We start from the raw sequence: 111,212 nt of genomic DNA on the forward strand, positions 1-111,212 counted from the left end.
AAGGCGAGCAACTGTTCACCTGCTGGTGCACCGTCGACCAGGCCCCCGAAGTCAAGGACGCCTTCCGCCGCGCCTACAACAAAATCTCCCCGCCCTGCCGCGTCGTCGTCGAACGAGGCGAGGAGAAGCTCATCGCGTAACCCCGCGGCTCCTTACTCCGACCGTCGCCAGAACGTCCAGCTGCGGGACTGTGTCGGCCCTGTGTCCGCGGTTCCGCCCGTCTCCCCGTCCCGGCGCTCGGTGTGGAGATGGGCCGCCGCGGTGACCGCGAGCGTTCCGGCGAAGAGTCCGCCGTAAACGAGCGCCGGCAGCGACGCGAGCGGCGGGACACCGAGCCAGCCCAGAGCGACGACGGCGGCGAACGACGCGGCGAGTGCGAGGTAGCGCTTGCTCCAGGCGGCACCGGGTACGGCCGTCTCGACCAGTTGCTCGGTCAGGTACGGTGCGAACGCCGCGGTCATGTCGGTCCGGGCGACGGTGCCACGGGACTTGTCGTAGGCCACGACGCCGTTCTTCGCCAGTGCCGGCAGGTGCGTCTGGACGAGCGAGGTGTAGACGCGTTTCCGCTGCTTGTACTCGAGGTCGGACACGGGCACCCCACACTCTCGCGCGGCGACGTGGACCGTCAGCTCGCGAACGGTCAGTTGCTCGGACGTCAGCAGTGCCCGCAGCACCGACCGTCGGCGCTGGTTGCTCAGCGTCTGGTACACCACGTCGGTACTTGGTTCCTGTCTACTCGTCGACGTTCCTGGCGATTCGAGCGTGCCGCTGCTCCCCCCATCGCCTTCGGCTACAGTATTCATCATTCCCCCAATATTACAGTGCTCTTATGTGTCTTAACCGTGCCGGTGGTCCAGACCACCGTAATCACGGGGCGAGAATCGACCGACGAAAGCGAGAGGTCGTCGCAATCTGGGGGCGTAAACGGCGTACTTTTCGGCAATCCGGTCGGCTGGTGGTACCGCCGGTACTGCTGTCATACCTATTACGTTCAGAGGTGTAATAGTGCCGAGGGGTCGGCGCGTGGTGCGACCGATTCAGGAGACTTTACGATGGAAGGTACGACAGCAAGGAGGGGGAGAGAATCGTTCGTCGACCAGCTACGCCACCCGGAGTACACCGGCGAAAACCGGTGCATACCGTGTACCGTGACGAACCTCGGCATCGCAGGCGTGCTCTCTGCGGGAGCGTTCCTGCTCTCGCCGTGGCTCGCCGTCGGGGTCGCCCTGACCTCGGTAACGGCCATCTATCTGCGGGGCTACCTCGTGCCGGGCACGCCGGAACTGACGAAGCGGTACTTCCCGGACTGGTTGCTGGGGCTGTTCGACAGGCGACCGGCCGGGTTCGACGCCGACTCGTTCGGAGTCGAGTCGGCATTGTTGCGGGCCGGGGCGGTGGAGCCGGCCGGTGACGACCTGGACCTCGACTCGGCGTTCGCCGCGGCGTGGCACGCGGAGATGGTGCCGCTGACCGACCAGCCGAGCCAGCGTGCGGCGCTGGCTGCACTGACCGACCTCGACGCCGATGCGATCCGGCTCGACACGCGACCCGGCCGGTTCGTGGCCTGGTACGACGGTGAGTGGCTCGGCCAGTGGGAGTCCCGGGCCGCGTTCGTCGCGGACGTGGCGGCAGCGCCCGTGGTCGCCGCACGGCTCGACGACTGGGAGGCGATGCCGGTCGCGTACCGGAGCGAACTGCTGGCCGGACTCCGGCTGTTTCTCGACCGGTGTCCGACCTGCGACGGCGATGTCGCATTCGGCACCGACGTGGTCGAGTCCTGCTGCCGCTCGTACGACGTGGTCGCCGCCAACTGTGTGGACTGTGACGCGCGTCTGTTCGAGGTGCCACTCGACGAGTCGATGGCCGCGGCGGACTGACTGGCGGAGGGTACTTTTCGAGTTCGAAACTCACAGTAGCGGTTTCGCTCACGGGTTCGACCGGCCAGCTGGTTCGATAGAGACGGGACGGCCGTCTCACACTGCCCCACAATCGTTATGCTGTGGAGCGAGTGAAGTTCGATTACGTACAGTGTCCCCGATCCGCTATCGACGGAGACGTACTCAGCTGGATATCACGGAGGTACTTCGTCAGTGGATACTTCGGGAAGCACAGAAAGAGGCGTATCCCGCCGCAGATCCATCGGGCTGGGATAGAGAGCGACTCGTCTCCGAACTCAGAACGACCTACGACGAGCCAGTGCAGTATGCGACGTTCGGAGCGCCTGATTGGACGACACTCGTGGTCAGGGGCTCCGAACTCGGAAAGTTCGACCCGTACCCGAGCATCGGCTGTAACTGGCTAACCGGTGGCAAAACGCTCGCCGGTGCCATCGATAGACTGCAAGCTGGAGAACTCGACGACGAGGCCTCGGACTTCGTCGCGAAGGTTTCGACGTTACGTCGACAGTTCCCCGACCATGGGTTCGGTGCGGTCATCGTTCGGCAGTACGAGGAGTTCTGGCCACCGGTGACACTCGACGGGAACCATCGGGCCTGGGCGGCGATTCTGGCGGCAAGAGACGGGCTGGACGTTGCACTCGAGGTTCACGTCGGTCACGAGTCGTCACTGGACTGTCTCCCGGTCGAGAAGGACAACACGGGATAGCCAAGAGGAAATCTTCCCACCAGTCGTAGTAGCTTCTGTAGTGCGTTCGCCCCTCTACCTGTTAGCCAGGTTACCGCAAGAACTGGGTTTCGACGAACAGACTCAGAACAGCGTACGCAGCAGGCCACCACGCTGGCCCCAGAGCTGGTAGGCCGAGGAGATGGCGAAGGTCGCGAGGAACGTGGAGGCCCAGGCCAGCGGCGGAATCGCGGCGATGACCGGGAGGTTCGCGAGGGCGGCGACCACGAGAAATAGCCCGACGACGCCGAGGGCACGGTAGTACTCGGCCCAGCTCACGCCGAAGGCGGTCGTCATGGTCATGTACCGCTCCACGTCGCGTGCGGAGTCGAGGAGCGAGACGAGCTTCCGGTCGGCGTCGTACGCCAGGACGCCCGCTTCGTCGAGCATGGGCAGGTGGGTCTGATGGAGCGACACGTACACCGTGTGGCGGACACCGCGTGGTGCCGGATTCTCCCCCGATTCGACCGTCGCGATAGCCTCGGCGAGGTCGCGGAGCGCGACGCGCTCGTCGTGGCGTCGTAGATACTCCAGCGTGTGGCGGCGGCGTGGACTGCTGAGAATGGTGAAAACGTCCGAATCAGGTACTTCGCGTGTCTTGTTGAGTAACATTGTCCCCCCATGACGCGCCGATACACGTCGTCAAGAGTACAGTACATGCGCTGGGGGAATAGGTATGGAGAGCGGACACCGGTGCGTCAGCACGAGCAGGGGGGGCCTTCGAACATACCTTTTCTGGTACTTTGGTTCGTAGAAACCGGCAGGAAGCCCAATCCAGTACCGACCCTGCCAGTACGGTGACCGTGTCGTTCTGTGACCAGTTTCTCGGTGAAACCGACAGAGTACAGTCTCCTAACGCGTCCAACGACCGCCATCAGGCCACCCTACCAGTTCCGGCAAGTTCGGTGGTAGCAGGACCGGACTGGAAGGTAACGAACCACTGAGAGGACGAAAGGAGCGCATAAGTAATACCGTCGGTGGCGGAGGTGGAGGTAGCCCGTCGAAGGGGGATCATCACATCGCAGGGAATCGGGGTGCGGCGGGACCGTCGCTCATCCGGTCCTCGCGTGATGGCATACACAGGCGGGCTGCACTGACCTGAAATGGGACGCAGACGGTTCGACTCCGCCACCAGGTCTTCCCCAGGGGGGAAACATCAATGACAAACGACAGACAACACATCTCTCGGCGTACCGTCCTCACAGGTCTCGGAACCGTCGGCGTCGCCGCCGCGGGCGCAGGTCTCGGCACGACTGCACTGTTCAACGACCGTGAGGGCTTCATCGGCAACAGTCTCGCCGCGGGTTCGCTCGACCTCCTGCTCGACTACAAGGCCACCTACGACGGCCCGAACGGTGTCGAGGTTCTCGGACAGGTCCCGACCCCGGAAGAGGAGCAGGCGTGGGAGGACCAGTTCGGCGGCGAGATCGACTACTGTTCCGAGGACGGCCAGGCGCTTCTCATCAACGGGACCGAGATGCCCGTCTTCGAGCTCGACGACGTCAAGCCCGGTGACTCCGGCGAGGTCACCGTCAGCCTCCACATCTGTGACAACCCCGCGTGGGTTACGATGTCCGGCTCCATCACCGAGAACCTCGAGAACGGCCAGACCGAGCCCGAGCTCGCAGACGAGGGCGAGGACACAGATGGTGTCGGCGAACTCGCCGACAGCATCGAGGTCACCATGTGGTACGACCCGAACTGCAACAACGTCCTCGACGAGGACGAGGTCGTCCTCTTCGAGGGGAGCATGACCGACGCGTTCGCCGCACTCGAGGCCGGCATCGGCCTCGACGGCGACGCAAGCACCCCCGAGTTCGACCCAGTCCCCGGCGCGAGCACGTACTGTATCGGTTTCTACTGGGAACTGCCCGTCGACGTGGGCAACGAGGTCCAGACCGACGCCGTCGGCTTCGACCTGGTCTTCGACGCCGAACAGTCGCGGCACAACCCCGCCGTGACCACCAGCCAAGGCAGCGGCTTCGTGCCTTTCAGCCCGACCGCGATTTCGTTCGCACGGGCCCGCTACGGCGGCACGAACACCTGGGAGCTCGCAGTCGGCCCCGACGTGGGCAGCGCGACCAACGGCGAGTACAGCTGGGCCTCCGGCTCGACGGTCCCGTTCAGCTACGACTACGACGGCGCCGGCAGCGCCTCGTTCACGCTCGACGGCGTGACCATCTCGGACAGTATCCCGGCCCCGACCGGCCGCTTCGCGGTCCAGGGGAAGGCCGACGAGGCCACCGTCGCGGTCGACAACCTCGCACTCAGCGTCGGCGGCGACGCCATCAGCCTGGTCGGCCCCGGCACCGTCACGGCGGCAAACGACGACGACGGCCCGGATCGCGACATCCAGCACCTCGTCGTGAACACCAGCGCGGCACAGGTCTCCGGCCCGTTCAGCGTGAGCGGCGACGTGACCGTGACGCTGCAGGGCGACTACGACACCACGGCGGAGGAGGGCGTCGCGCTCGACCTGATCTTCGAGTAGCCGCGTTGCTCGGACACCACTGACCCGGAGCGGTCTCTGTGCGACGGTTCGACTCCGTCGCCGGGTCGTCCCCTAAGGGGGGGAGTACAAACCAATGACGACCGACAAGCAACACAACATCTCCCGACGGACAGTCCTCGCCGGACTGGGCACCGTCGGCGTCGCCGCTGCGGGCGCGGGTCTCGGCACGACTGCACTGTTCAACGACCGTGAGGGCTTCATCGGCAACAGTCTCGCCGCGGGTTCGCTCGACCTGAAGCTCGACTACAAGGCGACCTACCTCGGCGGCGCCGGCCGCCTCGACGACATCGTCGGCATGGGCTACCCGAACGCCGAGGACCTCGGCGACGGCCGCTACCTGCTCGACCAGGCTCCCAGCCCCGCCAGCATGCAGGCGTGGGAGGACCTCGTCACGGGTGAGCAGTTCGACTTCTGTTCCGACGAGACAGACGAGTTCCTCGTCAACGGAGACGACATCCCCGTCTTCACGCTCTCGGACATCAAGCCCGGTGACTGCGGCGAGGTCACCATCAGCTTCCACATCTGTGACAACCCCGCGTGGCTCGACCTCTCGGGGTCGATCCTGGAGAACCAGGAGAACGGTCAGACCGAGCCCGAACTCGCAGACGAGGGGGAGGACGGCGACGGCGTGGGCGAGCTCGCGGACCTCATCGAGGTCTGCGTCTGGTACGACGAGGACTGCGACAACGTCTACGAGCCCGGCGGCGAGGGCGAGGGACAGGAGCTCGAGGTCGCACTCGTCAGCGATACCTCCGGCTCGATGAGCGGCTCGAAGATCGTCGCGCTGCGCAACGCCGCGAAGGACTTCGTCGACAACCTCGCCGGGACGGACGAGGCGGCAGCGATCTCCTTCTCCGGGGGGGCCAACCTCGACCAGGAGCTGACGACGAACTACCAGGCGGTCAAGGACGCCATCGACCTGTACAGTGATGGCGGCAGCACGAACATGACCGCCGGTATCACGACTGGCGACGACGAACTGATGGGCGGGACGAACGCCACCGCTGGCGCGTCGAAGGTCATGATCGTCCTGACCGACGGTGTCGTCGACAGCCCGTCGGGTGCGGCCCAGGCCGCGACCGACGCGAAGAACAACGGCATCCGTATCTTCACCATCGCACTCGGGTCCGGTGCCGACCAGACGTTCCTCGCGAACAACATCGCAAGCAACCCCGGGGACGCGTTCGTCGCCCCCGACGCGGACGACCTCGACACCATCTACGCCGAGATCGCCCAGATCGTCCTCGAAGGCGAGCAGAAGATCCTCGAGGGCACGCTGGCCGAAGTGTTCGCGGAGCTCGCAGAGGGCGTGCCGCTCGACGGCGACCGTACCTCCGAGGAGCGCGACCCGTACGCGGCCGTGACCACGCAGTGCATCGGCTTCGAATGGTGCCTGCCCGTGGACGTCGGCAACGAGGTCCAGACCGACGCCGTCAGCTTCGACATCGTCGTCGACGCCGAACAGTCGCGCCACAACGACAACCCCGGTAGTGAGGACAACAGCACGGACGGCACCAGCACGCCGCCCACGACCACCCCCGGCGGGAACTGAGCTGGCCGAAGACTGACTGCCTCGACCGTCGTGCCTTGGGGGGCGCGACGGTGGCCCACCGGTCACAGGGACCGACGGCGACGGTTCGACTCCGTCGGTGGGCCGTTCCCCGAAAGGGGGGAGTACACAGACAAATGACCGAAAAGAAGACATACGACCTCACCCGGCGGACGGTCCTCGCGGGCCTGGGCACCGCCGGTATCGCCGCCGCTGGCGCGGGCCTCGGCACCACCGCACTGTTCAACGACCGCGAGGGCTTCGTCGGTAACAGCCTCGCTGCGGGTCGCCTGGACCTCCAGCTCGACTACAAGGCCACCTACGACGGCCCGAACGGTGTCGAACTCATCGGCCAGGCACCGACCGAGCAGCAGCTCATCGACCAGGGGCTCGTCGACATGGCCGAGGGACCGATGACCTGGGAGGAGCGCGCGGACCTCGGGTTCGCCTGTGACACCGAGGGGTTCATCGACGGCGAGGAGATCCCGATCTTCGAGCTCGACGACGTCAAGCCCGGCGACTGCGGTGAGGTCACCGTCAGTCTCCACATCTGTGACAACCCCGCCTACCTCTGGATGCAGGGGACCGTCTACGACGACCTGGAGAACGGCCTGACCGAGCCCGAGGGAGAGGTCGACGACACGCCCGACGTGGGCGAGCTCGCAGAGAGCATCGACGTGACCCTCTGGTACGACGAGGACTGTTCGAACACCATCACCGAGGGTGCCGGCAAGAGCGACATCCTGGTCGTGCAGGACATCTCCGGTTCGATGGAGTACGACCAGTACGGCGGCGAGATCTCCGACGGTCAGGGTGGCACGACCACCAAGCTCGCCGTCGCCAAGGACGCCGCGGGCGACTTCACCACCATCGTCTTCGACGAGACCGCCGACACCGAGATCGGCGTGTTCACCTTCGGCAACGAGAGCTACATCGGCGACGCACAGGGACCCGGCATCGCGTTCGGACCGTCCGGCGTCGAGGCCGACGTCCAGAACGCCATCTCCAGCGTGGGGGCGGTCCCGAACGGCGTGACCGGCACGGCTCTCGGGCGCGCGGTGCAAGAAGGTGACAGCTACCTCAGCGCCAACGCTCGCTCGGGCGCACAGAAGATCATGATCCTGCTGACCGACGGGCAGCAGTTCGAGAGCAACGTCGACGAGCTGCAGGCCGCCAACGACGCGAAGGCCGGCGGCACCCGAATCATCGTCATCGACATCAACGAATCCGGCGATGGCGAACCGCAGTTGCTCAAGGATATGGCCGGCACGACGGTCAACAACTCCGGCGACGGCGACGGCACTGACTACTACAACTCGTCGGCAGACGACCTCGCCATCGTCCTCCCGAACATCTACCAGTCCATCATCGAGTCCGTCGTGGTGGGTGAGGTCGTGTTCTTCGAGGGCACCCTGGCGGAGCTGAACGACGCGGCGTCGAGCGGCTTCAAGCTGGAGGCGCTGCCGCTGCTCGGCGCGGCCAACGAAGACGACGAGTACTGCTTCCTGCCGGGCACCCACTGCGTCGCGATGGAGTGGTGCATCCCGCGCGAGGTCGGCAACGAGATCCAGACGGACTCCGTGAAGTTCGACCTGGACTTCGCCGCCGTCCAGTGTCGCCACAACGGCGAGAACTCGAACCCGTTCGACAACGGCTCGAACGGCTCTCCCGCGTGAACTAAGACCGACTGGCGCTCCGAAGCCGGTCACACACAATCCGTAACACCGACCCGATAGTCAGGACGGCCGGCCCCGCTGCCGCCGTCGACGCTGACCCGGACGGGGACACGACGGTTCGACTCCGTCGCCGGGTCCTCCCCACGGACGGGGATTCCACTCGATGCGCCGACAGACGATGCCGCCAACCAGGTGTCGCCGACGTCGCTTCGGGCGAACGGTTCCAGGGTCGCCGTACCGAACGGCAGGGTCAGCCGACCGCGCTCCGAGCGGCCGGTAGTGGCCCATGTCCGGCCGGCGGGCGACCCATACCTAAGCCCGTTGCTGTCCTTTCGACAGGCGAGAAACGACGACGGGGGCGGCCGACCGGGGGTCGGCCGAACAGACGCCGTCGTCGAGTCCGACACGCCGCCTGGGGGCGGCAGGGGGGGAAATGGTGACATCTACACAGAAACAACTGAATCGACGCGACCTTCTCGCTGGCATCGGCGTTGGCGCGGTCGGGCTCGCCACACTCTCGGGAGTGACTGGTAGGTTCGGCTCCAGCCCTGCGTACACGCACTACACGTACGCAGCACCGAAATCGCTGGTCAGAGTCGCATGGTTCGAGACGTACAACGGTGACGTCCTCGAGGTACAGAACGGGTCGACGGTGACCAACGGGACCATCGTCCTCGACCCGGACGAATCGCCGGCGTACGTCGACGACGTTCCGGGACCAGTCGTGACGCTCGACAACCTGCTCCCGGGCGACGAGGGGACCCTCATCGTCGGGTTCGAGGCAGTGGACACGTCGGCAGAGGTCCGTCTGCGTCCGCGGCTCACTGCGACGGACGAGAACGGCATCGTCGAGCCGGAGGCCGCCGCGGGTGACACGACGGCGACCGACGGCGAGTTACAGGACGCGCTGCTGGTCGAGTGCTGGCGCGACTCCAGCCTGCTCGGCGGCTGTGACGGCCGCCGTGGGCTCGGTGACACCACCATCACCACGGGGACGCTCCGGAGCGTGAGCGACGAGTACGGCGCAGACGGTATCGCCACCGGCTGTCTCGACGGCGGCGAGAACCGCTGTCTGGGACTTTCGTGGCGGTTCGACCCGACCAGCGCCGACACCCAGACCGACAGCGTCACGTTCGACCTCGTCTGCGAGGCGACCAGCTGTGGAGGGACACAATGAGTGGCCTCACGCGGCGTGAGATACTCGTGGGTGCCTCCGCCATCGGCGGTGCCGGTGCGCTCTCGACGGCGAGCACGTACGGCGCGCTGGCCGACCTGGAACGGTTCACCGGAAACTCGGTGCGAGCCGGCCTGCTCGACCTGCTCGTCGAGTGGGAACACGACGGCGAGACCGGAGCCAGCGACGGACAGGTGTCCGTCGACCTCGGGACCCTCTCGCCCGGCGAACAGGGGTCCGTCCGGTTCACCGTCGACCTCCCCGAGTCGGGGGAGGGGATCAACAACCCCGCCTACACATGGCTGCGCACGTTCTGTCCGTCCACGACCGGCCGGCTCGCGGGCGCGCTCGGTATCAGCCTCCGGTACGTCGACGAGACTGGCGCGTACGCGAGTGAAACGCTCTTCGAGGGCACGCTCTGCGATGTCGCCCGGAGGTACCAGACCGGAGTCCCGCTGGACCCGGCGCAGGACCCGGACGCGAGCGTCCCCGGCTGCCTGAACGCCGCCGAGGATGGACCGCTCCACCTGCGGCTCGACTACGAACTCGCCGACGACTACGTCGGCGAGGAGACGGTCGGCCTCGGCTTCGAGTTCGCGGCGGTCGCCTGCCGGCACGCGGACCCGACCGAGGCGGGCCCGTTCTCGGGCGTCGCCCGCGTCGACTGCTACTGCGGCCCCGACAGATACGGCGTCAGCTACGTCGAGGTGTACGTCTGCGAGGACGGCGCACCCGGCTGCCACTGCGTCCCGCTCGGGAAGCTCGCGCTCGACGACAAGCTCCCAGGGGACTGCGGCATCGGCACGCCCGCGACGCTCGGGAACAGCTACGTCGGGCCCGGTCGCTACACCCTCCCGGTCGACGACTGCGAGGACACCGGCTACGACATCGTCGTCACCGAGACGGCCACCAAGCCCGCCGAAGACGGCAGTCGCGACGAAGTCGTCGCGCTCGCCTTCCACGTCGAGCGCGACGGCGACACGCCGGACCCGACGCTCTGTCAGGTCGCCATCAAGGGCAGCTCGGAGGTCGCCTACTACGGCCCCGGGGACCTCGACGGGAACAGTACCCGTGGCGTGCTCGGTGCACCCGAGAAGACCACCGATAACGGGGATAGTCCGGGCGAGGGCAACGGTCACGGAGGTGGTCGCCGATGACCCCCGAACTGACTCGTGGAACCGCACTCCGGGCGGTCGGTGTCCTGCTCGTGCTGGCGCTGGTCGTCCCGTTCGTCGTCTTCGCCGTCCCGCAGGTCGTGGGCGCCGACGCGAGCTTCGTCGTGGTCTCTGGTAGCATGGAGCCCGCTATCGCCGTCGGTGACGCAGTCGTCGTCGCGGAGGTCGACGGCGGCGACGTGCGTGTCGGCGACGTCATCACCTTCGTGACGGCCGACCGCTCGCCCCCGACGACCCATCGAGTCGTCGAGATACAGCAGACCGCCGCCGGGCCCGAGTTCGTCACACAGGGCGACAACAACGAGGACCCCGACGCGAGCACCGTCACGTCCGACCGGCTGGTCGGCCGGGTGCTGCTCACCATCCCGTTCATCGGGTACGTGGTCGAGTTCGTCGGGACGACGGCCGGCTTCGCGCTGCTCGTCGCGATGCCCATCGCACTGCTCGTCGTCACCGAGCTGTGGTCGCTGTACAGGCGCCGCGCCGGAGACGAGGAGTCCGCAAGTAGCGACGGCGAGTCCGTGAGCGACGGCACTGCGAGCGCGGCAGCCGCCACCACGGACGACGAGCCCGCCGGCTGGAGCATCGGCTACGACGACCTGACGGTCACGATGGCGGTCGTCGGCGTCGCTGCCGTCTACTCCGGCGTGGTGGCCTACCTCGTCTACGACGGTTCGGTCACCTACCTGCGGCTGCTCCAGCTGAGCGTCGCGGCGTTCGCGGCGTTCGCCGTCGGGTTTCTGGTGCTGCTCGGGATGCGGGTGTTCGTCAACCCGACGAGCGACGGTCCGGCCGCCGCTGATGGCGGCGTGCTCCGGGGCTCGTTCGACGAGATGACCCACTCGCTTCCCACCGTCACTGTGGCCAGCGTGGCCGAACTTCGGGACATGGCCGCCGCGGCCGGGCGCTGGATCGTCCACGACGAGGAGCACGACCGGCTCAGCTATTCGGACGGTACCATGCTGTACGTCTGCGACGTACCCGACAGCGACGACCAGGCTATCGCGACCGGCGACGAGCCCGTCTCCGAGGAGGCCACCGTCACCGACGACCCGGTGCTCGGTGAGCCCGACGACTCGGCGCTCGACGACGGTGCCACCAGCGACCGACCGGTCGTCGACGACGACGGTACCGAGGATGACGCCTGGGCGGCCCTGTTCGGTGATGCGTTCGAGCCCGAGAACGGGGAGTTCGCCTTCCCGACTCACGACGCGCGACCCGACGGAGGTGAGGACGGTGAGCAGTAGACTCAGTCCGTCACTCGTCGTGTTCGCGGCGATACTCGTCGTCCTCGCCGCGGTGGCTGGCGGCAGCGTCACGGTGGGGCTGTTCGCCGACCGCGAGAACCTCGATGTCGCGGTCGGTGGCTCCGGGGCAGCACCCCCCGAAACCGGCGCTGTCGAAGTCACCGGCTCGACCAACCCCGCCTGGCAGGATGCCATCCGGGTGGTCCACGAGGGCGACGACGTTGCCGTCGTCTCCATCGTGACGGACACCGGCGGCGTGGTCGAGTTCACCGTCTCACGTGTCGTAGACTCGCCCGCCACCGTGATGGTACGCCTCGACACGCTCGCGGCCGTCGGGATGGACATCTCGGCGTTCCAGCTGCTCATCGACGGACAGGAATCTCCGTACCTGCCGGTCGATTCGGACGGCTACACGTGGGTGTCGTTCCACATGGCCTCGTTCTCGACCCACGCGGTTGGGTTCACCACGGCCGTCCCCGCCGCCGACAACGAGACGGTCGACGGTTCGGGCGATAGTAACGTCAGCGTCGACGATTCGAGTGACGGCAACGTCAGCGTCGACGACGGCAACAGCACCATCGGGGATTCGGACGACAGCAACGTCAGCGTCGATGATTCGAGTGACGGCAACGTCAGCGTCGAGGACGGCAACAGCACCATTGGGGATTCGGACGACAGTAACGTCAGCGCCGACGACGGCAACAGCACTATCGGCGATTCGACCGATGACAACGTCAGCGTCGATGATTCGAGCGACGGCAACGTCAGCGTTGATGATAGCAACAGCACCATTGGAGATTCGGACGACAGCAACGTCACCGTCGACGCCGACAACAGCACCGTCAACAATCCAGGCGACAGCAACGGCACTGTCGACGACGCCAACAGCACTGTCGACGGTTCGGGCGACAGCAACGTCACCGTCGATGACAGCAACAGCACCGTGGTCGATTCAGGCGGCAGCAACGTCACCGTCGACGACGACAGCAGCCCCGCCGATGACGGCAACAGCACTGTCGACGACGGCAGCGCCGACGGCGTACCCGCCGGCGACGCTGGTGACAACAGTTCCGACGACGGCGGTGACACGTCGGCCGATGATTCCGGCGACGACGGCACCGGCAATGATGGCACCGACGACAGTACTAATCACAGTCCCGCCGACGGCACTGACACCAGCGCTGACGACTCGGAGCAGCCGTCGGCCTGACGCCACCCGGCCGCGTCACCGTTCTTCGACGACGAAATCGAACCGAGCGCCGCCGCCGTCCTCCTCTGCGAGTTCGACCGTCCAGCCGTGGGCCTTCGCGATGTCGGCGACGATAGCCAGGCCGAGGCCCGTGCCGCCGTCCCGCGAGGTGACGCCGGGTTCGAACACGCTATCTCTGAGCTCGGGTGGGAGCCCGGGACCGTCGTCGGCGACGTAGAACCCCTCCGCGTCCGTGAGCATCCCGACAGTCACGGTGACGTGATTCCCGTCTGCACCGCCGCCACCGGTCCCGCCCCCGTGCTCGATGGCGTTCCGGAAGAGGTTCTCGAGGAGTCGAGCGAACTGATCGCGGTCGGCGTCGATGGGCGTCGAGTCGCCGATGTCGAGGCTCGCATCGTCGGTGTCAACGCTCGACCAGGCGACACGCGCGACGGATTCGAGTTCGACCGGTACCGTCTCGGATAGCTCGCCACCCTCCCGTGCGAGTGCGAGCACGTCGTCGACGATGCGGCCGATTCGGTCGTGACTCGCCCGCACCTCCGTCAGATAGCCACGACACTGCTCGTCCTCGATGTCGTCCTCGAGGAGTTCGACGTAGCCCTCGGCCACGTTCAGGGGGTTGCGGAGGTCGTGGCTGACCACGCTGGCGAAGCGGTCGAGACGCTCGTTGGTTTCCGCGAGTTCGCGCTCGCGTTCGATGCGTTCGGTCACGTCGCGGGTGTTGATGACGATTCCCTCGACGGACGGGTCGTCGAGGAGGTTCCGGGCGACCGACTCGTGGACCCGCCAGGAACCGTCTGCGTGGTGGATGCGGTACTCGACCCGCTTGATCGTGTGGTCGTCCTGAACGCCCTGCGCGAACCTCGTGGCGAGGTCCGCCTGGTCGTCGGGATGGACGTAGTCGAAGGCGTTCCCGCCGACCATCTCCTCGGGGTCGTAGCCGAGCACCTGCTTCGTCGACGGGCTCTGGTACTGGATGGTCCCGTCGGCGTCGAGGACGGCGACGATGTCGGAGGAGTTCTCGATGAGTGTCTGGAACCGCTGTTCGGTCTCACGGGTATCGGTCACGTCCCGTAGCACGAGCAGCCGGCTCGCGTCGCCTCGCCCGACCGAAGAGACGGAGGCGTCGACGAACCGGCGGCCGGGGCCCTCGCCGACGACGAACTCGGTGCGCTCGTCCCCGTCCTCGCCGAGCACGTCGGCGTCGGTGGGCAGCACGTTGGCAACGGGCTGGCCGACCGATAGCGACGTCGAGAGGAGGCGTTCGGCGGCGGGGTTCGCGTCGACGAGCCGGTTCGACTCGTCGAGGACGATGTAGCCGTCGCGCATCTCTTCGATGACCGACTCGCGGGCGACCGGCACCACGTCGAGCAGGTGGTAGCGAGAGATTGCCAGCCAGAACGCGACGCCAGAGACGGTGAACGCCGACCCGGTGAGGTTCAGGTTGGGGCCGACGCCGGAGAAGTATGCGAGGTTCGTGAGCAGGGGGACGAGCGCACCGAATATCAGGAGGGCGGCCTGCCCGCGGAACGTGGTGTCCTGCGTGCGCCCCCGGAACAGGAGGATGTAGGCGCCGAAGAGCACGAGTGCGTACGAGTAGAGGGCGTGAACGATGTACACCGGGCCCGGCTCGCGGTCGAGTATGGGGATGGCTCCGGTCGCCGTTCTCGTCACTTCACCCCCCGCCCAGAGCAGGTCGTGCGACCCAGTCGTCAGCGCCATCAGGAGGAGCACGATGGGTTCCACGGCCAGCACGGCGTAGGTCCGGCGGTTCAGCCACCGGTCGCGGCCGGCGTAGTTGAGCGCGAACAGCACCCACGCAAGCGGCGGGACGACGGTGACGATGCTCAGCGCGCCCTTCAGCGCGGCCTTGCTCCGCTCGTCGACGATGAGGAGCAGGACGCCGTCGCCAGCCGACCAGATGGCTGCGCCGAACATGAGCAGGGCGAACAGCGAGATCAGTCGCCGGTCGCCTGACTGTCCCCGCGCCACGTACAGTGCGTAGAGCGCGAGGCAACCGGAGAGCAGCGCTGAACCCACGAGGAGAACGACGAACGCTGCGTGTACCGACGTGATGCTCTCGACGGCGACGAAGATCGACACTAGTACGCTCGGCAGATTCGTGTGAGTAAACTTATTTTCCATGGCTAGCAGTAGCAGGGCGCAGGCTCCCGCCGGCAGACCGAATGACTATGCCGGGGACGGCCGAATTCGAGCCATGGAACGGTGCTCAGTCGACGGTAGTCCCGCGACCGAGACGGAAGGCGGTGCGCTCCGACGCTCACTCTCCGATGCACTCGACACCGAGAACGTCTCGCTGAACCGGTACCGCGTCCCCACCGGCGAGCGCCTGAGCCGCTCGCGCCACGCCCACACCGACCAGGAGGAGGTGTTCCTCGTTCTCTCGGGCGAGGCGACGTTCGAGACGCGCGACGGCGAGGTGACCGTCGAAGAGCACGAGGCGGTACGGTTCGGTCCGGGCGAGTTCCAGTGCGGCCGGAACGACGCCGACGGCGACCTCGTTGTCCTCGCGGTCGGCGCGCCCAGAGAGGCGGGCGAGACGCGTATCTCGTGGACGCCCGACCTCGGTGACGTGTCGTGTCCGGGCTGCGGACGGGACGCGATGCGGGTCGAAGCCGCCGACGACGGTGCGGTGCTCGTCTGTCCCGACTGCGACACGGAGTGGAAACCGGAGTGACTCTGCCGAACCGACGAGCATGCCGCAAGCGACCGACGGTTTCGATACTACTAACTCCGGGTCGGCGAAACATCCGTTCGAGCTAACAATGAAACTGCACGAGTACCAGGCGAAGCAGGTCTTCGCCGATGCCGGTATCCCGACGCCGCCGTCGACACTCGCGGACAACGTCGACGACGCCGTTGCGGCGGCCGAGGAGATCGGCTACCCGGTCGCGATCAAGGCGCAGGTACAGGTGGGTGGACGTGGGAAGGCGGGCGGCATCAAGCTCGTCGACGACGCCGACGAGGCCCGCGAGGCCGCCGACGCCATCCTCGGGATGGACCTCAAGGGCATCCACGTCGACCGCGTCCTCGTCGAGGGGGCCGTCGACTTCGTGAACGAACTGTACGTCGGGGTCACGATGGACCGCGGCGAGGGCAAGCCCGTCGCGATGGTCTCGACCCGCGGTGGCGTCAACATCGAGGAGGTCGCCGAGGAGGACCCGGACGCCATCGTGCGCGAGCACGTCGACCCCTCGTTCGGGATGCATCCCTATCAGGCGCGCCGAGCCGTCTACGAGGCAGGCGTCGAGCGTGACGTCGCCAACGACGTCGCCAGCGTCCTCCAGACGCTCTACACGCTCTGGGACGACAGGGACGGTGCCGACGCCGAGATCAACCCGCTGATGGTCACGAGCGACCGCGAGGTCATCGCGGCCGACGCCGTCATGAACATCGACGAGGACGCGCTGTTCCGCCAGCCCGAGCTCGCCGAGATGGAGGAGGACGCCGCGGGCGGCGACGACCTCGAAGCCAAGGCCGACGAGTACGGCTTCGACTACGTCCGTCTCGACGGCAACGTCGGCATCATCGGCAACGGTGCCGGCCTCGTCATGACGACGCTGGACCTCGTCGACCACTACGGCGGCAAGCCCGCTAACTTCCTCGACATCGGCGGCGGTGCGAAGGCCGAGCGCGTGACGAACGCGCTGGACATGGTGTTCTCCGACGAGAACGTCGACTCGGTCGTCTTCAACATCTTCGGCGGCATCACCCGCGGCGACGAGGTCGCCCGCGGCATCAACGAGGCCCTCGAGGGCTTCGACGAGATTCCCAAGCCGGTCGTCGTCCGCCTCGCGGGCACGAACTGGGAGGAGGGAATGGAGATTCTGAACGAGGACCTCGTCACGGTCGAGAAGACCCTCGAGGACGCGGTCCAGCGTGCAGTCGCCAACGCGGACGAGGTGGACCAATGAGCGTACTAGTCGACGACGACACCAGAGTGGTTGTACAGGGCATCACCGGCGGCGAGGGCAAGTTCCACGCCGGCCAGATGATCGAGTACGGGACCAACGTGGTCGCGGGTGCGGTGCCGGGCAAGGGTGGACAGGAGGTCCACGGCGTCCCGGTCTACGACACCGTCGACCAGGCTGCGCGCGAGGAGGACGCCGACGCCTCCGTCGTGTTCGTCCCGCCGGCGTTCGCGGCCGACGCCATCTTCGAGGCGCTCGACTCGCCGGTCGACCTCGCCGTGGCCATCACGGAGGGCATCCCGACGCAGGACATGGCCCGCGTGAACAAGCGGCTCTCCGAGGTCGACACGCGACTCATCGGCCCGAACTGTCCGGGTATCATCACGCCGGGCGAGGCCAAGCTGGGCATCCTGCCCGGTAACATCTTCGAGTCCGGCAACGTCGGGCTCGTCTCCCGCTCCGGCACGCTCACGTACCAGGTCGTCTCGAACCTGACCGAGCGCGGCATCGGCCAGACGACGGCCATCGGCATCGGCGGTGACCCCATCATCGGCACCGACTTCGTCGACGCGCTGCGCCTCTTCGAGGACGACTCAGACACCGACGCCATCGTCATGTGCGGTGAGATCGGTGGCGAGGACGAGGAGGAGGCCGCCGCGTTCATCGACGACTACGTCGACACGCCCGTCGCCGGGTTCATCGCGGGTCGCACCGCCCCGCCGGGCAAGCGGATGGGCCACGCTGGCGCCATCGTCTCCGGCTCCGGCACCGGCACCGCCCAGTCGAAGATCGACGCGCTGAACGACGCGGGCGTCCCCGTCGGCGATACCCCCGAGGAGGTCGCCGACCACATCGAGAGCTTCCTGTAGGCTCTCGCCCGATTCCGCTTCTCAGAACAGGTTCCGCAGCCACGCCGCCAGCCTGCCGAGCGGCCCACGCGACGACCCGTCGTCGTCCTCCAGCCGCCCGACGACGACGTCGTCATACTCGTCGTCGTGCTCGACGTCCGCGAGCGCGCTCTCGTCGGGGTCGGCGAGCAGGTCCGCGCCGACGGGGTCGTCGGGTGAGATGTCGGGCTGTTCGGCGGTGTCTCCGACCGGCCCGGTGGGGTCCGGCTCGTCCCCGTCGTCGGACGACGGCGTCGACGATGGCGGACCGACACCGCCGGCCAGCGGGCCAGCAGTGCTCGTCTCCTCGTCGACGTCTACGTCCGGAATATCGCTCTTGTCGACGTCGAGGTCGACCTCGTCGATGCTCGGTGACGCCTCCGGCTCGCCGTCGTCGATGGAGTCGTCCATCTCGCCCGGACCTTCGGTGGTGGGCGTCGTGGGTTCTTCGGTGGGTGACGGCTCGGTCGTCCCTCCTGACGCGAGGTCCGCCAGCGCGTCGGCGTTCGCGTCGGTGTCGTCGTCCGGGATGCTCGCCGGCTCGTCGGCAGTCGGTACGTCGATGTCGTCGTCGGCAGTCGAGTCTACCGTGTCGGGGTCGGCGGCCGGCGCGGTCGGCTCGTCGGGAACGGGTTCGAGGCCATCGTCGTCGCCGACCGACGGCTCGGCTAGGGTGGCTGACTCGTCCTCGACGACGGTCGTCTCCGGTGCGCCTGCCGCGGTGCCGACATCGTCGTCAGCCACCGGCTCCTCGCTCCCGACCTCGGTCGCACCGGGTGCCGCCACCGCATCCCCCGTGTCCTGTTCGGGCGTGGTCAGCTCGTCGGGGTCGAGAACCGGCGTCGAGCTGTCCTCGGTCTCGACTGGGGGGCCGGGCGCCTCCTCGGAGGCGGCGTCCCCGGCAGCGTAAGCACCGTCCGGTTCGGTTGGTCCCTCCTCGGCGGATTCCGGTGCCGCGTCGCCCGGTTCCGTCTCCACGGCGTCGAGCACGTCGTCGGTCGCCATGCGATCGGGTGCCGTCTCCCGGACCGGAGGGTTGGCCTCCTCGAGTCCGGCGAACACGTCGTCCAGCCCGTCCTCGACCACGGTCGTCCTCGGGCTGCCGCCGACCAGTCCAGCGGAGCCGTCCGCCCCCGGTTGCCGGTCGTCTTCGGCCCCTTCGGCCTCGCTCCGGGAGACAGGTTGCTTGTCAACGCTCTCGTCGGGCGAGTGCGTCGGTTCGTCGAGGTCCGACAGCAGCGTCTCGACGTCGTCGTCGACACTCTCGTTCGCCGACGCCGCATCGCTCTGGTCGGCCTCCACATCGGCATCGATAGCCTCGAACACCTCGTCGATGCCCTCTCCGACGGTGGTCTCCGGCCCGGCGTCCACGTCCATCTCGGTGTCCAGGGACCGCGAGGAGCGATGCACCCGCGGGCCGGTGCCCATGGACTCCGCGAAGGCGTCCCCGGCGACGCCTGCCAGCTCGGAGCCGCGGTCGTGCTCATTGTGGTCGGCGGCGGCCGCGGCGAAATCGGCGGGCTGTTCGGCCCGGAGGAGTGGGCGACGGAACACCCTGACGCGCTCGCCGTACCGCTCGCGGAGGGTCGCCAGGCGGTCCGTCTCGACGCAGACGAACCGCCAGCGTCCGTCGCGGTCGGTCAGCAGTGCGAACGTCAGCCCGTCGAGCAGCTCGGCGACAGCGGCGGCGAGCGCCGGGTAGTTGTGCTGCCCGAGGTCGGACGTTGGATAGGTGAACCTGGACTCGTGGGTGTCACCGTCCGGTGCCTCCACGGTGACGGTGAACGGGTCCTCGCCCGAGAGGTCGACGCGCCAGCCGTGGATGCGGCACGCCTCGTCGAGCTGGCGGGCCGGAGCCCGCGCACAGTACTCGCGCTCGGCGTCGATGCCGGCGGGACCGGTCGCGAGCGCGTCGTGCAGTCGCTCGTAGAGCGTCGACTCTTCGGCGTGGTCGAAGCGGCGGTCGAGGAACTCGGGGAGAGAGACTCCGTCAGGGAGCGACGCCCCGTCGTGGGCCGCCAGTATCTCCTCGTCCGAGCGGCCGAACTCGCGCAGGACGGCCACGTACTCGGTCAGCCGCTCGCGTCGGTCGCGGTCGGTCATCCGTTAGATTACGGTTCGCCTCTCACGGATATTAACGTTCGGTACGACCGTGCGACAGGAGTCGCACCGAGCCCGCTCAGAAGAGTCCCTTGATCGCGCCGACGATGCGTCCGACGAGCCCCGGCGAATCATCGCTGTCCGCCGTCGCTGCCCCGTCGTCCGCCGCCGAATCCTCGGTCGCCGTCGTGGATTCGGCCGCCGCCGTCGGGTCGCCTCCGGTCCGTGCCGTCGGTTCGTCTCCGGTCGCCTCGTCAGCGGCCGCCGTGGCGTCGACAGGCTCCGGCTCCGCGGTCGCCGGCTCTGGAGTCACCGTCTCGGACGGCTCGGTGCCGGACTCCGCCGGGGCGGCTGGCGCATCCGCCGGTGTGTCGGCTCCCGCCGCTTCCTCGCTCTCGGCGGACCCGCTGGTCGGTTCCACTGCTGGGTCGGGAGCAGTGTCGGCCGAGCCGGCTGCCGGGTCCGCCGCCACTTCGGCGTCTGCCGCAGGTTGCTCGGGCTCGGCCGCGTCCGCTGGCCCCTCGTCCACCGACTCGTCTGCGGACTCCGCCGGTGGGTCTGCTGCGGCGGTCTCTGCCGTCTCCGCGCGTGCCGGCTCCGGGTCTGCGGTGACGAATCCGCCGTCGTCGTCCGCGTCGACGGAGCCACTCTCCGCCGTTGCCTGCTCGTCAGTCACCGGCGTCGGCTCCGCCTCCGTGGCAGGCTCGGGCTCGGCAGGTGCAGCGGGTTCGGGTTCTGCCTCTGTGGCAGGCTCGGGCTCGGCAGGTGCAGCGGGTTCGGGCTCTGCCTCCGTGGCAGGCTCGGGTTCCGGTTCCGCGGCCGGTTCACCAGTCGTTTCGTCCGTGGCTCCGGTGGTGTCCGCCCCGACCAGGTCCTCGACAGTCTTGCCGGTGGACTCGATCTCGACGCTTCCCTCGCCCCCGGCGTTCGCGTCCTCCTCGATGGTCGAGAAGATGTCCTCGAGCCCGGTCTCGACCGTGGGCTCGTCGGCCGTCTCCGCCGTGTCGTCGCCGCCGGAGCCTTCCAGGTCGACGTTGCTGAGGTCGGAGCCGCCCCTCCCGAGCCAGCCCTCGGTGGATTCGTCGACGCCGATGTCGCCGTCGCTTTCGTCGGCTGCCTCGCTCGATTCGTCCCCGGCGGTGGCCTCGACGGCGGGCTCCTCGACTGCCTGTCCCGAGGCGAACTCGGCGGGGCTGTGCTCGTGGAGGAGCGGTTCGCCGAAGCACTCGATGCCGTCGCCGTAGTGCTCTTCGAGCGCGTCGAGACGGTCGCCTTCGAGCAGGACGAACCGCCAGCGGTCCTCGGCCCAGTCCGACAGCATCACGAAGGTGAGCGGAACACCGTCGAGCAGCTCGTTCTGGACGGCTGCAACGAGCGCGGGGTAGTTCTGCTCGCCGAGGGCGGTCTCCGGGTACTCGAAGGTGGTCGTCCGGACGTTCCCGTTCGGGTCCTCGAGCGCGATACGGAACGGCTGGGAGGGATCGGCTCCGGAGTCCAGCGGCTCGCCGCTGTCGTCCAGGAAGTACATGGAGAACCCGAACGCGCCCATGACCGTGTTGAGCTGCTGGGGAACGACCCGGTTCGAGTAGTCACGCGGGGCGTCGATACCGCGGGTCGCCGTGGCGAGCACGCGATGTGTCTGGTCGTATAGGTTCTTGGGTGTCGGCTCACCGTCCAACGACTCCAGTACGATTCGGCCCACCGACACATCGTCGGGTGGGTCGGTGACACCGTACACCTCGCAGATATCTTCGTCGGAGAGGCCGCACCGCCGGAGTACAGTGACGTGGTGTGAGACGAGATCCTCGGGACTGCCCATGCTCCAAGTGACCAGTCAACCGTTCTTAGGCGTGTCGGCCAACCGGTCGGTCAGCAGGACGACAGATGTGTAAAACGAAATTATATTTTCAGCTGTCCGGTCCGTCGCCCGACTCGTCCGCCACCTCGCCCGGGGCGGCGATGGGCTCTTCGTCGACCTCGCCGCGAGCCACGATGGGGTCCTCCTCGACCTCGCCGCGAGCCACGATGGGCGGCTCGTCCAGGGCCGGACCGGGGGGCTCGCCCGGCGGTGCGTCCAGCGCTGGCCTGTCTGCTGGGGCATCGAGTGCGTTGGTCGGGTGGGGGTCGCCGGTATCCTCGACGTGGCCCGGCGCGACGATTGGGTCCTCTTCCACTTCGCCACGGGCCACGATGGGGTCCTCCTCGACCTCGCCGGGTGCGGCTACCGGTGGCTCGTCGAGCGGTGGCCCCGCCGGCTCCGACGGTGCCGCGTCGAGCGCACGCTGGGAAGTCGCCCCGTCGAGCGGCGTCGGCTCCTCGTCGTCGGTCGCTGCTTGCTCGATGGCGTCGAGCACCTCGTCGACGCTCCGGTCGGCGACCACCCGCTTCGGTCCCCCACCCGGTGGCGCGAGCTCCGTCCCAGTGTCCCGGTACACCGGTGGCAGGTGGTCGGCGGGGTCGAGCGTCCGGTCGGCAGGCTGGTCGGTGTGGAACGTCGCCAGCCCCTCCAGGTCGGCGTACTGGCCGAACTGCTCTTTGACGCCGGCCAGCCGACGAGTCTCGACGACGACGAACCGCCATCGGTCGTCGTCCGCCAGCCTGACGACACGGTAGCTGCCGTCGAGTACGGCGCGTTCGACCGCAGCGATGCGCTCGAACAGGCTGCCCTCCGCGTCCGCGATTGCGGCCGCGGCGTCGCTGCGCCCGAGGCCCCGAAGCACGGCACGGAGTGCCGCCGCCACCGCCGCACCGTCGGCGTCACCGGGGCAGTCCACGCCGCGGTCGGAGCCCGCGAGTGTCGCCAGCAGTCGCGCGTGTCGGGCCCGGGACGACGGCAGCTCGAACAGCGTCTCGACGGGTCCTCCCGTGTCCTCGCCCAGGCGGATCTCTCGCTCGCTCAACCCCAGCCCCCGGCAGATCGCCACGTACCTGGATGCGTCACGGCTCATGTGATACTGCCCCACACGGCCCTCGGGGAGAAAAAGGTAGTCCCGGCCGCCTCAACTGGACAGAATCGACCGGATTCTGCTCGCAATACCGCCCCCGCCGTCACCGTCGTCTTCGTCGTCGTCGTCTTCGACGTCCGTCTCGGTGTCGGACTCCGCCGACGTGGTCGGTTCTGGTGCCGTCGTCTCGTCGTCCTCGTCCGACACGTCTGCCTCGTCGAACGTCGCCGAGAGCGTCGAGTCGCTGTCGATTTCGGGAGCGTCGTCCTCCTCCGGCTCCTCGGGAGAGGCCTCCGTCGCGGGGTCGGTGGTACCCGGTTCGTCGGCCTCGTCCGTCGTCGCCTGCCCCGTGTCGCCCCACGAGGGCGACTGCGACGACGATGCTTCGTCGTCCGATTCGAAGGAGAACCCGTCCTCGTCCAGGTCGGATTCACTCGAACCCTGCTCGGCTGCCGTCGCCGTCTCGGGACTGCTCGTCGACGTCTCGGAGTCCGGTGGCGCGGTATCGTCGGCGGCTGCAGTGTCGTCTTCGGACGCCTCCTCGTCTGCTTCGGTCTGGACCCAGAGGAAGCCGTCCTCCTCCTCGCGCTCGGGGAGCAGGAGCGTGTCGAACAGCTCGTCGTCGGCGGCGATGGCGTCGTCGACCTCGTCGACGTGCTCGACCTCCTCGTCGGCGCTCGCGATGATCTCCTCCGGGGATTCGTCGCTGAGCTCCTCGAACGGGTCCGCTTCGTCCACCGTGTCGTCTTCCTCCTCGGCCACCTCCGCGCTGAGCTGCTGGAACAGCTCGTCGGCGGTCGTGTCCTCGATCTCGTCGCGACCGCCCGTGCCCTCGGGGGTCGCTTTCTCGTCAGTCGGTTCGTCCTCGCCGCCATCGTCGCCTGAGGACGCGAAGAGATCGTCGATGTCGAGGTCGGCCTCGTCACCACCCATGCGAGACGACCCTGAGCCCATCGTCCTGTCGGTCATCTGGAGATGTGGAAACCTCGGACTCCACACAATTAAATTTTTGCTATATGCCAAGACCAATTTGAAAAGTTAAATTGGGGGCCTGATCCTCCAAACTCCTCCGGGTCAGTAGGTGTTAAACCGACGGGAACTGAAGCCCGACGTATGCGTTTCGGCGTACTTTCGACGGCGAACATCGGACGGAAGGCAGTGATTCCGGGGATCAGGACCGCGGGTCACGAGGTGACTGCCATCGCCTCCCGCTCTGCGGAGCGGGCGGATACAGTTGCGGCTGACCTCGACATCGAACGGTCGTACGGCTCCTACCGGGAACTGCTCGGCGACGAGGCGCTCGACGCCGTGTACATCCCGCTCCCGAACGCCCACCACGACGAGTGGACTCGGGCGGCGGCCGACGCGGGGCTCGACGTGCTCTGCGAGAAGCCACTGGCGGTCGACGCCGACGAGGCACGGGCCCTCGGTGACTACTGCGACGACGCCGGCATCACGCTGATGGAGGCGTTCATGTACCGCTATCACCCGAAGACCGAGCGCGCGGCGGAGGTCGTCGCCGACGAGCTCGAGAACGTCCGCGGCGCGTTCGCGACCTTCCAGTTCCCGTTGCGCGGTCGACCGGACGACATCCGGCTCGACGCCGACCTCGCCGGCGGCTCGCTGATGGACGTCGGCTGCTACGCCGTCAGCGTGCTCCGGACGCTGCTCGGCGAACCCGACAGGGTACGCGCTCGAACGCTCGACACCCGGGACTGCGGTGTCGACACACATCTCGCTGGCACGTTCGAGTACGGGGGCGCGACCGCTCAGCTCTCCTGTAGCTTCGACACCTGCGCCGAGCAGCGCTACCGCGTCGAGGCCGAGAACGGCTGGCTCGAGGTCGACGGCGCGTTCAACCCCAGCGACGCCGGCGAGCCACAGTCCATCACCTACCAGGTCGACGGCCGGCAGGTCACCGAGACGTTCGACCCGGTGGACCAGTACGCGGAGCAGGTGCGCCACTTCGTCGACTGCGTCGAATCCGGTCGACGACCCCGGACCGACGCCGACGAAGCTGTCGCCAACATGGCGGCCATCGACGCACTGTACGAGAGCGCCGACACCGGCGAGGCCGTCGACCTGGCGACCACTCAATAGCCTCCGGCCCCCAGTTTCGGCTGATGACCAGCTTCGACGGCGTCGTCCTCGACGTCGACGGTACGGTGCTCCGCGGCGACCGAGCCCTCCCGGACGCCCCAGGCGCGGTCCGGTCGCTCCGGGACGCCGGTCTCGACCCGCTGTTCGTCACGAACAACCCGACGCGTACCGCCGGCGCGTACGCCGAGCGACTCGTCCGTGCGGGCGTCGACACGACCGCCGCACAGGTGCTGACCGCCGGCGAAGTGACTGCGGGCTATCTCGTCGAATGCCACCCCGACGCGGACCTGTTCGTCGTCGGCGAGGACGGCCTCCGGGAGCAGTTGCGCGAGCGGGACCTCCGCTTGACCGCGGACCCGGACGCGGCTGACGTCGTCGTTGCTTCGGTCGACCGTGAGTTCCACTACGACGACCTGCGGGACGCCTTCTGGGCGCTCTCAGACGGTGACGTGCCGCTCGTCGGCACCGACCCGGACCGGGTCGTGCCCGCAGCCGAGCGCGACGTGCCTGGGTCGGGTGCCATCGTCAACGCCGTCGCGGACGTGGCCGGCTGCGACCCCGAGGCCGTGCTCGGGAAACCGCACCCCGCCACCCGGGCGACGGCGCTCGACCGGCTCGGCGTGCCTGCCGAGCGGTGCCTGGTCGTAGGCGACCGACTCGACACAGACATCGCGTTCGGTGCCAACGCCGGGATGACGACCGTCCTCGTGCTCTCCGGGGTCACGGACCGCGCAGCGCTCGCCAGCAGCGACGTGGAGCCGGACCACGTCGTCGAGTCGCTGGCGGCCGTCCCCGAGCTGCTCTGACGGCACGGGCGAGGGGATGACCGCCCGCAGCCGTGTGACACTAACCCACACACAGCAAGTTCCAAATAGCTGGCAGGGAAACAGTACGGATTCCCATGACTGGAATCGAGTACGACGACTTCCTGGACCTCGACTACGAACCGACCGACACCGACCTTGTCTGCGAGTTCACCATCGCACCCGCCAGCGACATGTCGATGGAGGCCGCCGCCTCGCGGGTCGCCTCCGAGTCCTCGAACGGAACGTGGGCCGCACTCCACGTCGACGAAGCCGAACTCACCGACCTCTCCGCGGTGGCCTGCGACATCCGCGAGAACGCCGGGGCCGGCGGCAACGTCACCGTCGCCTACCCCGCCGACCTGTTCGAGGACGGCTCGATGGCCCAGATCCTCTCCTGCATCGCGGGCAACATCATGGGCATGAAGGCCGTCGACAGCATCCGGCTGGAGGACTGCAAGTGGCCGGAGACGCTCGTCGACGGCTTCCCCGGCCCACAGTTCGGCACGGCCGTGGCTCGCGAGAAGCTGGACGCGGGCGACCGACCGGTCCTCGCGACGGTTCCGAAGCCGAAGGTCGGCCTCTCCACCGACGCCCACGTCGACATCGCCGAGCAGGCCTGGCGCGGCGGGGTCGACCTCCTGAAGGACGACGAGAACCTCACCGACCAGTACTTCAACCCGTTCGAGGACCGCGTCGAGCGCTCGCTCTCGGTCGCCCGCGAACTCACCGAGGAGACCGGCGAGAAGAAGGACTACCTCGTCAACATCACCGCCGAGACGGACGAGATGGTCCGCCGCGCCGAGTTCGTCGCCGACCAGGGCGGCGGCTTCATCATGGTCGACGTGGTGACGGCGGGCTGGTCGGCCGTTCAGACGGTGCGGGACGTCGCCGAGAAGCACGACCTCGCTATCCACGCCCACCGCGCGATGCACGCCGCCTTCGACCGGATGGACCACCACGGCGTCTCGATGCGCACCCTCGCACAGGTCGCCCGCCTCTGCGGCGTCGACCACATCCACACCGGCACGGCCGGTCTCGGCAAGCTGGAGAACGAGGACACGCCCGGCATCAACGCCTGGCTGAAGTCCGACCTCTACGACACGAACGACGTGCTGCCGGTCGCCTCCGGCGGGCTCCATCCGGGTGTCATCGACGCTCTCATCGACGCGCTCGGGACCGACATCGCCATCCAGGCGGGCGGCGGCATCCACGGGCACCCCGACGGTACGGAGGCCGGTGCCCGTGCGCTCCGACAGTCCGTCGAGGCGTCGATGCAGGGACTCTCGCTGCGGGACCACGCCGACGCCGGCAACCCGGAGCTGGCAGCCGCGCTCGACAAGTGGGGCGCGGAGACGCCGCGGTGAGGCCCCGCGAACACCTCACGGCTCCAGCCGGGCGAAGATGAACAGCTTCTCCGCGTCGTCGGAGTCCGCGGCGACGAGGCGGCTCGTCTTCTCGTCGTCGCCGAGGCCGTCGACGACGCCGACGGTCTCGTACACGGTGAAGCCGGCGTCCTCGAGGTGCGCGGTGCTGCGGTCGAGACCGAAGATGTCCCACTCCATCGGCGCGCCACCCGCCAGCCAGTCGTCGTTCCGGCCGGCCCAGTCTTCCGTGCCGGTGGTGACCATCGCGATACCTCCCGGACACAGCACCCTGGCGAACTCCTCGTACACGGCGGGTGTCTCTTCTGCGGGCACGTGGATGACGGAGTAGAACGCTCCGACGGCCGCGAACGCGCCGTCAGCGAACGGCAGTGCGGTCATATCACCCTGGACGACCCGCCCGGGCGCGACCTCGTTAGCCAGGGTCGCCTGCGACCGCGAGAAGTCGAGCCCCGCCACCGGGCGTTCGTCAACCAGGGGTTCCAGGGCGCTCGCACCGTCGCCGCAGCCGGCGTCGAGGACTCGCCCCGGCGGGGCGTCGCTCCGAAGTCGGTCGAGCAGTGCGTCGTTCTCGTTCCCCTCGCGCTCGGCAGCGTAGGTGTCGGCGAGTTCGTCGTAGCCGCGTCGGACCAGCTCGCGCCCCGCGAGTCCGTCCGGCGCTTCGTCGTCTGTGGTCACGTTCGTTCGACCGTGCGGCGGCCTCAAGGACGTTTCCCACCCAGGACACACGAACTCGTGTGCGAACGGGCCGCACGTCCGGGGTGGGTACTTCTCCGTCGTCGCCGTCGGTCACGGTATGCGAATCGAGTCGGACCCACTGACCTGCGAGAACTGCGGCGAGCTCGACCACGGCGACGTGGAGACGGTGGCCGACGTACCGAAACTGGACCCCGACAGCTACGCCGTCGAGGGCGAAGGCACCGACGTGTACGTCTGTGGCGGTTGCGGGACGGTCGTCGGGGTGCAGTGATCAGGCCCGTCCTAGGCGGACGGCCATCGCCGCGACGAGTGCCAGGAGGGCTGCACCCACGGTGAAGCCGGGGGTGGACCCCCCGTCCGACCGGTTAGCCGTGGTGTCCGTCGGGGCGTCACCCGCGGTCACCGTGTCGGTTCCATCGTCGTGCTCAGAGCCATCAACCGTGTCTGCTTCGTCCGCGAGCGTCGCTGCGATGCGCTCGGCCCGGGTCTCGTTTTGTGCGCTGAACACGAACCGCGGGTCCTCCTCGAACTCGCCGCTCTCGATGGAGTCAGCCAGCGCCGGACCGAGTGCGTGCCAGGCGGTCACGTTCCCGTCGACGACGGTCAGCAGACAATACCCCGGGTCGTCGGGCGACCCCTCCCACTCGCAGTTCGTGACTCCGGTGGTCGTGAAACCGTTCTCGACGAGCGTCGTGGTGAACGACTCGGCTCCCGTCTGGGTCAGGGTCACCGGTATCTCGTACGGGCTAGCAGTGCCGTATTCGGGTTCGCCGACGGTTTCGAGGTCCTCGGCTGTCAGGAGCGTCTCGTTCTCGTACCCGTCGTCGGTCGGGTAGTGTGCGAGAATCGTGGCGTTCGTCTCGGCGGACTGACTCGTGGTCGAGACGCCAGCGACCACGCCCAGGCTGGCGGCTAACAGCAGGACTGCGACCGCTAGAGGGACCATGTGGTGGAGGCGGATTCGCGTCACAGGCCGGTATTTGTCATCAGTACGTTATAAGAAACACGGTTCGACACCACTGGCGAGACCGAACACTGCTCACCGACGCTCGCACATGACGAACGTCACGGACTCGCCGAGGCCGTCGGTGACGGTGCGCTCCCAGGCGACGTCGAACCCGGCGTCGTCGAGCAGCGAGAGCGTCCTGGCACGGCCCGGCGCGCTCCAGTACATGTCGACGCCGTCGCGGAGCCAGTTCGAACGCGTCCCGTCCATCGGCCGCTGAGAGACGTTCGTCAGGAGGCGACCGCCGGATTTCGTCGCCCGGGCGAACTCCTGGTACACCTCGCCGTGGCGGGTCCGGTCGACGTGGAAAACTGCGTAGTAGGCCACGACGCCCGCCACGCTATCGTCGGCGAGCGGGAGTGCCGTCATGTCACCCTGCACGCGCTCGACGGCGGGAACGCGCTCGCCCGCAAGCTGGAGCTGTGCCGCCGAGATGTCGAGCCCGACGACGCGCCGGGTGTCGACGATGTGCGCGGCCGTCCGCCGAGCGTCCCCACAGCCGGCGTCGAGTATCGGCCCCCGGACCGAGAGCCCGTCGAGCAGGTCGTCGAAGAGGTCGGTCTCCGGGCCGTCGGTCCGCCGGAACTCGCCGTACGCCTCTCCGACGGCGTCGTAGGCCTCCCTGACCGCGTCTGGGTCCATACTCGTCGTAGGTGTCGAACCGACTAAACCGGCGTGCCAACGTGGTCGCCACTCGGCGACGGACGGTGGAGTCACCGCGAGCGTCGCGACTGTCGAGTGTAGCGTCGAAAGAAGTGTCGCAGACTCAACTGCGAGAGTTTACGAAATTACGAGCGGACGACGTTCTTGGCCCGGGGGCCCTTCGGCGCGTCTTCGATGTCGAATTCGATCTCCTGTCCCTCCTCGAGGTCCGGTCCGCCAACGTCCTCCATGTGGAAGAAAACGTCCTCGTCCGCATCCTCAGTCTCGATGAAACCGTAGCCGCCTGTGTCGTTGAAGAAGTCAACCTTGCCGTTTGCCATTGCGAATAAAGAAATGCCGGGTATACGTATAAGGGTTCCGTGTTGTCTGTCCCGTGACAACCCGTTGTCGTGGGGTGAGCGGCCCGAAAACGTGTATTTCGTGCGATTTCGTGAATTTCTCGACGACGTGAGAAGTTCCCGATAAGGTGTTACCGCCGGTTCAGGTCGTCTCAGTCGTCCTCCAGCAGCCGTCTCCGGAGCAGGTAGCTCGCGCCCCCGAGCGCGGCGATCGTTCCAACGACGCCCGGCCCGGGACTCCCGCTGCTGCCCGATTCTCCGTCCGTGGCTGGTCCGTCGTCCATCCCGTCGTTGTCGTCGCCGGTGGTTGTTCCTGCCCGGGTGGCCGTGGCGGGAGCGAGGAGTTCGTCGTCGACAGTCTCGACGGCGACTGCCCCCTTCATCCCCGACGGCCGGTGTGGACGGCAGAAGTACCGCAGTACACCGGGGTCCGAGAGCGACGCAGAGACTGTGTGACCGGACTCGCTGGTGATTCGGCTGCTGACCGTCCCGTCCGTCGAGACCACGTTATGGTCGCCGCCACGGCCGGTCCACTCCCAGACGACGGTCGTGCCGGGGTCGACCAGTGCGGCGGCCGGCGAGAAGAGCATCCCGTCCTCGCCCGCACCGACCGCGATAGTCACCTCACTCCGCCCGCGCAGGTCGACGGTGCCGTCGTAGTTCCCGACGTTCGCGAACCAGTCGCCGTACCCGTCCGTCGGTCGGCTGGTCGTCTCCGTCGGCGTCGCCGTGGCGGTGGCCTCCTGGGGCTCGATGTCGAGCGTCTGCGGACCGGTCCCGGCCCACGTGTGATGGTGGTTGAGCACGCCGTCCGTCACGCGCTTCCCGTCGCTGGAGCCGTCCACGCCCGTCTCGACAGCGCGAACGCGGTCGTCCTCACCGCCGGTGAAGAGGATTCCGTCGACGACGATGGCCGAACCCTGCGTCGCGTTCTCGATGGGAGCCTCGTGAAGTCGCTCACGCCAGTTCACCGACCCGTCACTGCGGGCAACCGAGACCAGCTCCGCGTTCTGGTTGACGATGAAGACGGTGTCGCCGACCACGGTCGGGGACTGGTGACCGGCGGAGTACGTCGGGGCGTGCCACTCCTCTTCTCCCGTCCCAGCGTCGAGTGCACGCAGCCCCGTCTCGCGACTCCAACCCGTGATGTACACCGTCCCGTCCTTCGCCGTTGGCATCGCGAAGTCCTGGGCTCCCGGGAGTTCGGTCCGCCAGACCTGCTCCCCGGTCTCAGCGTCGAGCCCGTAGACGTACTCGTCGAGGGCACCGATGACGACGGTCCCGTCCACCACGATCGGCGAGGAGCAGGTGTCGATGCCGTCGACCCGCCACTCCTCCTCGCCGGTCGCGGCGTCGAACGAGGCGACCTTCCCACTCTCTGCCCCGCCGGTGGTGTAGGACCCGCTGTACACGCTCCCGTCGACGACGGCTGGGGACGCGCCCGAAATGCCAATCTCGTCGGCCCAGACCTCCTCGCCGGTCTCGGCGTCCAGTGCGTACATGCCGAGGTCGCGGCCGCTGACATAGACGGTCCCCTCGACGACCGTCGGGGACGACTGGACGTGTTTGTCCGTCTCGTAGCGCCAGAGTTCGGCACCCGTCTCGGCGTCCAGCGCGTAGAGGTTGTAGTCGTTCGCGCCGACGAACAGCCGACCGTCTTTCACCTGCGGCGAGGACCAGATTCCCTCGGCCTTGTTCGTCTGGGCTGGTTCCGGGCCGACCTCGAAGCGCCACCGCTCCTCGCCCGTCTCGGCGTCGACGGCGTACAGCAACCGGTTCGTCGACCCCACGTAGACGGTGCCCTCGACGACGGTCGGAGACGACCGGAACGAGCCGTTGCCCTCGAACGTCCAGAGTGTCTCGCCCCGGTAGGTGTCGCTGTGGCCGGGGGAGGACGATGTCGACGCAGGGTCGCCGGTTCGGTCGTGACTCCCGGTCACCGGTGCCCCGAGGGCCGCCGACCCCACGAGCACGCCCGCCGTCCGTAGCAGTTGTCTACGTCCTCTCATGTATACGAGACGAAGGGGGAAGTGCAGGCAAAAGACTTGTTGCCAATCTGGTACTCGAAGACGACCGAGACGTCAGATCAGTCGTCAGCCGGCGCGACGTCGACCAGGCTCGCGGGGTCGACCGATTCGTACCGGACGACGCTGTCGAAGTGCGCCAGTGCGAAGCGGTCGCCGTCGCCGATGCCGCGGTCGCCCCCCGACTCGCGGAGGTGCCGGTCCACGAACCGCTCGGCGACGAGTGCGGTCCGGGCGTCGTCCGATTCGTCGATTTCGGCCTGGCCCTCCCGGCAGAGCAGCGCGGCGGTGTAGACGTCGAACACGAGGTCCGCGAGCTCCTTCGCCTGGAGCTGGGCGTACTCGCCGTCCTCGGTCGCGAGCGCGGCCATCGCGGCACCGAGGTCCCCGTTGGCCGACTCGACTACTGACTTCGTCTCCGCGAGCGCGGGATGTTCGACGGCGTCGAGGTTCGCGCGGATCTCTGCGAGCAGCGGCTCGTGGGCGTCCTCGGACTCCAGCGCGCGGAGCAGGTCGAGCGAGAGGATGTTCGACGTGCCCTCCCAGATGGGGAGCACCTGTGCGTCCCGGAGCATCCGGTGGGTGACGAAGTCGTTCACGTAGCCGTTCCCGCCGAGTATCTCCATCGCGTACGAGGCGGTGTCGACGGACATCCGGGCGGTGCGGTATTTCGCGACCGGGACGAGTGCGCGCATCAACCGGTAGGCTTCGTCGTCGCCGGCCTCACGCTCTGCGAGCACACGGCCGGCGTCGAACGTGTACGCCGTCGCGGCCTCGTGGTCGACGGCCATGTCGACGAGGTCCCGTTTCATCAGCGGGTACTCCTGGATTGGCGAGCCGAACGCCTCCCGGTTTGCGGCGTGGACCTTCGCCTCCAGCAGACAGCGACCCATGATGGCGACCGACGCGGTCGCGTTCGAGAGGCGTTCGAGGTTCAACATGTCGGTCATGTACTTGAACCCGCGCTCCTCCTCGCCGACGAGGTAGCCCGTCGCGCCCTGTAGTTCGACCTCGCCCGTCGGGACCGAGATGGTTCCAAGCTTGTCCTTCAGCCGACGGTAGAGCTGGTCGTTCAGCTCGTCGGTCTCCCAGGCGTCGCCTTTCGTGTGTGGGACGAGGAACAGCGAGAGCCCCTTCGTGCCGTCGGGCGCGTCGGGTGTCCGGGCGAGTGCGAGCGTCCCTTCGGCATCGATGTTCGAGCAGAACCACTTCTCGCCGGTGAGCTCGTACTCGCGGCCCTCGACGTGCTCCGCGATGGTCTCGTTCGCGCCGACGTCGCTACCGCCCTGCTCCTCGGTGAGGAACATCGCTCCCTCGACGCAGTCGCCGTCGCGAGCGACGAGCCGCTCGTAGTACGAGTCGAGGACGTCGCCCTCGCCGTACTTGTCGAGCACGAGTGCGACCCCGCCGGTCATCGAGACGGGACAGGTAAAGCCGGGGTCGGCGTACGAGAGCAGGTACTCCATCGCGAGGTGGTGTGTCAGCGGCATCGGCCCCTCGCGGCCCGGCGGTGCCTCGAAGGCGTCCGCGACGATGCCCGCGCCGTAGGCGATGCGCTCGTTCTCGTACTGCTTCGGGTGGTACTCGACCTCGTTCTGGACGTTCCCGTGGGCGTCGTAGGTGTGGAGTTCGGGGCCGTGGTCGTCGACCGTGTCGGCGTTGTCGGCGACCGTCTGGCCGACGACCTCGCCGAACTCGTGGAGGCGTGGCTCGGCCCAGTCGTGCTCGTCGTCGTCGAGCACTCGGGCGACCTCCCGGCGGAACGTGTGGTCGAGGTCGAAGTAGTTCACGTGTCGGCCCGCCTCGAACGAGCCGTAGTCGATGGGGCCCATGGGTACATTTCCCACGGCAGCGGGCAAAAAACCGGGCAGAATAAACGGTGGGAAACCACACGCCAGTTCGCCTCACCCGACTCGACCGCCCACGACTGCCGCGACGACGGTGAGGAAGACACCGAGGGCGAGCAAGGCGGTGTTCGCGACCGTGCTGTCGGCGCGAGTCACCGAGAGCGAGTAGTTCCGGGAAGAGACCGGCCAGAACGGTGCGATGCCGGCGGGCGTCAGCACGTCTCCGACGAGGTGGGCGACGATGCCGTAGGTGCCGACGAACACGCCTGTCGCCCCGGCGACCCGCGGGTCGAGGCCGAGTGTCGGAGCCGAGACGTAGCTCGCGCCACCGAGGACGGTGCCGACGAGGAGGGCGAACGCCAGTGTGTGGGTCGGCCCCCGGTGTTCGACGAACGGGACGCGCAGGTCGTAGTCCGGCAGCGGCGCGAGCGCGAGCATCGCCGCGCCACCCAGCAGACAGACGGCGGGGTAGCCCGCGACCAACAGCGCGAACCCGACGGGTGCATAGAGCAGCAGCGAGACGCCGTAGTGTCCGGTCCGGTACATCTGTCGACTGGTTCGGCGTCCGGCCTCTCCAACGTTTCGTTGCTCCGTCGGGCGAGCGCAACCTAAATGCACGGTTCCGTCGTACGGGGTGTATGCTCGACCAGATTACGGACCTCCTCGCGGGGTACCCGCCGCTCCAGCGGACCGCGCTCGTCCTCGGCCTCTCGCTGGTGTGTGCCATCGTGTTGGAGTTCGTGGTGCTCAAGGCAGCCATGCGGTTCGTCAGCGGGACCGAGAGCACCGTTGACAACATCGTCGTGAGGGAGCTCCGCGTGCCGATCGTCGTCTCGGCGGTTCTGGGCGGGGTCTGGTTGCTGACGGGGCCAGGTGCGGTCGATACCGGCACCTTCGAGCCACAGCAGCTCAAGGACTTCTTCGGCCAGCCGGCCGCTTCCATCATCGTCCTCGTCTGGGCCCGGGCGCTGAACAACATCGTCAACCGCGCCGTCGAGGAGGTGAAAGACGAGGGCGGGCACTACGACTTCGCGCCCGTCTTCTCGAACGTCTGGACGCTGGTCGTCCTCGTCGGGTCGGCGTTCCTGCTGCTCACCATCTGGAACATCGAGATCACCCCGCTGCTCGGCGCGGCCGGGGTCGCCGGCATCGCCGTCGGCTTCGCTGCGAAGGACACCGTGGCGAACTTCTTCGGCGGCCTCGCGCTCTACTTCGACGACACGTACAAGATCGGCGACTACGTGGTGCTTGACACCGGCGACGCCGGCACCGTCGTCCGCGTCGGCATCCGGTCGACCACGCTGCTCACCCGCGACGAGGTGATGGTGACGGTGCCCAACTCCGTCCTGAACTCGGCGCGCATCATCAACGAGTCCGCGCCGCAGCGACGGAAACGCATCCGCATCCCGCTCAGTGTGGGCTACGGCACCGACCTCGACGAGTTCGAGGAGCTGGTCGTCGCGGTGTCCGAGGAAGAGTCGCTCGTGAAGGACTCCCCGAAGCCCCGGATGCGCTTCCGCGAGTTCGGCGACTCGGGGCTGGAGTACGAGCTGCTCTGCTGGGTGTCGAGCCCGAGCCGCGAGCAGAAGACACGTCACAGGCTCAACCGGACCATCTACAAGCGACTGCTGGAGGCGGACATCGAGATGCCGTTCCCGAAGCGCGACGTGACGCTCTCGCTCGCCGAGTCGGACCGGCGTGTCATCGCGGACGCGGACGGCCTCGCGACCGCCGAACCCGACGACGACTGACCGGACTGGCGAACCTGGAAGGGACAGCGTAGAAGTGGGTCCGGGGCGTCGGGATGGACATGTCGAGTTTCGTCGGCGTCCTCTACGACACGTTCGGCGCGTTCCTCATCCCGGCGACCGTGTTCGCCGTCGGCATCCTGTTCTACGGCGTGCTGGTCTGGCTGAACCGAATCGACCTCTGACTACTCCTCGACGATGATCTCGCCGGTCATCCCCTGCGCACGGTGCGGTGAGCAGTAGTACTCGTACGTACCGGGGGTCTCGAAGGTGTAGCTGTAGGAGTAGCCGGTGTCGTAGAACTGATTCTCACCGCCCTCGGTGCCGGGCCAGTCCGCGTCCTCCGGCTGGTTCTCGACGACGACGTTGTGGGTGTCGCTCTCCCACTCCCAGGTGACCTCCGTGCCGGGGGAGACGGTGAGGCTGTCCGGCTCGAAGACGAAGTTGTTGTCCGGACCGACCAGCACCGTGTTCTCGGGGACTTCGTCGCCCCCGTCGTCGTCGCCACCGCCCATACAGCCCGCAAGGGAGACAGCGAGGGTCGATGCACCGACACCAAGTAGTCTCCGTCGAGAGACTCGACTAGGTTCCATAGCAGTTTGGAGTTACCACCTCAGGACGAAAAAGGCTGGTAATTCGGCTCACTGCGCGGGTGTTCCGACCCTGTATTTTCTTGCCAGTGGCCAGTGAACTGGTCGGTATGCCAGACGGTGGTCCGCGACCGTTCCGGTTCGATGCCGAGGTCTCGCCCGGGGAGAAACGGCACTTCAAGCACGAGGTCGGGGAGACGTACCTCGGCGACCCTGTCGAGATACCTGTCACCATCGTCAACGGTACCCGGGACGGGCCGCGAGTGTTCTTCTCGGCGGCCATCCACGGTGACGAACTCAACGGCGTGAAGGTGGTTCAGGAGATCGCCGACCGGTACGAGCCCGCGGATATCCACGGCACGCTCGTCTGTCTCCACGTGCTCAACGTCCCCGGGTTCCTCGCCCAGCAACGCTACATTCCTATCTACGACCAGGACCTGAACCGGTCGTTCCCCGGCAAGAGCCACTCCAACACGGCGGAACGGATGGCCAGTGCCATCTATCGGACGTTCGTCTCGCAGTGCGACCTCGGCGTCGACTTCCACACCTCGACGCGCAACCGGACGACGATGTACCACGTCCGCGCCGACATGGGCAACGAAGCCGTCTCGCGGCTGGCCCACGCTTTCGGTGCGAACGTCGTCCTCTCGGGGGAATCAGAGCCGGGGATGCTCCGCTCCGTCGCCACCGCCGAGGGGACGCCCACGATCACCGTCGAGATGGGGAAGGCCCACCGCTTCCAGCGGCCGCTCATCGACCGGGCGCTGGAGGGCGTCGAGAGCGTCCTCGCGGAGTACGGCGTTCGCTCGGACCAGCCCGTCACCTGGCCGGGCTGGCGGAAGGTGATCGACTCCGCGAAGGAGAAGACGTGGCTACGGGCGGACTCGGGTGGTCTCGTGGACATGGAGTGGGGACCGTACCCCCTCGTTCACGAGGGCGACACCATCTGTACCGTCTCGGACCACTTCCGAACCGAGGAGCGCGTCGTCACGGCTCCCTTCACCGGTCTCATCGTCGGCATCCTGGAGAACCCGCTCGCACAGCCGGGCCACCCGCTCTGTCATCTGGTGCGTCTCGACGAGGAGACGACACGAGCCGTCGAGAACGAGATCGAACGGGGCGACGCCGGCGGCTATAGAGCGGATGGGTTGCGGTGGTCGGAGGACGGCGAGGCCGAGTGAGCGATTGCGAGGGAGGCCTCGTGGCGGAGCGGGGAGCGGAGAGACCCGCGGAGCAGGGTTGCAAGTGAGCGATAGCGAGGGAGGCCTCGTGGTGGAGCGGGGAGTGGAGCGACCTGCGGAGCAGGGTTGCAAGTGAGCGATAGCGAGGGCGCCCCGAGACGCGAGCGTCTCTGGAGCCGAACGTCTTCGACTTTCGGAAAACTCCGACAAGGACAGCACACGTTCGATCAGGAAACGGGGCGTGGCCGCCCCGCGCAGTCGCTCGACACGAGCGGTGAGCCCGGAACGAGGACTCGCCTCAGAGTGGTTCCGCGTCGTATCCCGCCATCTCTATCTTCTCGACGAGTTCGTCGACGGCGGTGTCGCCCTCGACCGTCGCGGTGGACTCGTCGACGTCCATCTCGACGCCGTCCACACCATCGGCCATCCGAATCGCCTTTTCGACGACTTCAGCGTGGGTCTCGTACGTCATTCCACGAACGCGGATTCGCGTCGCCATAGCGGTGTGTCGTCACCCGGGCATAGAACAGTTTTGGTCGACCCCCCGTCGCTGGCGGTACGTCGGCCCTGTGGACCGGCCGGTCACTGCCGGACGCTCTGTTCGAGTTCGGCGTCGGCGCTGTCGCTGTCTTTGATCTTCGGTCGCCACTCCGACTGGACGAGCAGGCTCACGTCGAAACGCTCGACGAGATCGAGGTCGACTCCGCCCGCGAGGAGTTCGCGAACGTCTCCCTTGGGGACGTTCGCGTTGAGGAACACTCGCGAGTCGGCGGTGAGGAACGCGTGTTCCACGTCTTCGAGCGCGGCGAAGCGGTCGGCGACGTCGGCGTCGACGGTCGGCGAGAGTTCGGCCTCGACGAGCACGGAGACGCCGTCGTTCAGCTTCGAACTATCAATGTCGATGGTGAACCGGCGGATGACGCCCATCTCGCGCAGGCTGTCGATTCTGTCGGAGACCGTCGGCGGGGACACGTCGACGATCTCCGCGATGTCGCTGTACGTCCTGCTCGCGTCCTCGAGGAGCAGGCGGAGGATCTGTAGGTCGGTGTCGTCCAGCTGGCGCATGTCAGACTGTGGTCTATTATCCACCATACACTTTTCGACATAGTTTGAGATTTTTACCTTAGTAAATTTAACCGAACGTGAGACAGGACGGCACTCGGTCCGGAAACCATGTCTGAGATGTCTCTTGGGTTCGGTTGTCCGTCCGGCAACGGGCGCGGAAGTGTGGGTGGACTACCTGCCCATCGTGTGGAACTCCGCGTTCGGCCGCATGTCGGCGAGATGTGCCATCCTGTTCGAGAGGTTGAAGAACGCGGCGACGCTCCCGATGTCCCAGATGGCCTCCCGGGAGAACCCGTGGTCGCGGAGCCGCTCGAAGTCGGTCTCGTCCACCTCGGCCGGCCGTTCGGTGAGCTTCACGGCGAGGTCGAGCATGGCGCGGTGGGCGTCGTTGAGGTCCGCGATGCGGTGGTTTGAGACGAGCTGGTCCGCGAGGTGCGGGTCGTCCGCGTAGATGCGGACGAGCGCGCCGTGGGCGACGTTGCAGTAGTAGCAGTCGTTCGCGCCGCTGACCGCGACGACGATCATCTCGACCTCCTCGCGCTCGAGCGCGGTGTCCTCGACGAGCGCGTCGTAGTAGTCGAAGAAGGCCCGGAAGTGCGATGGCTTGTAGCCGTACGCGAGGAACACGTTCGGGACGAAGCCGGAGCGTTCCTCCTCCGCGTCGATGCGCTCGCGCAGGTCATCGGGGAGTTCGTCGACCTCGGGAACGGGGAATCGCGTCATCGCGGGGATGTCGTCGCTCATACGCGCGACGACGGCGACCGGGACAATCAAACCATCGTCGTTCGGGATACCATGCTACATCTTGTCGCGGGCCGCGTCGCGTACCGTATGGCCCGATACTCGCGACGCGCACTGCTGGGGACCGTCCCGCTCGCGGCCGGTCTCGCTGGCTGTCTCGGCGGGGGGTAGCGGTGACGACGGCGGGTCGCTCTCGTTCTCACCGGCAAACATCGCGGTCCCGGCAGGGACGGTGGTCACGTTCGAGTGGGGCTCCGGCGGCCACACCGTCACGCCAGAGAATCAGCCCGACGGTGCCGAGTGGGGTGGAGTCCCGTCGACGGAGTCCGCTGGCTCCGTCCACGAGTTCACTTCGAGGTAGCCGGGACGTACCGTTACTACTGCGAACCGTACCGGGGCGCGGGGATGACGGGACAGGTCACCGTGGAGTGAGCGGCCACGGCGGTCGAGCCGCCACGGCTGGACGGCCGACCCTGTCCGAGCCGAGAACTTGATACCATCCCCTCGACTACCGGTTGGCGTGGAGAACGTAACGGACCGGGTGTCGAACCCGTTCGACATGCACCCGCCGCGGGAGTACCCGCCTGTCGACGACGGGCCGGACGGTGTCCCCGGGTACGGCGACGCGAACGCCGACTTCCACGTCGTCGGTGCGTCGCCCACCCAGCACGGCGGAGAGACGACGGGTGTCCCGTTCACGGAGACTGAGGGTGCGCGCCGACTGCAGGGTGTGCTGTACGACGTGGGGTTCCTCGCCGAACCGTACAGCGACGCGCCGGAGCCGACGAACCTCTTTGCGAGCTACCTGTTCATGCCGCGGTTGCCCGAGGGGCGCGAGCCGACCGACGCGGACTACGAGTTCATGGAGCGGTTCTTCGACGCGGAGTTCCGCGCCATCAACGCCCACATCATCCTCCCCGTGGGCGCGACTGCCATCGACCGGGTGCTGCGGGAGTACACCACGCTCAGGCGCCGGTTCCCGGACACCATCGACGACCGGGCGATACACGCGACCGAGGTCCGGGGACGCGGGTTCCTCGTTGTGCCGGTCGCCGACCCCGAGACGTGGGACGACGAGGAGGCGGAAGCGCTCCGGGAACGGCTGCGGGCCATCCTCGACTCGGACTACCGCCAGACGAAAGGCGTCGCGACGCTGGTCGGCTGAGACGGCCACTGACAGTGGCCAGGCGTCAGAAGCGGGCCGCGACCTTCGGCCGCACGAACGCGCTCAACAGCAGTATCACGACCGAAAGCAGCGGCAGGAGTACCGCGACCAGGTCCACCGCGAGCATTGGCGCAGTCTCCGCGGCGTCGAGCGCGAGCCCGACCAGCGGCGCGGAGACGCCGACGACGTAGAGGTACGTCGGCTTGAACTGCTGTGCCATCCGGGTGTGCCGGATGATGACCAGGTAGACCAGCGGCAGGACGAGGGCGCCGGCCAGCAGCAGACCGCCGTACGCGCCTGCCGCGATAGCGACGGCCAGTGAGATTCCGACGGTCTCGTTGACCGTCACCCACTTGTACGGCCGCTGGGCGCGGAACGCCCGGTTGAGGACGAACCCGAGCACGGTGACGCCGACGAGGCCGGCGAGCGCACCGTACCACTGCTGTGTCGGGAGCGGTGGCTCTGTCACCAGCGCACCCTCCTCGACGATGAACGTGGCTGGCTGGGTGAGTCCGTGTCGCGAGTCGACGAGGGCGGCCTGCAGGGCCGCGGTGTCGGTGCCGGCGTCGCGCAGTCGGTCCGCGAGCGTGGACAGGGCGCTCTCGTGAGCCAACCCGTACTGGACGAGTCCAGCGATGTAGAGGAGCACCGCCGAGAGCATGAGCGGCCAGCCGAGGCTCAGGCTGTTCCACCAGTTGAACAGCGCGTTGTCCGTCCAGCCGCCCGTGCTGGTCCCCGTTGCGGTCGAGGTTCGCGTGCCGGTGGTCGAGTGCCCGCCGTTGGTCGACGTACTCCGTGCCGACCCGCCGGTGCTCCGGGACGACGAGCTGCCCCCGGTCGAACTGCTGCCGGTCCGGCTCGTCCGCTGTGACGTGTTCGAGGCCGTGGACTGGCTGGCGGAGCTCCCCGAGCTGCTGGAGCTGGCGCTCGACCCGCTGCTCCCCGAGGTGCTACTGCTGGACCGGTTGCTGGCCGAACTGCTGCTGGATCGCTTTCGGCCGGTGCGCGAGGAGTCCGTCGAGCGGCTCGTGGACCGCGAGCTGGTCGTAGCGCCGCTCGACGGACTCGTCGAGCTGCCGGAGTCACCGCTGTCGCTGGAGCCGTTCCCCCAGATATCGCCGGAGGGGAAGCCACCGATGCGCTTTGCGACGTAGTCCCTGTGGCCGAGTCGGTCGTAGGCGTTCCGCTCCGAGGAGTCGTTGAGGGTCTCGTAGGCTTTCTTGAGGGCGTTGAACTGGGCGGGGGCGTCGGGGTCGTCGTTGAGGTCCGGATGATACTCCCGGACCTTGGACCGGAACGCCTCCTTCACCTCGGCCTGGGAGGCGTCCTCGTCTATCTCCAGAAGTTCGTAGAAGTCCATATCGTCGTCAGGCATGCTGATGAGAGTGCGTCTATCCCATCTCGGGTGCCGGGACATATAAGTTCCATTGGCCGTGGCGGCTACTGGAAATCGGTCAGCGTGGACTGGCCGCCGGAGCCATCCGCCTCACTGCGTCGCGAGCGGTCCTGTGACCCCCCAGTTGCGGTCTCACGGCCGCCTCCGGAGTCCCAGGAGTCGAGGCTCGCCTGGTTGCGCTCGGTGAAGGAGAGGTTCGAGACCCGGACGCCGACTTTCCGCACGGCCACGGCCTCGAACTCCGCGAGGAGCTCCAGGGCGGTCTCGACGACCAGCTGTCCGTCGGCGACCGGCCCCGGCAACGACCGTTCGCGAGTGTTCACGTCGAACGGCGGCTCGACGGCCTTGATGCCGATGGTCCGGTAGAGCGCACCCTCGCGCTCGGCGCGGTCCGCCACGGCCTCGGCGAGCGTCCGCACCTGCTCGCGCTTCGGCTCGGGGTCCGTGACGGCCTCCCCGAACGCCGACTCGCGCGAGAAGCTCTTGGGGAGCCCGCGCGGAGTCACCGCCCGGTCGTCGTTCCCCCGCGCCCGGTCGCGGAGTTCCGGGCCACGGTCGCCGAAGCGCTCCGCCAGCGCCCGGCGGTCTGCGGCAGCGAGGTCGCCAGCGGTCTCCACGTCGAACTCGTCCCGCAACTCGCGTGCAGTCACCGGGCCGACGCCGTGGATCTCCTCGACTGGGAGGGGTTCGAGGAACCCCCGCAGCTCCGCCGGCGGCACCACGACGAGCCCGTCCGGCTTGTCGTGGTCGCTCGCGACCTTCGCCGCGCTCATGTTCGGTGCGACGCCGACGCTGGCGACGACGCCGACCTCGCGCTCGATGCGCTGTTTGACGTGCCTCGCGAACCCCTCGGCGACGCTCCAGTCCGTCCGGTCGGTCACGTCCAGGTACGCCTCGTCGATGCTCACCTCGCGGACCGTGTCCGCGCAGTCGTGGAGGATATCCTTCACGTCGCTCGCCACGGCGTCGTAGTAGTCCAGGTCGACGGGCCGGTACAGCCCCGTTCCCGCGGAGTCGTCCGCGTCGGCCCGGCGCGGGAGGCGCTCCAGCGCGGTCGTGATGGCCTGCGCGCTCTCGACGCCGTACTCGCGGGCCTCGTAGCTCGCCGTCGCCACCGCGCCGCCGTCGTCGCCCGGCTCGTAGCCCATCCCGACGACGACCGGCTCGTCACGGAGCTCGGGCTCGCGAAGCCGTTCACAGGCCGCGTAGAAGCAGTCCATGTCGACGTGCAGGACGATGCGGTCCTGCGCGTCCTGCGCCGGCGAGACGCCTGGCAGACGTTCGCCGGGTCGGGTCGGGTCCTCCGGGTCGACCATCGCGTGTTCGACCGTCGGTTGGGTAGCGGGGTGAATGAGTGTTCCGTCCAGCCCGTCGGGGCCGTCTACCGTGCACGGTTCCATTCTCTGACGATGCACACCCGAACAGTGCCCCCGCGGTCACCGCCGGCCGGTCCGGGACGAATGAGGCGAAGGCGGTCCGCGGTGCCGTTCCCCGCCCCGGGTCGAAGTACGGCATCGCTATCGGGAGCGTGTCGGCGGGCTGGAAAGCTACCGGTGCCGGAACAGTGGCTCGTGGACGGTTCAGAGACCGATCGTTCCCTTCGCGAACGCCAGGCCGTTCTTGACGGGGTCGGGGCGGGCGATGCGGTCCAGCTCGTCCCGGTCGAGCTTGAAGTCGAAGATATCGATGTTCTGCTCGATGTGGTCCGTGCTGGTTGATTTGGGGATGGCGACGAGGTTCTGGTGCTGGGTCGCCCAGCGGAGCGCGACCTGCGCGGGGGTCTTGTCGTAGCGCGTGCCGATGGACCGGAGGAGGTCGTCGTCGAGGACCCCGCCGGTGCCGAGCGGTGAGTAGGCGGTGAGCAGCACGTTCGAGTCCTGGCAGTAGCGCAGGAGCTCGCGCTGGGGCTTGAACGGGTGGAACTTCACCTGGTTGGTGAAGATGGGTTCCGGGGAGACGCGCTGGGCCTTCATCAGCCGCTTCTTCGAGAAGTTCGAGACGCCGACGTGGCGCACGTCGCCGCGCTCGACGAGGTCGGCCATGGCCTCCATCGTCTCCCGGAGGTCGGCGAGCGGGTTCGGCCAGTGCAGCAGCAGCAGGTCGACGTAGGAGGTGTCGAGGCGGCGGATGCTGTTGGCGACGGAGCGCTTGAGACGACCGGGGCGGAACCGGTCCGGACGGACTTTCGTGGTGAGGAAGATGTCTTCGCGGTCCACGTCGGCGTCGTGGATGGCGTTGCCGACGTAGCGCTCGTTGTCGTACGCCTGGGCGGTGTCGATGTGACGGTATCCCGCGGCCAGCGCGGTACGGACTGCGCCGTAGGTCTCCTGGCCGTCGGTCTGCCAGGTGCCGAGGCCGATTTTCGGGACGGAGGTCCCCTGAATCGTTTCGTACTCCATGCGACGCCGTTGGGCTCCGGTCGTCATAGGCCTTGACACTTCGGACTGTGCTGTCGCCTGCGGCGCCCCTCGATATTAGGTGTTAATATGCTACTAATTCTTATAATGGGTTGCCAGAAAGCCTTTTATGCGAGTCTCGTGCTACGAGCTACCACGATGACGAACGACAACCGCACCATGAAAGAGGTCAGCCACACACCACCGAACGGGGAGTCCGTCACGAACGTCTGGGAGCGAGGAGACGAGTCCCCCGACGAGCTGCGAGACGACTGAGTCCCGATATTCCGGACAGTGGCGGGACGACCGTCGCACCCTGACCGGCCGTCGAGAACGCCAAGTGGGCCGCTCGGTAGGCTAATTGTGTTACTTTTTCACAATCGTAGGAACGCTTTAGCGGCTCCCTGCCGATTCATCCCCTGTGCCTTCGATACTCCACGACACCGGCGAGGAGCGGCCCGAAGCGCCCGACGCAAGCGACCGCGGAACCGGCCACACGGAGGGGAACTGATGTCGACGTACGTCGGCTCGAACGGCGAGTACTACACCGCGAGCGAGGTCGTCGAGAACGTCGAGTCCGGACGCTGGACGGCCCACCTCTGGGAGACCGACACCGACCGCCAGCTCGTCGAGACGCCGCGGGAGGAGATACTGCTGCTCGTGCCAGCGACGGAGGTCGACTTCGCGCCGGCGTTCGAGCCGGCGCAGTAGGCGACAGCAGCCGTTACTCGCAGCCGACCGAGCGGGCGATGGCGACGATTTCGGACCGTGACAGCGACCCCTCCACCGAGACGACGGCGTACTGCGGGCCGTCCCCGCACGACCAGACGACCGAGCCCAGCGAGTCCGTCGCGACGTAACGGCCCTCGGTGCCGCCGACGCCGACGGTGTCACCCTCCGCCGAGCCGGTCGAGCGCGGTTCCGAGTGCCTACTCACGTAGAGAACGTCGCCGGCGTCGTTCCGGTAGAACACCGTCACGGTCGTGATCTCACCGCGGAGCACGCCGATCCGGGACAGCTCGTACCAGTCGGGCACGTCCGGCTCCGGAAGCGTCACCGAGACGTTCGCCGACGCCGCGGCGCGCGTCTCGAACGTCTCCTGGCTCTCGTCTAGGTCGACCACGCTCGCATCTTCGGGTGGGTCGAAGCGGAACCGCGAGTCGGGGATGCCCGGGCCGAACTCCACGTTCGTGTACTCCGAGACGATGCGGAACTCCTTCCCGTTGACCGTCATCGACTGGGTCACCTTCACCGGGAAGTAGTGCTCGGTGTCGAGGTGGTACCGGATCCGCAGGTCCGAGGCCACCGTCGGAACGTCGCCGCTCGGGGCCAGTTCGACGACGTGGGTCTCGCGGCCGGCGACGGTCTCCGTGCCCTCGTACGACGCGGTGTAGTTCTCGACTCGCGTCGTCGCGTTCCTGACCGCCGCGCCTGCTTCGTCTTCGACGGGCACCGACGGCGCGGGGCCCATACCGACTGTCGGCGGGGACTGGACAGTCTTGTTGTCGCTCGCCGCGACCGCGTCGAAGACCTGCCGGAGGAACGTGTTCATCCTGATCGCGTCCCCCTGGCCGCGTTCGTAGGACTGCGTCCGGACGACGTCCCGGCTCTCGTTGTACACCCAGAGCTGCGAACCGTTGCCGACGACGACGTTGCCCCGCCGGGAGTCCGGTTCACGGATTACCTCTCGAACCGCGCCGCTGGCGGGCCGGAGCCATACCGCCGACTCGCTGTGTTCGGTGTTGTCCCCGTGGGTGATGGTCGTCTCGACGACGGCGTGGACGCCGTCGATGGACTCGTAGGCTTCGACGGCCGCCTCGCCGTCGACAGCCGGGGTCGCCGGTTCGCCGTCGTCGACGAGACCCAGACAGCCCGTAGTGACGACGAGCAGGAGCCCAATCGCGACGAGGGAGCGAGGGAGGGCCGACATTTTCGCGAGTGTTCCGCCCGATGACAATTAGGCGTTTCCGTCCGCGCGAGTCACGCGAGCCGGCCGACTCGGGGTGCCGCAGACGAAGTTCCTAAGGACGTGCCAGCCTGAGCGATGCGTATGCAAGCGCTGGTCATCGTGGCACACGGGTCGCACCTCAACCCGGAGTCGAGCACACCGACCTACGCCCACGCGGACACGATCCGCGAGTCGGGCGCGTTCGACGAGGTGCGCGAGGCGTTCTGGAAGGAGGAACCGAGTTTCCGCGACGCGCTCCGAACCGTGGAGTCCGACGAGGTGTTCGTCGTCCCCCTGTTCATCAGCGAGGGCTACTTCACCGAGGAGGTCATCCCCCGCGAGCTCCGGCTCGACGACTGGGAGCCCGACCTGTGGGAGTCCGACGGCACGAGCGCCTCGCAGGCGACGCTGTACGCCGAGGACGTCGACAAGACCATCCACTACTGCGGCCCCGTCGGGACCCACGACGCGATGTCCGACGTCATCGTCAAGCGCGCCGAGTCGGTCACCGGGAATCACGACGTCGGTGATGGGTTCGGCCTCTCGGTCGTCGGCCACGGCACCGAGCGCAACGAGAACTCCGCGAAGGCCATCGAGTACCACGCCGACCGCATCCGGAACATGGGTCGGTTCGACGAGGTGAAGGCCCTGTACATGGACGAGGAGCCGGAGGTCGACGACGTGACCGACTACTTCGAGAGCGAGGACGTCGTCGTCGTCCCCCTGTTCGTCGCCGACGGCTACCACACCCAGGAGGACATCCCCGAGGACATGGGCCTCACCGACGACTATCGGAAGGGCTGGGACACCCCCGCAGAGGTCGACGGGCACCGCATCTGGTACGCGGGGGCTGTCGGCACCGAGGACTTCATGGCCGACGTCATCCTCGAGCGCGCCGCCGAGGCCGGAGCCGACGTCCGTGACGCGCTCGAGAAGGTCCGCGAGGCGACCGGCGGCGTCCCCGCCTCGGGTGACTGACGATGGCGGCCACCGACGCCGAGCTCGCACCCGACCAGTTCGAGGATCTCGTCGACGCCGTGACGGGCGGTCCGGTCGAACTCGACGGCCTCGTGGTGCAGTACGAGGACGACGGCTACGTGTTCGAGGTGCCGGACCTCCACCGCGAGCACCTCTCCGTCGAGGAGCTGGAACGGGTCGCCGCGGCCAACGCCGAGTGGGTCTCCAACTGGCACTTCTGGAACGTCGTCGTCGGCGGCGAGGGAACCGCTCGGCGTGCGTTCCTGCGCTGGCTGGAGGCCACCGACGAGCACTCCGTCCGTGCCCGCTACGACGCGATGCGCGACGGCGGCATCCACCACGAGTGGGGGCAGCTGCACGTCACCGTCGAGCTCGGCGAGGTCGGCTACCGTCGGTACGAGCTCCGACACGTCGACGACAGCGAGGCCGACCCGGACGAGCTCACCGTACACGACGAACCGCGCGACCTCCGTGACCTCTCGAAGTACGACGACCGTGGCCGCTACCGGCCGCTGAAGACCGCGCCGTCGCTCGTCGACGGCTGGGTGCTTCCGGAGCTCACGAGCGGCGAGCTGAAGGAGGCCCTGGGCGTCGTCTACCCCGCGACCGTCGAGAACTGGCACCGCGAACACGAGGGGAACCTCGACGTGAGCCACTGGCGCGAGACCGCCGAACGTCAGACCGGTATCTACGGCGTCGTCGAGGAGCTCCCCCGAGAGGCAGTGGAGTGGGTCACCGAGGCCGCCTGCGTCGACTCGCAGTGTCTCAAACGGCGCGAGTGGGAGTACGACGAGGACGACGACCTCGAGACGCCCGGTGGCGACGGCCCGTTCCCCTGCCGGGAGCCCTGCTCGCTGGTCGTGGCGGCCGCCCGGAAGTGGACGAAGCTCGAGGAGGAAGAGGAACACACCTACGAGTTCGACCTCACGCCGAGCGAGAAGGAGCAGCTCGAGGCCATCGTCGACACCGTCTCCGAGGGCCGCACCGACGAGATCCGCGAGGCCGACGTGTACGAGGGCGCGAACCGCTACCGGGCGCGCTACCTGCGGGCCAAGCGGTTCGACGAGGACGGCAACCTCTGTGGCGTGCCGACCGAGGAGTGACGGAGCCGCGGTCGAGGCCGCGCCTCAACGCAACAGGACGACGACGGCGACGAGAATCCCGATCAGCACCGCGCCGACCCCGAGCAGCACGACGGCACTGTTCGCGAGCACCATCGCGAGCACCGCCACCAGCAATGCGACGCCAGCCAGCGCGAGCAACGGCGCGTCGTCGCGCCCGGGAGCGAACGCAGAGGGGTCGATATCGCCCGACCGTTCCACCGTCGTCTCGGTTCCGCTCTCCCCGGTGGCCGCGGCACCGGCCTGTTCGACAGCGGGTGTCGCCGCCGGGTCCCGAACCGTCACCGGAACCCCGGCCTCCGCTGCACCGTAGGCCGCCACGAACCGGAGCGCTCCCGAGACCGGGCGTGGGCCGTCGGCGACCTCCACCCGGAACGTCGTACTCGATTCCGTCTCGACGAAGTGATTCGTCTCGGTGAGGGTTGCGACACGCGAGAGCGCGTCGTCGACGTTGCAGTGGACGTGGACGGCTCGCCCGTGGTTCCGGATCTCCACGTCGAACGGGCCGCGAGCCTCGAACGCCTCGACGGCTGGCTCCACGCTGTGGAGTTCCTCGCGGCTGATGTCGACGACGAGAGTCTCGGGTGCCATTGGCGGTGAGTAGGACGGGTCGTCGGTCGTCTCCGAGTTCGGTGCTGCGGCGGTGCCGGATTACGCCGGCACGTCGTCCCGCATGTCCGGCGGCAGCATGTTCGGCACGCCCTCCTCGATGGGGTAGCTCTCGCCACACTCGGTGCAGGTGAGTGTGCCGGAGACGATCTCGTCTTCGTCCTCGCGGCCCACCTCGAGTTCGAGGTCCGCCTTGTCCATCGGACAGCAGAGGATGTCCATCATGGATTCTTTCATACCCGCACCCTCGGACACCGAGAGCAAAAGGCTTCGGGAACGACGTGCGTGATTGCCTGGATTCGAGTGGGGGCACGACGCCGAGCTACCGATGACCGTTTTGGACCTCCCAGCGTGGCTCTGGGGTAGCTGCCTAGAAAGATGGAATCACCGTACTGCGGGTCGACCCTCTACGAGTCGTACGGGTCCTGCAGGATGACGGTGTCCTCGCGGTCGGGCCCGGTGCCGACGGCGTAGATGTCGGTGTCGAGCTCGTCCGAGAGGTAGCTCAGGTAGGTGCGTGCGTTCTCGGGGATGTCCTCCCAGTCGTCGACGTCGTCCCAGTCCACGTCGGGCCAGCCGTCGAACGTGCGGAAGTTCGCCTCACAGCGCGCCCACTTCTCGGTCGTCGACGGCATCGTCGACAGCTCGTCGCCGTCGAGCGTGTAGCTGTGGCCGACCTTCACCTCGTCCATCCCGGCGAGGACGTCGACGTGGTTGACCGCGAGCCCGGTGAACCCGCTGGCGCGGGTCGCGTGGCGGAGCATCGGCACGTCGAGCCAGCCGACTCGGCGTGGGCGGCCGGTGACGGTGCCGTACTCCCCACCCTCGTCGCGGATGTAGGTGGCGAGTTCTTCCTCCTCCTCGCCGGCGTCGCCGTCGTACCCCGTGGTCTGTCCCTCGACTCCGGCCAGCTCGGTCGGCATCGGGCCGCTCCCGACGCGGGAGAGGTAGCCCTTGACGATGCCGATTATCTCGCCGCCGCCGATGATACCCGGACCGAGGCCGGTGCCGGTAGTCGCGCCGCCGGCGGTCGGATTCGACGACGTGACGTACGGGTAGCTACCGTGGTCGATGTCGATGAGCGTGCCCTGTGCACCCTCGAACATGACCTGCTCGCCGTCGTCGATGGCGTCGGCGAGGAAGTCGCCGCAGGAGACGGGCATCCCCTGTTCGGCCAGCCGCTCGCCGTACTCGCGGTACTCCTCGAACAGCGCGTCGACGTCGAACGCCGCCGGATTCTCCAGGTCGTCCACGGAGAGTCCGTACACGTCCTCGACGAGGGCCCGCTTCTGGGGCACGACGTACTCAAGGCGCTCGCGCAGCACCGCTGGGTCAAGCAGGTCGCCGACGCGGACGCCGCGGCGGCCTGCCTTGTCCTCGTAGGTCGGTCCGATGCCGCGCCCGGTGGTGCCGACCTTCTGGTCAGATTCGCTCTTTACCTCCTCCTCGATGCCGTCGAGCACACGGTGGTACGGCAGGATGACGTGTGCTCGCTCGGCGACACGCACGTCGGGGTCGAGGCCCCGCTCGCGCAGGTCTGCGATCTCGTCGAACAGCGTCGCCGGGTTCACGACGCAGCCGTTGCCGAGGACGCCCACCTTGCCGCGGACGACTCCGCTGGGAACGAGCGAGAGCTTGTACTCGGTGCCACCGTAGACGACGGTGTGGCCCGCGTTGTCGCCGCCCTGGTAGCGGACGACGACGTCGGCCCCGTCGCCATAGATGTCGACGACACCGCCCTTGCCCTCGTCGCCGAGCTGCGACCCGACAATGGTTACGGTCATTTACACGCGCCGATTCTCCAGCGGTCGGTAAACCGATTTCGATACGGCGGGTCGCGCTCGGCCGTTGAGTCGTGGTTGCACGGACCAGAAGACATATACAGGAACCACGGCTAGGTCCGTTTTGCTGCGTTTCTCGCCGGGTCCGCACGATAAGGTTTAAAACCCCGTACGACAAGTTAACAAATGCCATGATAGACCGACTTGAGAAAGAAGTCGATATGCTGGAACGACATCTGCAGGTGCTGAAGATGGTCATCGAGAACGAACCGATCGGTATCGTGAAGATGTCCAACGAGACGGGGTACCCCCACCACAAAGTCCGCTACTCCCTCCGCGTCCTCGAGGAGGAGAACCTCATCGAGCCGTCGAGCCAGGGCGCCATCACGACCGAGCGCACGCTCGAGTTCGTCGAGGAACTCGACGGCAAGATCGACGAGATCGTCGAGAAGATGAACGGGATGAAGATCGACGACGCCGCCGAAATCGAGAACTGAACGGTTTTCGTCTTCCTACAGCTCCGGCACGTTGATGTGGAACTCCCCGCCGCGGGACTCCACCAGACACAGGTGGTAGCCCGATTTCCGGGACAGTTTCACGAAGCTCTTCTTCGAGTCCCGGCTCAGGAAGCTCCCGCTCGTCGCCTCGGAGGCCGTCTCCAGCGCCCCCGGGTCGAAGAAGGAGGCCGTGACGACGACCGCCCCGGCGAGGCTCTCGCTGGTCCGCTTGACCCGCGAGGCGCGCTCCTGGATATCGACCATCATCTCCTCGGTCGTCGGGTCGCGCGAGTCGTTCAGGTTCGCGACGACGAGCGGGTTGCCCATCCGGTCGCGGACGACCACGTCGAACGTGGTCTGGTCGCGCTGCTCGTTGCCGTCCTCGTCGTAGCGTAGCGACACCGAACCGTTGAGCTCGGCGCGGTCTGCCTCCGGGATGGCGTCGTAGAGGTCCCGCATCGCGCTCGCGTTTCCGGTGTCGCGGATCTCGTAGAGCAGGTCGCGGACGAACCACTCCACGAAGCTGAACTCGATGCTGTCGTGGAGGAAGTCGGCGTACGGCCGGCCGTCGACCGCCGCGTCGTCCGCGTCGAACTGCGTGTGGTGCTCGATGCGGAGGTTCGCGTTGACCGCCTCGGCGTCGGCCTCGCCCTCGTGTGCGGTGTCGAGCGTCGCCTCACCCTTCGAGCCGTAGCGGACGAAGAGGTTCGTCCCTTCGAGCGCCTGCTGTGGCGTCAACTGCGTGTCGGCGTCGGCGGCCGGGCCACGCTGTGCGGCGAGTTCGGCCTCGAGGTCGGTCAGCTCGGCCTCCAGGTCGGATATTTCGGCCTCGAGGGCCTCGAGTTCGTCGCGCAGCTCGGCGTTCTCGTCGGCCAGCTGGTCGCGTTCCTCGCGGAGCTCCGTACGCTCCTCCTCGACGTTCGAGAGCTGCTGCTGGAGCCGGTCGATCTTGTCCTCGCGCTGGAGCATCTCCCGCTCGAGCGGCTCGTCGTGGCTCCTGCCGTCGGCGGTGTTCGTGGACTGTTGCTCCGTGCGTCCGGCCTGCTGGCCGGGGCTCGACTGTCGGTTCGTGCTGCCGGTTGCCTGCTGCTGACCGTTCGTGCCCTGCGGGTTCGACTGCTGGCTGTCGGCGGCGCCCTGGCGCTGCCGTCGGCTCTGTCGGTTCGGCGTCGTGCTCTGGCTCGTCGTGGACTGCGCTGTCGAACTCTGGGGCGTCGGCTCCCCGCTCGTCGATTCGGACCGGTCGGGATTGATGGAGGGAATCGAGCGCGTCTCTCGCCACTCGGCTTCCTCCTCCAACACGGGGTCCTCGTCCTCGTCCGCGGCCTCTTGCTCGACCTCAGCCAGCACCTCGTCGGGGATCTGGACGGGGTCGTGGTCGTCCTCGACCGTCTTCGTGGCCGTGCTGTCCGGTGTCGCGTCCGCGTCGGTCCGCGTGTCTGTCGCGCCGGACTGAGCCTCGGGCTCCGTGGACGGCTCCCGTCGCGGGGTCGGACGGCTACCGTCAGCCTGCGTGTCCTCTGGCGTGCCGTCCGCCCGGTCAGTCCCGCCCGTTCGTGGCTGGTCCTGGCCCTGGGATGGGTCGGTCTGTGTAGGCGGTGCCTGCTCGCTCGACGCCTCCCTGACGACGGGTTCCGCGGGCGCGGTTGCCTCGGTGACGGACGACTCGTCGGCGTGCTCTCGCTGGTCGCGTGGACTGGCCGCCTCCGTGGTGGCGTCGGCAGTGTCCGACGGTGCGGGGTCGGCGACGACCGCTTCGTCGCTGGCCGCGTCGTCCGTTCCGGTGGGGTCTGTCCCTGCGTCCGTGGTGCCGGCGGCCGCACCACCCGCCGCAGTCCCGGTCGCCGCCTCGTCGGGAGCGGTCGCTGGTTCGGGGTCCGGCTCGCCACCGGGGATCTCTGTCACCTGGATGTCGACGTCCATCACGGTGTAGATGCCGACCTCGTCGTCTGCGCGTTCGAACGCCTCGTCGCCCGTGTGCAGGCGCTCCCGGTTGCCGATGAACGCACAGCTCATCGAACGGCCGCCGTAGTAGACGACGTAGTAATCGCCGCTGAGGACGTTCTCGGAGAGCTCGATGTAGCCCGTGAACTTGCCCGACGTGAGCGTCGAGTCGGCCTCCGAAATCGGTGTGTCGTTGGTGTAGTAGTTCGCCCGTTCATCGCCGCCCGTCTCCTGCATCGCGAAGAGGAGCGGCACCGACGGATGGGGTGCATCGTACGTCGTGCCCGAAGCGCCGTCGAAGTCGTCGATAGTCCCGTCGAAGACCCCGATGATGCGGCCGTTCAGCATGAACAGCCACGTCGTCCCGGCCGTCACGGCCCCGGTGAACTCCGTGTCCGCGAGCGAACGGAGCTCCTCGAAGCCGCCCGAGAAGGGACGGGAGTCCCAGTCTTCGACGCGCTCTACTCTGCGCGAATCCATATACGGTTACAACCGGATGCGGGACAAATAGTTTCCGGGGATTAGCCGTTGCAGGCTGGCATCCGAGACGGCGAGCGCCCGAAGCGCGGCCTCAGATCTTCGATTCGGCGTCGTCCGCGAGCTCCTCCATGCGCTTCTGGATGCGGCCGGCGCTGGAGAACTCGTCCTCGCTCATGACGCTGGCGAGGGCGTTACCCAGCACGAACACGGCGTGTTTGTGCTCGCTCTTCGATTTGTGTACGTCCGACGGGTCGACGTCGAGGTCGTGGTACTGCTGGAACAGCGCGTCCTTGCCGTCGCCCGCTTCCTCGAAGTGAGTCATGATGTCGACCATCTGCTCGTGGAGTTCGAGGAGCTCGTCCTTGTGCATGAATCCGTGTAAGGTTCTGGCCGATTTAAGGATTGTGTGCCGCTCAGCGGGTCGAGGGCGTCAGCGAGGGGCGTAGGCCACAATTTTTATAACCGACTGACGTACCGGGGAACAAATGCCGACAATCCGCCTCGACGTCCCCGAGGAGACCGTCGAGAAGCTCGACATGGAGACGGACCTGCTCGGGTTCGAGGACATCCCGACGTATCTGGACTGGATCATCGGGAACCGCGCGGCCATCGAGCAGGGGACCGAGCGGGACCAGTTGTTGTCGGAGTACGCCGCCCGTGTGGCCGAGCTGGAGGAGCAGGTCGCCCAGAGCACGACCGGTGACGAGCCGGCGGCGACCCCGGCCGACGGGGACGCGACGGCCGAGGCCACGGACGGATCGGCGACCCCCGAGAGCCCCGGAGCGACGGACGGGACGGATTCGACAGACGAGCAACCGGCGACGGCCGATGGCGGCGGGACGGCGAACCAGACGGTCGAGACGGGCGGGACCGGTGAGCGGATGGTGCCGAAGTCGGGGCCGAACGCCGAGCCCGACGACCTCGGCGGGAACTTCACGCCGGAGCGGGTCAAGCGGTTCACGGACGAACGACTGAACGAGGAGGCCGACGTCCTCGCCGGTGTCGAGGGCGAGCGTCTCGACGAGTTCGCCCGGCGCGCGGTCGCACAGACCCGCAAACGCCTCGGTCGCGACCCGGCGACCGGGCTGAGCTACCAGTCGAACACGAGCATCGCCGTCAGCAGCGACGACGTCTCGCCCGGCGAGGACATCACCGACCTCGAAGCGCTCGACGTCCCCGGTCGCTCGCCGGAGAAGGTCGAGCCCCGCCGGCGAGCCGTGGGCGCGGCGCTCGCGTACCTCAAGGACGAAGACAGAGCACGGCGGTCGGACTTCGTCGAGGCGCTGTACGAGGAGTACCCGGCGGGGTACGGCTCCGAGTCCGGCTGGTGGAACTGCATCAAGACGGGCCTGAAACAGGTCGACGTGGTCGAGGGCGGCGACGGTGCGCGCGTCTGGCGGTTCCGGCGGACGGAGATATCGAACGAGGCCGGGACGCTCCGGGGGCGCGGGCCGAAACGCGTCGTCGACTCCAAGTAGGGATGGGGGTCAGATGAGTCAACAGCAGAGTTCCCTGAAGCGGTTCGTCCCCTGGTCAGTGCCGGCGACGATGAGCTGATCGCCCCGTTCGATGCGGAACGAGGGGCCGACATCCGTGATGACCTCGCCGTCGCGCTCGACGCCGACGACCGTACAGCCGGTGCGCTTGCGCACCTGTGCCTCCTCGAGGGTCTGTCCGACCAACAGCGTTGCCTCCGTGCGGATGACGTCGACCTGCTGGTCGATGGAGAGCACCTCTTCGTCCTCGAGGATGGTCGAAGCGATCATCCGGCCGCTGACGGACGCGAGCGAGAGCACGTAGTCCGCGCCGGCGCGGTACATCTTCTGGACGCTCTCGCTCTCGGTGACGCGGGCGACGACCTCCGTCTCGGGGCTCTCGTCGCGGATGACGAGGGTCGCGAACTCGGTCGTCGTGTCGTCGGGAAGCGCGAGCACGACCGTCCGGGCGTCCCCCAGTTCGGCGGCGTGGAGGACATCGGGGTCGAGCGCGTCGCCGACCACGTCGACGCCGGGCTTCTGCTCACGGTCGATGACCCGGTAGGGGACGCCGGCCTCGTCGAGCTGTTCCGCGACGGCCGACCCGACCTGTCCGTAGCCGACGACGATGGTCTCGCCGCGGCGGAACTCACGAACACGGGAGAGCGTCAGCTCCTTCAGCGCCTGGAGCTGGTCCTCGCGGCCGGTCACGAGCAGCACGGTGCCGTTGTCGAGCTCGGCGTCGGGGTCCGGCGGGCTCCGGAACTCCCCGCTGAACCACGCGCCGATGACGTTGACGCCGGCACGCTCCCGGATACCGCTGTCGGAGAGCGTCTTGCCGACGAGCTCGCTCGTCCTGTGGATTGGCAGTTCGGCGATGTCGAAGTCGTCGCCGATCTCGATGGCGTCGCCGAGTTCGGTCGAGATACCCGTCGTGACCTTCGAGGCGAGCCCGCGGCCGAGCAAGGGGCGTGGGGAGAGCACCTCGTCCGCGCCGGCGAGCCGGTGGTAGGAGACGCTCTCGGGGTCCTCGACGACGCTGACGACCTGGAGGTCCTCGTCGCCGACCTCGCCCGCGGCGAGGACGATGCTCGCGTCCACCTCGTCGGAGACGTCCGCGACGAGGGCGCGGGCGCGGACGATGCCGGCGTCCTCCAGTCCCTCGGTGCTCTCGGGGTCGGCGTTGATCACGTCGTAGCCGGCCTCGTGAAGCTGGACGGCGGTGTCGCGGTCGGGTTCGAGGATGACGGAGTCGACGCCCCAGGCATCGAGCTCGTCGATGAGTGCGTCCGCACGGGCGGTGTACGTGCAGACGAGCACGTGGTCGGTGAGGCTCTCGCTGACGCTGGTCGGGACGGTCGTCGAGAGGAGCTCCTCCATGGCCGGGAACACGAGCACGGGCAGTGCGAGGAAGATGAGGAACACACCTGTCGTGTCCATGATGATGATGAGCAGGTTCATCTCGGGGGTGTGCCACGGCGCGTCGGAGCCGAAGCCGGTCGTCGTGAACGTCTCGACGACGACCTGCAGCGAGTGGAGGAACGTCTCCGGTTCGGACTCGTAGGCGCTCATCCCGTGGTCGTAGATGACCGCGTAGACCAGCATGACGCCGGTCAGCATGAGGAGATAGTAGGCGGTCCGACGCTGCCACTTGTCCATGTCCGGGCGTGACGCTCTACGGGGATAACTGTTGTACGTCGCGGCAGTCGAGACGGGTCGAGAGCGAGTTAGGCGGGTAGCGAGCCGTCGCGAAGCAGCGTCCGAGCGGTCCAGATGACCCAGCCGCCGAACACCGCCGCGCCCACGGCCTCGGGCACGGCGAAGTAGGTCCAGGTGTCGCCGTCGCCGGTCCAGACCGCCGCCTCCAGCAGCACCCAGAACAGCCAGGCGAACAGGTGGAAGATGCCGAGCCACATCGTTCCGACGCCCACGGCCGGGTTCCGGTCCAGCGCGAAGCCGGTGCCGAAGACGAGCAGCGCCACGGTGAGCAGCAGGAAGAAGCCCGCCGCGAACGGGAAGTGGAGCGCGTTCGCCGGGCCGTCGACGTAGGCGAAGCCGACCCCGGTCATGCACGTCAGCGCGAGCGCGAAGACGACGACCCCGGCCTTCTCGATGCCGTTGACGGTCTCGGTCCAGAGACGGGCGGCGTACGGGAGGCCGAGGATGCCGCCGAAGAGCAGGCCGCCGTTGAACAGGAGGAAGGCGAGCTGGTCCGCGGTGTCGATGGCGAGCAGAGCCTTCCCGTTCGCCTCGCCCATGCTCGACAGGGAGCGCGACCGCCAGCTGAACAGCGGGTCGACGAGCGTCGCCAGCAACAGGGTCACGAGCGCGACCGTCGAGGCGACCAGTCCGAAGTACGTCAGGGTCCGACGCGTATCAGCCATGCACCCAGGCTCCCGTTCCAGCGACAAATACCTGTGTGAACTAGCCCCAAACGTACGAACCGTTTTACAGGGGGCGCTCCCACGTTGCCACATGTCAGGACTCGTGTTCTTCGGGAGTAAATCGTACGAGGAGACGGCCGCCTTCTACGTCGAGGAGGTAGGCGCGGACGTCTGGCTCGAACAGTCGGCGTGCACAATCCTGCAGTACGACAACCTGCTGTTCGGCTTCTGTGAGGCCGCCGAGACGGAGACCGAAGGGGTGCTCACGTTCGTGACCGAGGACCGCGACGGGGTCGACGCGTTCTACGACCGGTTCGCCGACCGAGCCCGCGACGAGCCCTCGGTGAACGAGGCCTTCGACATCTACAACTTCTTCGCGACGGACCCGGACGGCCGGACGATGGAGTTCCAGACGTTCCTCCACGAGACGGAGTCTGTCTAACCCAGATATTTTTTGGCAAGCCTAAAGTACGGCCGTCGGTAAGCCAGAGCCAATGAGCGAGCACTCTCCGGCGGAATCCTCCGACGTGGACGGGGGCGATTCGACCAGGGCGGACGGCCCGCCGTTCACCTTCGACGACGTGGCGGTCGTGATGGGAACGTACAACGAGGAAGCGGCCATCGAGCACGTGCTGACCGACATCGACGAGGTCACGGACGGTCGAGCCGAGGTCGTCTGCGTGGACGGCTCCGACGACGCCACCGCCGCGGTCGCCCGCGAACACGGCGCGACCGTCATCGAGCAGGAACCACAGGGCTACGGCGTCGCCGTCCGGGAGGCCGTCCTCACGCCGGACCGGCCCATCGTCGTCACGACGGACTGCGACGACACCTACCCGATGGAGGCGCTCCCACGCTTCCTCGACCTCGTCAACGAGGGCTACGACGTGGTCTCGGGCGACCGGCTCCACCATGGCGCGGAGGCGATGCCCGCGTTCAACCGCTTCGGCAACCACGCCTTCGCGGCGCTCGCGTCGGTGCTCATGGGCGAGCGCGTCCACGACACCACCACGGGGATGCGTGCCTACCGGCGCGAGGTCGTCGCGGACATCACGTGGACCGAGAACACCGGCCTCTCCGCGGAACTGCTCATCCGCCCGGCGATGCGTGGCTACGACGTGGTCGAGACGCCCATCGAGTACGACGAGCGCCGCGGCGAGACGAAGCTCGACCCCATCGGGGGCGGCGCTGCCATCGGCAAATCCATTCTGACGGTCTCACTGGCCGAGCGGTTCCGTCGCTGAGACGGCGGCTCTCCCGGCGTCAGTTCCTTTCGAGGACCAGCCCGCCGGCACCGACCGCGATGTTCGGGGCGCCCCGCGCCACGGCGGCCAGGTTCGCACCGGCGGGCGTCTGGTCGGTGGTCCAGGCGTTGTCGGTGATGTTGACGCCCTCCAGCGACATCTCGACGAGGGTCCCGTTCAGCCAGACGCCGTCGAAGTGCTCGTTCGGGTGGTCGGGGAGGTACGTCCCCTCCAGCCCGCAGTCGACCACGAGCCGGCAGACCGACGACGCGGGCGGCCAGACGACTGCGACGCCGTCGTCGGTCCGGCGGGCGTCGAACTCCTGCCGGTAGGTCAGCGTCGCGCCGCCCTCGTAGGTCAGCACCACGACGACGGCGAACTCCGTCGTGCCGTTCAGCGGCACCGAGCCGTTCTCGCCGAGGGGCTGGACGTCGTCGTCGGTCAGCCGGAGCCCGTCCGGGCCGACCGTCCAGTTCGCGGCGAGGCGGTCGCCGAGGCCGTCCTCGACGGCGAACTCGCGGACCTCGCCGTCGCCCTCCAGCCGGACGATAGCGTTGCTCGCACCGGACGGGACGCCGACGCGGGTCGTTCCCGAGAGCTGCTCGCCGGACCGACGTTCGAGCCGTTCGAGCTTTCCGATGGGGCGGTCGGTGGCGTCGGGCACCCACTCGCCGTGGTAGCTGAACCGGTACGGCGTTCGGTTCCCGGTCGCTTCGAGCACCGCGAAATCACTCGCCGGGCCACGGTCGAGCGCGTACAGCACGTCGCCGCCGTAGCCGGCGTCGTTCCGGAGCGTCTGGAAGGGATGGGCGAGCCAGTCGCCGTACGGCGTCGGGACGAACACGACGGCGTCGTCGAACTCCTGTGCGAGCACCGGCTCGTAGACGGTCCCGTACTTCTCGGTGGTCTCGGCGTGCTCGGTGACCGGTCCGTCGAGCGCGTCACGCTCCGCGACGCCGACGGCCGGGAGCGAGACGACGAGCAACGCGGCGAGGACGACCCGTGCGGCCCTCTTCGAGCGGCGTGCGGTGACGGCCGCTCGGAGCCGGTCCGCGGCGGCGACGATGCCGAACGCGCCGAATATCGCCAGCGGGACGACGAGGTCGAAGTGGTAGAGCGGCCCGAACAGCGAGAGCAGCCCGTCGCCCAGCTCGGCCGGGCCCGAGCTGACGTTGTAGGTCCCCCAGAACGCGAGGTTGCCGATGCAGACCGAGGGCACGACAGCGAGCAGGAGCACGGCGAGACAGTCGTCAGAGCAGTGCGGCCGGTCGAGCGTCGGCGAGCTGTCGGGGGCGACCCACGGAGCGATGCCGGCCCGGCGGCGCAGCCACGCGCTCGCACCGCCGAGGAACGCGGCTGTCCCGAGCCAGCCGCCGACGGTCCACCGGGTCGCCGACTCCCAGAGGAGGACGAGGTTCGTCCGGACCGCCAGCGCGGGCGTGTAGACGAGGTCGTGGTCGAGGATGCGGCGCTCCCCGAACCCGAGGCCGTCAAGCGGTGCGAAGGCCGCGTACGGGAACACCAGCGGGTCGCCGGTCAGCAGCCAGTTGTAGCCGAGCGTGGTGAGGACGCCGACGAGACCGAGTGCCGCGACGACGAGGTTTCGGGCGACGAAGCCGTGCTGGAGGTACTGCCCCGTCGAGCCGTCGTGACGGTAGTAGGCCGTCTCCAGCGTCCAGCAGGCGTGGCCGACGAACGGGGCCGCGAACAGTACGGCGGTGTACGGCCGAGCGAAGAACGCGAGCGCGACGGCGACGCCTGCCAGCACCGCGTACCGACGCGAGCCACGGCGGTGGGCCCGGACGTAGGCGAGTGCGAACGCGAGGTTCAGCAGCGTCGCCGGCGCGTACGGCAGGAACACCGAGGTGGTCAGCAGGAACGTCGGCGTCAGTAGCACGAGCACAGCGGCGAGGAGGCCAACGCGCCGGTCGAACGCTTCCGTCCCGAGCGCGGCGGTGAGTGCGATGATGCCCGCCGCGACCGCGGCGAGGGACAGGCGGGGCTCGCCGAACGCGAGCCCGAGGGCGAAGATCGCCGACGGTACGGGTGCGTACTTCGGGTACATCGACTCGCCCTCGGTGACGAAGAACCACGGTCGGAACGCCTCGGTCAGCCCGTCGGGCGGGTACGCGTGGAGCTGGCCGTCGAGCAGCAGCGACGCCTGGTGGAGGTAGACTCCCTCGTCGTGGTTCGCCGAGTGGAACGGGAACAGCTCGGTGGCGACGAGGAACACGACCGCCGCCGCGAGGGCGGCGAGCAGGAGGGATGACACGCGATTTCGCGTGAGAACGTCGGGGACGGAGCCGGCCATCGATTCAGCTGAAGGAGCCGTCTTCGTCGGTGGCGGGGAACCAGGCGAGGTCGTGGTCCGCTGTCAGGTCGACCCGGACGGACTCGTCGAGGTCGACCTGGTCGGTGTGGTTGTGCATGCACTCGAGGATGTCCCCGTTGTCGAGCTCGACCCGGTAGAGGATGGTCGGGCCGAGGTAGCGCCGGTAGACGACGCGGCCGTTGGCCACCTCGTCGGGAGCGAGCGGGCGGGCCTGGATGTCGTCCGGCCGCACCAGCACGTCGATGCGGCTCCCCTCGTACTCGCCGGCGAGGCCGTGAATCATGCTGCGGTCGACCGCGCCGACGCCCGTCTCGACCTCGTCGCCGTGGACGTAGCCCGAGAGGAACGAGGCGTGGCCCAGGAAGCCCGCGACGAAGCGGGACTCGGGGTGCTGGAACACCTGCTCGGGGCGGCCGACCTGCTCGATCTGGCCCTCGGACATCACGGCGACCCGGTCGGAGATGCTCATCGCCTCCTCCTGGTCGTGCGTGACGGAGACGGCGGTGACGCCGGCCTCCTTCAGGATGCGGCGGACCTCCTCGCGCATCTCGACGCGGAGGTCCACGTCGAGGTTCGAGAACGGCTCGTCGAGCAGGAGGATCTTCGGCTCCGGCGCGAGCGACCGAGCGAGGGCGATGCGCTGCTGCTGGCCGCCGGAGAGCTCGTCCGGATGGGCGTCGCGGTGGGACTGCAGGCCGACGAGGTCGAGCATCTCGTCGACGCGCTCGGCGGTCGTCTCGTCGTCGATGTCCGTCAGGCCGAACGCCACGTTCTCCGCAGCGGTCATGTGCGGGAACAGCGCGAACTCCTGGAAGACGACGCCGACGCCGCGCTGCTCGGGCACGACGAAGCTCTCGCCGCCGGAGACGCGCTCGCCGCTGACCCGGATACCGCCCCCGTCGGGGCGTTCGAGCCCGGCGACGAGCCGGAGCGTCGTCGTCTTGCCACAGCCCGATGGGCCGAGCAGCGTCAGTATCTCGCCCTCGCGGACCGAGAGCGAGAGGCCGTCGATGACCGTCTCGCTCCCGTACGACTTCGACACGCCGTCGAGTTCGAGGACGGTTTCGCTCTCCTCGACGGACGGGCGTTCGTACACTGTCTCTACGTCTGCCGTGATGGTTGCGTCACTTGACATCGTATCCCTCCTGTGAGAGGATGACGAAGATGGAGACGGCGGAGACGCCCAGCAGGATGAGCGCGGGCACCGCGGCGTCGTAGAACGCCTGGGAGCCGTGGGCCTGCCAGACCGCCATCACCAGCGTCTCGTACCTCGTCGGGCGGAGCAGCAGCGTCACCGGTAGTTCTTTCATCGTCGTCAGGAACACCAGCGCCGCGCCGCCGAGCAGCCCCGGTGCTGCCAGCGGTAATGTGACCGAACGGAACGCGCCGACCGAGGTGCGCCCCAGGGTCCGGGCGGCCTCGGGGAGCGCCGGGTTGACCTGCAGGAACGAGGCCCGGGTCGAGCCGATCGACTGCGGCAGGAACCGGACCACGTAGGCGAAGATGAGCAGCGGGAGCGCCTGGTTCAGGCTCGGGAACGTCCGCGTCGACAGGTAGATGAGCGCGAACGCGACGACGACGCCCGGGGCGGCGTAGCCGAAGTAGCTGACGCGCTCGGTGAGCTTGCCGACGCGGGTGTCGTGGCGGGCCGAGAGGTAGGCGATGGGCAGGCCCGCGACCGTCGCGACGACCGCCGCCGCGATGGAGAGCTTGAGCGAGTCGGTCAGGTTCGATAGCTCGAACGGGACGCGCCAGCCGGGTTCCGGGCCGGCGAGCAGCCAGCTGAACAGGATGGCGACCGGGAGGACGATGGCGACGAGTACGACGAGCGAGCAGAGCGCGAGCGCGGGCCACTTCCAGACCCCGAGACGGGCCAGCGATGCCTGCCCGCCCTGTCTGCCGCTCGCGAACTTCTCGTTGTTCCGGGTTCGACTCTCGACGGCCAGGATGACGGCGGTCACCGTCAGGAGCTGGAGCGAGAGGAGCGCGGCCCGGTCGAGGCCGCTACCCCCTGTCGACGTGCCGCGTTGCGTCGCAGACTCGATGACCGTCGTGAACACGTTGTACCCCATGATGGCGGGGGTCCCGAAGTCCGAGAGCGCGTACAGCGCCGTCAGCAGCGCGCCGGCCGCGATGGCGGGCTGGAGCTGCGGGAGAACCACCCGGCGAACCGCCTGCAGCCGACTGTGTCGGAGGGTGCGTGCCGCGTCGACGAGCGTCGTGTCGACGGTCTTCAGCCCGGCGCGGGCGGTGATGTAGACGTACGGGTACGTGTAGAGCGTGATGACGAGGACCGCGCCTTCGAGGCCGGTGATGTCCGGAATCTGAGGGACGCCGAAGGGCGCGAGGAACTCGTTCACGTCGCCGCCCTCGCCGAACGCGCTCGTGAACACGAACGCGCCGATGTAGCTCGGGATGACGAGCGGCAGGGTGACGAGGACGGTCCAGATGCGTCGGCCGGGGAGGTTCGTCCGGACCGTCAGGTACGCGAGCGGGACGCCGAGCAGGATGGAGAAGACGGTGACACCCGTGACCATGATGGTACTGTTGACGAACATGTCGACCGTCGTGTCGCGGGTGACGATCTCCAGCGCCCGGGAGAACGGAACGTTCGAGGCAGCGAGCAGCACCCAGATGAACGGGCTGGCGACGGCGGCGGCGACGGCCGCACTGGCCAGCGAGAGGCCGAGCGGATACGCGCCGCTTTCGGTGCTATCGCCGTCGTCCGTCGTCGTCTCTGAGTCGTGCTGCTCGACTGCCATCAGCTAAACCTGTATCCCCACCTCACGCATCAGATCGATAGTCGGCCCGATGTCGGAGAGCTGTGCGAGGTCGAAGTCGGGCGTCGCCAGTTCGTCGACGGGTGGGAGGTCGCCGACTGGTTCTACTTCGGGGATGAGTGGGTACTCGAATGTACGTGTTGCGAAGTACTCCTGGGCCTCGGCCGAGAGGAGGTGCCGGACGAAGTTCGCCGACATCGACTCGTCGCCCGTGCTGTCGACGACGGCCGCGCCGGCGACGTTGAAGATCGAACCGGCGTCGTTCTGCGTAAACGCCGTCCCGATGGGTGCGTCGTCGTCGTTCGCGAGGACGCGCTGGATGTAGTAGTGGTTCGCGAAGCCGGCGGTGAGCTCGCCGTTCGCGACCGCCCGAGCGACGATGAACTCGTCGCTGTACCGTCTCACGCCGGCCTCGAGCATCCCTTCGAGCCACGCCTTCGTCTCCTCGCGGCCGTTCATCACGCGCATCGCGGTGAGGAAGCCCTGGAAGGAGCCGTAGCTCGGCGCCCAGCCCATGTCGCCGGCGAAGTCGGTGTCGGGGACGGCGAAGATGTCGTCGGGCACGTCGCCGTCGGACAGGTCGTCCGTGTTGTACGGGATGGTGCGTGCGCGGCCGGAGGTGCCGATCCACGCGCCGCCGTCGGCGCGGTACTGCGTCGGGACGAGGTTCTGCACGTCGTCGGGGAGCGTGACCGTTCGGCCGGCGTCGGCGAGCAGGCCGAGCGCACCGGCGTTGACGGAGAAGAACACGTCGGCTTCGCTGGCGGTCCCGGCGGTCTCGATCTGGTTGGCGAGGGTGGTCGACGCCTCGTAGCGCGTGTCGACCTTGAAGTCGTCGTACTGGTCCTCGATGTACGAGAGCAGCGGGTTGACGAGCGGTTCGCCACGCCCGGAGTAGAGCGTGAGCGTGCCGGAGAGGTCGGGCATGTCGGCCATCGGCGTTCCGCCGGGTGCCGGTCGACCGTTCATCCCGGAGCCGATGAGCCCGAGGTCGCCGTCGCTGCCGTCGTTGTTGCCGGTCAGGGTGTCGATGCAGCCCGCAGTCGCCGCGACACCCGCCGCCGATGCCGCCGCGAGGAAGCGGCGACGCCCGACGGGAGTGTCGGTCGTGTCGTGGTCGTTCTGGTTCATAGTTGGTTTAGGCCCACCTAAATGATTTATAACTGCCGATACTGCTCAGTCGTCCGCCGTCGCCGTGACCGGTTCGTGGCCCGCCACGGGTGCGAGTTCGTCGAGGCAGTCGAGCCAGTCGAGGCAGTACTCGCCGACGTAGTTGAGGAACTCACCGTTCTGGTAGTCGTCGAACTCGCCCTCGACGAGGGCGTCGGCCATAGCGGCCATGACGCCGGCGTAGGTGTCCGCGTCCGCGCCCTCGCCGTCGACGACCTCCCAGAAGTGCTCGTTGCACTCCAGCCCGGCGACCTCGTTCGTGAGGTCGTCGAACGTCGAGCGCGGGGCCTTGTTGTGCTCGCAGAGCGGGTCCCCGTTCAGGACTTGCCCGCCGAGCACGTCGGCCGCGCGCTTGAGGAACACGCCCGACCAGATGTCGTCGAACCGGCCGACGTTCCACGGATTGTCGTCCATCGGGCACTGGTAGAACGCCGGAACGACCTCGCGGCGGAACGCGAGGTTCATCGAACAGACAGTGAGGTAGTTGTCCTCGGCGGCGACGAACTGCTCGCCGAAGTCGTCCGCGCCGGTCCGGGTCTGAGCCTGGCCCTGCAGGTCGCCATCCATCAGGATTCGAACCGCGTCGAGGTCCGGAACGTTCGTCCAGAGGCCCTGCGAGGCGACGACGTGGTCGACGGTCGTCGTGTCGGTCTCGACGGTTTCGTCCATCGCGGCGTAGGGGTAGCCACGCGGGTAGAGCCCGTGCTCGTCGGCGTTCTCGTACAGGACGTTTACCCACTGCTCGTCGGAGGCGACGCGCTCGACCTCGCCCTCGTAGGCGAGGTTGGCCATGTGCTGGCCGAAGAAGTCGTGGTCCTCGTGGGGCAGCGTGTCGTCGTCGATGAAGAAGCCGTACTCGAACTCGTTGTTCCAGAGGTAGAGCAGACCGAAGGAGGTCTGGGCATGACTCGCCGCCGGGACGAGGTGGCTGTACTCGCTGACGCCCTGTTCGTCGTACCACGCCTCGCGGTCGGATTCGTCGAACACGCGGCCCGAGACGTCGAGGTCGTCGAGCATCCCGCGCATGGCGTCCGCATCACAGAAGTCCTCGGTGACGAGGACGAAGTGGAGCCGGTCCGTCCCGAAGCCGTGGTCCCGTGCGTTCGCGACGTACGCGCGGATGCACTCGTACTCGCGGATGGTCGGGACGACGACGCAGATGTCCGCTGTTGTCATCGCTTACTACGAACCTGTTTAGGGCAGCCTAAAAGGCTGTCTATCTTAGGGCGGCCTAAGAACGCGGCGACGGCACTGCCGATGGGAAGGTGTGTTCGGCTCCGGTACCGAAAAACCCGCAGGTGGCTCCGCTTCCGTTCGTCTCTCGGGGTCTACCACTCCGAAACTACTTCGCTCACACAGCCATCGTCGGGGTAGTAGTACGAGAAGTGATCGGGGACGTAGTCGACGTTGTGGTCCTGGTAGTTACCCGGCTGGGTGCCCTCACACCCCTCCTCACCGACCGCGGAGTCGAACTCGGCGGTCGTGTACGCCCAGTTGAGTACGTCGTCGCCGTCCTTCCAGTAGTTGTCGACCTGCCCGACTGCGTCCGCGAGGTCCGGCCCGTAGCGGCCGCCGGTCGAGACAGCGTCGTTGTCGGCCGCCCCGCCGAGTAGCGAGACGGACTGGACGGCGTCGGTGATACCGTTCGCGTTCAGCAGTTCGATACATCGCAGCGTGACCCGCGCGCCGAGCGAGTGACAGACCAGCCGGATGGTCGTGTCTGGGTTGGCCTGCCGGTAGTCGTCGACGAAGTTCGCGAGCTTCTTGCCGTTCTCCTCGGCGATCTCGGTGGAGTCCCACCAGCCGAACACACTGGAGTCCGAGTCCCAGCTGAACCCGATGACTGCGCCGTCGTAGCCGTTGTCGCGGTAGGATGACTCGGCCGTCTGGAACCCCTCGATGGCGCTGTCCGGCTCGTTCATCCAGCCGTGGACGTGGACCAGAAGCTCGTCCGGCGCTACCGAGTCGAGACCCGGGATGTCCCCGACGGTGTCGTAGTCCCACTCGGTGTGGCCGTCGGCCAGATACACCGAGCCGTACCAGGTTATGTCGTAGTGTCCTCGCGTGGTCACCCGCGGATACGCGTCTGCTGACGCCGCTGCCTCGTCCGTCGCGGCGACCGCGAGTCCGGTCCCGGCTGCTGCGGTGGCTGCGGTACCGAGGAACCGTCGTCGGCTGACGTTCCGTGCGCCATGCTGTCTACTGTCATGCCCGTGTGACATTACCAACCGCAACTGGTGGATGGGATTTAAAACCCGACGGAATTCCGGAGAATAAAATTTGACTCTGTTCTCGAGTAATACAGCACTCCCTGCTGGCGGGTCCGTGGAACGGCGACCCTGCTGCCCACGCAGTTACTGCCGGTCGGTTACCGCCGACCGGTAACAGTACCACCGAACGCCGACGCGACCACGAGCCGGCGATGCCCGGCCGGACCGAGGCCGCTTATTCAGGGAGGTCGTCGATGAGGACGACCGCCTCGCCGTCGACGACGACCTGTTCGTCGTCCTCGATGACCGTCGAGAGCCGGTACTGGCCGTTGCCGAGGTCCTCCAGAATCTCGACCGTCGCGGTCACCCGGTCGCCGATGCCGACAGGGCCCTCGAAGGTCAGCTCCTGCGAGAGGTAGATCGTGAGACCGGGGAGTCGGGCCAGCGCCGCGCTCACGAGCCCCGAGACGAGCGTCCCGTGGGCGATTCGCCCGCCGAAGCGCGTGGTGGCGGCGAACTCGTCGTCGAGGTGGAGTCTGTTCGTGTCACCGCTGGCGGCCGCGAACGCGCGGACGTCGTCCTCGCTGAGCTGCTTGGAGAACACGACCGTGTCGCCGACGGTGATGTCGGCAGCGTGCTCGACGGTCCGCTCGAAGGTCCAGTCGGCGTGTTCGTACGCCACGGACGGCACTGACGGCTCGACTATCTCGTTCTCGTCCGTCGTTGTCGTCTCCTCCGTGTCCGCCGACGACGATTCCGCACCTGGTGCGAAGGCCGCGAAGGCCGCTCGGTTCGCCGCCGTCGCCCCCTTGACGGCGTTCTCCGCGAAACTGGTCCACGCCGTCGCCATCGCTGCAAATGGCGATGCTACGCGAGTCTCCTCTTCACTCATACCCGCCTGCTAAGACAGGCGTGCGTATCACTCCTTTGGCTCTGCCAAGGCCTGCAGACTCTCCGTCCGTTCCCGTCTGATACGACTGTGCGGTACGTCGCCCACCGGAGGTTTCAGGCCGTCACCGGACGGCCTGTTTCCACTCAATACCATTCAATGGTTCTCGTTGGTTCTCAGCGGAATCTTTATGCTCCCTGGCGGTGTACTACCTGTTGATGACGGACGATTCGCCGACGATGCCGTGGTCCCCGTTCATGCTCCAGCAGATGCAGGAGCAGATGCAGGAGGCGAGCGAGCAGATGATGGGGTCCCAGTCGGAGCTGTGGGAACAGTTCCTCAAGAGTGGGGCCGGTGGGTCGGACACGATGTCCGACCTGACCGCGATGAGCCGCGGCGCGGCGATGTTCAAGACCCGCGTCCAGAGCAGTGGTCGCATCAGCATTCCCGACGCCGAGCGCGAGGCGCTCGACATCGGTGAAGGCGACATCGTCCAGACGATAGTCATCCCAGTCAAACGCAACAACAGTGATTCCAATGAGTGAAACTACCCAGAACCCGATGAAGCCCGTCTTCCAGATGCAGCGCACGATGCTCGAGAGCAGCCAGCAGGCGACGCACGACGTCGTCGAGGCGCAGAAGGAAGCGGTCACCCAGATGACCGAGTCCGTCGAGCAGTACCAGACGCTCAGCGAGCAGAACGCCGAGATGTCGAAGAAGGCGCTCCACGCCTACTTCGACGCCGTCGAGTCCATGATGCCCGAGGACTCCGTCGAGTTCGACGAGTTCGAGCAGATGCTCGACGAGCAGTACGACGCGCTCACCGAGAACCAGGCCCAGATGATGGAGGCGGCCCTCGAGACGATGGAGGAGAACGCCGACGCCTTCGACCAGTACGCGGACAGCTACACCGAGGTCGTCGACAGCTCCTTCGACTCCTTCCTCGAGACGCACGAGCGCATGGAGGCCAGCTTCGAGGACGCGAGCGAGCAGCTCGAGGACGCAGCAGAGGAGCTCTCGGCCTGAGCCCCCGACGAGACCTTTTATAATCAGCGACACCCATCTTTAGACAATGACAGACTCATACCCCCAATCGACGGTGCCGACCGAGTGGAACGACTTCGTCTCGCGAATGAACGAGCAGTTCTTCGAGGCGATGGAGAAGAACATGGAAGCGCAGGCGCAGTTCGTCGAACAGTGGTCCGAAACGGTCGAAGGAACCGGAGCAGAGATGGGCGACCTCGACGAGAGCGTCGAGGGCTACAAGCGCGCCTACGAGGCCTGGATGGACGCCGCCGAGCAGATGGTCGAGCGGACCGAGGACGGCATGCAGGGCGAGGAAGTCGAGGCAGAGGAGTTCCGCGACATCTGGCTCAACACGGCGAACCAGGCGTTCAAGGAGGTCATGTCCACGAGCGCCTTCGCCGCCTGGACCGGCTCCAGCGTCGGCCAGATGCTCGAGATGCAACAGCAGGCCGACGAAGCCGCCGAGGACACGCTCCACACGCTCGGCTTCGCCACGGAGGGCGACGTCGTCGAGATCGGCGACCGCCTCGTCGAACTCGAACGCCGCCAGCACGCGGTCGAACAGAAGCTCGACCGTGTCCTCGAACACCTGGAGGAGTAAGATGCAGAACCCGTTCGCAGCAACACTCGACATGCAGCGCCAGGCCTGGGAGAACGCCGCCGAGGCGTTCGAGAAGGCCACAGTCGCACCCGACCGCGCCGACACCATTCAGGACGTCGATGTCGGCGAGACGCCCAGCGAGGTCGTCTACGAGGAGAACAAGCTCCGGCTGCTCCACTACGAGTCCCGCACGGACGAGCAGGAGCCGGTGCCCATCCTCATCGTCTACGCCCTCATCAACCGGCCGTACATCCTCGACCTGCAGCCCGACCGGTCGGTCATCCGGACGCTGCTCGACAACGGCTACGACGTGTACATGATCGACTGGGGCGAGCCGTCGAACCTCGACCGCTCGCTCACGCTCGACGACTACGTCAACCGGTACATCGACAACTGCGTCGACGAGGTGCGCCACCGCTCCGGGCAGGACGCGATCAACATCCTCGGCTACTGCATGGGCGGCACGATGTCGACCATGTACGCCGCACTCGAGCCGGAGAAGGTCCACACCCTCGCGCTGATGGCCGCCGGCCTCTGTTTCGCCGGCGACTCCGGCGTGCTCGAACTCTGGGGCGCCGAGGACTACTACGACCCCGAGAAGGTGACCGACACCTTCGGGAACGTGCCCGCGGAGTTCCTCGACGTCGGCTTCGCACTGATGGACCCCGTCCAGAACTACGTCACGAAGTACGTCCGGTTCTACGAGAACATGGAGGACGAGGACTTCGTGGAGAACTTCGCACGGATGGAGGAGTGGCTCGGCGACGGAATCGACGTCGCGGGCGAGACGTACAACGAGTTCATCCGGGACATTTACCAGGAGAACAAGCTCATGAACAACGAGCTGTACCTGGGTGGCGAACACGTCGACATCGACAACATCCAGATGCCGGTGCTCCAGATCGTCGCCGAGTACGACCACCTCATCCCGCCGGAGGCGTCGAAGCCGTTCAACGACGTGCTCGCGACGGACGACAAGACCATCATGGAGTTCCCCACGGGCCACATCGGGATGTCCGTCTCCTCGCGCAGCCACGCCGAACTCTGGCCCGACGTCTGCGACTGGTTCGGCGAGCGCATGGTCGAGGACACCGGCGACGTATCGACGACCGCCGTCGAGTCCGAGGCCGACGCGGCCGCGACCGAGGAGAGCGAGGATTCGAGCGTCGAGATCGAGGTCGAGGGCACGGAAAAGCCCGACCTCGAGGACATCGACGGCATCGGCCCGGCGTACGCAGAGCGTCTGCGCGACGCCGGCGTCGACTCCGTCGATGCGCTCGCGGCGGCCGACGCGGTCGAACTCGCCGAGTCGAGCGAGCTGCCGGTCTCCCGCGTCGAGGACTGGATCGACGCGGCGGCCGACCACACCGCGTAAGGACGGTCGAACACACTGCGGAAGCGGGCCGGCAAGCGACACCGTCGAGCCGACTATCTCCGGCGGAGCGGTGGCCGCTGCCGACTGGGTTTCTATCGTCTCACCGCCTGTCTGCGCTGAGGAATGTTTAAGTCTGTTTTTCGTGAACTACCTACATGGACGGGCGACCGGAGGGGAGCAGCTGCCCCGCCACCTGAGTCGCCCGCGCCCTGGAACTCATCATGCACATGGACGGACGCACATGCGTCATCACAGGCGCAGGACGCGGTATCGGACGCGGCATCGCTGAACACCTCGGCCGAGAGGGAGCGAACGTCGTGGTCAACTACCGGACGTCGGGCGAGTCGGCGGAGGCGGCCTGCGAGACGATTCGGCGCGAGGGCGGCGACGCCATCGCGTCGCAGGCGGACGTGACCGACATCGTCGAGGTCGAAGCCATGCGGGAGGAGGCCCACGACACCTTCGGCGACGTCGACGTCCTCGTCAACAACGCCGGCATCACGAAAGACACCCGGTTCGTGAAGATGTCCCGCGAGGACTGGGACACGGTGATGGACGTGAACCTCGGAGGGATGTTCAACTGCACCAAGACGTTCTACGACGACATCTGGGAGGCCGAGGAGGGCCGTCTCATCAACATCTCGTCCATCGTCGGCAAGCAGGGCAACTTCGGGCAGGCGAACTACGCCGCCGCAAAGGCCGGGATGTTCGGCTTCACCCGGACCATCGCAGTCGAACTCGCGAGCGGCGGTTCGACCGCGAACTGTGTCGCCCCCGGCTTCACCCGGACCGACATGCTCGAGAGCGTCCCCGAGGACGTCAAAGAGCGCATCGTCTCGCAGATCCCGCTCGGACGGTTCGCGGAGATCGAAGACATCGCCGCAATCGTCCGGTTCCTGGCGAGCGAGGAGTCCTCGTACATCACCGGCGAGGTCATCGACGCCAACGGCGGGATGGACCTGTAGTCGGTCACCGGCGTCGTCCATCTCCCGCGGCCGGCCGCACGTTCCGGAGCCGATGGCCTCACTCCGGTTCGTAGATGTACGACGTGTAGGCGTCGACGTCGTAGAACAGCGTGCCCGGCGGGAGCCCTCGCAGCCGCCAGACGACGAACAGATCGCCGACCGCGCCGCCGGTGTTCAGGACGAGCCCGAACCAGACGTACGGGACGTGTGGCCCCGGGATCAGGAGCAAGGCGACACCGAGTGGCGTGAGAACCACGAGCGGCGCGATCACGGCGACCGCGAGTTGACGCCGCGTCTGGAACTGCTCGAAGATTGCAGTGTAGAACGCGCCGAGCCGCGGGGCGACACCGAAGGAGACGCGGAACCCGAGCGTCCGGAACGCGAGCCCGTGGACGAACTCGTGGAGGGCGACCGTGCCGACGAGCGAGACGACCAACACCGTGCCGAACTCGATCCCGTCCACGCCGAGCGTGAACCCCTCGGCGGTCTCCTCGAAGACGACGAACGGGAGCGCGGTCTCGACGCCGCTCGTCGTGGTGGCCAGCCAGGCGAAGACGGCGAGTGCGACCGGGGCGACGACGACCGAGAGCAACGTGAGTGTCAGGGCGGAGTACCGGAACGGTGTCCCGGCACGGTAGCCGGCCCGTTTCGGGGGTTCGTACTCGTCGCTGTCCGGTGGTGTCGGTGGGCCATCGGCGGCTGTGGTGGCGTCGGCTGTGGCGGCGTCGGCGGCTGTCGCGGTGTCGGCGGACGCCGAGCCGTCCTGTGACGACGACATGAAACGGTGGTCTGTCTCCGGGAACAAATCTCTATGGGGCCGGTGTGGTCGGCGACTCGCGCGCCCCCGCAGATCAGCGGACCTCGTTCATGGTCGCGACCGTCCGCAGGTCGGAAAAGCGCTGCTGCATGTCGAGTTCGTCCTCCAGGGCGGTGAGCGCCGATTCGAGGGGCACGTCGAGCTCGTAGGAGTAGAAGTTCCCGCGCGAGCCGGAGCGGTTCTCCCGGGCGGTGAGGATACCGAGCATCCGCAGGTCCGAGAGGTGGTTGTGGACCGAGCGCTGGGCGAGGCTATCGACGCCGTACCCGTCGCAGATGTCCAGGTAGCGGTCGTAGATGGCCCGGCTCCGGCCGGGGGTGTCGCCCTCGGCGGCGATGGAGACGACCGCCAGCAACGCGAGGTGGCCGTGCTGGGTGAGCTGGCGGATGCCCTCCTCGACGCGCTCGCGTTCGAGTTCGTGCCGTGCCGCCTCGACGTGGCGCTCCGAGACGCGGTCGTCGTCGCCGTTCTCGGCCTGCTCGGCCGCGAGCAGGAGGAGGTCGAGCGCCTGCCGTGCGGAGCCACGGTCCTTCGCGGCGAGTGCCGCACAGAGTCTGACGACGGCCTCGTCGTAGGTGTCCTCGCGCAGCGCGATCTCCGCACGCGAGGAGAGGATGTTCGTCAGCTCCTGGGCGTTGTACGGCGGGAACTGGAGTTCGCGCTCACAGAGCGTGTCCTGGACGCGGGGGTCGAGCTGGTCGCGGAACTTGAAGTCGTTCGAGATGCCGATGATGCCGACCTTCGCGTCCTCGAGGTCGCCCTTCGACCGGGCCCGAGGGAGCTCGTACAGCAGCTCGTCGCGGTCGCCGATGGCGTCGATCTCGTCGAGGACGAGGAGGATGGTGCCGCCGACCTCGTCGAGCTCCTCGTAGAGCTTGTTGAAGACGGTCTGCTGGGGGTAGCCCGTGGTGGATATCCCCCCGCCGTCGGGCCGCAGCTCGTTGACGAGTTCGACCGCGACCTGGTACGACGACGAGAGCGGCTTGCAGTTGAGCGAGACGACGGAGAGGTCCACGTCGTCGTACTCCTCGACGTCGTCCTGTAGTAGCGACAGCAGGTACTCGGTGACGGCGGTCTTCCCCACGCCGGTGTTGCCGTAGAGGAAGACGTTGTTCGGTTCCCAGCCGTCGACGACCGGCTGGAGCGCGTCCATGTACGCCTCTATCTCTTCGTCCCGCTCTTCGATGCTGTCGGGCTGGTAGCTCTCCCGAAGAGCGTCCTTGTTTGCGAAGATGGCGCGCTTGCGCTCGAACCGGCGCATACCCTTCTGGTGTGACTCCGGGTATAAAAGAACCTCCTTTGCAAGTGATTCAAGTGTTTCGTGTGAACCGTCACGGTCGTTCACGTCCACAGTCGAGGTGGTTGGTGAGAGGTCACACGAGACACACCCCTCACAGACACCACTGTTGCAAGTGAAGCTAGGAAGGAAGGGGTACCTAGTAAGACAACACACCATCATTTCTGGTGAAACACTGACATTTCGTGGGCGGGTCGAGATGACCGACTGGCGCGGAGACGCACACCCACCGCCGATGCAAGTGAAATATTGACGCAGAGTGTCTGAGGACGGTAAATACGTGAGTAGCTGAATCTATCTCGAGAACTCGTCGATCTACCCCCACCCCCACCCGAATCCGGTTTCACTCGCAACGGTGGTGTCTCTGTGTCACGTCCCATCCCCGCCCTCGACGGCTTCACTTGCAACAGTGGTGTCTCTCTCCCCCTGCATCCGCGGAGAACCCTCGCTGGAGCAGTGTGGGTGTTCACTCGCAACGGTGGTGGGGGTGTATGGGCCGACTGACCTGCTTCACTTGCAAGGGTGGGGGGGCCGTGCGACTGCGCTGCGGTAGTGGGCCGGTCCGTCGATGCGGCTCCCCCTCGCTACCGCCGTCATCGAGCACGCGGCGGCGCAAGACGTGGTAGTGACGGGAATAACTAAACCAATGCCACGAGTGGAACCGGCTATGGACCGTGTAGCAGTCATCGGTGCCTCGATGACCGAGTTCGGACAACGGGACTCGTGGGTGATGGACCTGCTCGCCGAGGCGGGGGAGGCCTGTCTCGACGACGCCGGGGTCGCACCCCACGAGGTCGAGCACCTGTACGTCTCGAACATGGCAAGTGGGGAGTTCGAGGGACAGACGGGAGTGATGAACGCGTTGGCGCACGACCTCGACGTGCTGCCGGCGTACAGCCAGCGGGTCGACCAGACTTCCTCCTCCGGTGGGGCGGGCATCTACGCGGCGTGGCAGTCCATCGCCTCCGGCGCGTCCGACATGACGTTGCTTGTCGGCGGCGAGAAGATGACTCACCGGACGACCGGCGAGGCCACGGACGTCATCGCCTCCATCACGCATCCGGTCGAGTACAAACACGGCGTCACGCTGCCGAGCTTCGCCGGCCTCACCGCGCGGCACTACCTCGAACGGTACGACGCCCCGCGAGAGTCGCTCGCGAAGGTCGCCGTGAAGAACCACAGGAACGGCCTGGACAACCCGCACGCGCAGTTCCAGAAGGAGGTCGACCTGGAGACGGTGATGGAGTCGCCAATCGTCGCCGACCCCCTCCGGCTGTACGACTTCTGTCCCATCACGGACGGCAGTGCGGCGCTCATGTTCTGCCCGGAGTCAGTGGCCGAGCAGTACACCGACGACTACGCCATCGTGACCGGCGTCGCGGGCGCGACGGACACGCACGTCGTCCACGAGCGCGAGGACCCGACCGTGATGGGTGGCGTCGTCGAGTCCGGGAAACAGGCCTACGAGATGGCCGACCTCGAACCCGAGGACGTGGACGTGGCGGAGCTCCACGACATGTTCACCATCCTCGAGTTCCTCCAGATGGAGGGTCTCGGCTTCGCGGAGCCGGGCAGCGCGTGGGAGCGCGTCGAAGCCGGCGAGACGGAGATCGACGGCGAACTCCCCATCAACACCTCGGGCGGCCTCAAATCGAAAGGCCACCCGCTCGGCGCGAGCGGCGTCGCACAGGGCTACGAGATCTACGCGCAGCTCGTCGGCGAGGCTGGCGACCGGCAGGTCGACGCGGACGTCGGCCTCGCCTGCAACGTCGGCGGGTTCGGGAACTGCGTCATCACCACCATCATGGAGGCAGCAGAATGACGATGGAAGCCTACCGGTACGAAGACGGCAGCATCACCTACCCGGGCCACACTATCGGCCCGAACGGCAGCGAGCCGGTCGGGACGGTCGACCTCAGCGAGTACGAGGCCGAGGTCATCACCTGGACGAACTCGACGGCGACCCCGCCGGGGGTTCGCCAGCCCAACGCGCTCGCAATCGTCGAGTTCGACGTCGACGGCGAGTCCGTCCGGGCCATCGGGCAGCTGACGACCGACGACGTGGAGACCGGTGAGACGGTCCGTCCCGTCTACGTCGAGGAGCTTCGCGACCCCGAGGCCGGTATCAAGGAACCGGAGAGCCAGGACTGGGACGGCTACCGGTTCGAACCGGTCTAGGTCGTCGGGGCGGTCGCAGAACACTCCTCGTCGTCCCCGCCCGGGCCTCACGGCTACTCGTCGGCACCGACTGGGCCGCGACCGTCGTCCCTGCCCGCTTCGTCCGTCCCAGTACTCCTGTCGCCCCTGCCGTCTCCGTCTACTCCGCCCGCACTCGCATCCTTCGGGTCGTCACTCGCGTCGTCGCTGTCGTCACTCGCGTCCTCCTCACTGTCAGTCCCGGCTGCATCGCCGCCGCTCGACCCGTCCTCGTACTGCTGTTTCAGCGTCTCCAGCTCGGCGTCGACGTCGATGGTCACCGGTTCGTCGTCCGCCTCGGCGTTCTCTGCGTCGCCGTCGGTCACGTCGATATCGGTGCTGTCGCCGCCGGCCGCCTCCTCGGCCTCCTCGAACTCGTCGAGCGTCCGGTCCTGTGTCCGGCTCGCCGTGAGCTGTTCCTGTATCTCCCGCCGGAGGTCCTGTGCCTCGGTCAGGATGCTCCGGGCCGATTCGTTCTCCGGGAGATCCGTTCCCTCCAGAACCGACTGGAGGTCCGCGAGCGCGTCCGAAGCGCGGGATAGCGTCTCGCGGCTGACGGACTCGGCAGTCGAGCGAGCACGGCCGCCGGCGTCGCGTCCACGTTCGCCCGCCCGGCGACCCCCCTCGGCGAGACGGATCGCTCGCTGGAGCGCCTCGAGCAGTCGGATATTCGTCTCGAGGATGGCGATGGTCGCGGGGATGGCGACCTCATCGGCGAACTCCATGAACTCGCGCGGCGTGGGCGGTCGCGGGATGCCAAGCGGTCCCGTCGGCGGCCGACGGCGCTGCTCGTCGAGCTGTTCCCTGAGAGCACGGAGCTCTGTCGCCAGCTCCTGGGCGTCGGCGGCGATGTCGTCGTCCCTGGAATCGCTCATACCGTCTCCTTATCGCGTAGCCGACAAAAACCATGCGCCGCCCCTCGCGCAGTCTCGTTCCCCGACTGACTCGTTTTCATCGGGTGTAACACGTTATTATAGTAAACCAATAGCCACAATATTTATTGCATCCTGTTTCTAATTCGACGAAAGAATGCGTACCGACCACGGTGGGGGGGTGCCCGGGAGCACTACGTTCGCACAGACGCTCTCGGCACTCAAACGCGAGGGCAGCAGCATTCTCCTGGTCGGGCGGACGAGTGCGACGGCACACCGTGCGGCCTGTCGCAGACTCATGGGCGACAGCGAGGAGCCCAGACAGCGTCTCTACGTCTTCACGACGGGGACCGAGACGTGCGGCCATGGGCCGTCCACGGAACAGCGCGGCGAGACGCGCGTCCTCAGCCAGGAGAACGAGGCCGGGGTCGCTGCGAGCCCCAAGGGCCTCCCGGACGACGTCACGGAGGCCGTTGTCGGCCCACAGCTCCTGAGCACGCTCGGGACGGCGATCATCGACGACCTCGACGACATGGAGAGCGAGCATGAGCTCGACCCGGGTGAACTACGGCTCTGCTTCGACTCGGTCACGCCGCTTCTCCGGGAGCACAAGTCACAGAACGTGTTCCGCCTGCTCCACATGGTCACGTCACGGACCAGGCAGGCCGACGGGATGGGGCACTTCCACCTGCCGCTCGACCGCGACAGCGACTACGTGCGGCTGCTCGAACCGCTGTTCGACGCCGTCGTGGAGGTCAGACGGACCGAGGAAGACGACGAAGTGCGCCTCGAACAGCGGTGGCATCTCCGCGACCGCGACGCGGAGAGCGGCTGGATCGAGATCTGACCGCTCAGCCGTGCTGTTCGATGAGACCGACGAGCGAGGATTTCTCCTGCACGCCGACCATCCGCTCGACGAGTTCGCCGTCCGCGTACAGCAGCAGGGTCGGAACGCCGCGGACGCCGTTCTCCTGTGCGAGCGCCTGTAGTTCGTCGATGTCGACCTTCGCGACGGTGGCGTTCGTCTCGGCCGCGATCTCCGCGACGACGGGTTCGAGCATCTTGCAGGGGCCACACCAGTCGGCGTAGAAGTCGACCAGAACGACGTCCTCGTCGGCGACCAGCGTCTGCAGGTGCGACTGGCTCTCGACGTGGACCGGCTCGGCCGTGTTCGTCGCGCTTGTGTCGGTGACGTCGTCGCTCGACTCTTCTACATCACTCATATCCGTCGCTACGGTCGGCCGACGTTTAACCGTTCGTCGGGTTGTCGGGGGCCTCGCACGACCGGCCCGGAGGCGTCGTGAGGGAGGGAACGCCGGCAACGGAACCCGAGAATACAGCCTCCTGGCGGCGCAGTCGCACGTATCGGGCCACGACTCACCGTTCGATATCGAACGAACCCTGATACCCCGACTGTGCGTACGCGTACAGGAGAGTCACCCATGGTCCAAGTAGGCATCGAGATACTCGCCGGCGTCGCAGTGACGATCCTCCTGATGCTCGTCTTCCTCGGCGTGGTCGTCATGTGGGACGTCGCGCTCGCGCTGCGAGACGTCGCGGAGAAGGTCGATTCGCTCGAGGACGACGTGGATTCGGATCTGGAAACGATAAACGGCACGTTGACCCGGATCCACGACAGCATGCGCGGTGAGGGACAGGCCCCGACCGCCGGCCAGGCCGCCGCCACCGCCGACGGACGCGGCGCCGCGGCAGACCGTCAGCCGCGGTCCCCGCCGGCACGCAGGGCGACCCGGAACGTCGCCGTTCCCGGGGTCGGCACGCCGACCGCGTCGAGCGGGCAGTCGACGGTGGGTGGTCTGCAGGCGGCACAGCCCTCGCCGGAGGGAGTCGTCGGCCGGGTGCAGCTGGCCGACGATCGGACCGGGCGGAACGGATCCGACGCGGCAGCACCTGCGGGCGCTTCGTCGGCCGCGGGTACGTCGGCCGACCCGGGAGCCAATCCGACCGAGGGTGTGGATGCGCGCAGTGCCGACATCGACGAGTCCGGCCCGGACGGGGACGGCGAGCAGTCGATGGACGAGACAGATGCGGATTCGACCACGGGTGAGAGAGAGACGGCGGCCGAGCCGGGTGACACGGCCGCAGACAGCGCTCGGGAGGACGACGGGGCAGCTGACGAAGAGCCCGTCGACGAGGCTGTCGAGGGTGACGCCCACGCGTCGGACGTCACGGACGAGCTGGGCGGCGAAGACGAAGCTGCCGGCGCGAGCGAGGCGAGCGTAGAGGGCGACACCGACGGGGAAGACGACGAGGTGGATGCCGAGCAGACGGACGGGGACGCCCATGCGAGCGACGCCGAGGACGGCCGCGGCGCAGACATCGGCCACACGGAGGACGGAGCTCCCGATACGGTCGACGGCGCGACCGACGAGACCGAACCGGACGACGACCAGGATACCGCGAGCACCGACGGCTCCGATACAGACGCCGACGAAGCCGACGGCTCTGACGACGCGGCTGCCGAGGCTGGCGCGACGGCCGACCCCGAGCTGGACGGCTCCATCGTGCAGCTGCTCGACGACGAGAACGAGCAGACGGCGGAGGGATTCGAACCGGACGACTCCGCGACCGAGGCGGTTCGAACCTTCGGCCAGGACGCCCAGACGAACCGGGGGATGGGCGCGTCTCCCGACCTGTTCACGGACGCGGACACTGACGGAGACGGTGGTGCGGGCCGATTCGAGACGTCCGCCGACGAACCGTGGTACGCGACTCAGTTCGAATCCCACCCACGCTCGACCGGTGCGATCGCGGAGACGAGCGAGCACGCTCCGGAGGTGGGGCCAGACGACGCGGACGCTGCTGCGGGGACCGCACCGCCGCTCTCCGACTTCGACGACGAGCCGGTCGGGACGGCAGACACGGAGCCTGCGGGCACGGGCGACTCGAACGGTCTCACGGACCCAGCCAGTTTCGAGGACACTGTGGATACCGATACCTCGGTCGCGGGAGGGTCCGCGCAGGACGAGACGAACGCAGCAGCAGCCGGTCGCGCCGACCCGGAGCCTCACGCCGACCCCGAGACGGTCACAGCCGCAGTCGTGCAGGGCTCCGACGGTCCGGAGGGCGAGGACGGCGACCACGAGAACGATGACACGGCGCCCGATGCCGAGAGCGGCGACGCCCCGAGCGCCACGGCCTTCGGTATCGAGCACGACACTGTCGGCTCGGTCGACAGCGATGGCGGCGTGGACGCAGCTGAGCCGGCCGACCCCGGAACCGACGAGCCGGCGGGCGTCGGTGACCTCGTCGAGCAGGAGCTGACGACGCTCACTCAGGAGGTCGGTGGGACGAGCATCTCCCCGGACGTGAGTTCGCTGCCGCTGCCCCAGGGGGCCGAAGAGCTCGACGACACCGAGTACACGTTCCCGCTGTCGGGCGAGGCGTACGGGCTCACCGCCAGCGCCGAGAACGAGGTCGCGCGGCTGAAGCTGGTACCCGACGGTGGGTCCGAGTTCTCCGGGTCGAGCGAGCAACTGCTCCGGTACCAGTTCCGGAACTACCTGGGACGGGAGGAGAGCGAACACGCCGAGTTGCAGGTCGACGACGATGGCGTCGTCGTGGTCGAGATTCCGGGCGCGACGGGCGAGGCACTCGACAGCTGGGCCGATGCGCTCATCCAGATCACCGACCGGACGCTGTACCTCGCCAGAAGCGAGGACTGAACGACCGGACGGTCGGCTTCACCCCGTCTGCCTGCACACCGAAGCCTGGCCGCTACCGCAAGACGCAGGTGCCTCGGGTGGCGACGGTGGGTATGCGCGAACACCCGTTCACCGTCGATATCGACGTCCGATACAACGACGTCGACCTGCTTGGCCACGTGAACAACGCCATCTACTCCTCCTACCTCGAGGCGGCACGCGTCGAGTACCTCCCCGAGGTGCTCGGGACGCCGGAGTCCCTGGAGAGCGTCCTCGCCCACCTCGAGATCGACTTCCAGCGACCGATCACCCTGGAGGACGAGGTGACGGTCGCCATCTGGGTCACCGACATCGGCACCTCGACCATCCACTTCGCGTACGAGGTCCGCGCGTCGGGCGAGGTCGCGGCGACGGCCGAGACGGTCCAGGTCGCCTACGACCCCGAGGCGAAGGAGTCCAGACCGGTCCCCGAGGAGTGGCGCGAGCGTATCGAGGCGTTCGAGGACCTCTGACGGGGCGAATCCGGGCCGGCGGAACGACAGCTTTTCTATCCGCGTGACCGAGGTACGACCGTGCGAATCGAGAACAGCTTCATTCCGGTCCGGGGCGTCGGTGAGCAGACCGAACGCGAGCTCTGGCGCGCCGGCATCACCCACTGGAACGACTTCGACGGCTCGGTCGTCGGGGCGACGACGGCCGACCGCATCGAGACGTTCATCGAGACGGCCACCGACCGGCTGGACGCGGGCGACAGCCGCTTCTTCGACGAGCAGTTCCCCAGCAGCGAGCGCTGGCGGTTCTACGAGAACTTCCGGGGCGACACCTGCTTCTTCGACATCGAGACGACCGGGCTCTCGCAGGAGCGCGACGACGTGACGACCGTCTCGTTCCACCAGGACGGCGAGACGACGACGCTCGTCCAGGGCGACAACCTGACCGCGGGCGCGCTCCGCGAGCAGTTCGACGACGCGGCGCTCGTCGCCACCTTCAACGGGGCACGCTTCGACGTGCCGTTCCTCGAGACCTCGTTCGACGTCGACGTCGACGTGCCACACGTCGACCTGATGTACCCCTGCAAACGGCTGGGGCTGACTGGTGGCCTCAAGAGCATCGAACAGGAGGTCGGCATCGGACGGGACGAGCCAGACATCACCGGCCAGGACGCGGTCCGACTCTGGCACGAGTACGAGCGCGGGAGCGAGGAGGCACTCGACACGCTCGTCCGCTACAACCGCGACGACGCGAAGAACCTCCAGACGCTGATGGACGTGGTGGCCGACGGGCTGCACGCGCGAGTGTTCGAGGAGTGAGTCGCCGTCCGAAAACTGTCGGCAGTGGGGTCAGGAGGCGTCGGGCAACACCTCCGTCGGGTTTCGGTCAGAGTGGGCGGGTCCAGTGCCGACACCGCACCCTACAGCCGGACTGTCAATAAACGCACCTATAACTACAACAGTCGCTTTCGTCACCGAGTAGCATCACGCGTGGGCTTCGACGTGGTCGACCGCGGCGACCGGTGTGTCGACTTGTCTCACGCCCTGCACGTCGTGTGTCCCCAACCCCGCGATCGGTCGGTCGTAGACGGCCGCGAGGCCGAGTTCCGAGAGCGTCCCCGGGCCACCGTCGATGGCGACGACCGCGTCACCGTTCATCACCACCAGCGCGTTCCGGGCGTGGCCGAGGCCCGTCGCGATGGGCACGTCGACGAACTCGTTCGCCGCCGCGATCTCATCGCCGGGGAGGATGCCGACGGTCCGGCCACCGGCCCCGCTCGCGCCCTCACAGACACCGCGCATCACACCACCGAGCCCACCACAGACGACTGTATGGTCGCGCTCCGCGAGCAGCCGGCCGACCGTCACGGCCTGTTCGTACGCGGCCGCCGAGACGCTACTCCCACCGATGACACTCACTCGCATGGCTACTTCGACGGCCGGCGCGTGTACGTCGGTTTCGGTCCGTTTTCCTCACGCAAGCATGACAATTTATACGCTCGCACCGCGGCGGAACGCGTATGGGTGCAATCTCCGCGGCGAAACACGCCGGCTCGGCGCTGGCACGGAACCCCATCCTGTTCCTCGTCGCCACCGCGTTCGCCATCGTACAGCTGCCCCAGATACTCCTCCAGTGGAGCGGTTTCCCCCTCGTCGCGTCGCTGCTCAACCTCGCGACGGTCGTCGTCGTCCCGTTCCTCATCGGCGGTATCTACGGGATGGCCGAGGAGGGCCTCGACGGGACCACGTCACTGACGACGTTCGTGCGCGCGGGCCGCGAGAACTTCGTCTCGCTGCTCGTCGCCGCCATCTTCTTCGCGCTGGCCGTCTTCGTGGTGGCCTTCGTCGCCATCATCGTGGTGGGGTTCGTCACCCTCCTGACGGTCGGCATCTCCGGCATCGAGGGCGGCGTCAGCCCGACTGCACTCGTCGTCCCGGCACTCGTCGGGTTCGCCTTCTTCCTCCTCTACCTCGCGACCGTCGTGTTCCTCCAGTTCTACGAGGCCGCAATCGTCGTCGACGATGCCGACGTACTCGACAGCCTCAAGCGGAGCTATCGGTTTGTCCGCGGCAACCTCCTCAGCACCATCGGGTTCACGGTCGTCCGGTGGGTGCCGGGCTTGCTGACCTCCCTCCTCACGGCCTACCTCGTGTTCACCAGCCTCGACATCGACCCCGACAACCTCGACTCGGTCGAACCCGGGACCGTCCAGAACGTCTACGCACAGCTCTCCGCCACCGATATCGGCATCATCGTGGCCACGACCCTCCTCACCGCCGGCATCGTCGGCGCGTTCACCCGGACCTACCTCATCGCGTTCTACGTCGACCACCGCGAGGCGACCGGGACAGTCGAGCAGTCCACCGACGAGCCCGACGACGACCTCTTCGACGACGAGTACGACACCATCGGGTAGCTCGACGGCTCGATTCCGCTGGCTGCTGTCGCCCGGTCTTGGCGTCGGCGTTGTCGGGTGGGATTTGAACCACGGCCGCTCCACTACGTTCCGCTCCCTGCTTCGAATCCACACCTGTGGCTTCCGCTGCTCACTTCCGCTCACGGGTCGCTCCGCTCCCCGTTCGCCATCGAGGCGACTCTGTCGCCTCGCTCTCGCTGCAGGAAGCCAAGGGTGGGATTTGAACCCACGAAGTCTCGATTACAAGTCGAGTGCATGCACCGCCCATGCTCCCTTGGCACGGTCCGCAACTCAGTCGTGGTCGTTGGCCTTAGTATGGCTTTCGACTCCGACGCGTTTTTCGAGGACGTAGCGATGGTCCGCGTAGCCCTGTTCGGAGTAGAACGACAGCGCGCGTGCGTTGTCCGCCATGACCTCGAGCTGCACGACGTCGGCGCCTCGCTCGCGGAGCGCCGCCTCGGCGGCCGACAGCAATGCAGCACCGCGGCCCGCCCCGCGGTACCCGGGCACGACGTAGAGGTTGCTCACGAGCCCGCGGACGGCGTCGACGCTCAGATCGGTGTCGGTGCGCTCGAAGGAGACGAAGCCGACGATGTCGTCGTCGGTACGGTCGACGAGCACCGAGCCGTCGACCACGTGACGTGCGAGCCGCTCGCGCATCGTGGTCCGGTTCTCCGTCGGTCTGACGTGGGTGCCGTGGGGTCGTTGCTCGCTCGCGAGGTCGACCCACAGGTCGACGAGGGTGTCGAGTTCGTCCAGCGCGGCCGGTTCAATCGCCATCGTAGCCGTCGCGCAGCGCCTCGACGGCCGGGAGCGTCTGTCCCGTGAGCAGTCGGAGGCAGGCCCCGCCGCCAGTCGAGATGTGGCTGAACCCGTCGATACCGAGCTGTCGGATGGCAGCGGCCGTGTCGCCCCCGCCGACGATGCTGTACGGCACATCCGCAGCGGCCCGGTACAGCTCCTTCGTCCCGGTTGCGAACGTCGGGTCCTCGAACACGCCCGCGGGCCCGTTGAGGATGACCGTCTCGGCGCCGGCGAGCACGGACTTGTACATCCGCAGGGTCTCCGAGCCGATGTCCATCGCGGCTTCACCCTCGTTCCCGGGCAGTGCGTTGAGTCCGATCTCGTGTCGCTCGCCGTCGCGCTCGACAGCTACGTCCTGCGGGAAGCGGATGCGGTCGCCGTGGGCGTCCAGCAGGTCCGCGGCGCGGTCGATCTCGTCCCAGTACCCCTCGTCGTAGATGAAGTCGGCGCTGGCGTCGCCGATGTCGACGCCGTCGGCGAGCAGGAACACGTTGCCGACGACGCCCGCGGTCAGCACCTGGTCGGCGAGTCCGGATTCGAGCACGTTCCAGGCCACGTCGATGGAGTCGGAGACCTTCGCACCACCGAGGGCGTACACGCGGGGGCGCTCGGTGGCCTCGACGTCGGCGAGCACGTCGAGCTCCGACTCCATGACGCGCCCGGCGTAGCTGGGGAGGTGCTGCGGGAACCCGACGAGTGAGGGTTGCGAGCGGTGGGCCGCGGCGAAGGCGTCGTTGACGAAGGCATCGAGCGCGGGGGCGAGACCCGCGACGAGGTGGGTCTCGCCCGCCTCCTCGGGGTCGAACTCCATGTACTCCTCGGCGTAGAAACGGGTGTTCTCGAGGACCACGGCGGTGCCCGGTTCGAGGGACTCGACGGCCTCCCGGGCAGCAGTTCCGAAGTTGGCGTCGGCGTAGCTGACCGGGGCGTCGAGCAGTTCGTCGAGTCGCTCGGCGTGGGTCGCGAGCGTCTCGAACTCGTCACCGCCGGGGCGGCCCTGGTGTGCGAGCACGGCGACGCGGGCGTCCTTCTCGAGCAACTCGGAGAGCGTCTGCTCGTGGGCGCGGAGCCTGGCGTCGTCGGCGAGGCCCCCGTCGTCGAGCGGGCTGTTGATGTCGACGCGTACCCCGACTCGACGCCCGGCGACCGAGAGGTCGTCAAGGGTCCCTACCGGCATGGTTCGAGGTGTGGGGGGCCCGGTGAAAGAGTTTTCTTTGTGGGTCCATCCGGGGGGTCGGTCCACGGTGAACCGTATGGGACAGCGGCTGGTCGCGTGTGCGGCCGGATCGACCGTGCACTGAAATACGAGGACGGGAAGGTGGCATTGGGTAACAATCGCACGCAGCCGCGGAGATGAAACTGGTGTGTTGTCGGGCAAGATTTATCTATCTCCTTGTTCCGCTATGTGTGTAAGGGACATCCATGGGTGCATCAAGCACGTACGATAGGGCCCGCAGCCAGATAGTCGAGAAGCCGATGACGGCAGTACTGGGAATAATCGCAGTGCTGCTCGTCGTCGACCTCGTCAGACAGCTCACGATGGGGAACCTCACCATCGCACGAGTGATGAGTCTGGTTCTCGACGGAGTGCTGCGGGGCCTCGTCATAGGGTTGGCGGGCATCGGGCTCTCGATGACGTACAGTATTCTGAACTTCGCGAACTTCGCCCACGGTGATTACATCACGGCTGGGGCGTTCTCGGGGTGGGCCACTACGTACATCATCGCTGGTGGCTTCGGCTCCGCGGCCAACATCGGTTCGCTGGCGCTGGTGGGTGCCGGCGGTTCGGTGTTCGGTGGTGCACTCGGCATCAACGCCATCCAGACGCCGCTGGCCGTGTTCGCCGGGCTGGTGGTCTCCGGCGTGTTCACCATCGCGCTCGCACTCGCCATCGACAAGTTCATCTACAAACCGATTCGCGGCTCGGGTGGCATTCCGCTGCTCATCACGAGCGTGGGCGTGGCGTTCGCGCTCCGGTACGTCATCCAGTTCATGTTCGACTCGGGCACGCGCGGGACGACCAACACCGGGTCGCTCCCCGGTATTCGGCCCAACGTCATCGACGGGACGGTGGCGATCACTGCACACGACGTGCTGCTGATCGTCGTCGCCGGCGGCCTGATGCTCGGCGTCCACATCCTGCTCCAGCGGACGAAGCTGGGGAAGGCGATGCGTGCGATGTCGGACGACGAGGCGCTGGCGCGCATTACCGGTATCGCGACCGAGCGCGTCATCCGCTCGACGTGGATTATCGGCGGCGGCCTGACGGGCGTCTCCGGGTTCATGTTCGTGCTCTGGAAGGGCACGCTCAGCTGGAACGACGGCTGGCTGCTGCTGCTGCTCATCTTCGCGGCAGTCATCCTCGGCGGCATCGGTTCGGTGTACGGCGCCATCGCGGGCGGCCTGGTGATCGGGCTCACCGCCTCGACGGCGGTGATCTGGATCCCGTCCGGCTTCGCCCGTGCGGCGGCGTTCGGCGTGATGATACTCGTCCTGGTGGTGCGTCCGCAGGGCATCTTCGCAGGGAGGTCTACAGCATGAGCGACGACGAATCAGGGGGTGAGTACGGGCAGAGCGCGGACGACCAGCGCGCGGTAGTGATGGGTATCGACTTCCGGAACGACGGGTTGATGCTGCTGACGTTGCTTCTGGGCATCTACATCATCTACCTGCTCGCCGGACTGGTCATCGGGTTCCCGTTCCGGGGGCTGATGAACCAGATCGGCCAGCTGACGTTCTGGATCGCAGTCTTCGCAATGGCCTCGCTCGCGTTGAACCTGCACTGGGGGTACACGGGGCTGTTCAACATCGGTATCGTCGGGTTCATGGCAACCGGCGTCTACGTGACCGGCATCCTCTCGAAGCCGGTGTTCGGCTCCGGGACCAGTGCAGCAGAGGTCGGTGGCTTCGGCCTGCCGCTGTGGATCGGCATCATCGGCGGGATGGTCGCGGCCGGGCTGCTCGGACTGCTCGCCGCGTTGCCGGCACTCCGGTTGCGTGCGGACTACCTCGCGATCGTCACCATCGCGCTCTCCGAGATCGTCCGGTTCTCGTTGCTGTCGGACACGCTGAGCGGTCACAATATCGCCGGCTACCGCGTCGGCCTCGGTGGCGGTGACGGGGTCATTCTGGACTACCCGGACCCCCTCGAGAGCCTGATTCGCGCGCTCAGCGCGCCGTTCGACCTCGTGTTCGGAGAACAGGGGTGGTTGTGGAACGAGGTGTACCTCGGCGTCGTCGTCGATTTCGTGGGGAACTACATCCCGAACAACCCCAAACCCGTCGTCGACAACTTCGCCTACGCGGCGGTCCTGCTGCTCATCCTGGGAGGCTTCTACGTCCTCATCCAGCGCATGGGGAACTCCCCGTTCGGGCGGGTGCTCAAGGCCATCCGCGAGGACGAGGACGTGACGAACGCGCTCGGGAAGAACACGAACATGTTCAAGATCAAGTCGTTCGTGGTCGGCTGTGCCCTGATGGGGCTGGTCGGCATCCTCTGGTTCGGCACGCAGGGCTCGGTCACGCCGAACACGTTCCGCCCGCGTATCACGTTCTACATCTGGATCGCGCTCATCATCGGCGGTGCCGGTTCGAACTCCGGCAGCGTCATGGGCGGTGCAGTGTTCGCGGCGTTCCTGTTCCAGGGGCCGCGGTACTTCAAGAACGTCATCGAGACGGCGCTCGGGAACCCCGAGGCACCGTCGAGCTTCGGTCAGGCGATGCTGCCGATCTCGAACGGTGACGTCGTACCGTTCCTGCTCTACACGCTCGACAGCATCAGGCAGCTCCAGCTGTTCATGATGGGCGTGGTGCTCATCGTGCTGATGCACCGGCGTCCCGACGGGATGCTCGGGCACCGGAAGGAGCCGGCGTCCAGCATCCCGCTGACCCGGCCGATCAAGCGCTCGGGCGGCGGTGACACCGTCGCGACCGACGGAGGTGAGACCGATGAGTAGCGAACCTGAGACCTCCGGGACCACGAGCGGTGTCGACGACGCCGAGGACCGGACGCTGACCACGCTCTCCGGAGCCGGGGACACCGCCGAGGTGCCGCTGAAGGTCAGCGGGCTCGAGAAGCACTTCGGCGGTATCACCGCCGTCGACGGTGTCGGGTTCGAGATCGACAAGGGGAGCATGACCGGCCTCATCGGCCCGAACGGGGCCGGCAAGTCCACCACGTTCAACTGCATCACCGGCACCCACAAACCCGACGCCGGTCGCGTCGAGTTCAACGGCCAGGACATCACCGGACTCGAACCGTACCAGATTGCGGACCGCGGTCTCGTCCGGACCTTCCAGATCGCCCGCGAGCTCGGCGAGATGACCGTCCTGGAGAACATGATGGTCGCGCCGAAGCACCAGCGCGGCGAGGCACTCTGGCGGTCGGTCCTGCCGTTCGCCCGGAACAGCGTGAACCAGCAGGAACAGGAGATACTCGAACGCGCGTGGGAGACGCTCGAGTTCTTCGACATCGACCACCTCGCGAACGAGTACGCGGAGAACCTCTCGGGCGGCCAGCGGAAGCTGCTGGAGCTGGCCCGTGCGCTCTTGACCGACCCGCAGATGCTTCTGCTGGACGAGCCGTTCGCCGGCGTCAACCCGTCGCTGGAGGAACGTCTCCTCGAACACATCCACGAGCTGCGCGACCAGGGCTACACGTTCCTCATCGTCGAACACGACATGGACCTCATCATGAAGAACTGCGAGAAAGTCATCGTCATGCACCAGGGTCGCATCCTCACCGAGGGGACCCCGGAGGACGTACGAAACAACGAGGACGTCATCGAGGCCTACCTCGGGGGTGAGGTATGAGCCTCGACGACGTGGCCACGGACGGCGGGGCGGCCACGAGCGCCGCCCAGAACGTCACCCTCTTCGAGGACAGCCTGCTCTCGGTGCGGAACCTGGACGCCGGCTACGGTGACCTCCAGATCCTGACCGACGTGGACCTCGACGTCACCGACGAGGAGTACGTCACCATCGTCGGCCCGAACGGGGCCGGCAAGTCGACGGTCATGAAATCGGTGTTCGGCCTGACGAGCCACATGGGCGGGACGGTGACGTTCGGGAGCGAGGACATCACGGCGATGCGCCCGGAGGACATCATCCACCTCGGCCTCGGCTACGTCCCGCAGAACGACAACGTGTTCAGCTCGCTGTCGGTCCGGGAGAACCTCGAGATGGGTGCGTACATCCTCGACGAGGTCCCCCAGGACGCCCTGAACGAGGTGTTCGAGCGCTTCCCCATCCTGGAGGAGCGCCAGACGCAGAAGGCCGGGACGCTCTCGGGCGGCCAGCAGCAGATGCTCGCGATGGGTCGCGCGCTGATGCTCGACCCCGACCTGCTGCTGCTTGACGAGCCCTCCGCCGGGCTCGCACCCGACCTCGTCGCGGACATGTTCGACCGCATCGACGCGATCAACGACGCCGGGACGGCCGTGCTGATGGTCGAGCAGAACGCGAAGGAGGCCCTGCGCCGCTGTGACCGTGGCTACGTCCTCGTCGACGGGAAGAACCGCTACGAGGACGAGGGGACGACCCTGCTGAACGACCCGCAGGTGCGCCAGGACTTCCTGGGCGGCTGAGGGGACCTGCCGTTTTTTCGGTGCCGCAGTAGTCGCCAGCGGTGGCGCCGGCGTCCGTTCGCCGGTTGTTGCCTCCGACAGCCGCAACCCGAGTTCGCGCGCGGAGCGCGGCCGCTCGTCGTCGAGGTCGAAAGAAAAGTGAGTCTGGTCGTCGCTTACTCGGCCGACATCGCGTCGCTGACGACGGAGGAGTACGAGGACTCGCCCTGGTTGAACGCGACCTGCCGCCAGACGGAGCCGTCGAACTCGTCCTCGAACACGGACGAGAACCGCTCTGAGAGCTGCTGGCCGTAGTCGTTGTTGATGTACAGCGTCGCACAGGTCTCGGCCTCGAGCTCCTCGGAGGCGACCTGCGCCATGACGCGGCCCTGCAGCCGGTCGGACGGCGCCGTCCGGAAGACGTAGTCGTTGTCGTCGAGGTTCGTCACGGACAGCGCGGTACTCGACGGGGAGCAGCCGACGACCTCGTTCGGGATGAGGACCTCCTGACAGACTGGGACGTTCACACCGGAGGAGGCGGTCCCACAGATGTACGGGTAGCCGCTGTTAATCAGCGAGTTAGCTGCGCTGACACCCGACTGGGAGTTCGTCTCGGTGTCCTCGAGCTGGGTGTCGACCGTGAGGTCGATGTCGGCCTCGTTGACCTGCTGGGGCGGGATCTGCGAGGCGTTGATCATCGACTCACCGGTCGATGCGAGCGCGCCGGTCTCCGGCAGGAGGATTCCGAGCATGATCTCGCGACCCATGCCGCCGGGCATCTCGTCGGCCGACGGACCGGCTCCGTCGGGGTTCGCACCCGAGAAATTCTCGGTCCGGATAGTCGAGGTTCCGCCGTCGCTGAACTCCCACAGGGCGTACGCCGCGGATGCAGGGTCGCCGTTCTGGTCGAAGTTGACCGAGCTCGACGCCCCCTGATAGTTCACGGGCTCGCCGTTCGCGGCCGCCTCGACACCTTCGACGAAGTTGTCGGGCGTCACCTCCATCCCGTCCGGGTTGGCGATGTTGCGCATCTGGTCGCGGATAGCCGTCCCGGAGTTCTCACCGGCGGCGGCGTTCGCGAGGATACCGACTGCCGCCGAGTCGTAGGACTGCGACGAGAAGACACCCGGAGACTCACCGTAGACGTCCTGATACAGGGACTCGTAGGCGGACTGGGCGGGACCCCCCGCGGCAGGTGCGGTTCCGGTTATGTTCTCCATGTCGTTGCCGACCTGTCCCGGGAGGTCGGGGTCGCGGAGACCGTCCGGAATGAGAATGTCCGTGTCGTTCCCGTAGCTGCTGTAGTAATCACGGAACAGCTGGATACCGTCCTCCGGGTATCCGACAATAGTGAGCATATCGGGACTGCTACTACCACTGTCGCCCCCACCAATGCACCCTGCCAGACCTGCCAACCCAGCAGTTCCAGCGATTCCAGTAGTCTTCAGCACTTCGCGCCGTTGCAGTTTCCGTGCCATGCTACCGTCATACTTACCCCTGCGTTATAAATTTGCCTCCCGAACTGGTCGTGCGACCCGGAGAGGAGATGGAGATGCGCGTCAGACCTGTCGGCAGTCGGAACAGACTAACTGGCCATTCGAATCGTGTAACGCGTCGGTTAATGCTCCGCACAGTTCACAGACGCCCTGTGACCCGTACTCGTCTTCGGGGAGGGTGGCCTCGCTCTCGACGGCAGTCGCCGCTGTCGCGACACCCTCGATCGACGCATCGGCGTCGAGCGACCGCGAGGCCTGGAGGGTGCTCGCGGCTTCGATGACGTCCCGTTCGGTGAGCAGGCCGACGGTCTCCTCGTCATCGGTGTCGTCCGTGACGACCACGTTCCGGATCTCCTCCCGCGACATCGTCTCCGCTGCGTCCGCGAGCGGGCGGCTCGCGGCCATCGTGATTACCGGCTGGGACATCACCTCCTCGACCGAGGCCGATTCCGGGTCCGTGCCGGTCGCCACCATCTCGAGTACGTCCCGTTCGGTCATGATGCCGACCGGGGTCGACCCTCGCAGGACGAGGACGCTCCCGACGCCCTCCTCGTGCATGAGCCGGACGGTGCTGAGCACCGAATCTGATTCACTGACGCCGACGAACTCTCGCGCGGCCACATCACGAATCGACACATCGCGTTCCATATGTGATGATTTTACACGGCCGCTCTAAAATCTACCTGCAGCAGCTTTATCGGGCTTCCAGACGAAGTTTTGCGGTTGCGATGCGTAGCTCGCCGGTCGGTCAGTGGAACTCGACGAGTGACTCGTCCGCGCGCCCGACTTCGAGTGCGTGCTTCGCCGCGTAGCCCGCGTCGTGCGGCGTCGACCCTTCACCGACCCCGACCCGGACCTGGATACCGGTCTCCTCGAGGACGTGTTCGATGGCGTCGTCGTACGCCGCGGCGTCCAAGTCCGGACAGACGGAGATGATGTTGTCGCCGCCGACGAAGAAGGAGAGCGAGTCGTGGGCCTCGTACATGTACCGCATCAGGGAGGCGTACGCCTGCTCGATCTCGATGAACGCGCCGAAGGCGTCGAGTTCGTCGGTGTACTTGCCGGTGGCGTCGACGACGTCGAAGTGAGCGATCTGCACGTCGTCGGCGCTTCGGAACTCCTCCTTGATGACGCGCCCGTCGAGGATCTCCCGACGAGACTTGTCCTGTGCGCTTCCGGCGTCCTGGATGAGATTCGTGGCATCGGAGAGGGCGTGCACCGGCGACGTGCCCGTCGCCACGCCGAAGCTCACGGTCACCGGGTAGCGGTTCCGTACAGACTCCTGGATGAGCGCGTGGTCGTCCATATCGAGGCCGTTCGTCACCGCCACCATGTTGTCGAACCGCGTGAAGAAGACGTAGCCGTCGCGGTTCCCGACGAGCTGGGAGAGGTCGGCGTACAGACGCGACTGCAGGGTCTGCAGGTCGACCTCTCGACGTGGTCCCGGGGTGACAGTCCACGGCCCGTAGTTGTCGATCTGGATCAGCGTGATCTGCGTGTTCGTCACTGTTGCGCGCAGCTTGCGATTGCATCCCTATAAGTAGAACTACATCCAGATTTGAGATGCTACCCTGCCGGGGCCACGCGACTTAATTATCTCCACGCCAACGGGTTCTCGAAGACACCCATGTCCACCCACGTTGTGCTCGTCGTCGACGCGGACACGGAGATCGTCGACGACCTCGCCGCGCGTCTGACTGCAACAGACCGGTCGGTGGCCGTCAGACGCGCAGCAACGGCCGCGGCGGCCGAGGAAGCGGTCGCCGACGGCTCCGTCGACTGCATCGTGAGCGAGCACGGCCTCGAAGATGGCGACGGTGTTGGCCTGCTCTGCCGGCTCGGTGACGGCTATCCGGACCTCACCAGGGTCCTGTTCACCGACACTGGGTCAGAGACCGTCGCGAGCGACGCAATCGACGCAGGGGTAGACGCGTACGTGCCGAAGCAGCTCGGGGCGGTCGGAGCGGTCGATGCGCCCGCCACGGCGGCCGCGTACGACCGGGTCGTGTCCGCCGTCGAAACGGGACTCGAGGCCGGCGTCCGTCCGACCGCGACCCCCGAGGAGACCGCGGCGAAAATCGACACACTCCACGACGTGGCCATGGACCTGGAGGCCTGCACCGTCGAGGCCGACATCTATCAGGTCGCCGTCGACGCGGCGGACATGGTGCTCGAGTTCGACATGTCCAGCATCGATATCGTGGAGGACGGTCGGCTGAAACCGGTCCAGACCTCGGCAGAGATGCCCCGGGACGGCGTGGAGTCGGTGCCACTCGACGAGGAGAGCGTCGCCGCTCGCGTCGCGAGGACCGGCGAGGCGATGTACACTGAGGACCTCCGTCAGGTGCTCGACGCGGATCCGACACAGATGACCTACCGGTCGGGCGTGACAGTCCCCATCTCCGATATCGGTGTGTTTCAGGCCATCTCCGAGGAGGTCGCGGCGTTCGACCAGGCGGACCTCGAGCTCGCTGAGACGCTCATGCAGCACGTCGCCGAGAGCGTGAAGCGGATCCGATTCCAGCGGACCCTCCGCGAAGAGCGCGACCGCTTCGCCGCGCTGTTCGAGAACGTTCCCGACCCGGTCGTCAGGCTCCGAACGACGGGCACACCCACCATCGCTGCGGTCAACGAGGCGTTCGCCGAGACGTTCGACTTCGACGCCGGGACGGTCGTCGGACAGCCGCTCGAGGAGGTACTGACCGCCCCGGAGACAGCGGGCCGCGACAGCGTGTTCCCGGGTATCGAAGCTGCCGACAACACGGCCCCGACGGAGCTCCGACTGGTGGCCGGCGACGGGCCGCGGGACTTTCTCGTCCACGTCGTCCCGGTCGACCTGACAGCGTCGGAATCCGACGACTCTGACGAGGTGTACGGCTTCTACGCGGATATCACGCCGACCAAGGAGCGCAAACGAGCGCTCTCCCGGCAGAACGAGCGCCTCGACGAGTTCGCGAGCATCGTCAGCCACGACCTCCGCAACCCGTTGAACATCGCCGAGGGGCACCTCCAGCTGGCGGCCGACCGCATCGGGCCGGACGATGACCTCGACGAGGTCGAGCGGGCGCACGGGCGGATGCGCGATCTCATCGAGAACCTGCTCTCCCTGGCGCGGTCCGGCTCGGTCGTCCACGAACCGGACGAGCTGTCGCTGACGGCCACCGCGGACCAGGCGTGGTCGTCGGTCCACCTCCCGAACGCACGGCTCGAAACCACGGGTGACGTGCGGGTGCGTGCGGACCCCAACCGACTCGTGGACCTCCTCGTGAACCTGTTCCGGAACGCCGTCGAACACGGCCGCCCGGACGTGACCGTCCGTGTCGGGCCGCTCGACGACCGCGCCGGGTTCTACGTCGCGGACGACGGGCCCGGAATCTCCGTCGACGACCGTGACGAGGTCTTCGACTCCGACTACACGACGACCGACGAGGGCACCGGGTTTGGCCTCGCCATCGTCCACCAGGTGGCGACAGCGCACGACTGGACTGCCACGGTGACGGAGAGCGAGCACGGCGGCGCTCGCTTCGAGTTCCACACCGCCGACGGGTCGGAACCAATCGCGGCGGAGCGTGCAATATCGGCCGAATCGAGCGACAGGAACTGAGCAGCCGCTCGCGAACGGCGCTGACCGAGACGGAAGCCGCAAGAACTCAGGCGTGTTTGATGTTCGACTCGCCGGCCTTCGGGTGGAACTCCCAGAAGCCACCCGAACGCATCGCGTTGCCGACGGCCTTGTGGAACGAGACGATGTCCTCGAACTCGCCCTCGCCGACGTGCTCGAAGATGTCCGCGACGCTGACGACGCGCTTCGAGTTCAGACGGATGGGTTCGTCGCCGTGCTCCTCGACGAACTCCGCCGCCTTCAGCGGGAAGCCCTCGTCCTCGTCCAGCTTCTTCGCGAGGACCGCCATCCCGTACTTGCGCATCCCCTCGCTGCCCTGCTCACCGTCCGGGTCGTGGGGCCACTGGTTGCTCATACGCTCTCTGAGAACGGTACCCCCAAAAGGGTTTGCGAAACCCGACCATCTTTTTCCCGCTCGGGTGCGCCTCCGGCGCACCGCTCGCGGCAAAAACATGGATGAAAAAGACCGCCTGCTCGGCCTCCGGCCTCGCAGGCGGTGAATCGCCGCTCACTGCGTTCGCGCGAACGTCACGGAAACCAGCCCCTCGGCCAGAGCGATGTGGGCGCTCAGTCGTCGCCGGTCGCCCGCTCTGCGCCCTCGTCGGTTCGGTCGCCGAGGAGTTCGTCGCGGTGCTCGTCGAGCAGCGGCGCGCGACCCTGCGGCCCGGTCGGGGTCTCGGAGAACTTGATGGGGCAGCCAGCGACGGTGACGTCACGGTCGACACCGGGCTGTTCGACGTCGGCGAGCATCCCGCGCTCGTGGACGTGCGGGTCGTCGAAGATGTCCGCGGTGTCCTGCACGGGAGCGACCGGAACCTCGCCCTCCAGTGCGTCGACGACGGCCTGCTCGGTGTGCTCGCGGGTCCAGTCGGCGATCTCCTCGCGCAGGCTGTCGCGGTTGCGCAGGCGCGAGCCGGCGTCCGGGTAGTCCGCGACGAGGTCCGGGCGGTCCATCGCCTCGCAGAGGGCGCGCCAGTGACCGTCGGAGAAGGCGGCGACAACGACGTGGCCGTCGCTGGTCTCGAAGGAGTTGTACGGGAACAGCGTCGGGTGCGAGTTGCCCTGTCTCGTCAGGACCTCGTCGGTGTAGGAGTAGTAGTAGACGGTGCGTTCACACATCGACACCATCGCGTCGTACATCGCGGTGTCGACGTACTGGCCCTCGCCGGTGCGGTCGCGGTGGTGGAGCGCACCGAGGATGCCGACCGCGTTGAGGACGGCGGTGAACAGGTCGCCGATGCCGGGGCCGACCTTCGTCGGCGGGCCGTCCTCCTCGCCGGTTATCTCCATGACGCCGCCGAGCGCCTGCGCGATGAGGTCGAAGCTCGGCTGGCCCTGTCGATGGGTCTCGCCGGTGCGCGGGTCGCCGAAGCCGCGGATGGAGGAGTAGACGAGCTCCGGGTTGTGCTCCCGCAGGGTCTCGTAGCCGAGGTCGAACCGCTCCATCGTGCCCGCGCGGTAGTTCTCGACGACCACGTCCGCCTTCTCGACGAGCCGGAGGAAGTCCTCGCGGTCGCGGTCGTCGCCGAGGTCCAGCTCTATCGAGCGCTTGCCGCGGTTGACCGACTGGAAGTAGCCGCCGTAGGGTTCGTCGTCCCCGTCCCCCGCGAAGGGTGGGTTCGGCCGGATGAGGTCGCCGCCCGGCCGCTCGACCTTCACTACGTCCGCGCCCATATCCGCGAGCAGCATCGTACAGTACGGGCCTGCGAGGACCTGTGTGAGGTCGACGACGGTGACGTCTTCGAGCGCTCCCATGGCGTGGACGAACCGTCCCCCGCGCTAAAACCTTCCGGATAAATCATTACATTGTGGTTGTTTCACATTGGCGGCGTTTAGGCTGTTTAAGGTGTATTATCATGAAAAACCATTAACTTTAAGGATTGTTCATGCAACTTGGCGAGTACTGCATGCCCACGACAGTCATACTCGGTGTCATCGGCTCCGACGCACACGTCGTCGGAATCACGATCCTCGACCAGGCCCTCTCCGCAGCGGGCTTCGATGTCGAGAACCTCGGCGTCCAGACCTCTCAGGAGGAGTTCGCAGCAGCCGCGAGCGAGCACGACGCCGACGCTGTACTCGTCTCTTCGCTGTACGGGCACGCCGAGCAGGACTGTCAGGGGTTCCACGAGCTCCTGGCCCGCGAGGACATCGACGCAACCACCTACATCGGTGGCAACCTCGCGGTCGGTCAGGACGACTTCGAGCAGACCCGGGCCACGTTCCGGAAGCTCGGCTTCAACAAGGTCTTCGACTCGGAGACAACACCGGAAGAGGTCATCCGGTCCCTCGAACGGGACCTGGGGATCTCCACCCGAGAGGCCGAGAGGGATCGGGTTCAGGCCTGATGATACGCGACGAACGCCTCACCGCCGACGAGTTACAACGCATCGACGAACGCATCCGCGACGACTGGCCGACCGGTGCGGCGGTCGACTTCGAGGAGGCCATCGCCTACCACGAGTCGCTGCCCGCGCACAAGCAGTTCGCGGACGTGCTCGAGTCGGCGGACCGACCGCTGCTCCAGCCCCGCGCCGGCGTGCCCTGTCTCGACGACCAGGTCAGCCTGCTCGAGCATCTCCACGGTGAGGGTGCGGCCGACCTCCTCCCGACGACCATCGACTCGTACACGCGCGACAACGAGTATGGAAAGGCCCAGGAGGGGCTGGAGAACGCCCGCGAGTCCGGCGACGCGACGCTAAACGGCTTCCCGGCCGTCAACCACGGCGTCGACGGCTGCCGCGAGCTCATAGAGCGCGTCGACGCGCCCATCGAGGTCCGACACGGGACACCCGACGCGCGACTGCTGGCCGCCGTCACGTTCGCCGGCGGCTTCCAGAGCTTCGAGGGCGGGCCGATCTCGTACAACATCCCTTACACCAAGGAGGGGAGCCTCGCCCAGACCATCGAGCACTGGCAGTACGTCGACCGGCTCGCCGGCGCGTACACGGAACGCGGCGTCACCATCAACCGCGAGCCGTTCGGTCCGCTCACCGGGACGCTGGTCCCACCGAGCATCGCCATCGCCATCATGCTCGTCGAAGGCAAGCTCGCCGCCACGCAGGGCGTCCGGAGCCTCACGCTGGGGTACGGACAGGTCGGCAACGTCGTCCAGGACGTGGCCGCCCTCCGCGCGCTCCGCAAGCTCGGCAACGAGTACCTGCGCGACGAGGTCTGCGTCACGACCGTCTTCCACGAGTGGATGGGTGGCTTCCCGCCGGACGAGGCCCGCGCCAACGGCGTCATCGGCCTCGGCGGGACGACCGCCGCCATCGCGCGGCCGGACAAGGTCATCACGAAGTCGCCACAGGAGTTCCAGGGCGTCCCGACGAAGGAGGCCAACGCGGCCGGCCTCCGGACCACGCGCCAGCTCATCGACATGGTCGTCGAGCAGGACATCGTCCTCGACGGCGTCGACGAGGAGCAGGCGCTCATCGAGCGCGAGACGCGCTGTCTCATGGACGCTATCGAGGCCCACGGCGACGGCGACATCGCACAGGGCACTATCAAGGCGTTCGAGTCCGGTGCGCTCGACGTGCCGTTCGCCCCGAGCGACGCCGCCGAGGGCGCGGTGCTCCCGGCTCGCGACGACGACGGGCGCGTCCGCATCTTCGAGTGGGGCGAGCTGGCGATAGACGAGGACATCAGGGAGATCCACCAGGCTCGCCTCGCCGACCGCGCCGAGACCGAGGGCCGCAAGCAGTCGTTCCGGATGGTCGCCGACGACGTCGACGCCATCAGCGACGGCAAGCTCATCGGTCGGCCGACGGGCAGTCCCGACACCGGCCGCGACGGGGGTGAGACCCGTGCGGATTGAGCAGATTCGGGCCGTCCCGACGGTCTCGGGGTTCTTCTTCGACGATCAGCGCGCCATCAAGGCGGGCGCGACACAGGACGGCTTCGCCTACGACGGCGACCCCGTGACGCCCGGTTTCGACGAGATACGCGAGGCCGGCGAGGCGCTCACCGTCGAGCTCGAACTGGCGGACGGCAGCGTCGCCACCGGCGACTGCTGTGCCGTGCAGTACTCCGGTGCCGGCGGTCGCGACCCGCTCTTCCGCGCCGAGACGTACCGCCCGGTCGTCGAGGGCGCGGTCGCCTCGGCACTCAGGGGCCGGGACGCCACCGAGTTCGCCGAGAACGCCGCCATCGTCGAGGAGCTGCCCGCCGAGCGACCGACCGACTACGGCGAGGCTGACGACGGCGACGACCGAGGCCAGCTCCACACCGCGGTCCGCTACGGCGTCTCGCAGGCGCTGCTCGACGCTGCCGCGCTCGCCGAGCGCCGGACGATGACGGAGACCCTCGCCGACGCGCTCGGGACGACACCGGCGACCGAGCCGGTCCCGGTCTTCGGGCAGTCCGGCGACGACCGTTACGGCAACGCCGAGAAGATGATGACCAAGGGGGTCCCCGTTCTCCCGCACGGGCTGTTCAACAGCGTCGAGAAGCTGGGCGAGGACGGTGAGGGCCTGCGCGAGTACGTCGACTGGCTCGCCACGCGGGCGGTCGAACTCGGCCCCGACGGCTACGAGCCGACCATCCACGTCGACGTCTACGGGGTGCTGGGCGACGTGCTCGGCGCGCCGTACGACAGAGCCGCGGTGACGGACTACTTCGCGACGCTCGCCGAGGCCGCTGGCCCGTTCGACGTGCAGGTCGAGGGACCGATGGACGCCGGCGGTCGCGAGGAGCAGATCCACGACATGGCCGAGCTGCGCGACGGGCTCGCGTCCGCCGGCGTCGACGTGGACATCGTCGCCGACGAGTGGTGCAACACCTTCGAGGACGTGCGGGCGTTCGTCGACGCCGGCGCGGCCGACCTCGTGCAGGTGAAGACGCCGGACCTCGGCGGCGTCCAGCGCTCCGCCGAAGCGGTGCGCTACTGCGAGGGCACCGACACCCGGGCCTACCTCGGTGGCACCTGCAACGAGACGGTCACCTCCGCGCGGACCTGCGCCCACGTCGCCCTCGCGACCGACGCGGCCCAGACCCTCGCCAAGCCAGGCATGGGGTTCGACGAGGGCTTCATGGTCGTGACCAACGAGATGCGACGTGCGCTCGCCCGGATGCGACCGACGCCCGAGGCCACGGCAGACGACTGAGGACTGCGATACGTCACCGACGACACATGGACTACACGGACACAGAGACGTTCACGACGATACTGGACAGGACGGAGACGCGCGAGAAGGGTAACTGCTTCGAGGACTTCACGGAGGGTGACCGCATCGAGCACGCCCCGGGCCTCACCCTCTCGAACTACGCCAACGAGCTCTGGGCGAGCCAGACGCTCAACCACGACCCGATGTACTGGCGGACGGACGCGGCCCGCGCGGCCGACTTCGACGAACCGCCGGTCCACCCGGACTACCTGCTCGCGGCGGTGATGGGGCCGACCGTGGAGGACCTCTCCGAGAAGGGCGGCTACTTCCTCGGCCGGACGAACGTCCGGTACCACGACCAGACCGTGACGCCGGAGACCGAGCTCCGGGTCAACTCGACGGTGCAGTCGACCGCCACCTCCTCCTCGCGCCCCGAGTACGGCATCGTCACCTGGGAGACCGAGGGCGTGGACGCCGAGACGGGCGAGGCTCTGGTCAGCTACGAGCGGACGAACATGATTCCACGGCGTGAGCCCGTGGCCACCGACGGCGGCGAGTCCGCAACCGCGGCCGACGGCGGCGACGCCGAGGACGGTGGCCTGAACGACGACCCGCCCGCCGAGTTCGTCACGCCCGACGGCGACCGCTTCGGCGACTTCGCTGAAGCGCTCGACGAGGCCGACGGCCGCGACGCGGCCGTCGCCTACCGCCACGAGCGCGGCCGGACCATGGACGACGTGCTGGTCGCGACGCTGCCGCTGATGACGCTCAACACGGCGAAGCAGCACCACAACGTCGACGTGATGGCCGACTCGCCCTCGAGCGACATCGTGGCCTACGGCGACGTGACGCGCTCGGTCGCGCTCGGCCATGCACGCTCGGACGAGGCCACGTACCGCGAACTCGGCTGCGACGACGAGCGCTTCCACACGTTCGTCACGCCCGGGGACACCGTCTACGGCTTCACCCGGGTTCTCGATGCCGAGAGCACCCACGACCACGCCGGCACCGTCACCTTCGAGCACATCGCGTTCAACCAGCACGACGAACCCGTCTACTCGGGCACCCGTCGCGCACTCATCGAGCAATGACAGACATCGCACGCACCTTCCAGACCGCACCGGCCGCCGTCCCGCGCGACAACACGGCGAAGTACCTCGACAGCGCCCTCGACAGCGACGGGTTCGCCTGCCCGGACTGGCTCGTCCCCGACCTGGAGGACGGCACCGCGCCCGACATGAAGGCCGAGGCACTCGAGAACGTCGTCGGCCGGCTCCCCGAGCACGCCGATGCGTTCCCCGGCGAGATATGGCCCCGTGTGCAGTGGGCCTACGACGACGAGGCCGCCCGCGAGCAGGGCCGCGAAGAGATCCGCCGGCTCGTCGACGAGGTCGGCGAGTACATCGACGGCGTCGTCGTCCCGAAAGTGGGCCGACTGGCGGACGTGAAAGACGCCGCCGGCGTCGTGGCGGACGCCGAGCGCGAGTCCGGGTTCGCCGACGACGCCATCGGGATGGCCGTCATCGTCGAGACGGCCGCCGCGAAGTCCGACCTCCGCGAGATATCGCTGTTCGGTGCGAACTCCCGGCTCGACGCGCTCGTCTTCGGCCCGGTCGACTACACCGCCGAACTCGGCGGGCGCGAACTCGACGGCGAACGGCCGGCGTGGGGCGGTCTGCTCGAGGACCTGTCGAACGAGGCCAGCGCGAACGACCTCGTCGCCATCGGCGGCCCCTACGACCGGCTGTTCACCGAGCGCGCCGGCGTCACCTTCTACAACGGCGACGGCTACGCGGACCACGTCGAGCGCGAGGCCCGCGTCGGCCTCGACGGCTCGTGGTCGCTCTACCCCAAGCAGACCATCCAGGCCAACCGCATCCACATGCCCACCGCCGAAGAGCTGGCCCGCGACGTCCGGAAGATAGAGGCGTTTCAGGAGGCCAAATCCGAGGGCACCGGTGCGGTCACGGTCGAGGGCCAGATGGTCGACGAGGCGACGTTCAAGAACTTCGTCAACACCGTCGAGACGGTTCGGACCATCGACGAGCGCCACCCCGACCAGACCGGCGAGGCCTACGACGACGAGCTGCTCGACCGCGCGCTCACCGTCGACACCACCTGGAAGTGACTACGACGAAAGCGACCGCTCGAGCAGCTCACGGTTCTTGACGTTCGCCTTCCACGTCGCGTCGAAGATGTCGCCGATGATGGGGACACTCCCCAGCACGACGTCGAGCCCGATGTTGACGAGCATCCGGACGACGGTCCGTTTCTTCGCGCCTGCGAGGATGGCCTCGACGACGATGTACAGCGAGAAGAACGCCGTGACGAAGTCACCGATGAACGGCAGCAGGCCGAGGATGGGGTCCAGTCCGACCCGTCGGTTCGTGCCGGGGATTCTGACGGCCTCGTCGAGCAGCCACGCGACGCGTTTCGTCCGCCGGACCGCCGGATGTGTCGTCTCAGCTTCCATAGCCGATACGTCGACGGCAGCGAGCAAAAGTTCGTGGGTCGGGAGGGGGCAGTCGTCAGTCGGCCGATTCCCGCCGGCACCGTACTTCCGGAACGGGGTTCACGACCCCGAACAGGAACCGGTTCAGCCCGAAGCCGACTGCCATCCCGAGTATCGACGGTCCGAGCAGGTCGGCCGGCACCGAGTTCGTCACCATCGAGACCACCAGCGCGACCATGGCGGTGACCCCAGTCCCGATCAGTGCCCACAGGCCGGCCTCGCTCCGGTCCGCGGCGGCTCCGAGCAGGAACGCCACGGCAGTGACTGTGGCGCCGACTACCAGCCAGTCCGGAGTCCACGCGACGGTGGAGACGCTCCATCCGACGCCGACGAACACCAGGGACATGAGCAGCTCGCGGCGAACGATAGCCTCTTCGACTGCACCCGACATATCAGCAAAGCGGTTGTTCCAGGCGATAAATCTTCGGTTCCGTCCCCCAGCAGCCGGCGAAGTCAGCCAGTCTCGGCTACCTCGACCGCGACCTCGTTCCGGCGCATGAACGGCGGCGTCCACGGGTCGTCGTACCGCAGCAGGTACGGCTCGCCGGTCGGTTCGAGCCCCTCGTCGGCGAGTGTCGAGAGCAACTGCTCCTCCAGTCGCTCAACCCGCCAGTCCGGTGCGTACCACGAGAACCCGACGACGGCGACCTCCTTCGACGGCTCGACCACCAGCCGGACCGTCGACTCCGTCGGCACCGGGGCCGACTCCGGCCCGTACTCCTCGGGCAGGTAGAACGCCATGCGCGTCCCGCCGGCGCTGGCGTCGTCCGAGCGGACCGGCGCGGTCATCGACACGGACTCGCCATCCCGGGTCTCGACGGGCGCGGTCATCTCGATCTCGTCCTGTCGCTCGTTCTCGCCGGAGATGTATCGGAACAGCCGCTGGAACGCGGTCTGCTGGTCCGGAGCCGTCGTCTCGACGAGCACGGTCCGCGGGTACCGCCGTATCTCGACGCCGTCTACCTCGCGGACCTGTTCGTAGGGTACCGCCTCGGCCGACCGCGACGAGTACGCGCCCCAGGCGACCCAGGCTCCGAGTGCCAGCGTGCCGCCCGCGAGTGCCGTCTTCGTGAGTCTGTTCATACCGGTACGTACGCGGGCGAGACGGATGAATCAGACGCCTGGCCGGTCGGCGGTGAGCGCCGCGGCCACACGGGCCCTGAGCTCGTCGTCGGACGGTGGGGCTGGGATTCGAACCACGGTCGCTCCGCTGCGTTCCGCTCCCTGATTCGAATCCCCGCGTACCCCGCATCTCACTCACGGTGCTCGTCGCTGGCGCTCCTCGCACGTGTTCGTGAGAATGCGGTGGGGCTGGGATTCGAACCCAGGAGGCATGACGCCACCTGCTTTCAAGGCAGGCGCAATAGGCCGCTCTGCCACCCCACCTCGTGCGGTGATTCTGCGTTCGGCTCCTAAGAGTTGTCGGTTGCTCGCGTTCCGGCGTCCCAGCACACAACTCGCTCCAGCACCGATGGTCAACCATGCCGACCGTCGAGTTCCAGGGTGAGACCGTCGAGTGCGAGACCGGTGAGACACTCCGCGACGTGCTGCTCGATGCTGATCTCTCACCGCACAACGGGCCGACGGCCGTCTCCTGTCACGGCCTGTCGACCTGCGGGACCTGCGCCGTGGCCATCGAGGGCACGGTCGAGCCGTCGTCACCCGGGGCGCGAGAACGCGCGCGGCTGAAGTTCCCTCCACACTCGCTGGAGTCGGGGCTGCGGCTCGCGTGTCAGGTGCGGGTGACCGACGACATCGTCGTCCGGACGGGCGAGGGCTTCTGGGGCCAGAAGTAGCGTCAGTCGCGCACGAGCTCCGGGCCATCATCGCCGTCGACGACGTGGAGGCCGTGGTCCCGGACGAACTCGGTGGTGAACTTCGGGACGATGCGGCCGGCCTTCGCGCGAGCCCGGACGAGAGAGACCACGTCGGCGAGGTCGGAGCCGGTCTCGACGGTCCGATAGCTCGGGAGGAAGTCCACGTCGAGGTCGGCGTCGGTCCCGCGGTCGACGAGGGTCTCGACGGTGGGGCTGGCGAACGCGCCGTCGAAGTCGATGGCCTCGCAGAAGGCCGCGGTCCAGACCCTGCCGTCGGTGGCGGGTCCGACGACGACGTCCGAGGTGCGGAGCTTCATCGCCGCGCTGTCGATGTCTTTCCGGCCGACCAGGGGGGCGTTGCCGTCGAGGGTCAGCACCGATTTCTCGCCCTCGTTCCGGAGCAGGTGCGTGACGGTGTTGCCCACGCGGCCGCCGCGGGTCGACCCGACCTGTACTTCGAAGCGTACGTCAGAGGGGTCCTCGGCTGCGCGGTCGACGACGGCCCGGACGGCTTCCTCGGCGGACTCGTCGGCGTCGACGAACTCGTCCGGGAGTTCGTCGTCGCTGCGGTAGTTCACCAGCACGTCGCCGCCGGAGTTGTCGGCGGCGAAGACGGCGTCGGCGAGCATCGCCGCGTAACAGTCCGCCGCCTCGGCGTCCGACAGCGGCGAGGTGTCAGCGAGTCGGGACAGGACGAGTCCCTCGCGCGGGGGCTCGGCGAAAACGACCACGAGTGTCATATCCGAACCTGTCGGCCGCGGGGCCTTCAAGCCGCCGTTCCTGTGCGATGGGTGGGAATTAAGTCGCGGCCGACCCCGTGTTGGGGTATGAACTGGCTGAAGGCGCTCGGGTTCCTCGTTCCGTTCGGTATCGTCCTCTCGGCGGTTACCTCGGTCGTCCTCCTCGGGAACGGCCTCGCCGCACCGCCGGAATCGGTGTCGGTCGCGCCCGCCGCGGCGACGCTCGCGCTCGTCGGCCTCGTCGTCGTCGGGCTGCTCGCCGTGGGTGGCCGGTCCCGCCGCTGGCTGTCGGGGCAGTACTGGTAGCTGGGCGCCCGCGTCAGCGTTCTCGTCGTCCTTTCGTCTGCCTGTAGTCCGACGCCATGAGCGCCGCGAACCGCTCGACGAACGTCTGGACCTGCTCGTCGGTCGCCTCCCGGGGCGGAATCATCGGCACGAGTTCGAAGCCACGTCCACGGATGGCCTCGCCGTGCTGGGCGTAGAGGTCGAGGTCCGCGGCGGGCGTCGTCGTGTACTCCGTGCCGATCTCCGCGAGCGCCCGCTCACCCACCGGGACGATGATCTCGGGGTTTATCATGCGTATCTCGGCGTTGAGGTACGGCTCGCAGGTACCGATTTCGTCGTCGGTGGCCGCGCGGTCGGGGTGGTGACACCGGGTCAGGGTGGTCAGGAACACGTTCCCGAGTTCGGGCTCGTCGGGGTCGTCGTCGACGCGACGGAGGCCGAGGCGTTGCAGTACCCGACCGAACGCGTCGTCGCGGCCGAACGGCACGCCGGCAGCTTCCGCGGCCCCGTCCGGCCCTTCGCCGACGAAGAGGAAGTCCGCGCCCACGTCGCCGTAGCCGTGGACGACGCGCTCGCGTCGCTCGCAGAGGTCGCAGTTCGTGCAGTCCTCGTCCATGCCGAACGGGTTCGCAGGCTCGTCCTGATTGGCGTCCACGCCGGAAACGTGGGCGGGCACGGACAAAAGTCGTCTGGAGTTACCGACCGAGCCCGCCGCGTTCTTTCACTTCGAGGATGAACTTCACGTTCTTCACGACGTCCTCGGGCGTCGTCTCCTCGTCGGCGTCGTAGATGTCGCTGGTGCGGTAGAGGATATTCGCGAGCTGTTCGGACTCGGAGCTCTCGCCGCGTATCTCCTCGGCGACCTCACGGAGGACGGCGACGGTCTCCGGGTCCGGGTCGGGGAGCGGGTCGGTGCCGTCGGCCGCGGTGCTGTCCTCGCCCATCGTTCGTCACCGGGTGTTCGCCTGCTTCTGACGGCGGACGAAACCGATGTTGTTCGCGACGTTCTCCGTTATCTCGCGGAACGCCGCGCCGGTGTCGCTGCCCTCGTCGAGGACGACGGGCTTCCCCTCGTCGCCGCCGGTGCGGACGGCCGGGTCGAGGGGAACCGAGCCGAGGAACGGCATGTCGTGCACGTCGGCGAAGCGCTCGCCGCCGCCCTCGCCGAAGATGGCGTGCTCGCCGCCGCAGTCGGGACACTTGAACGTCCCCATGTTCTCGGCGATGCCGAGGACGACGGTGTCGTGCTTGCCGAACATCTCGAGGCCCTTGCGGGCGTCGTCGAGGGCGACCTCCTGGGGCGTCGTGACGATGACGGAGCCGGTGACGGGCACAGTCTGGAGCAGGGTGAGCTGCGTGTCGCCCGTGCCCGGCGGGAGGTCGATGACCATGTAGTCGAGGTGGCCCCACTCCACGTCCTCCCAGAGCTGGGTGAGGACCTTGTGGACCATCGGGCCGCGCCAGATGACGGGGTCGTCGTCCCCGACGAGGAATGCCATCGACATGAGCTTCATCCCGAACTGCTCGGGCGGGACGAGCTGTTCGTCCTCGGTCGCCCCCGGCGGCTCGTCGGCGTCGACCATCCGGGGGACGTTCGGGCCGTAGACGTCGGCGTCGAACAGCCCCACGCTGGCACCCATGTCGGCCAGTCCGGCCGCGATATTCACGGCCATGGTCGACTTGCCGACGCCGCCCTTGCCGGAGGCGACGGCGATGACGTTCTCGACGTTGGGGAACACCTCGTCCCCGGCCGAGAGGTCGTCGACGATGCGCGCCGAGAGGTCGAGGTCGACGTCCGTGTCGGCGAACGCCTCGCGCACCGCGTTCGCGATGTCTGTCTCCTTCGGCGAGTACGGCGCGCCGAGGGCGAGCGAGATGGCGACGGTGTCGCCGTCGACCGACACGTCGTTCACCAGGCCGAGCGAGACGATATCGTCACCGAGGTCGGGGTCCTCGACGGTGCCGAGACGGTCGAGGACGGCGTCTTCGTCCATGTGGCCTACTCCGGGCGAACGGATGGTAAGGGCTTCGAAGGCGGGACCCTTCGAGCACGGGCACCCGGCTAAAATATTCTTTAGCTAATATTTTTCCAGCGGTGGCCACTGGCGTCTCCCATGGGCGACCAGGCATCCGGACCGACAGGCGACTGAGTTCGAGGTATCGCACACCGAGACCGACCCGTCTGGGACGCCCTCCGCGTGGCGGCGGAAGGCGCATCCGTTTTGTCCCCTCGGGCCCGACTGTCCCCATGGAATCGACGGTACGCTCCGCGCGGCTCCGCCTTGCACTCGTGGTCTGGGGCGTGCTCGTCTCGCAGGTGTTCCTCTACCCCGGCCTCTCGGACCTCGTCGTCGCGCTCGGTGCCCCTGGGGGGATCCAGGCCGGGATGTGGTTCCTCGTCGCGGAGTTCGCCGCCTTCGTCACGTTCGCGGGCATCTGGGGCGTCGTCAGCGACGTGACCGGCAAGCGGGTCCCCTGGGTCGTCGCCGGGGCGGTCGGCGGGGTGGCCTGCTACCTCCTGCTGACACAGCTCCCCTCTCTCGGGCTCGGCTGGGGGGCCGTCCTCGTGGTCCGACTCGTCGGCGGCGCGTTGACCATCGGGGCGTTCTCGCTCGCCATCACGATGCTGATGGACCTCTCGGGCGGTCACGGGCGGAACATGGGCGCGGCGGGCATCGCCATCGGCCTCGGCGCCGCGCTCGGCTCGGTCGTGGGCGGGCAGCTATCCACGCTGGGACCGCTGACACCGCTGTACGCGAGCGCGGCGGTGCTCCTCTCGGCGGGGCTGCTCGCCGCCACGGTGCCCGACCGCACGCCGACGAAGAGCCCCGGTGTCGGTACTATCCTCGACCGACTCCGCGAGCGTCCCTCGCTCGGGGTGCCGTACGCTTTCGGCTTCATCGACCGCTCGACGGCCGGGTTCTTCTCCCTCGTCGGCGTCTACTACTTCCGCGACGTGTTCGACCTCGACGCGGCGATGGCGGGGCTGACGCTCGCGTGCTTCTTCCTGCCGTTCGCGCTGCTCCAGTACCCGTTCGGCTCGCTCTCTGACAGGATCGGCCGGTTCCTGCCGGTCGTCGGCGGCTCGGTCGTCTACGGCCTGACCATCGTCGCGGTCGGCCTCGCACCGGTCCACCTCCTCGCAGCCGCCGCGATGGCCGCCGCCGGCGTCTGCGGCGCGCTGATGGCCCCAGCGACGATGGCTCTCGTCACCGACATCGCGGCGACGGACCAGCGCGGGGCCGCCATGGGTGGGTTCAACGTGTTCGGGAGTCTCGGCTTCCTGACGGGGTTCCTCGTCGGCGGGCTCGTCGTCGAGTCGGCCGACTACCTGTCGGCGTTCCTCGTCGTCGGTGGGCTGGAGCTCGCCATCGCGCTGCTCGCGCTGCCGGCCGTGCGGCGGGTCGCGCCGCGGGCCGGCGAGCAGCCGTCCTGACCGCGCTCTCGGATGGACTCCGCCTCGGCGGCCTCCACGTCTGCCGCGTCCCTGGCGTCCGGCGTCGCGCCCTCGACACTCCGGTGCTGTGTTTCGACGACGGAGCCGTCGCGGGCGACGTACAGCGCCAGCGTATCGGCATCGCCCGGGTGCTACTCCGTGACCCCGACATCCTCCTGCTCGCCGAGAACGGCACCTACGCCGACCTCTGGGGCGTGCAGGCCGGCGAGCTGGAGATGATGCCGGACATGTGACCTGCAGGGGCCGGCGCGATAGCGGTCAGTTCCGCCGCAACTGGACGGCGGATTTAAGCACGTTCGAACCCACCGTGTGACACATGCTCGCAGACGAGTTCGGTCGGGAGGTCTCCGGGGTGCGCGTCTCGCTGACCGACCGGTGCAACTTCGACTGCGTCTACTGCCACAACGAGGGGCTGGGCGACACGCGCGGCCCGATGGCACCCCAGGACCACGAGATGAGCGCCGACGACGTGGTCCGTTTCCTCGAGGTCGCCGCCGAGTTCGACGTCGACAGCGTGAAGTTCACCGGCGGCGAGCCGATGCTCCGGCAGGACCTGGAGGAGATCATCCGGCGTACCCCGGACTCGATGGAGGCCTCGATGACGACGAACGGGACGTTCCTCCCGGGTCGTGCCGAGGCTCTCGTCGACGCCGGGCTCTCGCGGGTGAACGTCTCGCAGGACGCGCTCGACCCCGAGCAGTTCGCCGCCGTCACGCAGTCCGGTGCGTACGACCGCGTGCTCGAAGGTGTAGAGGCCGCCCTCGACGCCGGGCTCTCGCCGGTGAAGCTCAACATGGTCGTCTTCGAGAAGACCGCCGGTTACGTCCCCCAGATGGTCGACCACGTCGCGGAGAACGACGGGCTCCGGCTCCAGCTCATCGAGTACATGCCCGAGCTGGTCGGGAAACCCGAGTGGGCCATCGACATCGACCGGGTCCACGACTGGCTGGGCGAGCGCGCCGACCGGGTCGAACACCGCGAGATGCACGACCGCAGACGGTACTGGATTCGGGACGAGGACGCTCCGGACGACGGCGACGTGGACGGAACGACCGGCGGGATGGTCGAGATCGTCGACCCCGTCGAGAACCCGACGTTCTGTGCGAACTGCCACCGGATCCGGGTCACCCACGACGGCTACCTGAAGGGCTGTCTCAACCGGAACGACGACCTGCGCTCGATGGGCGAGATGACCAGAGACGAGATACGGGAGACGTTCCGGGAGACCGTCGCGAACCGGGTCCCGTTCTACGGCGAGTACATGGTCCGCAACGGCGACGGCGGGTGGGAGGTGAACGACGAGTACGTCGACGCGCCCGACGAGGCTGACGACGGAGGCGTCGACGACACGTCCGCCGAGCCACAACCCGCGTACGACGGCGGGGTCGAGGACGGCTACAGCTCGACGGATTGAGCTCGACGACGACCGTTCGCGGCCGAGAATCGCCTGCATGAGACGGGTTCGCAGCAGCGGGACGTTCCGTTGGGCTTAAGTAGTGTACCGGAATACGTTGAGACGCACTACGCTGTAGGGGCATCGGTCCCGAGTCCGAGAGGGCGAAGATAACACACGCGAGTCGTGGTAGCCAAGCCTGGCCCAAGGCGCAGGGTTGCTAACTCTGTGGCGTCAAGCCTCCTGGGTTCGAATCCCAGCCACGACGTCGGAACTTCACACCGGCTTTTGGGCACGGTGTGACCATCCAACCAGAAGTGCAGCGGGCACTTCGCACACCACCACACATGAGTGCAGAAGAACCACAGGACGAGCAAGACGACGAAGACCTTCAGTACTTCGTCCGCATCGGGCAGACAGACCTCGATGGGACGAAGTCCGTCGAACGCTCGCTCATCGAGATGAACGGCATCGGCCGACGCACGGCGCGTATCATCGCCGACAAGGCGGGCGTCGACCGGACGGCCACGTTCGGCCGTCTGGACGACGACGCGATCGACGCCGTCGTCGAGAAAGTAGACGAGTACGCCGACGAAGTTCCGGACTGGCTCACCAACCGCCAGAACGACTTCTACACCGGCGAGACCACCCACGAGGTCGGCAACGAGCTCCAGATG

At 67.5% G+C, this 111,212-nt stretch carries 111 protein-coding genes, 3 tRNA genes and 1 pseudogene (1 of these 115 running past the window's edge); 58 read left to right on the plus strand and 57 right to left on the minus strand.

Translation table 11 applies throughout. The features are described 5' to 3' along the window. Nucleotides 1-140 (plus strand): annotated as a pseudogene (gene rpl10e, locus NO978_RS12620) (50S ribosomal protein L16); the annotation flags it as partial. Between the two features lie 12 nt (nt 141-152). On the opposite strand, the gene NO978_RS12625 reads toward rpl10e, so the two are convergent. Further along, nucleotides 153-803 (minus strand): hypothetical protein, encoded by a 651-nt coding sequence (locus NO978_RS12625; protein ID WP_257299949.1) that lies wholly within the window; start codon nt 801-803, stop codon nt 153-155. 249 nt (nt 804-1,052) lie between these two features. On the opposite strand from NO978_RS12625, the gene NO978_RS12630 reads away from it, so the two are divergent. Together NO978_RS12630 and NO978_RS12635 are read left to right on the plus strand one after the other, a co-directional pair. Then, on the plus strand, nt 1,053-1,877 hold the full coding sequence (locus NO978_RS12630; RefSeq protein WP_257299950.1) for a hypothetical protein: 825 nt from the start codon (nt 1,053-1,055) through the stop codon (nt 1,875-1,877). 361 nt (nt 1,878-2,238) lie between these two features. Continuing rightward, nucleotides 2,239-2,604 (plus strand): hypothetical protein, encoded by a 366-nt coding sequence (locus NO978_RS12635; protein WP_257299951.1) that lies wholly within the window; start codon nt 2,239-2,241, stop codon nt 2,602-2,604. Between the two features lie 102 nt (nt 2,605-2,706). Here the strand turns inward: NO978_RS12635 and NO978_RS12640 are convergent, their stop codons facing one another. After that, nucleotides 2,707-3,234, minus strand: a complete 528-nt coding sequence (locus tag NO978_RS12640; protein ID WP_257299952.1) for a hypothetical protein — start codon at nt 3,232-3,234, stop codon at nt 2,707-2,709. A 547-nt stretch (nt 3,235-3,781) separates the two neighbouring features. On the opposite strand from NO978_RS12640, the gene NO978_RS12645 reads away from it, so the two are divergent. From NO978_RS12645 to NO978_RS12675, 7 genes are all read left to right on the plus strand, one after another. Further along, nucleotides 3,782-5,113: a choice-of-anchor W domain-containing protein gene (locus NO978_RS12645; RefSeq protein WP_257299953.1), complete on the plus strand. Its 1,332-nt coding sequence runs from the start codon at nt 3,782-3,784 to the stop codon at nt 5,111-5,113. Nucleotides 5,114-5,207: 94 nt separating this feature from the next. After that, nucleotides 5,208-6,686, plus strand: coding sequence for a VWA domain-containing protein (locus NO978_RS12650; protein WP_257299954.1), 1,479 nt, complete (start codon nt 5,208-5,210; stop codon nt 6,684-6,686). 134 nt (nt 6,687-6,820) lie between these two features. Continuing rightward, nucleotides 6,821-8,359, plus strand: coding sequence for a VWA domain-containing protein (locus NO978_RS12655; RefSeq protein WP_257299955.1), 1,539 nt, complete (start codon nt 6,821-6,823; stop codon nt 8,357-8,359). A gap of 433 nt (nt 8,360-8,792) precedes the next feature. Beyond that, a complete protein-coding gene (locus NO978_RS12660) occupies nt 8,793-9,536 on the plus strand; it encodes a hypothetical protein (RefSeq protein ID WP_257299956.1) in 744 nt (247 codons plus the stop codon). After that, nucleotides 9,533-10,690: a hypothetical protein gene (locus NO978_RS12665; protein ID WP_257299957.1), complete on the plus strand. Its 1,158-nt coding sequence runs from the start codon at nt 9,533-9,535 to the stop codon at nt 10,688-10,690. The genes NO978_RS12660 and NO978_RS12665 overlap by 4 nt, the downstream gene beginning before the upstream one ends. Beyond that, complete coding sequence (locus NO978_RS12670) at nt 10,687-11,955, plus strand: signal peptidase I (protein WP_257299958.1); 1,269 nt, start codon at nt 10,687-10,689, stop codon at nt 11,953-11,955. The genes NO978_RS12665 and NO978_RS12670 overlap by 4 nt, the downstream gene beginning before the upstream one ends. Continuing rightward, complete coding sequence (locus NO978_RS12675; protein ID WP_257299959.1) at nt 11,945-13,165, plus strand: MSCRAMM family adhesin SdrC; 1,221 nt, start codon at nt 11,945-11,947, stop codon at nt 13,163-13,165. The genes NO978_RS12670 and NO978_RS12675 overlap by 11 nt, the downstream gene beginning before the upstream one ends. Nucleotides 13,166-13,180: 15 nt before the next feature. On the opposite strand, the gene NO978_RS12680 is transcribed toward NO978_RS12675, so the two are convergent. Next, on the minus strand, nt 13,181-15,268 hold the full coding sequence (locus NO978_RS12680; protein WP_257299960.1) for a histidine kinase N-terminal 7TM domain-containing protein: 2,088 nt from the start codon (nt 15,266-15,268) through the stop codon (nt 13,181-13,183). Between the two features lie 115 nt (nt 15,269-15,383). Here NO978_RS12680 and NO978_RS12685 point away from each other — a divergent pair, with 115 nt between their 5' ends. From NO978_RS12685 to sucD, 3 genes are all read left to right on the plus strand, one after another. After that, complete coding sequence (locus NO978_RS12685; protein WP_257299961.1) at nt 15,384-15,863, plus strand: cupin domain-containing protein; 480 nt, start codon at nt 15,384-15,386, stop codon at nt 15,861-15,863. An 88-nt stretch (nt 15,864-15,951) separates the two neighbouring features. After that, complete coding sequence (gene sucC / locus NO978_RS12690; protein ID WP_257299962.1) at nt 15,952-17,100, plus strand: ADP-forming succinate--CoA ligase subunit beta; 1,149 nt, start codon at nt 15,952-15,954, stop codon at nt 17,098-17,100. Further along, the gene (gene sucD / locus NO978_RS12695) at nt 17,097-17,966 is read left to right on the plus strand and encodes a succinate--CoA ligase subunit alpha (RefSeq protein ID WP_257299963.1); all 870 of its coding nucleotides are present in this window, start codon (nt 17,097-17,099) and stop codon (nt 17,964-17,966) included. Before sucC ends, sucD begins: the two co-directional genes overlap by 4 nt. A gap of 21 nt (nt 17,967-17,987) precedes the next feature. Here sucD and NO978_RS12700 read toward each other — a convergent pair whose 3' ends face one another. From NO978_RS12700 to NO978_RS12715, 4 genes are all read right to left on the minus strand, one after another. After that, nucleotides 17,988-20,087, minus strand: a complete 2,100-nt coding sequence (locus tag NO978_RS12700; protein ID WP_257299964.1) for a hypothetical protein — start codon at nt 20,085-20,087, stop codon at nt 17,988-17,990. Nucleotides 20,088-20,163: 76 nt separating this feature from the next. After that, nucleotides 20,164-21,903: a hypothetical protein gene (locus NO978_RS12705; protein WP_257299965.1), complete on the minus strand. Its 1,740-nt coding sequence runs from the start codon at nt 21,901-21,903 to the stop codon at nt 20,164-20,166. Nucleotides 21,904-21,991: 88 nt separating this feature from the next. After that, the gene (locus NO978_RS12710; RefSeq protein ID WP_257299966.1) at nt 21,992-23,032 is read right to left on the minus strand and encodes a hypothetical protein; all 1,041 of its coding nucleotides are present in this window, start codon (nt 23,030-23,032) and stop codon (nt 21,992-21,994) included. Between the two features lie 51 nt (nt 23,033-23,083). Next, nucleotides 23,084-23,962: a hypothetical protein gene (locus NO978_RS12715; RefSeq protein ID WP_257299967.1), complete on the minus strand. Its 879-nt coding sequence runs from the start codon at nt 23,960-23,962 to the stop codon at nt 23,084-23,086. 180 nt (nt 23,963-24,142) lie between these two features. Here NO978_RS12715 and NO978_RS12720 point away from each other — a divergent pair, with 180 nt between their 5' ends. The 3 genes from NO978_RS12720 (at nt 24,143) to rbcL (ending at nt 27,299) form a co-directional block, all read left to right on the plus strand. After that, nucleotides 24,143-25,129 carry a Gfo/Idh/MocA family protein gene (locus tag NO978_RS12720; protein WP_257299968.1) on the plus strand — a complete coding sequence of 329 codons (987 nt, stop codon included), beginning with the start codon at nt 24,143-24,145 and terminating at the stop codon, nt 25,127-25,129. A 23-nt stretch (nt 25,130-25,152) separates the two neighbouring features. After that, complete coding sequence (locus NO978_RS12725; RefSeq protein WP_257299969.1) at nt 25,153-25,935, plus strand: HAD-IIA family hydrolase; 783 nt, start codon at nt 25,153-25,155, stop codon at nt 25,933-25,935. Nucleotides 25,936-26,030: 95 nt separating this feature from the next. Beyond that, a complete protein-coding gene (gene rbcL / locus NO978_RS12730) occupies nt 26,031-27,299 on the plus strand; it encodes a type III ribulose-bisphosphate carboxylase (protein WP_257299970.1) in 1,269 nt (422 codons plus the stop codon). A gap of 15 nt (nt 27,300-27,314) precedes the next feature. On the opposite strand, the gene NO978_RS12735 is transcribed toward rbcL, so the two are convergent. After that, on the minus strand, nt 27,315-27,995 hold the full coding sequence (locus tag NO978_RS12735) for a class I SAM-dependent methyltransferase (RefSeq protein WP_257299971.1): 681 nt from the start codon (nt 27,993-27,995) through the stop codon (nt 27,315-27,317). A 118-nt stretch (nt 27,996-28,113) separates the two neighbouring features. On the opposite strand from NO978_RS12735, the gene NO978_RS12740 reads away from it, so the two are divergent. Then, the gene (locus NO978_RS12740; RefSeq protein ID WP_257299972.1) at nt 28,114-28,287 is read left to right on the plus strand and encodes a hypothetical protein; all 174 of its coding nucleotides are present in this window, start codon (nt 28,114-28,116) and stop codon (nt 28,285-28,287) included. On the opposite strand, the gene NO978_RS12745 is transcribed toward NO978_RS12740, so the two are convergent. The 6 genes from NO978_RS12745 to NO978_RS12770 all read right to left on the minus strand — a co-directional run bounded on the left by NO978_RS12745 (nt 28,288) and on the right by NO978_RS12770 (nt 34,440). Then, nucleotides 28,288-28,986 carry a hypothetical protein gene (locus NO978_RS12745; protein WP_257299973.1) on the minus strand — a complete coding sequence of 233 codons (699 nt, stop codon included), beginning with the start codon at nt 28,984-28,986 and terminating at the stop codon, nt 28,288-28,290. Nucleotides 28,987-29,055: 69 nt separating this feature from the next. Further along, nucleotides 29,056-29,664 carry a class I SAM-dependent methyltransferase gene (locus tag NO978_RS12750; protein WP_257299974.1) on the minus strand — a complete coding sequence of 203 codons (609 nt, stop codon included), beginning with the start codon at nt 29,662-29,664 and terminating at the stop codon, nt 29,056-29,058. Nucleotides 29,665-29,810: 146 nt separating this feature from the next. Next, nucleotides 29,811-30,005: a cold-shock protein gene (locus tag NO978_RS12755; protein WP_089731634.1), complete on the minus strand. Its 195-nt coding sequence runs from the start codon at nt 30,003-30,005 to the stop codon at nt 29,811-29,813. A gap of 170 nt (nt 30,006-30,175) precedes the next feature. Then, on the minus strand, nt 30,176-32,032 hold the full coding sequence (locus NO978_RS12760) for a halocyanin domain-containing protein (RefSeq protein ID WP_257299975.1): 1,857 nt from the start codon (nt 32,030-32,032) through the stop codon (nt 30,176-30,178). 77 nt (nt 32,033-32,109) lie between these two features. Further along, nucleotides 32,110-33,879, minus strand: coding sequence for an acyl-CoA dehydrogenase family protein (locus NO978_RS12765; RefSeq protein WP_257299976.1), 1,770 nt, complete (start codon nt 33,877-33,879; stop codon nt 32,110-32,112). A gap of 72 nt (nt 33,880-33,951) precedes the next feature. Continuing rightward, nucleotides 33,952-34,440, minus strand: a complete 489-nt coding sequence (locus tag NO978_RS12770; RefSeq protein ID WP_257299977.1) for a metal-dependent hydrolase — start codon at nt 34,438-34,440, stop codon at nt 33,952-33,954. 92 nt (nt 34,441-34,532) lie between these two features. On the opposite strand from NO978_RS12770, the gene NO978_RS12775 reads away from it, so the two are divergent. Next, the gene (locus tag NO978_RS12775) at nt 34,533-35,645 is read left to right on the plus strand and encodes a mechanosensitive ion channel family protein (RefSeq protein ID WP_257299978.1); all 1,113 of its coding nucleotides are present in this window, start codon (nt 34,533-34,535) and stop codon (nt 35,643-35,645) included. A 59-nt stretch (nt 35,646-35,704) separates the two neighbouring features. Then, nucleotides 35,705-35,827 carry a hypothetical protein gene (locus NO978_RS12780; protein ID WP_257299979.1) on the plus strand — a complete coding sequence of 41 codons (123 nt, stop codon included), beginning with the start codon at nt 35,705-35,707 and terminating at the stop codon, nt 35,825-35,827. Here NO978_RS12780 and NO978_RS12785 read toward each other — a convergent pair whose 3' ends face one another. Then, nucleotides 35,828-36,235, minus strand: a complete 408-nt coding sequence (locus tag NO978_RS12785; protein WP_257299980.1) for a plastocyanin/azurin family copper-binding protein — start codon at nt 36,233-36,235, stop codon at nt 35,828-35,830. Nucleotides 36,236-36,342: 107 nt separating this feature from the next. Here NO978_RS12785 and NO978_RS12790 point away from each other — a divergent pair, with 107 nt between their 5' ends. After that, on the plus strand, nt 36,343-37,413 hold the full coding sequence (locus NO978_RS12790) for a succinylglutamate desuccinylase/aspartoacylase family protein (protein ID WP_257299981.1): 1,071 nt from the start codon (nt 36,343-36,345) through the stop codon (nt 37,411-37,413). Between the two features lie 298 nt (nt 37,414-37,711). Here NO978_RS12790 and NO978_RS12795 read toward each other — a convergent pair whose 3' ends face one another. The 3 genes from NO978_RS12795 to NO978_RS12805 all read right to left on the minus strand — a co-directional run bounded on the left by NO978_RS12795 (nt 37,712) and on the right by NO978_RS12805 (nt 39,222). After that, nucleotides 37,712-37,912, minus strand: coding sequence for a heavy-metal-associated domain-containing protein (locus NO978_RS12795; protein WP_257299982.1), 201 nt, complete (start codon nt 37,910-37,912; stop codon nt 37,712-37,714). Nucleotides 37,913-37,995: 83 nt separating this feature from the next. Beyond that, on the minus strand, nt 37,996-38,478 hold the full coding sequence (locus NO978_RS12800) for an Lrp/AsnC family transcriptional regulator (RefSeq protein WP_257299983.1): 483 nt from the start codon (nt 38,476-38,478) through the stop codon (nt 37,996-37,998). Between the two features lie 171 nt (nt 38,479-38,649). Then, complete coding sequence (locus NO978_RS12805) at nt 38,650-39,222, minus strand: peroxidase-related enzyme (protein ID WP_257299984.1); 573 nt, start codon at nt 39,220-39,222, stop codon at nt 38,650-38,652. A 297-nt stretch (nt 39,223-39,519) separates the two neighbouring features. On the opposite strand from NO978_RS12805, the gene NO978_RS19985 reads away from it, so the two are divergent. Next, a complete protein-coding gene (locus NO978_RS19985; protein WP_369684142.1) occupies nt 39,520-39,651 on the plus strand; it encodes a plastocyanin/azurin family copper-binding protein in 132 nt (43 codons plus the stop codon). A gap of 88 nt (nt 39,652-39,739) precedes the next feature. Beyond that, complete coding sequence (locus tag NO978_RS12810; RefSeq protein ID WP_257299985.1) at nt 39,740-40,384, plus strand: uracil-DNA glycosylase family protein; 645 nt, start codon at nt 39,740-39,742, stop codon at nt 40,382-40,384. A 25-nt stretch (nt 40,385-40,409) separates the two neighbouring features. On the opposite strand, the gene NO978_RS12815 is transcribed toward NO978_RS12810, so the two are convergent. From NO978_RS12815 to NO978_RS12825, 3 genes are all read right to left on the minus strand, one after another. Continuing rightward, on the minus strand, nt 40,410-41,759 hold the full coding sequence (locus NO978_RS12815) for a DnaJ domain-containing protein (RefSeq protein WP_257299986.1): 1,350 nt from the start codon (nt 41,757-41,759) through the stop codon (nt 40,410-40,412). Between the two features lie 65 nt (nt 41,760-41,824). Continuing rightward, entirely contained in the window at nt 41,825-43,096 is a 1,272-nt protein-coding gene (dinB, locus tag NO978_RS12820; RefSeq protein ID WP_257300122.1) for a DNA polymerase IV, read from the minus strand. Nucleotides 43,097-43,360: 264 nt separating this feature from the next. Next, nucleotides 43,361-44,179: an aldo/keto reductase gene (locus NO978_RS12825; protein WP_257299987.1), complete on the minus strand. Its 819-nt coding sequence runs from the start codon at nt 44,177-44,179 to the stop codon at nt 43,361-43,363. A 507-nt stretch (nt 44,180-44,686) separates the two neighbouring features. On the opposite strand from NO978_RS12825, the gene NO978_RS12830 reads away from it, so the two are divergent. Beyond that, nucleotides 44,687-44,887, plus strand: coding sequence for a hypothetical protein (locus tag NO978_RS12830; protein ID WP_257299988.1), 201 nt, complete (start codon nt 44,687-44,689; stop codon nt 44,885-44,887). 13 nt (nt 44,888-44,900) lie between these two features. On the opposite strand, the gene NO978_RS12835 is transcribed toward NO978_RS12830, so the two are convergent. Next, nucleotides 44,901-46,106 (minus strand): hypothetical protein, encoded by a 1,206-nt coding sequence (locus NO978_RS12835; RefSeq protein WP_257299989.1) that lies wholly within the window; start codon nt 46,104-46,106, stop codon nt 44,901-44,903. 120 nt (nt 46,107-46,226) lie between these two features. Between NO978_RS12835 and NO978_RS12840 the strand changes: the two genes are divergently transcribed. Together NO978_RS12840 and NO978_RS12845 are read left to right on the plus strand one after the other, a co-directional pair. After that, on the plus strand, nt 46,227-47,102 hold the full coding sequence (locus NO978_RS12840; RefSeq protein ID WP_257299990.1) for a CbiX/SirB N-terminal domain-containing protein: 876 nt from the start codon (nt 46,227-46,229) through the stop codon (nt 47,100-47,102). 2 nt (nt 47,103-47,104) lie between these two features. Further along, on the plus strand, nt 47,105-48,205 hold the full coding sequence (locus tag NO978_RS12845) for a DR2241 family protein (RefSeq protein ID WP_257299991.1): 1,101 nt from the start codon (nt 47,105-47,107) through the stop codon (nt 48,203-48,205). A gap of 24 nt (nt 48,206-48,229) precedes the next feature. Here the strand turns inward: NO978_RS12845 and NO978_RS12850 are convergent, their stop codons facing one another. From NO978_RS12850 to NO978_RS12860, 3 genes are all read right to left on the minus strand, one after another. Beyond that, a complete protein-coding gene (locus NO978_RS12850; RefSeq protein ID WP_257299992.1) occupies nt 48,230-48,814 on the minus strand; it encodes a hypothetical protein in 585 nt (194 codons plus the stop codon). A 60-nt stretch (nt 48,815-48,874) separates the two neighbouring features. After that, nucleotides 48,875-49,069 (minus strand): methytransferase partner Trm112, encoded by a 195-nt coding sequence (locus NO978_RS12855; RefSeq protein WP_257299993.1) that lies wholly within the window; start codon nt 49,067-49,069, stop codon nt 48,875-48,877. 170 nt (nt 49,070-49,239) lie between these two features. Further along, nucleotides 49,240-50,616, minus strand: coding sequence for an adenylosuccinate synthase (locus tag NO978_RS12860; protein ID WP_257299994.1), 1,377 nt, complete (start codon nt 50,614-50,616; stop codon nt 49,240-49,242). 188 nt (nt 50,617-50,804) lie between these two features. On the opposite strand from NO978_RS12860, the gene NO978_RS12865 reads away from it, so the two are divergent. Beyond that, complete coding sequence (locus NO978_RS12865; protein ID WP_089731653.1) at nt 50,805-51,110, plus strand: hypothetical protein; 306 nt, start codon at nt 50,805-50,807, stop codon at nt 51,108-51,110. Nucleotides 51,111-51,125: 15 nt separating this feature from the next. Here NO978_RS12865 and NO978_RS12870 read toward each other — a convergent pair whose 3' ends face one another. After that, entirely contained in the window at nt 51,126-53,534 is a 2,409-nt protein-coding gene (locus tag NO978_RS12870; protein ID WP_257299995.1) for a hypothetical protein, read from the minus strand. Between the two features lie 91 nt (nt 53,535-53,625). Further along, the gene (locus NO978_RS12875; RefSeq protein ID WP_257299996.1) at nt 53,626-53,904 is read right to left on the minus strand and encodes a UPF0058 family protein; all 279 of its coding nucleotides are present in this window, start codon (nt 53,902-53,904) and stop codon (nt 53,626-53,628) included. Between the two features lie 115 nt (nt 53,905-54,019). Here NO978_RS12875 and NO978_RS12880 point away from each other — a divergent pair, with 115 nt between their 5' ends. Continuing rightward, nucleotides 54,020-55,012 carry a hypothetical protein gene (locus tag NO978_RS12880; protein ID WP_257299997.1) on the plus strand — a complete coding sequence of 331 codons (993 nt, stop codon included), beginning with the start codon at nt 54,020-54,022 and terminating at the stop codon, nt 55,010-55,012. Between the two features lie 18 nt (nt 55,013-55,030). Here the strand turns inward: NO978_RS12880 and NO978_RS12885 are convergent, their stop codons facing one another. Further along, nucleotides 55,031-56,668, minus strand: coding sequence for a TrkA family potassium uptake protein (locus NO978_RS12885; RefSeq protein WP_257299998.1), 1,638 nt, complete (start codon nt 56,666-56,668; stop codon nt 55,031-55,033). Between the two features lie 68 nt (nt 56,669-56,736). Next, nucleotides 56,737-57,393 carry a DUF998 domain-containing protein gene (locus tag NO978_RS12890; protein ID WP_257299999.1) on the minus strand — a complete coding sequence of 219 codons (657 nt, stop codon included), beginning with the start codon at nt 57,391-57,393 and terminating at the stop codon, nt 56,737-56,739. A gap of 91 nt (nt 57,394-57,484) precedes the next feature. On the opposite strand from NO978_RS12890, the gene NO978_RS12895 reads away from it, so the two are divergent. Next, nucleotides 57,485-57,835, plus strand: coding sequence for a VOC family protein (locus tag NO978_RS12895; RefSeq protein WP_257300000.1), 351 nt, complete (start codon nt 57,485-57,487; stop codon nt 57,833-57,835). Nucleotides 57,836-57,887: 52 nt separating this feature from the next. After that, nucleotides 57,888-58,637: a dolichyl-phosphate hexose transferase gene (locus NO978_RS12900; protein ID WP_257300001.1), complete on the plus strand. Its 750-nt coding sequence runs from the start codon at nt 57,888-57,890 to the stop codon at nt 58,635-58,637. A gap of 19 nt (nt 58,638-58,656) precedes the next feature. Here the strand turns inward: NO978_RS12900 and NO978_RS12905 are convergent, their stop codons facing one another. The 7 genes from NO978_RS12905 to NO978_RS12935 all read right to left on the minus strand — a co-directional run bounded on the left by NO978_RS12905 (nt 58,657) and on the right by NO978_RS12935 (nt 68,021). Then, entirely contained in the window at nt 58,657-60,909 is a 2,253-nt protein-coding gene (locus NO978_RS12905; protein WP_257300002.1) for a glycosyltransferase family 39 protein, read from the minus strand. A gap of 43 nt (nt 60,910-60,952) precedes the next feature. Next, nucleotides 60,953-62,104: an ABC transporter ATP-binding protein gene (locus NO978_RS12910; RefSeq protein ID WP_257300003.1), complete on the minus strand. Its 1,152-nt coding sequence runs from the start codon at nt 62,102-62,104 to the stop codon at nt 60,953-60,955. Beyond that, complete coding sequence (locus NO978_RS12915) at nt 62,094-63,731, minus strand: iron ABC transporter permease (RefSeq protein ID WP_257300004.1); 1,638 nt, start codon at nt 63,729-63,731, stop codon at nt 62,094-62,096. Before NO978_RS12915 ends, NO978_RS12910 begins: the two co-directional genes overlap by 11 nt. A gap of 3 nt (nt 63,732-63,734) precedes the next feature. Beyond that, nucleotides 63,735-64,880 carry an extracellular solute-binding protein gene (locus NO978_RS12920; RefSeq protein WP_257300005.1) on the minus strand — a complete coding sequence of 382 codons (1,146 nt, stop codon included), beginning with the start codon at nt 64,878-64,880 and terminating at the stop codon, nt 63,735-63,737. 45 nt (nt 64,881-64,925) lie between these two features. Then, nucleotides 64,926-66,095 carry an alpha-1 4-glucan-protein synthase gene (locus NO978_RS12925; RefSeq protein ID WP_257300006.1) on the minus strand — a complete coding sequence of 390 codons (1,170 nt, stop codon included), beginning with the start codon at nt 66,093-66,095 and terminating at the stop codon, nt 64,926-64,928. 152 nt (nt 66,096-66,247) lie between these two features. Continuing rightward, the gene (locus tag NO978_RS12930; protein ID WP_257300007.1) at nt 66,248-67,141 is read right to left on the minus strand and encodes a DUF726 domain-containing protein; all 894 of its coding nucleotides are present in this window, start codon (nt 67,139-67,141) and stop codon (nt 66,248-66,250) included. Between the two features lie 223 nt (nt 67,142-67,364). Further along, nucleotides 67,365-68,021 carry a MaoC family dehydratase gene (locus tag NO978_RS12935; RefSeq protein WP_257300008.1) on the minus strand — a complete coding sequence of 219 codons (657 nt, stop codon included), beginning with the start codon at nt 68,019-68,021 and terminating at the stop codon, nt 67,365-67,367. Nucleotides 68,022-68,236: 215 nt separating this feature from the next. Here NO978_RS12935 and NO978_RS12940 point away from each other — a divergent pair, with 215 nt between their 5' ends. The 5 genes from NO978_RS12940 to NO978_RS12960 all read left to right on the plus strand — a co-directional run bounded on the left by NO978_RS12940 (nt 68,237) and on the right by NO978_RS12960 (nt 71,985). Next, nucleotides 68,237-68,563: an AbrB/MazE/SpoVT family DNA-binding domain-containing protein gene (locus NO978_RS12940; protein ID WP_257300009.1), complete on the plus strand. Its 327-nt coding sequence runs from the start codon at nt 68,237-68,239 to the stop codon at nt 68,561-68,563. Continuing rightward, nucleotides 68,556-69,044: a hypothetical protein gene (locus tag NO978_RS12945; RefSeq protein WP_257300010.1), complete on the plus strand. Its 489-nt coding sequence runs from the start codon at nt 68,556-68,558 to the stop codon at nt 69,042-69,044. Before NO978_RS12940 ends, NO978_RS12945 begins: the two co-directional genes overlap by 8 nt. 46 nt (nt 69,045-69,090) lie before the next feature. Beyond that, nucleotides 69,091-69,645 (plus strand): poly(R)-hydroxyalkanoic acid synthase subunit, encoded by a 555-nt coding sequence (locus NO978_RS12950; RefSeq protein ID WP_257300011.1) that lies wholly within the window; start codon nt 69,091-69,093, stop codon nt 69,643-69,645. A 1-nt stretch (nt 69,646) separates the two neighbouring features. After that, nucleotides 69,647-71,020: a class III poly(R)-hydroxyalkanoic acid synthase subunit PhaC gene (gene phaC / locus NO978_RS12955; RefSeq protein ID WP_257300012.1), complete on the plus strand. Its 1,374-nt coding sequence runs from the start codon at nt 69,647-69,649 to the stop codon at nt 71,018-71,020. 221 nt (nt 71,021-71,241) lie between these two features. Then, entirely contained in the window at nt 71,242-71,985 is a 744-nt protein-coding gene (locus NO978_RS12960) for a beta-ketoacyl-ACP reductase (RefSeq protein ID WP_257300013.1), read from the plus strand. 58 nt (nt 71,986-72,043) lie between these two features. On the opposite strand, the gene NO978_RS12965 is transcribed toward NO978_RS12960, so the two are convergent. Both NO978_RS12965 and NO978_RS12970 read right to left on the minus strand, forming a co-directional pair. Continuing rightward, a complete protein-coding gene (locus tag NO978_RS12965) occupies nt 72,044-72,763 on the minus strand; it encodes a DUF3267 domain-containing protein (protein WP_257300014.1) in 720 nt (239 codons plus the stop codon). 73 nt (nt 72,764-72,836) lie between these two features. After that, entirely contained in the window at nt 72,837-74,063 is a 1,227-nt protein-coding gene (locus NO978_RS12970; RefSeq protein ID WP_257300015.1) for an orc1/cdc6 family replication initiation protein, read from the minus strand. A 703-nt stretch (nt 74,064-74,766) separates the two neighbouring features. On the opposite strand from NO978_RS12970, the gene NO978_RS12975 reads away from it, so the two are divergent. Together NO978_RS12975 and NO978_RS12980 are read left to right on the plus strand one after the other, a co-directional pair. Then, nucleotides 74,767-75,921 (plus strand): thiolase family protein, encoded by a 1,155-nt coding sequence (locus tag NO978_RS12975; protein ID WP_257300016.1) that lies wholly within the window; start codon nt 74,767-74,769, stop codon nt 75,919-75,921. Beyond that, nucleotides 75,918-76,277 (plus strand): nucleic acid-binding protein, encoded by a 360-nt coding sequence (locus NO978_RS12980; RefSeq protein WP_257300017.1) that lies wholly within the window; start codon nt 75,918-75,920, stop codon nt 76,275-76,277. Before NO978_RS12975 ends, NO978_RS12980 begins: the two co-directional genes overlap by 4 nt. Before the next feature lie 53 nt (nt 76,278-76,330). Here the strand turns inward: NO978_RS12980 and NO978_RS12985 are convergent, their stop codons facing one another. Beyond that, nucleotides 76,331-77,170: a hypothetical protein gene (locus NO978_RS12985; protein ID WP_257300018.1), complete on the minus strand. Its 840-nt coding sequence runs from the start codon at nt 77,168-77,170 to the stop codon at nt 76,331-76,333. Between the two features lie 154 nt (nt 77,171-77,324). On the opposite strand from NO978_RS12985, the gene NO978_RS12990 reads away from it, so the two are divergent. Then, nucleotides 77,325-78,014 carry a hypothetical protein gene (locus tag NO978_RS12990; RefSeq protein WP_257300019.1) on the plus strand — a complete coding sequence of 230 codons (690 nt, stop codon included), beginning with the start codon at nt 77,325-77,327 and terminating at the stop codon, nt 78,012-78,014. A gap of 4 nt (nt 78,015-78,018) precedes the next feature. On the opposite strand, the gene trxA is transcribed toward NO978_RS12990, so the two are convergent. After that, the gene (gene trxA / locus NO978_RS12995) at nt 78,019-78,390 is read right to left on the minus strand and encodes a thioredoxin (RefSeq protein ID WP_257300020.1); all 372 of its coding nucleotides are present in this window, start codon (nt 78,388-78,390) and stop codon (nt 78,019-78,021) included. Nucleotides 78,391-78,609: 219 nt separating this feature from the next. Here trxA and NO978_RS13000 point away from each other — a divergent pair, with 219 nt between their 5' ends. The 3 genes from NO978_RS13000 (at nt 78,610) to NO978_RS13010 (ending at nt 82,142) form a co-directional block, all read left to right on the plus strand. Continuing rightward, nucleotides 78,610-80,853 (plus strand): hypothetical protein, encoded by a 2,244-nt coding sequence (locus NO978_RS13000; RefSeq protein ID WP_257300021.1) that lies wholly within the window; start codon nt 78,610-78,612, stop codon nt 80,851-80,853. 92 nt (nt 80,854-80,945) lie between these two features. Continuing rightward, nucleotides 80,946-81,344, plus strand: a complete 399-nt coding sequence (locus tag NO978_RS13005; RefSeq protein WP_257300022.1) for a thioesterase family protein — start codon at nt 80,946-80,948, stop codon at nt 81,342-81,344. Between the two features lie 60 nt (nt 81,345-81,404). Continuing rightward, nucleotides 81,405-82,142, plus strand: a complete 738-nt coding sequence (locus NO978_RS13010; protein WP_257300023.1) for a ribonuclease H-like domain-containing protein — start codon at nt 81,405-81,407, stop codon at nt 82,140-82,142. Between the two features lie 165 nt (nt 82,143-82,307). Here the strand turns inward: NO978_RS13010 and NO978_RS13015 are convergent, their stop codons facing one another. Then, a complete protein-coding gene (locus NO978_RS13015) occupies nt 82,308-82,748 on the minus strand; it encodes a TIGR00725 family protein (RefSeq protein ID WP_257300024.1) in 441 nt (146 codons plus the stop codon). A gap of 95 nt (nt 82,749-82,843) precedes the next feature. Between NO978_RS13015 and NO978_RS13020 the strand changes: the two genes are divergently transcribed. Continuing rightward, the gene (locus tag NO978_RS13020) at nt 82,844-83,740 is read left to right on the plus strand and encodes a hypothetical protein (protein WP_257300025.1); all 897 of its coding nucleotides are present in this window, start codon (nt 82,844-82,846) and stop codon (nt 83,738-83,740) included. 205 nt (nt 83,741-83,945) lie between these two features. Here NO978_RS13020 and NO978_RS13025 read toward each other — a convergent pair. The 3 genes from NO978_RS13025 to pgk form a co-directional block, all read right to left on the minus strand. Continuing rightward, nucleotides 83,946-84,019 (minus strand) — tRNA-Thr (locus tag NO978_RS13025). A 12-nt stretch (nt 84,020-84,031) separates the two neighbouring features. Continuing rightward, nucleotides 84,032-84,520 (minus strand): GNAT family N-acetyltransferase, encoded by a 489-nt coding sequence (locus tag NO978_RS13030; protein ID WP_257300026.1) that lies wholly within the window; start codon nt 84,518-84,520, stop codon nt 84,032-84,034. Next, nucleotides 84,510-85,721: a phosphoglycerate kinase gene (gene pgk / locus NO978_RS13035; protein WP_257300028.1), complete on the minus strand. Its 1,212-nt coding sequence runs from the start codon at nt 85,719-85,721 to the stop codon at nt 84,510-84,512. Before pgk ends, NO978_RS13030 begins: the two co-directional genes overlap by 11 nt. Nucleotides 85,722-86,134: 413 nt before the next feature. Here pgk and NO978_RS13040 point away from each other — a divergent pair, with 413 nt between their 5' ends. Genes NO978_RS13040 through NO978_RS13055 form a run of 4 tightly spaced genes read left to right on the plus strand, consistent with a single transcriptional unit; the run spans nt 86,135 to nt 90,129 of the window. Further along, entirely contained in the window at nt 86,135-87,085 is a 951-nt protein-coding gene (locus tag NO978_RS13040; RefSeq protein ID WP_369684143.1) for a branched-chain amino acid ABC transporter permease, read from the plus strand. Nucleotides 87,086-87,144: 59 nt separating this feature from the next. Beyond that, nucleotides 87,145-88,500 (plus strand): branched-chain amino acid ABC transporter permease, encoded by a 1,356-nt coding sequence (locus NO978_RS13045; RefSeq protein WP_369684144.1) that lies wholly within the window; start codon nt 87,145-87,147, stop codon nt 88,498-88,500. Beyond that, nucleotides 88,493-89,356, plus strand: coding sequence for an ABC transporter ATP-binding protein (locus tag NO978_RS13050; protein WP_257300031.1), 864 nt, complete (start codon nt 88,493-88,495; stop codon nt 89,354-89,356). The genes NO978_RS13045 and NO978_RS13050 overlap by 8 nt, the downstream gene beginning before the upstream one ends. Then, complete coding sequence (locus NO978_RS13055; RefSeq protein WP_257300032.1) at nt 89,353-90,129, plus strand: ABC transporter ATP-binding protein; 777 nt, start codon at nt 89,353-89,355, stop codon at nt 90,127-90,129. Before NO978_RS13050 ends, NO978_RS13055 begins: the two co-directional genes overlap by 4 nt. A 155-nt stretch (nt 90,130-90,284) precedes the next feature. On the opposite strand, the gene NO978_RS13060 is transcribed toward NO978_RS13055, so the two are convergent. The 3 genes from NO978_RS13060 to NO978_RS13070 all read right to left on the minus strand — a co-directional run bounded on the left by NO978_RS13060 (nt 90,285) and on the right by NO978_RS13070 (nt 93,111). Continuing rightward, nucleotides 90,285-91,586, minus strand: coding sequence for an ABC transporter substrate-binding protein (locus NO978_RS13060; RefSeq protein WP_257300033.1), 1,302 nt, complete (start codon nt 91,584-91,586; stop codon nt 90,285-90,287). A gap of 81 nt (nt 91,587-91,667) precedes the next feature. After that, nucleotides 91,668-92,252: a cyclic nucleotide-binding/CBS domain-containing protein gene (locus tag NO978_RS13065; protein ID WP_257300034.1), complete on the minus strand. Its 585-nt coding sequence runs from the start codon at nt 92,250-92,252 to the stop codon at nt 91,668-91,670. Nucleotides 92,253-92,352: 100 nt separating this feature from the next. After that, entirely contained in the window at nt 92,353-93,111 is a 759-nt protein-coding gene (locus NO978_RS13070) for a GTP cyclohydrolase III (protein ID WP_257300035.1), read from the minus strand. A gap of 120 nt (nt 93,112-93,231) precedes the next feature. Here NO978_RS13070 and NO978_RS13075 point away from each other — a divergent pair, with 120 nt between their 5' ends. Continuing rightward, nucleotides 93,232-95,208, plus strand: coding sequence for an ATP-binding protein (locus tag NO978_RS13075; RefSeq protein ID WP_257300036.1), 1,977 nt, complete (start codon nt 93,232-93,234; stop codon nt 95,206-95,208). A 46-nt stretch (nt 95,209-95,254) separates the two neighbouring features. On the opposite strand, the gene NO978_RS13080 is transcribed toward NO978_RS13075, so the two are convergent. Then, nucleotides 95,255-95,581 (minus strand): DUF5785 family protein, encoded by a 327-nt coding sequence (locus tag NO978_RS13080; protein WP_257300037.1) that lies wholly within the window; start codon nt 95,579-95,581, stop codon nt 95,255-95,257. 212 nt (nt 95,582-95,793) lie between these two features. Then, nucleotides 95,794-96,981, minus strand: a complete 1,188-nt coding sequence (gene mct / locus NO978_RS13085) for a succinyl-CoA:mesaconate CoA-transferase (RefSeq protein WP_257300038.1) — start codon at nt 96,979-96,981, stop codon at nt 95,794-95,796. A 152-nt stretch (nt 96,982-97,133) separates the two neighbouring features. On the opposite strand from mct, the gene glmS reads away from it, so the two are divergent. From glmS to citE, 5 genes are read left to right on the plus strand one after another with little or no spacing between them, the layout of a single operon-like run. Then, entirely contained in the window at nt 97,134-97,574 is a 441-nt protein-coding gene (gene glmS, locus NO978_RS13090) for a methylaspartate mutase subunit S (protein ID WP_257300039.1), read from the plus strand. Continuing rightward, nucleotides 97,574-99,043, plus strand: coding sequence for a methylaspartate mutase subunit E (locus NO978_RS13095; protein ID WP_257300040.1), 1,470 nt, complete (start codon nt 97,574-97,576; stop codon nt 99,041-99,043). The genes glmS and NO978_RS13095 overlap by 1 nt, the downstream gene beginning before the upstream one ends. Further along, the gene (locus NO978_RS13100; RefSeq protein WP_257300041.1) at nt 99,033-100,331 is read left to right on the plus strand and encodes a methylaspartate ammonia-lyase; all 1,299 of its coding nucleotides are present in this window, start codon (nt 99,033-99,035) and stop codon (nt 100,329-100,331) included. Before NO978_RS13095 ends, NO978_RS13100 begins: the two co-directional genes overlap by 11 nt. A 26-nt stretch (nt 100,332-100,357) precedes the next feature. Beyond that, nucleotides 100,358-101,422, plus strand: a complete 1,065-nt coding sequence (gene mch / locus NO978_RS13105) for a 2-methylfumaryl-CoA hydratase (protein WP_257300042.1) — start codon at nt 100,358-100,360, stop codon at nt 101,420-101,422. After that, nucleotides 101,419-102,459 carry an L-malyl-CoA/beta-methylmalyl-CoA lyase gene (gene citE, locus NO978_RS13110; RefSeq protein WP_257300043.1) on the plus strand — a complete coding sequence of 347 codons (1,041 nt, stop codon included), beginning with the start codon at nt 101,419-101,421 and terminating at the stop codon, nt 102,457-102,459. Before mch ends, citE begins: the two co-directional genes overlap by 4 nt. On the opposite strand, the gene NO978_RS13115 is transcribed toward citE, so the two are convergent. The 4 genes from NO978_RS13115 to NO978_RS13130 all read right to left on the minus strand — a co-directional run bounded on the left by NO978_RS13115 (nt 102,460) and on the right by NO978_RS13130 (nt 104,229). Beyond that, nucleotides 102,460-102,804: a DUF4112 domain-containing protein gene (locus NO978_RS13115; protein ID WP_257300044.1), complete on the minus strand. Its 345-nt coding sequence runs from the start codon at nt 102,802-102,804 to the stop codon at nt 102,460-102,462. A gap of 55 nt (nt 102,805-102,859) precedes the next feature. Beyond that, nucleotides 102,860-103,234 (minus strand): hypothetical protein, encoded by a 375-nt coding sequence (locus NO978_RS13120; protein WP_257300045.1) that lies wholly within the window; start codon nt 103,232-103,234, stop codon nt 102,860-102,862. A gap of 62 nt (nt 103,235-103,296) precedes the next feature. Further along, nucleotides 103,297-103,926: a heme-binding protein gene (locus NO978_RS13125; protein WP_257300046.1), complete on the minus strand. Its 630-nt coding sequence runs from the start codon at nt 103,924-103,926 to the stop codon at nt 103,297-103,299. A gap of 220 nt (nt 103,927-104,146) precedes the next feature. Then, a tRNA-Ser gene (locus tag NO978_RS13130) sits at nt 104,147-104,229 on the minus strand. 95 nt (nt 104,230-104,324) lie between these two features. On the opposite strand from NO978_RS13130, the gene NO978_RS13135 reads away from it, so the two are divergent. Beyond that, nucleotides 104,325-104,639, plus strand: a complete 315-nt coding sequence (locus NO978_RS13135) for a 2Fe-2S iron-sulfur cluster binding domain-containing protein (protein WP_257300047.1) — start codon at nt 104,325-104,327, stop codon at nt 104,637-104,639. Between the two features lie 2 nt (nt 104,640-104,641). Here NO978_RS13135 and NO978_RS13140 read toward each other — a convergent pair whose 3' ends face one another. After that, nucleotides 104,642-105,400, minus strand: a complete 759-nt coding sequence (locus tag NO978_RS13140) for a DUF2064 domain-containing protein (protein WP_257300048.1) — start codon at nt 105,398-105,400, stop codon at nt 104,642-104,644. Between the two features lie 87 nt (nt 105,401-105,487). Here NO978_RS13140 and NO978_RS13145 point away from each other — a divergent pair, with 87 nt between their 5' ends. Continuing rightward, entirely contained in the window at nt 105,488-105,706 is a 219-nt protein-coding gene (locus tag NO978_RS13145) for a hypothetical protein (protein ID WP_257300049.1), read from the plus strand. 13 nt (nt 105,707-105,719) lie between these two features. Here the strand turns inward: NO978_RS13145 and NO978_RS13150 are convergent, their stop codons facing one another. Genes NO978_RS13150 through NO978_RS13160 form a run of 3 tightly spaced genes read right to left on the minus strand, consistent with a single transcriptional unit; the run spans nt 105,720 to nt 107,679 of the window. Next, nucleotides 105,720-106,340, minus strand: coding sequence for a uracil-DNA glycosylase (locus NO978_RS13150; protein ID WP_257300050.1), 621 nt, complete (start codon nt 106,338-106,340; stop codon nt 105,720-105,722). Nucleotides 106,341-106,380: 40 nt separating this feature from the next. Continuing rightward, nucleotides 106,381-106,629: a hypothetical protein gene (locus NO978_RS13155; RefSeq protein WP_257300051.1), complete on the minus strand. Its 249-nt coding sequence runs from the start codon at nt 106,627-106,629 to the stop codon at nt 106,381-106,383. A gap of 6 nt (nt 106,630-106,635) precedes the next feature. Then, nucleotides 106,636-107,679, minus strand: coding sequence for an Mrp/NBP35 family ATP-binding protein (locus tag NO978_RS13160; RefSeq protein ID WP_257300052.1), 1,044 nt, complete (start codon nt 107,677-107,679; stop codon nt 106,636-106,638). Between the two features lie 254 nt (nt 107,680-107,933). On the opposite strand from NO978_RS13160, the gene NO978_RS13165 reads away from it, so the two are divergent. The 5 genes from NO978_RS13165 to NO978_RS13185 all read left to right on the plus strand — a co-directional run. Then, nucleotides 107,934-109,121 (plus strand): MFS transporter, encoded by a 1,188-nt coding sequence (locus NO978_RS13165; RefSeq protein WP_257300053.1) that lies wholly within the window; start codon nt 107,934-107,936, stop codon nt 109,119-109,121. 83 nt (nt 109,122-109,204) lie between these two features. Further along, the gene (locus tag NO978_RS13170; protein ID WP_257300054.1) at nt 109,205-109,375 is read left to right on the plus strand and encodes a hypothetical protein; all 171 of its coding nucleotides are present in this window, start codon (nt 109,205-109,207) and stop codon (nt 109,373-109,375) included. Nucleotides 109,376-109,458: 83 nt separating this feature from the next. Further along, entirely contained in the window at nt 109,459-110,556 is a 1,098-nt protein-coding gene (gene moaA, locus NO978_RS13175; RefSeq protein ID WP_257300055.1) for a GTP 3',8-cyclase MoaA, read from the plus strand. 162 nt (nt 110,557-110,718) lie between these two features. Further along, nucleotides 110,719-110,803, plus strand: a tRNA-Ser gene (locus tag NO978_RS13180). A 79-nt stretch (nt 110,804-110,882) separates the two neighbouring features. After that, a protein-coding gene (locus tag NO978_RS13185) for a 30S ribosomal protein S13 (protein WP_257300056.1) crosses the window boundary here: on the plus strand, nt 110,883-111,212 show its 5' portion. The gene runs 186 nt beyond the window's last position; 330 of the gene's 516 nt are visible here — the first part of the coding sequence; the start codon lies at nt 110,883-110,885; its stop codon lies beyond the right edge, outside the window.

The organism is Haloarchaeobius sp. FL176, assembly GCF_024609245.1.
Lineage (GTDB): Archaea > Halobacteriota > Halobacteria > Halobacteriales > Natrialbaceae > Haloarchaeobius.

Coding starts and splice junctions, on each gene's coding strand:
- NO978_RS12625 (WP_257299949.1), bottom strand. CDS start 803: ATGAATACTGTAGCCGAAGGCGATGGGGGGAGCAGCGGCACGCTCGAA.
- NO978_RS12630 (WP_257299950.1), top strand. CDS start 1,053: ATGGAAGGTACGACAGCAAGGAGGGGGAGAGAATCGTTCGTCGACCAG.
- NO978_RS12640 (WP_257299952.1), bottom strand. CDS start 3,234: ATGTTACTCAACAAGACACGCGAAGTACCTGATTCGGACGTTTTCACC.
- NO978_RS12645 (WP_257299953.1), top strand. CDS start 3,782: ATGACAAACGACAGACAACACATCTCTCGGCGTACCGTCCTCACAGGT.
- NO978_RS12650 (WP_257299954.1), top strand. CDS start 5,208: ATGACGACCGACAAGCAACACAACATCTCCCGACGGACAGTCCTCGCC.
- NO978_RS12655 (WP_257299955.1), top strand. CDS start 6,821: ATGACCGAAAAGAAGACATACGACCTCACCCGGCGGACGGTCCTCGCG.
- NO978_RS12660 (WP_257299956.1), top strand. CDS start 8,793: ATGGTGACATCTACACAGAAACAACTGAATCGACGCGACCTTCTCGCT.
- NO978_RS12665 (WP_257299957.1), top strand. CDS start 9,533: ATGAGTGGCCTCACGCGGCGTGAGATACTCGTGGGTGCCTCCGCCATC.
- NO978_RS12670 (WP_257299958.1), top strand. CDS start 10,687: ATGACCCCCGAACTGACTCGTGGAACCGCACTCCGGGCGGTCGGTGTC.
- NO978_RS12685 (WP_257299961.1), top strand. CDS start 15,384: ATGGAACGGTGCTCAGTCGACGGTAGTCCCGCGACCGAGACGGAAGGC.
- sucC (WP_257299962.1), top strand. CDS start 15,952: ATGAAACTGCACGAGTACCAGGCGAAGCAGGTCTTCGCCGATGCCGGT.
- sucD (WP_257299963.1), top strand. CDS start 17,097: ATGAGCGTACTAGTCGACGACGACACCAGAGTGGTTGTACAGGGCATC.
- NO978_RS12700 (WP_257299964.1), bottom strand. CDS start 20,087: ATGACCGACCGCGACCGACGCGAGCGGCTGACCGAGTACGTGGCCGTC.
- NO978_RS12705 (WP_257299965.1), bottom strand. CDS start 21,903: ATGGGCAGTCCCGAGGATCTCGTCTCACACCACGTCACTGTACTCCGG.
- NO978_RS12710 (WP_257299966.1), bottom strand. CDS start 23,032: ATGAGCCGTGACGCATCCAGGTACGTGGCGATCTGCCGGGGGCTGGGG.
- NO978_RS12715 (WP_257299967.1), bottom strand. CDS start 23,962: ATGGGTGGTGACGAGGCCGACCTCGACATCGACGATCTCTTCGCGTCC.
- NO978_RS12720 (WP_257299968.1), top strand. CDS start 24,143: ATGCGTTTCGGCGTACTTTCGACGGCGAACATCGGACGGAAGGCAGTG.
- NO978_RS12725 (WP_257299969.1), top strand. CDS start 25,153: ATGACCAGCTTCGACGGCGTCGTCCTCGACGTCGACGGTACGGTGCTC.
- rbcL (WP_257299970.1), top strand. CDS start 26,031: ATGACTGGAATCGAGTACGACGACTTCCTGGACCTCGACTACGAACCG.
- NO978_RS12740 (WP_257299972.1), top strand. CDS start 28,114: ATGCGAATCGAGTCGGACCCACTGACCTGCGAGAACTGCGGCGAGCTC.
- NO978_RS12750 (WP_257299974.1), bottom strand. CDS start 29,664: ATGGACCCAGACGCGGTCAGGGAGGCCTACGACGCCGTCGGAGAGGCG.
- NO978_RS12755 (WP_089731634.1), bottom strand. CDS start 30,005: ATGGCAAACGGCAAGGTTGACTTCTTCAACGACACAGGCGGCTACGGT.
- NO978_RS12760 (WP_257299975.1), bottom strand. CDS start 32,032: ATGAGAGGACGTAGACAACTGCTACGGACGGCGGGCGTGCTCGTGGGG.
- NO978_RS12765 (WP_257299976.1), bottom strand. CDS start 33,879: ATGGGCCCCATCGACTACGGCTCGTTCGAGGCGGGCCGACACGTGAAC.
- NO978_RS12770 (WP_257299977.1), bottom strand. CDS start 34,440: ATGTACCGGACCGGACACTACGGCGTCTCGCTGCTGCTCTATGCACCC.
- NO978_RS12775 (WP_257299978.1), top strand. CDS start 34,533: ATGCTCGACCAGATTACGGACCTCCTCGCGGGGTACCCGCCGCTCCAG.
- NO978_RS12780 (WP_257299979.1), top strand. CDS start 35,705: ATGTCGAGTTTCGTCGGCGTCCTCTACGACACGTTCGGCGCGTTCCTC.
- NO978_RS12785 (WP_257299980.1), bottom strand. CDS start 36,235: ATGGAACCTAGTCGAGTCTCTCGACGGAGACTACTTGGTGTCGGTGCA.
- NO978_RS12790 (WP_257299981.1), top strand. CDS start 36,343: ATGCCAGACGGTGGTCCGCGACCGTTCCGGTTCGATGCCGAGGTCTCG.
- NO978_RS12795 (WP_257299982.1), bottom strand. CDS start 37,912: ATGGCGACGCGAATCCGCGTTCGTGGAATGACGTACGAGACCCACGCT.
- NO978_RS12800 (WP_257299983.1), bottom strand. CDS start 38,478: ATGCGCCAGCTGGACGACACCGACCTACAGATCCTCCGCCTGCTCCTC.
- NO978_RS12805 (WP_257299984.1), bottom strand. CDS start 39,222: ATGAGCGACGACATCCCCGCGATGACGCGATTCCCCGTTCCCGAGGTC.
- NO978_RS12815 (WP_257299986.1), bottom strand. CDS start 41,759: ATGCCTGACGACGATATGGACTTCTACGAACTTCTGGAGATAGACGAG.
- dinB (WP_257300122.1), bottom strand. CDS start 43,096: ATGGTCGACCCGGAGGACCCGACCCGACCCGGCGAACGTCTGCCAGGC.
- NO978_RS12825 (WP_257299987.1), bottom strand. CDS start 44,179: ATGGAGTACGAAACGATTCAGGGGACCTCCGTCCCGAAAATCGGCCTC.
- NO978_RS12830 (WP_257299988.1), top strand. CDS start 44,687: ATGTCGACGTACGTCGGCTCGAACGGCGAGTACTACACCGCGAGCGAG.
- NO978_RS12835 (WP_257299989.1), bottom strand. CDS start 46,106: ATGTCGGCCCTCCCTCGCTCCCTCGTCGCGATTGGGCTCCTGCTCGTC.
- NO978_RS12840 (WP_257299990.1), top strand. CDS start 46,227: ATGCAAGCGCTGGTCATCGTGGCACACGGGTCGCACCTCAACCCGGAG.
- NO978_RS12845 (WP_257299991.1), top strand. CDS start 47,105: ATGGCGGCCACCGACGCCGAGCTCGCACCCGACCAGTTCGAGGATCTC.
- NO978_RS12850 (WP_257299992.1), bottom strand. CDS start 48,814: ATGGCACCCGAGACTCTCGTCGTCGACATCAGCCGCGAGGAACTCCAC.
- NO978_RS12855 (WP_257299993.1), bottom strand. CDS start 49,069: ATGAAAGAATCCATGATGGACATCCTCTGCTGTCCGATGGACAAGGCG.
- NO978_RS12860 (WP_257299994.1), bottom strand. CDS start 50,616: ATGACCGTAACCATTGTCGGGTCGCAGCTCGGCGACGAGGGCAAGGGC.
- NO978_RS12865 (WP_089731653.1), top strand. CDS start 50,805: ATGATAGACCGACTTGAGAAAGAAGTCGATATGCTGGAACGACATCTG.
- NO978_RS12870 (WP_257299995.1), bottom strand. CDS start 53,534: ATGGATTCGCGCAGAGTAGAGCGCGTCGAAGACTGGGACTCCCGTCCC.
- NO978_RS12875 (WP_257299996.1), bottom strand. CDS start 53,904: ATGCACAAGGACGAGCTCCTCGAACTCCACGAGCAGATGGTCGACATC.
- NO978_RS12880 (WP_257299997.1), top strand. CDS start 54,020: ATGCCGACAATCCGCCTCGACGTCCCCGAGGAGACCGTCGAGAAGCTC.
- NO978_RS12885 (WP_257299998.1), bottom strand. CDS start 56,668: ATGGACAAGTGGCAGCGTCGGACCGCCTACTATCTCCTCATGCTGACC.
- NO978_RS12890 (WP_257299999.1), bottom strand. CDS start 57,393: ATGGCTGATACGCGTCGGACCCTGACGTACTTCGGACTGGTCGCCTCG.
- NO978_RS12895 (WP_257300000.1), top strand. CDS start 57,485: ATGTCAGGACTCGTGTTCTTCGGGAGTAAATCGTACGAGGAGACGGCC.
- NO978_RS12900 (WP_257300001.1), top strand. CDS start 57,888: ATGAGCGAGCACTCTCCGGCGGAATCCTCCGACGTGGACGGGGGCGAT.
- NO978_RS12910 (WP_257300003.1), bottom strand. CDS start 62,104: ATGTCAAGTGACGCAACCATCACGGCAGACGTAGAGACAGTGTACGAA.
- NO978_RS12915 (WP_257300004.1), bottom strand. CDS start 63,731: ATGGCAGTCGAGCAGCACGACTCAGAGACGACGACGGACGACGGCGAT.
- NO978_RS12920 (WP_257300005.1), bottom strand. CDS start 64,880: ATGAACCAGAACGACCACGACACGACCGACACTCCCGTCGGGCGTCGC.
- NO978_RS12925 (WP_257300006.1), bottom strand. CDS start 66,095: ATGACAACAGCGGACATCTGCGTCGTCGTCCCGACCATCCGCGAGTAC.
- NO978_RS12930 (WP_257300007.1), bottom strand. CDS start 67,141: ATGTCACACGGGCATGACAGTAGACAGCATGGCGCACGGAACGTCAGC.
- NO978_RS12935 (WP_257300008.1), bottom strand. CDS start 68,021: ATGAGTGAAGAGGAGACTCGCGTAGCATCGCCATTTGCAGCGATGGCG.
- NO978_RS12940 (WP_257300009.1), top strand. CDS start 68,237: ATGACGGACGATTCGCCGACGATGCCGTGGTCCCCGTTCATGCTCCAG.
- NO978_RS12945 (WP_257300010.1), top strand. CDS start 68,556: ATGAGTGAAACTACCCAGAACCCGATGAAGCCCGTCTTCCAGATGCAG.
- NO978_RS12950 (WP_257300011.1), top strand. CDS start 69,091: ATGACAGACTCATACCCCCAATCGACGGTGCCGACCGAGTGGAACGAC.
- phaC (WP_257300012.1), top strand. CDS start 69,647: ATGCAGAACCCGTTCGCAGCAACACTCGACATGCAGCGCCAGGCCTGG.
- NO978_RS12960 (WP_257300013.1), top strand. CDS start 71,242: ATGCACATGGACGGACGCACATGCGTCATCACAGGCGCAGGACGCGGT.
- NO978_RS12965 (WP_257300014.1), bottom strand. CDS start 72,763: ATGTCGTCGTCACAGGACGGCTCGGCGTCCGCCGACACCGCGACAGCC.
- NO978_RS12970 (WP_257300015.1), bottom strand. CDS start 74,063: ATGCGCCGGTTCGAGCGCAAGCGCGCCATCTTCGCAAACAAGGACGCT.
- NO978_RS12975 (WP_257300016.1), top strand. CDS start 74,767: ATGGACCGTGTAGCAGTCATCGGTGCCTCGATGACCGAGTTCGGACAA.
- NO978_RS12980 (WP_257300017.1), top strand. CDS start 75,918: ATGACGATGGAAGCCTACCGGTACGAAGACGGCAGCATCACCTACCCG.
- NO978_RS12985 (WP_257300018.1), bottom strand. CDS start 77,170: ATGAGCGATTCCAGGGACGACGACATCGCCGCCGACGCCCAGGAGCTG.
- NO978_RS12990 (WP_257300019.1), top strand. CDS start 77,325: ATGCGTACCGACCACGGTGGGGGGGTGCCCGGGAGCACTACGTTCGCA.
- trxA (WP_257300020.1), bottom strand. CDS start 78,390: ATGAGTGATGTAGAAGAGTCGAGCGACGACGTCACCGACACAAGCGCG.
- NO978_RS13000 (WP_257300021.1), top strand. CDS start 78,610: ATGGTCCAAGTAGGCATCGAGATACTCGCCGGCGTCGCAGTGACGATC.
- NO978_RS13005 (WP_257300022.1), top strand. CDS start 80,946: ATGCGCGAACACCCGTTCACCGTCGATATCGACGTCCGATACAACGAC.
- NO978_RS13015 (WP_257300024.1), bottom strand. CDS start 82,748: ATGCGAGTGAGTGTCATCGGTGGGAGTAGCGTCTCGGCGGCCGCGTAC.
- NO978_RS13020 (WP_257300025.1), top strand. CDS start 82,844: ATGGGTGCAATCTCCGCGGCGAAACACGCCGGCTCGGCGCTGGCACGG.
- NO978_RS13030 (WP_257300026.1), bottom strand. CDS start 84,520: ATGGCGATTGAACCGGCCGCGCTGGACGAACTCGACACCCTCGTCGAC.
- pgk (WP_257300028.1), bottom strand. CDS start 85,721: ATGCCGGTAGGGACCCTTGACGACCTCTCGGTCGCCGGGCGTCGAGTC.
- NO978_RS13045 (WP_369684144.1), top strand. CDS start 87,145: ATGGGTATCGACTTCCGGAACGACGGGTTGATGCTGCTGACGTTGCTT.
- NO978_RS13050 (WP_257300031.1), top strand. CDS start 88,493: ATGAGTAGCGAACCTGAGACCTCCGGGACCACGAGCGGTGTCGACGAC.
- NO978_RS13055 (WP_257300032.1), top strand. CDS start 89,353: ATGAGCCTCGACGACGTGGCCACGGACGGCGGGGCGGCCACGAGCGCC.
- NO978_RS13060 (WP_257300033.1), bottom strand. CDS start 91,586: ATGGCACGGAAACTGCAACGGCGCGAAGTGCTGAAGACTACTGGAATC.
- NO978_RS13065 (WP_257300034.1), bottom strand. CDS start 92,252: ATGGAACGCGATGTGTCGATTCGTGATGTGGCCGCGCGAGAGTTCGTC.
- NO978_RS13075 (WP_257300036.1), top strand. CDS start 93,232: ATGTCCACCCACGTTGTGCTCGTCGTCGACGCGGACACGGAGATCGTC.
- NO978_RS13080 (WP_257300037.1), bottom strand. CDS start 95,581: ATGAGCAACCAGTGGCCCCACGACCCGGACGGTGAGCAGGGCAGCGAG.
- mct (WP_257300038.1), bottom strand. CDS start 96,981: ATGGGAGCGCTCGAAGACGTCACCGTCGTCGACCTCACACAGGTCCTC.
- glmS (WP_257300039.1), top strand. CDS start 97,134: ATGCCCACGACAGTCATACTCGGTGTCATCGGCTCCGACGCACACGTC.
- NO978_RS13095 (WP_257300040.1), top strand. CDS start 97,574: ATGATACGCGACGAACGCCTCACCGCCGACGAGTTACAACGCATCGAC.
- mch (WP_257300042.1), top strand. CDS start 100,358: ATGGACTACACGGACACAGAGACGTTCACGACGATACTGGACAGGACG.
- citE (WP_257300043.1), top strand. CDS start 101,419: ATGACAGACATCGCACGCACCTTCCAGACCGCACCGGCCGCCGTCCCG.
- NO978_RS13115 (WP_257300044.1), bottom strand. CDS start 102,804: ATGGAAGCTGAGACGACACATCCGGCGGTCCGGCGGACGAAACGCGTC.
- NO978_RS13120 (WP_257300045.1), bottom strand. CDS start 103,234: ATGTCGGGTGCAGTCGAAGAGGCTATCGTTCGCCGCGAGCTGCTCATG.
- NO978_RS13125 (WP_257300046.1), bottom strand. CDS start 103,926: ATGAACAGACTCACGAAGACGGCACTCGCGGGCGGCACGCTGGCACTC.
- NO978_RS13135 (WP_257300047.1), top strand. CDS start 104,325: ATGCCGACCGTCGAGTTCCAGGGTGAGACCGTCGAGTGCGAGACCGGT.
- NO978_RS13140 (WP_257300048.1), bottom strand. CDS start 105,400: ATGACACTCGTGGTCGTTTTCGCCGAGCCCCCGCGCGAGGGACTCGTC.
- NO978_RS13145 (WP_257300049.1), top strand. CDS start 105,488: ATGAACTGGCTGAAGGCGCTCGGGTTCCTCGTTCCGTTCGGTATCGTC.
- NO978_RS13155 (WP_257300051.1), bottom strand. CDS start 106,629: ATGGGCGAGGACAGCACCGCGGCCGACGGCACCGACCCGCTCCCCGAC.
- NO978_RS13160 (WP_257300052.1), bottom strand. CDS start 107,679: ATGGACGAAGACGCCGTCCTCGACCGTCTCGGCACCGTCGAGGACCCC.
- NO978_RS13165 (WP_257300053.1), top strand. CDS start 107,934: ATGGAATCGACGGTACGCTCCGCGCGGCTCCGCCTTGCACTCGTGGTC.
- moaA (WP_257300055.1), top strand. CDS start 109,459: ATGCTCGCAGACGAGTTCGGTCGGGAGGTCTCCGGGGTGCGCGTCTCG.